114 protein-coding genes, 3 tRNA genes and 1 riboswitch (1 of these 118 cut by a window edge) are annotated in these 111,532 nt (G+C 65.3%); of the genes, 65 read left to right on the top strand and 52 right to left on the bottom strand.

What is annotated here, in order from left to right; translation table 11 throughout:
* From DVH29_RS08870 to DVH29_RS08810, 13 genes are all read right to left on the bottom strand, one after another.
* Window positions 1-51: the start of an aminopeptidase gene (locus DVH29_RS08870; protein WP_147276045.1), read on the bottom strand. The gene continues 1,002 nt to the left of window position 1, outside the view; only the first 51 of its 1,053 coding nucleotides appear in the window; the start codon lies at window positions 49-51; its stop codon lies beyond the left edge, outside the window.
* Window positions 52-175: 124 nt separating this feature from the next.
* Window positions 176-1,273, bottom strand: coding sequence for an AbrB family transcriptional regulator (locus DVH29_RS08865; RefSeq protein ID WP_114645820.1), 1,098 nt, complete (start codon window positions 1,271-1,273; stop codon window positions 176-178).
* Window positions 1,274-1,283: 10 nt separating this feature from the next.
* Window positions 1,284-2,321 (bottom strand): XdhC family protein, encoded by a 1,038-nt coding sequence (locus tag DVH29_RS08860; RefSeq protein WP_114645819.1) that lies wholly within the window; start codon window positions 2,319-2,321, stop codon window positions 1,284-1,286.
* Between the two features lie 11 nt (window positions 2,322-2,332).
* Window positions 2,333-3,955, bottom strand: coding sequence for a UbiD family decarboxylase (locus DVH29_RS08855; RefSeq protein WP_114645818.1), 1,623 nt, complete (start codon window positions 3,953-3,955; stop codon window positions 2,333-2,335).
* Window positions 3,956-3,976: 21 nt separating this feature from the next.
* Window positions 3,977-4,762, bottom strand: coding sequence for an alpha/beta fold hydrolase (locus DVH29_RS08850; RefSeq protein ID WP_114645817.1), 786 nt, complete (start codon window positions 4,760-4,762; stop codon window positions 3,977-3,979).
* Between the two features lie 8 nt (window positions 4,763-4,770).
* On the bottom strand, window positions 4,771-5,493 hold the full coding sequence (locus DVH29_RS08845) for an enoyl-CoA hydratase/isomerase family protein (protein WP_114645816.1): 723 nt from the start codon (window positions 5,491-5,493) through the stop codon (window positions 4,771-4,773).
* 56 nt (window positions 5,494-5,549) lie between these two features.
* A complete protein-coding gene (locus DVH29_RS08840) occupies window positions 5,550-6,584 on the bottom strand; it encodes a tripartite tricarboxylate transporter substrate-binding protein (protein ID WP_114645815.1) in 1,035 nt (344 codons plus the stop codon).
* Window positions 6,585-6,613: 29 nt separating this feature from the next.
* On the bottom strand, window positions 6,614-7,417 hold the full coding sequence (locus tag DVH29_RS08835) for an IclR family transcriptional regulator (protein WP_114645814.1): 804 nt from the start codon (window positions 7,415-7,417) through the stop codon (window positions 6,614-6,616).
* The gene (locus tag DVH29_RS08830) at window positions 7,417-9,759 is read right to left on the bottom strand and encodes a xanthine dehydrogenase family protein molybdopterin-binding subunit (RefSeq protein WP_199562556.1); all 2,343 of its coding nucleotides are present in this window, start codon (window positions 9,757-9,759) and stop codon (window positions 7,417-7,419) included. The genes DVH29_RS08835 and DVH29_RS08830 overlap by 1 nt, the downstream gene beginning before the upstream one ends.
* A 2-nt stretch (window positions 9,760-9,761) precedes the next feature.
* On the bottom strand, window positions 9,762-10,241 hold the full coding sequence (locus DVH29_RS08825) for a (2Fe-2S)-binding protein (RefSeq protein ID WP_114645812.1): 480 nt from the start codon (window positions 10,239-10,241) through the stop codon (window positions 9,762-9,764).
* The gene (locus DVH29_RS08820) at window positions 10,238-11,113 is read right to left on the bottom strand and encodes an FAD binding domain-containing protein (protein WP_114645811.1); all 876 of its coding nucleotides are present in this window, start codon (window positions 11,111-11,113) and stop codon (window positions 10,238-10,240) included. Before DVH29_RS08820 ends, DVH29_RS08825 begins: the two co-directional genes overlap by 4 nt.
* Window positions 11,110-11,925, bottom strand: coding sequence for an IclR family transcriptional regulator (locus DVH29_RS08815; protein WP_158541613.1), 816 nt, complete (start codon window positions 11,923-11,925; stop codon window positions 11,110-11,112). Before DVH29_RS08815 ends, DVH29_RS08820 begins: the two co-directional genes overlap by 4 nt.
* Before the next feature lies 1 nt (window position 11,926).
* Window positions 11,927-12,526, bottom strand: a complete 600-nt coding sequence (locus DVH29_RS08810; RefSeq protein WP_158541612.1) for an SRPBCC family protein — start codon at window positions 12,524-12,526, stop codon at window positions 11,927-11,929.
* Between the two features lie 277 nt (window positions 12,527-12,803).
* On the opposite strand from DVH29_RS08810, the gene DVH29_RS08805 reads away from it, so the two are divergent.
* Genes DVH29_RS08805 through DVH29_RS08795 form a run of 3 tightly spaced genes read left to right on the top strand, consistent with a single transcriptional unit; the run spans window position 12,804 to window position 15,975 of the window.
* A complete protein-coding gene (locus DVH29_RS08805; RefSeq protein ID WP_245944933.1) occupies window positions 12,804-14,780 on the top strand; it encodes a tripartite tricarboxylate transporter permease in 1,977 nt (658 codons plus the stop codon).
* A gap of 56 nt (window positions 14,781-14,836) precedes the next feature.
* The gene (locus DVH29_RS08800) at window positions 14,837-15,412 is read left to right on the top strand and encodes a carboxymuconolactone decarboxylase family protein (protein ID WP_245944932.1); all 576 of its coding nucleotides are present in this window, start codon (window positions 14,837-14,839) and stop codon (window positions 15,410-15,412) included.
* On the top strand, window positions 15,412-15,975 hold the full coding sequence (locus DVH29_RS08795; RefSeq protein WP_114645806.1) for a UbiX family flavin prenyltransferase: 564 nt from the start codon (window positions 15,412-15,414) through the stop codon (window positions 15,973-15,975). The genes DVH29_RS08800 and DVH29_RS08795 overlap by 1 nt, the downstream gene beginning before the upstream one ends.
* A 6-nt stretch (window positions 15,976-15,981) precedes the next feature.
* Here the strand turns inward: DVH29_RS08795 and DVH29_RS08790 are convergent, their stop codons facing one another.
* Together DVH29_RS08790 and DVH29_RS08785 are read right to left on the bottom strand one after the other, a co-directional pair.
* Window positions 15,982-16,476 carry a TIGR02444 family protein gene (locus tag DVH29_RS08790; protein ID WP_158541611.1) on the bottom strand — a complete coding sequence of 165 codons (495 nt, stop codon included), beginning with the start codon at window positions 16,474-16,476 and terminating at the stop codon, window positions 15,982-15,984.
* Window positions 16,477-16,581: 105 nt separating this feature from the next.
* Entirely contained in the window at window positions 16,582-17,604 is a 1,023-nt protein-coding gene (locus DVH29_RS08785) for a Bug family tripartite tricarboxylate transporter substrate binding protein (protein ID WP_114645804.1), read from the bottom strand.
* Between the two features lie 481 nt (window positions 17,605-18,085).
* On the opposite strand from DVH29_RS08785, the gene DVH29_RS08780 reads away from it, so the two are divergent.
* From DVH29_RS08780 to DVH29_RS08770, 3 genes are all read left to right on the top strand, one after another.
* Window positions 18,086-19,864: a thiamine pyrophosphate-binding protein gene (locus tag DVH29_RS08780; protein WP_245944931.1), complete on the top strand. Its 1,779-nt coding sequence runs from the start codon at window positions 18,086-18,088 to the stop codon at window positions 19,862-19,864.
* Window positions 19,865-19,875: 11 nt separating this feature from the next.
* On the top strand, window positions 19,876-21,333 hold the full coding sequence (locus tag DVH29_RS08775; protein ID WP_114645802.1) for an aldehyde dehydrogenase family protein: 1,458 nt from the start codon (window positions 19,876-19,878) through the stop codon (window positions 21,331-21,333).
* An 84-nt stretch (window positions 21,334-21,417) separates the two neighbouring features.
* Window positions 21,418-21,681: a DUF2934 domain-containing protein gene (locus tag DVH29_RS08770; RefSeq protein WP_114645801.1), complete on the top strand. Its 264-nt coding sequence runs from the start codon at window positions 21,418-21,420 to the stop codon at window positions 21,679-21,681.
* Here the strand turns inward: DVH29_RS08770 and DVH29_RS08765 are convergent.
* The 6 genes from DVH29_RS08765 to DVH29_RS08740 form a co-directional block, all read right to left on the bottom strand.
* Window positions 21,634-22,701: an osmoprotectant NAGGN system M42 family peptidase gene (locus DVH29_RS08765; protein WP_114645800.1), complete on the bottom strand. Its 1,068-nt coding sequence runs from the start codon at window positions 22,699-22,701 to the stop codon at window positions 21,634-21,636. The two genes, DVH29_RS08770 and DVH29_RS08765, sit on opposite strands and share 48 nt — an antisense overlap.
* Window positions 22,698-23,498: a FadR/GntR family transcriptional regulator gene (locus tag DVH29_RS08760; RefSeq protein ID WP_245944930.1), complete on the bottom strand. Its 801-nt coding sequence runs from the start codon at window positions 23,496-23,498 to the stop codon at window positions 22,698-22,700. Before DVH29_RS08760 ends, DVH29_RS08765 begins: the two co-directional genes overlap by 4 nt.
* A gap of 367 nt (window positions 23,499-23,865) precedes the next feature.
* Window positions 23,866-24,666, bottom strand: coding sequence for an ATP-binding cassette domain-containing protein (locus tag DVH29_RS08755; protein WP_114645798.1), 801 nt, complete (start codon window positions 24,664-24,666; stop codon window positions 23,866-23,868).
* Window positions 24,663-26,459, bottom strand: a complete 1,797-nt coding sequence (locus tag DVH29_RS08750; RefSeq protein WP_114645797.1) for a dipeptide/oligopeptide/nickel ABC transporter permease/ATP-binding protein — start codon at window positions 26,457-26,459, stop codon at window positions 24,663-24,665. Before DVH29_RS08750 ends, DVH29_RS08755 begins: the two co-directional genes overlap by 4 nt.
* Window positions 26,456-27,403, bottom strand: coding sequence for an ABC transporter permease (locus tag DVH29_RS08745; RefSeq protein ID WP_114645796.1), 948 nt, complete (start codon window positions 27,401-27,403; stop codon window positions 26,456-26,458). Before DVH29_RS08745 ends, DVH29_RS08750 begins: the two co-directional genes overlap by 4 nt.
* A gap of 189 nt (window positions 27,404-27,592) precedes the next feature.
* A complete protein-coding gene (locus DVH29_RS08740; protein ID WP_114645795.1) occupies window positions 27,593-29,146 on the bottom strand; it encodes an ABC transporter substrate-binding protein in 1,554 nt (517 codons plus the stop codon).
* Window positions 29,147-29,305: 159 nt separating this feature from the next.
* Here DVH29_RS08740 and DVH29_RS08735 point away from each other — a divergent pair, with 159 nt between their 5' ends.
* The 7 genes from DVH29_RS08735 to DVH29_RS08705 all read left to right on the top strand — a co-directional run bounded on the left by DVH29_RS08735 (window position 29,306) and on the right by DVH29_RS08705 (window position 36,210).
* Window positions 29,306-29,944, top strand: a complete 639-nt coding sequence (locus DVH29_RS08735) for a DUF1028 domain-containing protein (RefSeq protein ID WP_114645794.1) — start codon at window positions 29,306-29,308, stop codon at window positions 29,942-29,944.
* Between the two features lie 235 nt (window positions 29,945-30,179).
* Window positions 30,180-30,399, top strand: a riboswitch (cobalamin riboswitch).
* A gap of 100 nt (window positions 30,400-30,499) precedes the next feature.
* Window positions 30,500-31,288, top strand: a complete 789-nt coding sequence (locus tag DVH29_RS08730) for a (2Fe-2S) ferredoxin domain-containing protein (RefSeq protein ID WP_114645793.1) — start codon at window positions 30,500-30,502, stop codon at window positions 31,286-31,288.
* The gene (locus DVH29_RS08725) at window positions 31,285-32,226 is read left to right on the top strand and encodes an ABC transporter substrate-binding protein (protein ID WP_114645792.1); all 942 of its coding nucleotides are present in this window, start codon (window positions 31,285-31,287) and stop codon (window positions 32,224-32,226) included. The genes DVH29_RS08730 and DVH29_RS08725 overlap by 4 nt, the downstream gene beginning before the upstream one ends.
* 70 nt (window positions 32,227-32,296) lie before the next feature.
* Complete coding sequence (locus DVH29_RS08720; protein WP_114645791.1) at window positions 32,297-33,307, top strand: FecCD family ABC transporter permease; 1,011 nt, start codon at window positions 32,297-32,299, stop codon at window positions 33,305-33,307.
* Window positions 33,297-34,052: an ABC transporter ATP-binding protein gene (locus DVH29_RS08715; RefSeq protein WP_114645790.1), complete on the top strand. Its 756-nt coding sequence runs from the start codon at window positions 33,297-33,299 to the stop codon at window positions 34,050-34,052. The genes DVH29_RS08720 and DVH29_RS08715 overlap by 11 nt, the downstream gene beginning before the upstream one ends.
* Before the next feature lie 69 nt (window positions 34,053-34,121).
* Entirely contained in the window at window positions 34,122-35,039 is a 918-nt protein-coding gene (locus DVH29_RS08710; RefSeq protein WP_114645789.1) for a pseudouridine-5'-phosphate glycosidase, read from the top strand.
* Window positions 35,040-35,313: 274 nt separating this feature from the next.
* Window positions 35,314-36,210, top strand: coding sequence for a carbohydrate kinase family protein (locus DVH29_RS08705; RefSeq protein ID WP_114645788.1), 897 nt, complete (start codon window positions 35,314-35,316; stop codon window positions 36,208-36,210).
* A 16-nt stretch (window positions 36,211-36,226) separates the two neighbouring features.
* On the opposite strand, the gene DVH29_RS08700 is transcribed toward DVH29_RS08705, so the two are convergent.
* From DVH29_RS08700 to DVH29_RS08690, 3 genes are read right to left on the bottom strand one after another with little or no spacing between them, the layout of a single operon-like run.
* The gene (locus DVH29_RS08700) at window positions 36,227-37,156 is read right to left on the bottom strand and encodes an electron transfer flavoprotein subunit alpha/FixB family protein (protein WP_114645787.1); all 930 of its coding nucleotides are present in this window, start codon (window positions 37,154-37,156) and stop codon (window positions 36,227-36,229) included.
* Entirely contained in the window at window positions 37,153-37,902 is a 750-nt protein-coding gene (locus tag DVH29_RS08695) for an electron transfer flavoprotein subunit beta/FixA family protein (protein ID WP_114645786.1), read from the bottom strand. Before DVH29_RS08695 ends, DVH29_RS08700 begins: the two co-directional genes overlap by 4 nt.
* 11 nt (window positions 37,903-37,913) lie before the next feature.
* Window positions 37,914-38,366 (bottom strand): Lrp/AsnC family transcriptional regulator, encoded by a 453-nt coding sequence (locus tag DVH29_RS08690; RefSeq protein WP_114645785.1) that lies wholly within the window; start codon window positions 38,364-38,366, stop codon window positions 37,914-37,916.
* 144 nt (window positions 38,367-38,510) lie between these two features.
* On the opposite strand from DVH29_RS08690, the gene DVH29_RS08685 reads away from it, so the two are divergent.
* From DVH29_RS08685 to DVH29_RS08655, 7 genes are all read left to right on the top strand, one after another.
* Window positions 38,511-39,764, top strand: coding sequence for a thiamine pyrophosphate-dependent enzyme (locus DVH29_RS08685; RefSeq protein WP_114645784.1), 1,254 nt, complete (start codon window positions 38,511-38,513; stop codon window positions 39,762-39,764).
* 220 nt (window positions 39,765-39,984) lie between these two features.
* Window positions 39,985-41,004, top strand: a complete 1,020-nt coding sequence (locus DVH29_RS08680; protein WP_114645783.1) for an alpha-ketoacid dehydrogenase subunit beta — start codon at window positions 39,985-39,987, stop codon at window positions 41,002-41,004.
* The gene (locus DVH29_RS08675; RefSeq protein ID WP_114645782.1) at window positions 41,001-42,209 is read left to right on the top strand and encodes a dihydrolipoamide acetyltransferase family protein; all 1,209 of its coding nucleotides are present in this window, start codon (window positions 41,001-41,003) and stop codon (window positions 42,207-42,209) included. The genes DVH29_RS08680 and DVH29_RS08675 overlap by 4 nt, the downstream gene beginning before the upstream one ends.
* Complete coding sequence (locus DVH29_RS08670; RefSeq protein ID WP_114645781.1) at window positions 42,206-43,357, top strand: isovaleryl-CoA dehydrogenase; 1,152 nt, start codon at window positions 42,206-42,208, stop codon at window positions 43,355-43,357. The genes DVH29_RS08675 and DVH29_RS08670 overlap by 4 nt, the downstream gene beginning before the upstream one ends.
* A 340-nt stretch (window positions 43,358-43,697) precedes the next feature.
* Window positions 43,698-45,269, top strand: coding sequence for a glycerol-3-phosphate dehydrogenase (gene glpD / locus DVH29_RS08665; RefSeq protein ID WP_114645780.1), 1,572 nt, complete (start codon window positions 43,698-43,700; stop codon window positions 45,267-45,269).
* A gap of 145 nt (window positions 45,270-45,414) precedes the next feature.
* A complete protein-coding gene (locus DVH29_RS08660; RefSeq protein WP_114645779.1) occupies window positions 45,415-46,350 on the top strand; it encodes a sulfite exporter TauE/SafE family protein in 936 nt (311 codons plus the stop codon).
* Window positions 46,347-47,108 carry a TIGR02186 family protein gene (locus tag DVH29_RS08655; RefSeq protein WP_114645778.1) on the top strand — a complete coding sequence of 254 codons (762 nt, stop codon included), beginning with the start codon at window positions 46,347-46,349 and terminating at the stop codon, window positions 47,106-47,108. Before DVH29_RS08660 ends, DVH29_RS08655 begins: the two co-directional genes overlap by 4 nt.
* On the opposite strand, the gene DVH29_RS08650 is transcribed toward DVH29_RS08655, so the two are convergent.
* The 7 genes from DVH29_RS08650 to DVH29_RS08620 form a co-directional block, all read right to left on the bottom strand.
* Window positions 47,098-48,816, bottom strand: a complete 1,719-nt coding sequence (locus DVH29_RS08650; RefSeq protein ID WP_114645777.1) for a SulP family inorganic anion transporter — start codon at window positions 48,814-48,816, stop codon at window positions 47,098-47,100. The genes DVH29_RS08655 and DVH29_RS08650 overlap by 11 nt on opposite strands.
* Before the next feature lie 10 nt (window positions 48,817-48,826).
* Window positions 48,827-49,270: a YeeE/YedE family protein gene (locus tag DVH29_RS08645; protein WP_114645776.1), complete on the bottom strand. Its 444-nt coding sequence runs from the start codon at window positions 49,268-49,270 to the stop codon at window positions 48,827-48,829.
* Window positions 49,270-49,698: a YeeE/YedE family protein gene (locus tag DVH29_RS08640; protein WP_114645775.1), complete on the bottom strand. Its 429-nt coding sequence runs from the start codon at window positions 49,696-49,698 to the stop codon at window positions 49,270-49,272. The genes DVH29_RS08645 and DVH29_RS08640 overlap by 1 nt, the downstream gene beginning before the upstream one ends.
* Window positions 49,695-50,036, bottom strand: a complete 342-nt coding sequence (locus DVH29_RS08635) for an ArsR/SmtB family transcription factor (RefSeq protein ID WP_114645830.1) — start codon at window positions 50,034-50,036, stop codon at window positions 49,695-49,697. The genes DVH29_RS08640 and DVH29_RS08635 overlap by 4 nt, the downstream gene beginning before the upstream one ends.
* A gap of 5 nt (window positions 50,037-50,041) precedes the next feature.
* Window positions 50,042-50,920 (bottom strand): MBL fold metallo-hydrolase, encoded by an 879-nt coding sequence (locus DVH29_RS08630; RefSeq protein ID WP_199562555.1) that lies wholly within the window; start codon window positions 50,918-50,920, stop codon window positions 50,042-50,044.
* A 255-nt stretch (window positions 50,921-51,175) separates the two neighbouring features.
* Window positions 51,176-51,251, bottom strand: a tRNA-Ala gene (locus DVH29_RS08625).
* Window positions 51,252-51,302: 51 nt separating this feature from the next.
* Window positions 51,303-51,962 carry a hypothetical protein gene (locus DVH29_RS08620; RefSeq protein ID WP_147276044.1) on the bottom strand — a complete coding sequence of 220 codons (660 nt, stop codon included), beginning with the start codon at window positions 51,960-51,962 and terminating at the stop codon, window positions 51,303-51,305.
* 386 nt (window positions 51,963-52,348) lie between these two features.
* On the opposite strand from DVH29_RS08620, the gene DVH29_RS08615 reads away from it, so the two are divergent.
* The 3 genes from DVH29_RS08615 (at window position 52,349) to DVH29_RS08605 (ending at window position 55,124) form a co-directional block, all read left to right on the top strand.
* On the top strand, window positions 52,349-53,533 hold the full coding sequence (locus DVH29_RS08615; RefSeq protein ID WP_114645772.1) for a porin: 1,185 nt from the start codon (window positions 52,349-52,351) through the stop codon (window positions 53,531-53,533).
* A 157-nt stretch (window positions 53,534-53,690) separates the two neighbouring features.
* Window positions 53,691-54,626, top strand: a complete 936-nt coding sequence (locus DVH29_RS08610) for an OmpA family protein (protein WP_158541610.1) — start codon at window positions 53,691-53,693, stop codon at window positions 54,624-54,626.
* 120 nt (window positions 54,627-54,746) lie between these two features.
* The gene (locus DVH29_RS08605) at window positions 54,747-55,124 is read left to right on the top strand and encodes a helix-hairpin-helix domain-containing protein (RefSeq protein WP_114645770.1); all 378 of its coding nucleotides are present in this window, start codon (window positions 54,747-54,749) and stop codon (window positions 55,122-55,124) included.
* Here DVH29_RS08605 and DVH29_RS08600 read toward each other — a convergent pair.
* The gene (locus DVH29_RS08600; protein WP_114645769.1) at window positions 55,121-56,068 is read right to left on the bottom strand and encodes an alpha/beta fold hydrolase; all 948 of its coding nucleotides are present in this window, start codon (window positions 56,066-56,068) and stop codon (window positions 55,121-55,123) included. The genes DVH29_RS08605 and DVH29_RS08600 overlap by 4 nt on opposite strands.
* Window positions 56,069-56,199: 131 nt before the next feature.
* On the opposite strand from DVH29_RS08600, the gene dapA reads away from it, so the two are divergent.
* Both dapA and smpB read left to right on the top strand, forming a co-directional pair.
* Window positions 56,200-57,078 carry a 4-hydroxy-tetrahydrodipicolinate synthase gene (dapA, locus tag DVH29_RS08595; RefSeq protein ID WP_114645768.1) on the top strand — a complete coding sequence of 293 codons (879 nt, stop codon included), beginning with the start codon at window positions 56,200-56,202 and terminating at the stop codon, window positions 57,076-57,078.
* 13 nt (window positions 57,079-57,091) lie between these two features.
* A complete protein-coding gene (gene smpB / locus DVH29_RS08590; RefSeq protein ID WP_114645767.1) occupies window positions 57,092-57,568 on the top strand; it encodes an SsrA-binding protein SmpB in 477 nt (158 codons plus the stop codon).
* A 20-nt stretch (window positions 57,569-57,588) separates the two neighbouring features.
* Here smpB and DVH29_RS08585 read toward each other — a convergent pair whose 3' ends face one another.
* Window positions 57,589-58,449, bottom strand: a complete 861-nt coding sequence (locus DVH29_RS08585) for a helix-turn-helix domain-containing protein (protein WP_114645766.1) — start codon at window positions 58,447-58,449, stop codon at window positions 57,589-57,591.
* Window positions 58,450-58,579: 130 nt separating this feature from the next.
* On the opposite strand from DVH29_RS08585, the gene DVH29_RS08580 reads away from it, so the two are divergent.
* Window positions 58,580-59,518, top strand: coding sequence for a phytanoyl-CoA dioxygenase family protein (locus tag DVH29_RS08580; RefSeq protein WP_114645765.1), 939 nt, complete (start codon window positions 58,580-58,582; stop codon window positions 59,516-59,518).
* A gap of 15 nt (window positions 59,519-59,533) precedes the next feature.
* On the opposite strand, the gene DVH29_RS08575 is transcribed toward DVH29_RS08580, so the two are convergent.
* On the bottom strand, window positions 59,534-60,205 hold the full coding sequence (locus DVH29_RS08575) for a uracil-DNA glycosylase (RefSeq protein WP_114645764.1): 672 nt from the start codon (window positions 60,203-60,205) through the stop codon (window positions 59,534-59,536).
* Entirely contained in the window at window positions 60,192-60,758 is a 567-nt protein-coding gene (locus DVH29_RS08570; protein WP_114645763.1) for a LabA-like NYN domain-containing protein, read from the bottom strand. Before DVH29_RS08570 ends, DVH29_RS08575 begins: the two co-directional genes overlap by 14 nt.
* Before the next feature lie 195 nt (window positions 60,759-60,953).
* Here DVH29_RS08570 and rpoZ point away from each other — a divergent pair, with 195 nt between their 5' ends.
* From rpoZ to parC, 8 genes are all read left to right on the top strand, one after another.
* A complete protein-coding gene (rpoZ, locus tag DVH29_RS08565; protein ID WP_114645762.1) occupies window positions 60,954-61,322 on the top strand; it encodes a DNA-directed RNA polymerase subunit omega in 369 nt (122 codons plus the stop codon).
* A 99-nt stretch (window positions 61,323-61,421) separates the two neighbouring features.
* Complete coding sequence (locus DVH29_RS08560) at window positions 61,422-63,716, top strand: RelA/SpoT family protein (protein WP_114645761.1); 2,295 nt, start codon at window positions 61,422-61,424, stop codon at window positions 63,714-63,716.
* Entirely contained in the window at window positions 63,713-64,132 is a 420-nt protein-coding gene (gene acpS, locus DVH29_RS08555) for a holo-ACP synthase (protein ID WP_114645760.1), read from the top strand. Before DVH29_RS08560 ends, acpS begins: the two co-directional genes overlap by 4 nt.
* A 35-nt stretch (window positions 64,133-64,167) precedes the next feature.
* Window positions 64,168-64,923, top strand: coding sequence for a signal peptidase I (gene lepB / locus DVH29_RS08550; protein WP_114645829.1), 756 nt, complete (start codon window positions 64,168-64,170; stop codon window positions 64,921-64,923).
* Entirely contained in the window at window positions 64,920-65,627 is a 708-nt protein-coding gene (gene rnc / locus DVH29_RS08545; protein ID WP_114645759.1) for a ribonuclease III, read from the top strand. Before lepB ends, rnc begins: the two co-directional genes overlap by 4 nt.
* Window positions 65,624-66,535: a GTPase Era gene (era, locus tag DVH29_RS08540; protein ID WP_245944929.1), complete on the top strand. Its 912-nt coding sequence runs from the start codon at window positions 65,624-65,626 to the stop codon at window positions 66,533-66,535. Before rnc ends, era begins: the two co-directional genes overlap by 4 nt.
* A 4-nt stretch (window positions 66,536-66,539) precedes the next feature.
* Entirely contained in the window at window positions 66,540-67,250 is a 711-nt protein-coding gene (gene recO / locus DVH29_RS08535) for a DNA repair protein RecO (protein WP_114645757.1), read from the top strand.
* A gap of 262 nt (window positions 67,251-67,512) precedes the next feature.
* A complete protein-coding gene (gene parC, locus DVH29_RS08530) occupies window positions 67,513-69,756 on the top strand; it encodes a DNA topoisomerase IV subunit A (protein WP_114645756.1) in 2,244 nt (747 codons plus the stop codon).
* A gap of 12 nt (window positions 69,757-69,768) precedes the next feature.
* Here the strand turns inward: parC and DVH29_RS08525 are convergent, their stop codons facing one another.
* From DVH29_RS08525 to hemB, 4 genes are all read right to left on the bottom strand, one after another.
* Window positions 69,769-70,782: an endonuclease/exonuclease/phosphatase family protein gene (locus DVH29_RS08525; RefSeq protein ID WP_114645755.1), complete on the bottom strand. Its 1,014-nt coding sequence runs from the start codon at window positions 70,780-70,782 to the stop codon at window positions 69,769-69,771.
* 1 nt (window position 70,783) lies between these two features.
* Entirely contained in the window at window positions 70,784-71,530 is a 747-nt protein-coding gene (locus DVH29_RS08520) for an arginyltransferase (protein ID WP_114645754.1), read from the bottom strand.
* An 81-nt stretch (window positions 71,531-71,611) separates the two neighbouring features.
* Window positions 71,612-72,133, bottom strand: a complete 522-nt coding sequence (locus DVH29_RS08515) for an RDD family protein (RefSeq protein WP_114645753.1) — start codon at window positions 72,131-72,133, stop codon at window positions 71,612-71,614.
* A gap of 120 nt (window positions 72,134-72,253) precedes the next feature.
* A complete protein-coding gene (gene hemB / locus DVH29_RS08510) occupies window positions 72,254-73,261 on the bottom strand; it encodes a porphobilinogen synthase (protein ID WP_114645752.1) in 1,008 nt (335 codons plus the stop codon).
* A 189-nt stretch (window positions 73,262-73,450) separates the two neighbouring features.
* On the opposite strand from hemB, the gene DVH29_RS08505 reads away from it, so the two are divergent.
* From DVH29_RS08505 to nusB, 10 genes are all read left to right on the top strand, one after another.
* Window positions 73,451-73,840 (top strand): DUF6163 family protein, encoded by a 390-nt coding sequence (locus tag DVH29_RS08505; protein WP_114645751.1) that lies wholly within the window; start codon window positions 73,451-73,453, stop codon window positions 73,838-73,840.
* 263 nt (window positions 73,841-74,103) lie between these two features.
* Window positions 74,104-74,604 (top strand): transcriptional regulator LdtR, encoded by a 501-nt coding sequence (gene ldtR / locus DVH29_RS08500; RefSeq protein ID WP_114645750.1) that lies wholly within the window; start codon window positions 74,104-74,106, stop codon window positions 74,602-74,604.
* Window positions 74,605-74,832: 228 nt separating this feature from the next.
* Window positions 74,833-76,065: a L,D-transpeptidase family protein gene (locus DVH29_RS08495; protein WP_158541609.1), complete on the top strand. Its 1,233-nt coding sequence runs from the start codon at window positions 74,833-74,835 to the stop codon at window positions 76,063-76,065.
* A gap of 20 nt (window positions 76,066-76,085) precedes the next feature.
* Entirely contained in the window at window positions 76,086-76,292 is a 207-nt protein-coding gene (locus DVH29_RS08490) for a DUF6898 family protein (protein ID WP_114645748.1), read from the top strand.
* Window positions 76,293-76,398: 106 nt separating this feature from the next.
* Window positions 76,399-77,697 carry a serine hydroxymethyltransferase gene (gene glyA / locus DVH29_RS08485; protein WP_114645747.1) on the top strand — a complete coding sequence of 433 codons (1,299 nt, stop codon included), beginning with the start codon at window positions 76,399-76,401 and terminating at the stop codon, window positions 77,695-77,697.
* Window positions 77,698-77,701: 4 nt separating this feature from the next.
* Complete coding sequence (nrdR, locus tag DVH29_RS08480; protein WP_114645746.1) at window positions 77,702-78,181, top strand: transcriptional regulator NrdR; 480 nt, start codon at window positions 77,702-77,704, stop codon at window positions 78,179-78,181.
* Window positions 78,178-79,272 (top strand): bifunctional diaminohydroxyphosphoribosylaminopyrimidine deaminase/5-amino-6-(5-phosphoribosylamino)uracil reductase RibD, encoded by a 1,095-nt coding sequence (ribD, locus tag DVH29_RS08475; protein WP_245944928.1) that lies wholly within the window; start codon window positions 78,178-78,180, stop codon window positions 79,270-79,272. The genes nrdR and ribD overlap by 4 nt, the downstream gene beginning before the upstream one ends.
* Before the next feature lies 1 nt (window position 79,273).
* Window positions 79,274-79,882, top strand: a complete 609-nt coding sequence (locus DVH29_RS08470) for a riboflavin synthase (RefSeq protein WP_114645745.1) — start codon at window positions 79,274-79,276, stop codon at window positions 79,880-79,882.
* Between the two features lie 3 nt (window positions 79,883-79,885).
* Window positions 79,886-80,368 carry a 6,7-dimethyl-8-ribityllumazine synthase gene (gene ribH / locus DVH29_RS08465; protein WP_114645744.1) on the top strand — a complete coding sequence of 161 codons (483 nt, stop codon included), beginning with the start codon at window positions 79,886-79,888 and terminating at the stop codon, window positions 80,366-80,368.
* 3 nt (window positions 80,369-80,371) lie between these two features.
* Complete coding sequence (gene nusB, locus DVH29_RS08460; RefSeq protein ID WP_114645743.1) at window positions 80,372-80,860, top strand: transcription antitermination factor NusB; 489 nt, start codon at window positions 80,372-80,374, stop codon at window positions 80,858-80,860.
* A 17-nt stretch (window positions 80,861-80,877) separates the two neighbouring features.
* Here nusB and DVH29_RS08455 read toward each other — a convergent pair whose 3' ends face one another.
* On the bottom strand, window positions 80,878-81,324 hold the full coding sequence (locus tag DVH29_RS08455) for an outer membrane protein assembly factor BamE (RefSeq protein ID WP_114645742.1): 447 nt from the start codon (window positions 81,322-81,324) through the stop codon (window positions 80,878-80,880).
* 156 nt (window positions 81,325-81,480) lie between these two features.
* Here DVH29_RS08455 and DVH29_RS08450 point away from each other — a divergent pair, with 156 nt between their 5' ends.
* The 10 genes from DVH29_RS08450 (at window position 81,481) to DVH29_RS08405 (ending at window position 89,454) form a co-directional block, all read left to right on the top strand.
* Complete coding sequence (locus DVH29_RS08450; protein WP_114645741.1) at window positions 81,481-82,008, top strand: ubiquinol-cytochrome C chaperone family protein; 528 nt, start codon at window positions 81,481-81,483, stop codon at window positions 82,006-82,008.
* Entirely contained in the window at window positions 82,005-82,544 is a 540-nt protein-coding gene (locus tag DVH29_RS08445; RefSeq protein WP_114645740.1) for a YceD family protein, read from the top strand. The genes DVH29_RS08450 and DVH29_RS08445 overlap by 4 nt, the downstream gene beginning before the upstream one ends.
* A gap of 115 nt (window positions 82,545-82,659) precedes the next feature.
* Complete coding sequence (gene plsX, locus DVH29_RS08440) at window positions 82,660-83,727, top strand: phosphate acyltransferase PlsX (protein WP_114645739.1); 1,068 nt, start codon at window positions 82,660-82,662, stop codon at window positions 83,725-83,727.
* Window positions 83,724-84,701: a beta-ketoacyl-ACP synthase III gene (locus DVH29_RS08435; protein WP_114645738.1), complete on the top strand. Its 978-nt coding sequence runs from the start codon at window positions 83,724-83,726 to the stop codon at window positions 84,699-84,701. Before plsX ends, DVH29_RS08435 begins: the two co-directional genes overlap by 4 nt.
* 87 nt (window positions 84,702-84,788) lie before the next feature.
* On the top strand, window positions 84,789-85,100 hold the full coding sequence (locus tag DVH29_RS08430; RefSeq protein WP_114645737.1) for an integration host factor subunit alpha: 312 nt from the start codon (window positions 84,789-84,791) through the stop codon (window positions 85,098-85,100).
* Between the two features lie 24 nt (window positions 85,101-85,124).
* Window positions 85,125-85,619 (top strand): MerR family transcriptional regulator, encoded by a 495-nt coding sequence (locus tag DVH29_RS08425; protein WP_114645736.1) that lies wholly within the window; start codon window positions 85,125-85,127, stop codon window positions 85,617-85,619.
* Between the two features lie 142 nt (window positions 85,620-85,761).
* Entirely contained in the window at window positions 85,762-86,688 is a 927-nt protein-coding gene (locus DVH29_RS08420) for a siderophore ABC transporter substrate-binding protein (protein ID WP_114645735.1), read from the top strand.
* A 93-nt stretch (window positions 86,689-86,781) separates the two neighbouring features.
* The gene (locus DVH29_RS08415) at window positions 86,782-87,741 is read left to right on the top strand and encodes an ABC transporter permease (protein ID WP_199562553.1); all 960 of its coding nucleotides are present in this window, start codon (window positions 86,782-86,784) and stop codon (window positions 87,739-87,741) included.
* On the top strand, window positions 87,734-88,699 hold the full coding sequence (locus DVH29_RS08410) for an iron chelate uptake ABC transporter family permease subunit (RefSeq protein ID WP_114645733.1): 966 nt from the start codon (window positions 87,734-87,736) through the stop codon (window positions 88,697-88,699). Before DVH29_RS08415 ends, DVH29_RS08410 begins: the two co-directional genes overlap by 8 nt.
* Complete coding sequence (locus DVH29_RS08405; RefSeq protein ID WP_114645732.1) at window positions 88,696-89,454, top strand: iron ABC transporter ATP-binding protein; 759 nt, start codon at window positions 88,696-88,698, stop codon at window positions 89,452-89,454. Before DVH29_RS08410 ends, DVH29_RS08405 begins: the two co-directional genes overlap by 4 nt.
* A 16-nt stretch (window positions 89,455-89,470) precedes the next feature.
* On the opposite strand, the gene DVH29_RS08400 is transcribed toward DVH29_RS08405, so the two are convergent.
* The 7 genes from DVH29_RS08400 to DVH29_RS08370 form a co-directional block, all read right to left on the bottom strand.
* On the bottom strand, window positions 89,471-90,451 hold the full coding sequence (locus tag DVH29_RS08400) for a phosphotransferase enzyme family protein (RefSeq protein WP_114645731.1): 981 nt from the start codon (window positions 90,449-90,451) through the stop codon (window positions 89,471-89,473).
* A 61-nt stretch (window positions 90,452-90,512) separates the two neighbouring features.
* A tRNA-Pro gene (locus DVH29_RS08395) sits at window positions 90,513-90,589 on the bottom strand.
* Window positions 90,590-90,714: 125 nt separating this feature from the next.
* Window positions 90,715-92,139 carry an O-antigen ligase family protein gene (locus tag DVH29_RS08390; protein ID WP_114645730.1) on the bottom strand — a complete coding sequence of 475 codons (1,425 nt, stop codon included), beginning with the start codon at window positions 92,137-92,139 and terminating at the stop codon, window positions 90,715-90,717.
* A complete protein-coding gene (locus DVH29_RS08385) occupies window positions 92,136-93,593 on the bottom strand; it encodes a DUF4185 domain-containing protein (RefSeq protein ID WP_147276043.1) in 1,458 nt (485 codons plus the stop codon). Before DVH29_RS08385 ends, DVH29_RS08390 begins: the two co-directional genes overlap by 4 nt.
* Before the next feature lie 8 nt (window positions 93,594-93,601).
* Window positions 93,602-95,116, bottom strand: coding sequence for an undecaprenyl-phosphate glucose phosphotransferase (locus DVH29_RS08380; RefSeq protein ID WP_114645728.1), 1,515 nt, complete (start codon window positions 95,114-95,116; stop codon window positions 93,602-93,604).
* A 95-nt stretch (window positions 95,117-95,211) separates the two neighbouring features.
* Window positions 95,212-96,303, bottom strand: a complete 1,092-nt coding sequence (locus tag DVH29_RS08375) for a glycosyltransferase family 4 protein (RefSeq protein WP_147276042.1) — start codon at window positions 96,301-96,303, stop codon at window positions 95,212-95,214.
* 36 nt (window positions 96,304-96,339) lie between these two features.
* Window positions 96,340-96,891, bottom strand: a complete 552-nt coding sequence (locus tag DVH29_RS08370; protein WP_147276041.1) for a polysaccharide biosynthesis/export family protein — start codon at window positions 96,889-96,891, stop codon at window positions 96,340-96,342.
* A gap of 130 nt (window positions 96,892-97,021) precedes the next feature.
* Between DVH29_RS08370 and DVH29_RS08365 the strand changes: the two genes are divergently transcribed.
* Together DVH29_RS08365 and DVH29_RS08360 are read left to right on the top strand one after the other, a co-directional pair.
* Window positions 97,022-99,031 (top strand): GumC family protein, encoded by a 2,010-nt coding sequence (locus DVH29_RS08365; RefSeq protein ID WP_114645725.1) that lies wholly within the window; start codon window positions 97,022-97,024, stop codon window positions 99,029-99,031.
* Window positions 99,032-99,038: 7 nt separating this feature from the next.
* Window positions 99,039-100,085, top strand: coding sequence for a polysaccharide deacetylase family protein (locus DVH29_RS08360; RefSeq protein ID WP_158541608.1), 1,047 nt, complete (start codon window positions 99,039-99,041; stop codon window positions 100,083-100,085).
* Window positions 100,086-100,088: 3 nt separating this feature from the next.
* On the opposite strand, the gene DVH29_RS08355 is transcribed toward DVH29_RS08360, so the two are convergent.
* Entirely contained in the window at window positions 100,089-100,295 is a 207-nt protein-coding gene (locus DVH29_RS08355) for a DUF2842 domain-containing protein (RefSeq protein WP_158541607.1), read from the bottom strand.
* Between the two features lie 140 nt (window positions 100,296-100,435).
* Between DVH29_RS08355 and DVH29_RS08350 the strand changes: the two genes are divergently transcribed.
* From DVH29_RS08350 to rpsI, 3 genes are all read left to right on the top strand, one after another.
* Complete coding sequence (locus tag DVH29_RS08350; protein WP_245944927.1) at window positions 100,436-101,449, top strand: COX15/CtaA family protein; 1,014 nt, start codon at window positions 100,436-100,438, stop codon at window positions 101,447-101,449.
* A gap of 175 nt (window positions 101,450-101,624) precedes the next feature.
* Window positions 101,625-102,089, top strand: coding sequence for a 50S ribosomal protein L13 (gene rplM / locus DVH29_RS08345; RefSeq protein WP_114645722.1), 465 nt, complete (start codon window positions 101,625-101,627; stop codon window positions 102,087-102,089).
* 1 nt (window position 102,090) lies between these two features.
* Window positions 102,091-102,570, top strand: coding sequence for a 30S ribosomal protein S9 (rpsI, locus tag DVH29_RS08340; protein ID WP_114645721.1), 480 nt, complete (start codon window positions 102,091-102,093; stop codon window positions 102,568-102,570).
* Window positions 102,571-102,645: 75 nt separating this feature from the next.
* Here the strand turns inward: rpsI and DVH29_RS08335 are convergent, their stop codons facing one another.
* The gene (locus DVH29_RS08335; protein ID WP_114645720.1) at window positions 102,646-103,050 is read right to left on the bottom strand and encodes a hypothetical protein; all 405 of its coding nucleotides are present in this window, start codon (window positions 103,048-103,050) and stop codon (window positions 102,646-102,648) included.
* A gap of 194 nt (window positions 103,051-103,244) precedes the next feature.
* On the opposite strand from DVH29_RS08335, the gene DVH29_RS08330 reads away from it, so the two are divergent.
* The 4 genes from DVH29_RS08330 to DVH29_RS08315 all read left to right on the top strand — a co-directional run bounded on the left by DVH29_RS08330 (window position 103,245) and on the right by DVH29_RS08315 (window position 107,910).
* On the top strand, window positions 103,245-103,874 hold the full coding sequence (locus DVH29_RS08330) for a TetR/AcrR family transcriptional regulator (RefSeq protein ID WP_114645719.1): 630 nt from the start codon (window positions 103,245-103,247) through the stop codon (window positions 103,872-103,874).
* Window positions 103,875-103,910: 36 nt separating this feature from the next.
* Window positions 103,911-104,930 (top strand): ketol-acid reductoisomerase, encoded by a 1,020-nt coding sequence (ilvC, locus tag DVH29_RS08325; protein WP_114645718.1) that lies wholly within the window; start codon window positions 103,911-103,913, stop codon window positions 104,928-104,930.
* A gap of 134 nt (window positions 104,931-105,064) precedes the next feature.
* Entirely contained in the window at window positions 105,065-105,958 is an 894-nt protein-coding gene (locus tag DVH29_RS08320; RefSeq protein ID WP_114645717.1) for a PhzF family phenazine biosynthesis protein, read from the top strand.
* A gap of 398 nt (window positions 105,959-106,356) precedes the next feature.
* On the top strand, window positions 106,357-107,910 hold the full coding sequence (locus tag DVH29_RS08315; RefSeq protein ID WP_114645716.1) for a 2-isopropylmalate synthase: 1,554 nt from the start codon (window positions 106,357-106,359) through the stop codon (window positions 107,908-107,910).
* A 51-nt stretch (window positions 107,911-107,961) separates the two neighbouring features.
* Here the strand turns inward: DVH29_RS08315 and DVH29_RS08310 are convergent, their stop codons facing one another.
* Window positions 107,962-108,774 carry a leucyl/phenylalanyl-tRNA--protein transferase gene (locus DVH29_RS08310; protein ID WP_114645715.1) on the bottom strand — a complete coding sequence of 271 codons (813 nt, stop codon included), beginning with the start codon at window positions 108,772-108,774 and terminating at the stop codon, window positions 107,962-107,964.
* 210 nt (window positions 108,775-108,984) lie between these two features.
* On the opposite strand from DVH29_RS08310, the gene msrA reads away from it, so the two are divergent.
* Both msrA and DVH29_RS08300 read left to right on the top strand, forming a co-directional pair.
* Window positions 108,985-109,596 (top strand): peptide-methionine (S)-S-oxide reductase MsrA, encoded by a 612-nt coding sequence (msrA, locus tag DVH29_RS08305; RefSeq protein ID WP_114645714.1) that lies wholly within the window; start codon window positions 108,985-108,987, stop codon window positions 109,594-109,596.
* A 99-nt stretch (window positions 109,597-109,695) separates the two neighbouring features.
* Window positions 109,696-109,771 (top strand) — tRNA-Lys (locus DVH29_RS08300).
* 28 nt (window positions 109,772-109,799) lie between these two features.
* Here DVH29_RS08300 and DVH29_RS08295 read toward each other — a convergent pair.
* Together DVH29_RS08295 and DVH29_RS08290 are read right to left on the bottom strand one after the other, a co-directional pair.
* Window positions 109,800-110,978, bottom strand: coding sequence for a site-specific integrase (locus tag DVH29_RS08295; RefSeq protein WP_245944926.1), 1,179 nt, complete (start codon window positions 110,976-110,978; stop codon window positions 109,800-109,802).
* A 106-nt stretch (window positions 110,979-111,084) separates the two neighbouring features.
* The gene (locus DVH29_RS08290) at window positions 111,085-111,303 is read right to left on the bottom strand and encodes a hypothetical protein (RefSeq protein WP_114645713.1); all 219 of its coding nucleotides are present in this window, start codon (window positions 111,301-111,303) and stop codon (window positions 111,085-111,087) included.
* Window positions 111,304-111,532 lie beyond the last annotated feature (229 nt).

The following is a 111,532-nucleotide window of genomic DNA, read 5'->3' as shown; positions in this document are numbered from 1 at the left end:
CGGGCGCCGGAGATATTCGAGCGTTCCCGTCATCAGTGCTGTTGCATGCATGGCTAATCCTCCTCCGTTGCGGGCACGGTTGCACCGGCATGGGGGAGCGTCAAGCCGGACCCATGTCGATTTTCGTGAGGCGGAACAAGCGACTGGCGGGGTTTTCTTGTGTGGAAAACCCGTATCAGCGGATCTGGCGATCGCTCGGCTTGGCGGACGGGGGCGCGAGCAGTGCCGCAGCGCCGCTGAACAGGATCTGCGCCAGGGCGACGACGAGGATGACCCGGGTGATATGATGTCCCGAGACGAAGGCGACCTCGATGTCCATGGCCAGCGCCACGAGGCTCATTTCGTTGAGTCCGCCGGGCGAATAGGCCAGCAGGATGGCCGCGATGTCGTAGGGCGATATCCAGTTCAGCGCCAGGGCGAACAGCACGGCGACGCACAGCATCACCGCCACAGACCCGGCGCTCAGGACCAGGACGAGGCCGATCTGCGTGGGCGGAACGCCGGCGAAGCGGCAGCCGACCAGCGTTCCCAGCACGACCTGCGCGAGGATGACCACCTCAACCGGCGGCTGGAAATCGGTGAGCCCGGTGGTATGCAGGATGGCGCTGATCAGCATCGGGCCGAGGAGATATTTCGCCGGCAGTCGCAGCAGCCGACCCAGCCCCATGCCCAGCAGCCCGCAACCGATCAAAAGGATTTCGGTGGAAAAGGGCGTCTGCAGGATCGAGGGGCGCCCGACGGCCCCGGCGCTGGTGACGATCGGCTCTCCGGACACCAGCGAGATGATCACCGGCAATGAGGCGACCACGAACAGGATGCGCGCCGAATGGACGAGAGCGATGGTCCGGCCATCGCCGCCTTTCTCCTCGCCGACCAGCATCATTTCGATCACCCCGCCGGGCATGGCCGAAAAGAAGGCGGTGGGTCCGTCGAACCGGCCGACAAGGCGGAAATAGGTGGTGCCCAGAACCGCGCAGACGACGATATAGGCGATGAGTCCGACCAGCGTCGGAATCCACCCGGCGAGGGAGCCGAGCAGCGCCGGGGAAAAGCTGGCGCCGAGCAGGACGCCGATGATGGCGGTCATGAAGGGCCGGACACCGGCCACCGGATGGATGGGAAGGCGGACCAGCGTGGCCAGGGTGCAGGCGCACATGGCGCCCAGCATCCAGGCGAGGGGAAAACGGAAATAGGCAAAGATCGCCCCGCCGGCGGTCCCGATGGCCAGCGCCAGGGCAAATCCCGCCCAGCGCGCGGCCGTAGAGGGCGACATGCGCGCCTCGTCAGACCGGGGCAAGCGTCTGCGCCTGTTCGCGGACCTGAGTGACCTGCCCGAGAATGGACAGGGCCAGAGACGCCGCGTTGCGGGTGGGGCCGAACAGGCCGACCGGACCGTGGATCAATTCGATCAGGGATTCGGGCACCCCGTTGCTGCGCAGGGCATCGGCGCGCATCTGATGCGTCCGCCGGCTGCCCAGAGCGCCGATGAAAAAAGGATGATGATTGCGCAGCACGTGTTCGATAAGCCCGATTTCCCAATCGTGATCGTGAAACAGGAAAATCACCGCGGTGTAAAGATCGATGGCGAAGTCGGGGCGAACGGCCGGGGTCGCCATCCAGTGCGCGGTGGCCCCGCTGCGGTGAACGGCATCGGCGGAATCGCCATCGGCGCAATAGGCGATGACCTCGAGCCCCGACGCGATGCCGATGCGGGCCGTGGTCTCGACCTCGAGGCCGCGCCCGACCAGCACGAGACGGGTGCGCGGCCTGTAGACACGCTCGAACACGCCATGCGACCAGCCCGTCTCGTCGGTGGCGGTCAAGGTCTGGTCGAAGGCGAGAGTCGCGGTATCGGTGCGGATCGATATGCGGAAGGATTCGCGGAATTCCATGGCTTCGATGGAGGCCCGCACGATCTGGGGGTCGGGATTGACGTGGATATGGAGGTCCATGCCGCCGCCGCAGGGCAGGCGGACATCGACCAGGGGAGAGTCCTGGCCGATGCGCAGAACCCGGTCGGCCCCGTTTTCCAGAGCGACGACCGCCTCGGCGGCGATGGTGGCCTCCACGCATCCGCCCGAGACATAGCCGCAATAGCGGCCATCGGCGAGGACGGCCATATGGGCCCCCTTGCCCCGCGCCGAACCGCCGATGATGTCGACCACGGTGATCAGTGCGCAGGCTAGCCCTTCCTGCCACGCGGTTTCGAGCAGGCGAAAGACGGTGAGGGCGTCGTCGGGCTGGCTGTCGGGCGCTTCCATGTCCAATTGCGGGTGCTGGGCCGCCATGGGAACGCGTTTTGGCGAGACCACGCCATGCATTTCATTCTCCTCTATTCCAATCCGCGTGCCGAATCCTCGGGGTCCTTGCCCGCAAGCTGGCGCGGCAGGGTGTCGGTCCCATTGTCCAGCCAGTCGCTGTCGGTCGCCCGGCGGGCGAGGGTTTCCCAGCGATCGGTCCAGTCGCCCAGCGTATAGCCGTGCCAGGGCGATTGCGGCTTGAGGGGAGGCAGGTCCAACTCCTCCCAAATCTTCTTCGCGTTCTCCATGAATTCCTTTTTGGGCAGGGCCAGCGGCGGCAGGGGCCGCTTCTGCGTGGCATCGATCAAGAGGCCCGAATCGGTCTTGGAGGGACCGTATTGCGCGCCCTGCACCCCGCCGCGGTTGGGGGTGATGAGGACGTCTTCGGTCGGCGTCGAGCGATAGGCCATGGACCACAGGATGGCGTCGACCGAATTGGGATCGATGTCCTCGCTGATGGCGATGACGATCTTGCCGACGCTGCCCATGAAGGACGAGGCCGCATAAAGCCCGCGCCAGACCTCGCTGCGGGGCGTGCCGTAGGCATATTGCAGGAACAGCACCGGGCGCAGATTGGTCAGGCGCTCGTGCAGCACCACTTTCCTTATGCCCTTTATCGAAAGCTGCTTGGCGAGGTGGTGCAGGAACAGGGGCTCATAGGCCACCTTCTTGATCACGCTCGATTCCGAAGGCGTCACCTGGCTGATGATGGCGTTGAAGATGGCCTGCTTCTTGTGGGTGATGGCGGTGACCGTCATGGGCATGTTGTAGCCCTCGAGCGCCACATAGCCATTGCTCTCGCCGAACGGAGCCTCGGGTTCGAGCACCGAGGGGTCGATGAAGCCCTCGATGACGATTTCCGCTTCGGCGGGCACGACCAGATCGTTGGAGACGCATTTGACCGTGTCGATGGCCTGCCCCGCCAGACCGCCGGCCACGGAGAACTCGTCGAGATCGACGGGCAGTTTCTGGGGCGAGGTGAAGACGACCACGGGTGCGGCACCCAGCGCGATGGCGATGGGCATCTTTTCGCCGCGCTCGCGATATTTGAGCCAATGCAGCCAGCCGCCGGCCCCGCCGGGCTTGGCGGCCATGCGGATCACCATGCGGTCGGGGGCCTTGAGTGCGGCGCGGTACATGCCCGCGTTCTGGACTCCTGTTTCGGGGTCGCGGGTGATGCACATGGTGGCGGTGAGATAGGGCGCGGAGTCAAATCCGGGGGTGGAGACCGGGACGGGCAGGGCGGCGACGCCCCCTTCCGGGTCCTTGAGCGCATCCCCTTCGATCACCACTTCCTGGCAGGCCGCCTCGGTGACGAGATTGGGGGCGACGGGATTGGCGATAGCCTCGTTCCAGGCATCGCCGATCTGGTCGGCCGGCCGGCCCATGCCCATGGCATAGATGCGTGGGGAAGCGGCCAGGGCGCCGAGCAGCACCGGCATGTCGTATTTGCGGCCCTTCGAATCGACGACATTGGTGAAGAGGAACGCCTTGCGCTCGTCCTCATCGAGGCCGCCGAGAAACTGCCAGCGCACCAGGGGATGCAGTTCCGTGTCCTTGTTGATCGGGCGATCCACGCGAACCAGCAGGCCCGCCGCGTCGAGGGCTTCGAGATGCTGGCTGAGATTGAGCGGGGGTGATGTACGGTCGGTCATTGGCCCTCCAACAGGCATGAATCAAGCGATCTCCAGGGCAAAATCGCCCAGGATCGCGGCAAAGTCTTTCGGTCGTTCCAGCGGCGCCAGATGGCCGGCGCCCTCGATTTCTCCATAGCGCGCGCCGGGAATGCGCGACGCCAGGTCCTTGAGGGTGGCGACGGGAACCGACTGGTCGGCGGTCGCGGCGACAACCAGCGTCGGTGCGCCGATGGACGCCAATCGGTCGGCATGGTCGAGGCCGGCCATGGCCTGCCAGCACCGGGCGTGAACCACCGGGTCGTCCTCGAGCAGCCAGGCGCGCACCATGCCCACCATCATCGGATCGGCCCGCTCCACCTCGTCGGTGAACCAGCGATCGAGCGTGGTTTCGAGGACATCCGGCATGCCGCGTCGGGCGGCCTCGGCGCGGGCGAGCACCGCCTTGCGACCGGCCGCGTCGCGGGTGAACCCGGCCCCGGCGATCACGAGGCCGCCGACCAGCTCGGGCGCGGCCAGGGCGATCGACTGGGCCAGCATGCCTCCAAGCGAGCACCCGCAGACCACGGCCGGCGGCTCGCCCACGGCGCCGATGAGATCGATCACGTCGCGGGCCATGTCCGAGAGGGTGAAATCGGTGGTCGGCACGTCGCTGCCGCCATGGCCGCGCAGATCGGGATAGACGAGGCGGAAGCGGTCGGACAACCGCTCGACGACGGGCTTCCAGAAGGCGCCGCGCAGCCCCACCGGATGCAGCAGCACGATCACCGGTCCGGCGCCGCGGGTCTCGTAGTGAAGCCTCAACCCCGATGTGGTTTCGATCTGCATCGGCCCGCTCAGCTCGCGCGGACCAGGGCCAGCAAGGCCCCGGCATAATCGGACGCCGCATCGGCGGGCATGCCGGCGGCCAGAGACTGGTATTTCTTGATGGTTTCGAGATTGCGCCGCGGCCGGCTGGCGAGTTCGGCGACGAAGGCGTCGGCTTCGGTCTCGAATTCGGCCTGCGGATAGATGCGGCTGGCAAGGCCGATCTCGGCCGCGCGCTCGGCGGTGATGGTTTCGCCGGAATAGATCAGCCAGGCCAGAGCCTTGGGCGAGAGGTGCCGCATGACGGCGGTCATGGCCATGGTGGGCGGGATGCCGTGGTGGATTTCGCTGAACGCGAACCGTGCGGCGCTGGAGGCGAGGGTAATGTCGCAGGCCCCGGCCAGCGCGGCGCCGAAGCCCAGAGCATCTCCATGCACCCGGGCGACCACCGGAACCGAAACCTGTCGCAGCGCGGCATAGAGATCGAGCACCGCGGCCATGGATTGCTCGCGTGTCTCATAGGCCGAAAGGCTGCCCGGCTGCTCGCCACGCCCATCGCGCCCCAGGCAGAAGGCCGGGCCACGGGCGGTGACGACCACGACGCGCAGCGACGGGTTTGCGGCCAGCTCGCGCAATTGCACGGTCAGCTGGCGCATCATGTCGCGGGTCAGCTTGTTGCCTTCGTCGGGCCGGTTGAGGTCAACCGTCGCGACGGTGTCGTCATGGGCGTGTGAGAGCAAGAATTCGAACATCGGGTCCCCTCCAGGTGCGAAAGGAAGCGCGGGCGGGCCCCACGCTTCCCGATTGCTTATTCGTTCGGCCAGACGGCCTTAACGCGCGCGATGAGTTCGGGCGTAGCTTCTCCGGCCTCGGCGACTACTGCCTGCAGGTCCTCTCCGCTCATGGGAGAAATCTCGAGGCGTTGCTGCTCCAGTTCGGCGATGAAGGCCGGATCTTCGAGCATGTCATCGAAGGCGCGACGCAGCGCTTCCACGCGGTCTTCCGGCACGCCGGGCGCGGTGAGCACCGCCTTGCCGACTTCCACCGCGCCGAGGATCAGGCGCATGGCGGCCAGATCGTCGGGATCGGTGATGAGTTCGACCGCGGTGGGCACATCCGGCAATTCGGGATGGCGGTTGAGGCCATACTGGACGAGAAAGTTGATAGCGCCATTGGTCAGCCAGTCGGGGCGCGAGGTCATGACGGCGGCCAGGCTCGTCGAATGTCCGTCGGCTTCGCCGCGCTCCATGGCGAGCATGGATTCGCCGGTGCCTTCATAGCCCATGATCAGGTTGAAGCGGGTCCCGGCCATGGCGTTCATCACCGAGGGATAGATCGCCACGGTCGAGCTGGCGCCGGTGGTGGCGAGGATCACTTCGGTTTCCATGGCGTCCTCAATGGTCTCGACGCCGGTGGAGGCATTGACGAAGGTGACGTTGGTGTTCGAGGCCACCCGTCCGATCCAGTTGAAATCGGCGGATTCGAAATAGATGTTGTCGGTGCCCAACTGCTCGTCGAGCGGGATGGTCGAGGCGATCAGCCCCAGCACCGTGCCGTCCTTGGGCGCGATGTTTGCGATATGGTTGGCCGCGACGAGGCTGCCGCCGCCCGGCATGTTGACCGGCACGATCTTGGGGTTGCCCGGGAGATGGTCGCCGAGATGGTTGGCGACGGCGCGGGCGTAGGAGTCATTGCTGCCGCCGGGTGCATAGCCGATCACCATTTCCAGCGTCCTGCCGGAGTAGAATTCTTCTACCGTCTGGGCCAGGGCCGCATGGGGCGCCGCGACCGCGAGGGCCAGTACGCCGGCCGATAGAAGATGGTTGAACCTGGTATATTTCACGCGTTGTTTCCTCCTGGGGTGTTGAATGATCAGCTCACGTCGAGCATGCGGCCGGAATGGCCCATCATGTGCGAGAGCTTGGCAGCGTTCGAACGGACGAGCTTGGTGATGTGCCGCTCAAGGTCGGGGGTCATGCGATGCTCGGGAGTGACGACCCCGAGAGCGCCGCAGACGACCCCCAGAGCATCGAACACAGGCGCCGAGATCCCGATGGCGTCGGGAGCGGCGCGCTGGCCGATACTGCGTGCATGACCGAGGCGACGCACCGTGGCGAGCTCGGCTGCAAGCGTTTCATGATCGGGGAGCGGATCGCCGGTAAGGGGCGACGGCCCGCCCTCGGAAAGGACGCGGCGCAGCTCTCCGGGCTCGAGCCAGGCCATGACGGCGCGGCCGAGCGATCCCCAGATCGGGGAAATGTTCATCAGCAGGTCGAATTTGAAGCGCAGCGGATAGGACGAATCCACCTTGTGGGCGAGGACGATCCGGCTGCGCGACGGGGTGACGATGGCCAGGAGCGCGGTCTCGTTGGTCTCGGCCGCGGCCTTGGCGACGATCGGCTTGGCCACCGTGAGCAGCCCGTAGCGGGTTTCGACGAGGGCCGCGATGCGGAAGAATTCCGAACCCACGCGATAGCGGCGCTTGGGCGCGCGGTCGATCAGGCCCTGCTCGACGAGCGGCCCGAGAATACGGTGCGTCGAACTGGGCGCGAGGTTGAGCGCCTCGCTGATCTCGCTGATCGAGAGGACGTCGGGGCCCTCCGCGAATACCTTGAGGACAGCGACCAGCCGTTCTGCATAGCTGGCCGGATTCATGGCAACCGTTTCGTTGGCCATCACGCCGCGCTCCTTGCCTTTGCTTCTTCGATCAATTCGATGATGCGCTGCGGAGACAGGGGCGCTTCGGCGATGTGCACGCCGAGTGGCCTCAATGCATCGGCAACGGCATTGACGATGGCGGCGATGGTGGGAATGGTCCCTCCTTCGCCGGCGCCCTTCACTCCAAGTGGATTGTAGGGGCTGGGGGTCTCCTGATGGTGGATCTCGACCCGCGGCACGTCGGCGGCCAGCGGCAGCAGATATTCGCCGAAATTGGTCGATAGCGGCTGGGCCTGATCGTCATGCACCATGCGCTCGAACAAGGCATTGCCGACCCCATGGGCCACGCCGCCGATCACCTGCCCGTTGACCACCATCGGATTGATGACCCTGCCGCAGTCATGGGACATGACCAGCCGGGTGATGCGCACGCGCCCCGTCTCGATATCGACCTCGACCTCGGCCAGACAGGTGCCGTTGGCGTAGGACGATTGCGAGGGCGTGAAATAGGCGGTGTTCTCCAGTCCCGGCGCCATGCCCTCGGCCAGCGAGAAGCCGGGCTTGCCGAGCGAATAGACCGCCAGCTCGCGCAAGGTCTTTGAGCGGTTGGACGCGCCCTTGACCCGGGCGAGGCCGTCGCGCAATTCGATGTCGTCGGGCTCGACCTCGAGCAATTGGGCGGCGATCTCGCGCACCTTGATCGACACCGCCTTGGCGGCCATGTGGGCCGACGAGCCGGCATTGACCGCGGTGCGGGACGCAAACGTGCCGATGCCGAAGGAAATGGTGCTGGTATCGCCGGTCTCGATGGTCACATCGTCGATCGACACGCCGAAATGATCGGCGACGACCTGGGCGAGGGTGGTCTTGTGCGCCTGCCCCTGGGGCGTGGCGCCGGTATAGGCGGTGATGTTGCCATTGGTGCCGATGCGCACCGTGACGCCCTCATAGGGTCCGAGGCCGGTCGCCTCGACGGCGTTTCCGATGCCGATGCCGATATAGCGGCCCTCGGCGAGCGCCGCCTTGCGCCGTGTCTCGAACGCCTCGTAGTCGACGGCATCGAGAGCGGTTTGCTGGCAGGCGGGGTAGTCGCCGCTGTCATAGACCACCGGACGGCCGTCGCGGAAGATGACGCCGACATTATAGGGCATCTGCTCGGGCTTGATGAAGTTGCGCCGCCGCACCTCGGCGGGATCGAGATCGAACTCGCGGGCCACCCGGTCCATCAGCCGCTCCATGACGAACACCGCCTGCGGGCGGCCGGCGCCGCGCACCGGGGTGGTGGGGACCTTGTTGGTGAGGACCGACACCAGCGTCATGTTGTAGGCCGGAATGACGTAGGGTCCGGGAACGGTCGCCACCGAAATCCAGGGCAGGACGATGCCCCAGGGCGTATAGGCGCCATTGTCGTGGGTGAGGGTGCCACGCACGCCGAGAATTTTTGCATCGTCGTCGACGGCGATCTCCACATCCCAATACTGATCGCGCTCCTGGTGGGTGGCGACGAAATTCTCGCGCCGGTCCTCGATCCATTTCACCGGGCGGCCGACCCGCATGGAGGCGGCCGCGACGGCGCCGTATTCGACGTAATAGGAGCCCTTCGGCCCGAAACCGCCGCCCACATCGGGGGTGACGATGCGCAGCTTGGAATCCTGCATGTCGAACAGTTCGAGGAAGGAGCGCTTGAGGCGATGGACGCCTTGCGACGACACGTAGACCAGCAGGTTGTCCTGGAAGGTGTCGTAGTGGGCGATGGCGCCGCGGCATTCCATGAAGAAGGCGCCGCCGCGATGGAGGTAGATGTTCTCCTTGAAAACATGGGCGGCCTTGGCGAAGGCGGCGTCGGTGTCTCCGGACACCGAATGCATGGTGGCGGCAACATTGGAGGAAGCGCCGACATGGGCCAGGGGCGCGCCCTTCTTGAGGCCGTCGCGGCAATCGGCGATCACATCGAGCGGTTCGAGATCGACCATCACCTGGGCGACGGCGTCCTCGGCGATATAGCGGTTCTCGGCGACGACGATGGCGATGGGTTCGCCCACATAGCACACCTCGTCACGTGCCAGGGTGAAGGGAAGGCGCGGATTGGTCAGCGATTCCACCGGCACCACCAGCGGCAGCCGGCGCTGGCGCAGGCTCTCGGGCAGTTCGTGATAGGTGATGACGTCGATGACGCCTTTGATCTGGCGGGCGAAGCTGGTGTCGATCGACTTTATCCTCGCATGGGCCAGCGGGCTGCGCACGAAGGCGGCATGGGCCATGTTGGGCAATTCGATGTCATCGACATAGCGTCCCTTGCCGGTGAGGAAGGCAGGATCTTCCTTGCGCTTGATGGACTGCCCGAACGAACGCATTTCCATACTCATTCTCCCCGCGCCTGGGCGGCCGTTGCCAGCACGGCATCGACGATGGACTGATAGCCGGTGCAGCGGCAGATATTGCCCGAAAGGGCATCGCGGACATCGGCTTCGGTGGGATTGGGATTTTCCTCGAGGAACTCCTCCATGGTCATCAGCACGCCGGGCGTGCAGAAGCCGCATTGCAGGCCGTGATGCTCCCAGAACTGGTTCTGCAGCGGGCTCAGATTGCCGTCCCTGGCCAGCCCCTCGACGGTGGCGACCGACTTTCCATTGGCCTGAACGGCCAGCATGAGGCAGGAGCGGACCGCCTGGCCCTCGACGCGCACCGTGCACGCGCCGCAGACGCCGTGCTCGCAGCCCAGATGGGTACCGGTCAGCTTGAGGTCGAGGCGCAGGAAATCGGCCAGGGTGCGCCGGGTCTCGATCTCGCGCGTATATTGGGTGCCGTTGACGGTGATGGATAGGGTGCGCGTATCGGTCATGCTGAAGCCTTTTCTTTGGCGCGTTCGGCGGCCTTGAGAAAGGCGCGGCGCGTGAGGACGCGGGCGAGGTGGGTGCGATAGGCGGCGCTCACATAGGCATCGCTCATCGCTTCGATGCCGGCGGCGGCGCTGGCGAGCGCGGCGGCCGTTTCGGCATCGGGGCGTGCCCCGCGCAGATCGGCTTCCCATTGGGTGAGGCGAACCGGGGTTTCGGTGACGCCGGACACCGCGATGGCCAGTCTCTCGATGGTGCCGCCAGGATCGAGGGTCATGAGGCACGAGACGGCGCAGATGGCGAAATCGCCATGGCGGAAGGCGAATTCCTCAAAGCCATGGCCATGATGGCGCGGCCAGACGGCCAGACGGACGGCGCTGAGGAATTCCTCCGGCTGCACGCTGGTGGTGAGATATCCCACCCCGAATTCGGCAAAGCTCACCTCGCGATCGCCGGCCGCGCTGGTCAGCGTGAGCGTGGCGTCATGCAGGGCGGCCATGTTCACCAGTTCCGCCGAGGGGTCGAAATGGCACAGCGAACCGCCAATGGTGCCGCGGGCGCGCGTCTGGCGGTGGCCCACATGCGACAGGGCTTCCTGCAGGATCGGCATGGATTGCGCGATCTCGCCGGATCGTTGCAGGAAACGCTGGCGCGTCGCCGCGCCGATCTCCAGCACGTCGCCGCGCCGCTCGACATAGTCGAGGCCCTGCACGGTGTTGAGGTCGATGAGGTGCGCCGGCTGCACGAAGCGGAAATTCATCATCGGCATGAGCGATTGACCGCCGGCGATGACGCGGGCGTCTTCGAGCGTGCCAAGCAGATCGGCCAGTTCAGCCGGCGTGGCGGGCGCATGATAGGTGAAAGGCGAAGGCTTCATGCGTCGACCGCTTCCTCTGTCCTGGGTGAATAAAATGCGGCGATATGAGCCGGAGAGGCGCCCAGCAGCTCAGAAAGCGCGTGGGCCTTGCTTCGCAGCTCGGAGATCCAGCCAGCCTCCCATTCCTCGCGGAACCGGATCTGGGGCGCGGTGACGGCCATCGAGCCGAACACCATCTCGCCGCGATAGAAGACCGGAACCGCATAGCCGATGGCGCCGGCGACGCTCTCGCCACTGGAGACCGCATAGCCACAGTCGCGAATGGTCCTGAGATCGGATTTGAGACTGCCCAGATCGGTCACCGTCTCCTCGGTGGCCGGGGGCAGGCCATGGCGGGCGATCACCGCATCGGCTTCCGTCTCGCTCATGCCGGCCAGGATCGATTTGCCGCCGGCGCCCATGTTGAGATAGCGCGTATCGCCAACGCTGAGCGCATAGGACAGGGAGTGGGCGGTTTCGGCGACGGCGACGCAGACGCAGAAACCCTCGCTGGGCAGGTATTTGTTCAAGGTGACGGTTTCGCCCGTGATGTCAGACAATTCGCGCATCAGCGGCAAGGCCAGATCCTCGTCGGACGCGGCGTTCCAGATCTTCCGGGCCAGTTGCAGCGCCTTCCAGCCGAGCCGGTATTGCCCGGCGGGGGTGGCGACGACGAGCCCTTCCTCGACCAGTTGCCCAAGAATGCGGTGCGTGGTCGATTGCGGGAGGTCGAGATCGGTACTGATATGGCGCAGCGTGGCGCTTTCACCGCCTTGCGCGATGTGCAGGAGTACGGCATGGGCCCGGCTCAGGGCGGATGTCGCGGGGGCCATGTCAGCTCCTTTTGGACGAGCCGAACAGGCTGCGGAACCAGTTGACGAAAATCTTCCAGACCATCGCTCCGCCCAGCGCATTGTCGTTCTGGGCCGGCCGGTCGGCGCCGGAAGGCGCCGCTGCGGCATCGGTCGCTTCCGCCTCGCCGGTGGCGGACATCTGCCGCTTCAGGTTTTCCGCGAATTGGGAGATGATGGTGGACGACACGGCGTTGATGACGCCCGAGGCGCGGCCATATTGCGCCACGAGGCCAGAAAGCTGCAGGTCGGTATCGAGGGTCACGGTGGAGCCGGCCTCGGAGGGTTCCACCGTCATGGTGGTGGTGGCGCCGGCGTTTCCGCGTCCCTGCTGGTCCGCTCCATTGGCGCGGATCAGGGCCGTCCGCGTGGCCGGATCGGCCTCTTCGATCGCGGCGGTTCCGTTGAACTTGAGGGCCACCGGGCCGAGCTTGACCGAAACGCGGCCCTTGTAGACATTTTCCGCCTCGCGGGAAATCAGCTCGGCTCCCGGCACGCAACCGACGATGCCGGGAACGTCGAGCAATATGGACCAGGCCTGCTCGGGGGATGCGGGGACATCGAACTTGTTTTGGATTTTCACGCAAACGCTCCTTGAGCCGGTCTGTTTTCCGTTTGGTGCAAGGCCGTCGCTGGAGGTCCTGCTAATTCCGTTAAACGGAAATATTTCTTGTTATTCTTGCAATTAGCATCGCTTCAACGTCTGATGTCAACACGGCGGAATTAAATTCCGTTATCCGGAAATTTGGTTGTCGAAGACTCGGCAAGAAGTGCGAAGGGGGAGGCTTTTCGCAATGGATGTTTCACTGATAGGATCGGCTGGGGCAGCGCTGCTGGCGATTGTCGAACCTTATCGACTCATGATGCTTTCCGCCGGCGTCCTCATGGGACTCGGGCTGGGTATCATTCCCGGGATCGGCGGCCTGGTGGGCATGGCGCTGCTGCTGCCCTTCACGTTCACCCTCGATCCGACCACTGCGTTTGCCCTGCTGCTGGGCATGAAGGCCGTGACCGGCACCAGCGATACGATTCCCGCCGTCATGTTCGGCGTGCCGGGAACCTCGTCCGCCCAGGCGACGATCCTTGACGGCCACGCCATGGCCAAGAAAGGGGAGGCGGGGCGTGCCCTTGCCGCAGCCTATACCTCGTCGCTGATCGGTGGCCTGTTCGGGGCCTTCCTGCTGGCCCTGGCCATACCGGTCATGCGGCCCTTCGTTCTGGCGATCGGCACGCCGGAACTGCTGGCGCTGTCGATCTTCGGCATTTCCATGGTCGCCGCGCTTTCGGGCAGTTCGCCCTTGCGGGGCATCGCCATCGCCGGGTTCGGCGTCATGCTCGCCATGATCGGGTCGGACCCGCAGACCGGAACGCTGCGCTGGACCGTGGGCCAGCTCTACCTCTGGGATGGCCTGCCCATCGTTCCGGTTGCGCTTGGCCTGTTCGCGGTTCCCGAACTGGCGGATCTCGCCATTCGCCGGGCCGCCATCGCCAAGGATGCCAAATACAATATGCGCGAAGGCATGGCGATCGGCGTGCGCGACGCCTTGAAGAACTGGTGGCTGGTGCTGCGCTGCGGCGGCCTCGGAGCGGCGATCGGCGCGATTCCGGGCCTCGGCGCCTCGGTGGTGGACTGGCTGGCCTATGGCCATGCCATGCAGTCGATCAAGGGGGCGCGGGAAACCTTCGGCAAGGGCGACGTGCGCGGCGTGATCGCTCCCGAGAGCGCCAACAACTCCATCACCGCCGGCGCGCTCATCCCGACCATCGCCTTCGGCGTGCCCGGCAGCGCCAGCATGGCCATCCTGCTCGGGGCGTTCCTCATCCAGGGGCTGATTCCCGGCCCGGACATGCTCACGACCAATGTCCAGCTCACCTTCACGATGATCTGGTCCATCGCCATCGCCAACATTCTCGGCGCCGGCATCTGTTTCGCGTTCTCGGGCCAATTGGCCAAGCTGGCGACCCTGCGCTACACGCTGGTGCTGCCCATCGTCATCTGCGTCGTGTTCATCGGCGCCTATCAGGCGACGCGGAACTGGGGCGACATCTATGCCCTGCTGGTCTTCTCGGCCCTGGGATGGATGATGAAGCGCCTGCGCTGGGCGCGTCCGCCGCTGATGCTGGGCTTCGTGCTGGGCGCCCTGATCGAGCGCTATATGTCGATCTCGATCACGCGTTACGGCATCGAATGGCTGTGGCGTCCCGCTGTGGTCGTCATCCTGCTGGTTGCCCTCTTGGGCATGGTGCGTCCCTTCCTGCGCGAAATGGCGCGGGCCGGAGGCATCAAGCGAGCCCTGCTCGAGATCGAACGGCCGACCTTCAAGGCTTCGGACCTGTTCTATGTCGGTCTGATCGCCGTGGTCGGCCTCATGCTGGTCGAGGCCTCGGGGTGGAGCGCGCGTGCCAATACCGCGCCCCTGATCGTGGGGTGGACCTGCATCGGCACGCTCGTCATCGGCCTCGCCTATCAGGTGCTGCGCCGAAGCGGGCCTCGGGTCGTCGACGGCCAGACCATCGAAGCCGCCGTGCATATGGACGTGACCGACAGCGATCCGATCGAGATAGGCACATATCTCAGAAGATCGGCCGTCTTCATCGCCTGGTTCCTGGCCTTCATGGCATCGATCGCTCTCGTGGGCTTCCTCCCCAGTGCGTTCCTGTTCATCGTCGCCTATATGCGGATCGAAGGCCGCGAGCCCTGGAAGGTCGTCCTGCCGCAGGCCGTACTCTTCCCGCTCTTTCTCTATGTGGTGTTCGACTACGTCATGCATATACCATGGCCGGGCTCCCTTCTGGGGCGCATGGTTCCGGCGCTGGCCGGATTGCCCTCGGTTTGACGATCCACGGGCGCGGCGGCTTGCTGCCGCGCCCGCGAAAAACCTGGAGATATACTGTGGCCCGCTTGCCAGACCTCGATCCCCGCACAATGACCGACGAGCAGCAGGCCGTCTGCGAGGAGGTCCTTGCGGGGCCACGCTCCAGGCTGCCGGCCCCGCTCAGGGCCTGGCTGTTCCGCCCCGAATTGGCGCGCAGGGGCCAGAGTCTTGGGGCCTATGCTCGTTATGGCACCTGCCTCGCCCCCCATCTCTCCGAGCTTGCCATCCTGGTGACGGCCCGGTTCTGGGGCAGCGAATATGAATGGCATGCTCATAAGACCGAGGCGCTGAAAGCCGGCGTCCCGCCCGCCGCCATCGATGCCATCGAAGCCGATGCCGTGCCCGATCTCGAAGACCAGCAGAGCCGTTGCGTGCACGATCTCGTGCGCGAACTCTACGCAAGCCGGACACTCTCCGAGGAGAGCTATCGGCGGGGCGAGGCGATATTGGGTCGGGATGGCATGATCGATCTGGTCGCCATCGCAGGCTATTACAGCTTCGTCGCGATGACGCTCAACGTTTTCGACATCGGCGTTCCCGAAGGCGCGGAGCGTCCTTTCGGCCGCGGCAAGGCCAGGGCCGAGGCGCTGTGATGCGGCGGCTGATCATCGCCATCACCGGCGCGTCCGGCGTCATCTACGGCATCCGTGCCCTCGAGATGCTGAAGGCGATCGAGGACATCGAGACCCATCTGATCCTGTCGCCATCGGCTATCCGCACGGCGACGGAAGAAACCGACTATTCCGCCGATGCGATCCGGGACCTCGCCGACGAATGCCATGGATTCAAGGATATCGGGGCATCGCTCTCCTCGGGGTCCTACAAGACTGCGGGCATGCTGGTCGCGCCGTGTTCGATCAAGACGTTGAGCGGCATCGCCAACAGCTATAATGACGAGCTGATCGTCCGCGCTGCCGATGTCTGCCTCAAGGAGCGGCGGCGCGTGGTGCTGATGTTGCGCGAGACGCCGCTGCATGCCGGGCACATCCGGCTGATGGAACAGGCCACGCTCAATGGGGCCATCATCATGCCACCCGTGCCGGCCTTCTATCATCGCCCGCAAACGCTTGCCGACGTGATCGACCAGTCGGTGGGGCGGGCGCTGGACCTGTTCGATATCGATACGCGAACCGTCAAGCGCTGGACCGAAAGCTGAGGCCGGTCAGAGCGCTTCCGTCAACGTGGCGATGGGGCCGATGACCGTGTCCGGCAGGGCGCCGCCTGCATAGAATCGCACCACCAGCTCCAGCCCCTTGCGCGCTTCCGATTTCATTTCGTCCTGCGGCAGGCTGCCCGACGAGGCCGGCGGTGCGAGGCTTTCCAGCGTATCGAGTTCGATATGCTCGGCGTCGATCTCGGCCGCCTGTATGCGGCCGCGCAGCGTGGCCGTCTCGGCATTGGGGGCAGGGGAGGGCCCGGTTTTCAAGCCCCGCCGCAGCGCCCGCAGCGGCTCGACGATCCGGGCACGCCATTCGGCGATCGCCGCATCGGCTTCTTCCACATCCGCCGGTCCAACCTGGTCGGCCCGGACCGCGATGCGCCAGAGTATGTAGAGCGTGACATTGACATCCACGCCGGCTGAATCCTGCAGGCCGAGACAGGCTTGCGAAACGCCGGGCCGGCGATAGACGTCGAGCGCGAAGTCCCAAAGTGTCATGGCCATCCTCCTAATTCATGCCTGGATGCTTGTGGGCCGCTTCCGGCCAGCGGGCAACGAAAAAGGGCGCCGCAGCGCCCTTTTCATCCTTTTGCAACGAGCTGCCTATTCTTCGTAGAGCGCTGAGGCCTGTTGGAGCAGTGCGGGGTCGATACTGTCGAACCGCGCGATCATCGCCTGGAGATCTTCGCCCGACATCGGGTTCACCGTAGCGCCAATCGCCTCGGCATCGCGGAGGAAATCCGGGTCCTCGACCATGGAATCGAAGGCACGGCGCAGGATTTCGAGCCGGTCTTCCGGCACGCCAGGGGTGGTGAAGTAATATTTGCCGATATCGTTGGAGCTCATGATGAGTTCCATGACAGCCCGGTTTTCCTCCGGCGCGAGTTCGACCGAGGTCGGAATGTCGGGAAGTGCCGGATCGCGATCGAGCCCATGCTGGACGAGGATGCGCACCTGTCCTTCCTCGAACCATCTGGGATTGGCGGCCATCAGCGCCTCGAAGGTCGTCGAATGCCCCTCGACCTCGCCTCGCTCCATGGCCAGCATGGCGGCTGCGGACCCTTCATAGCCCATGATCAGATTGAATTTGGTCCCCAGAAACTCGTTCATGGCACGCGGATAGAGCGAAACCGACGAGCCTATATTGGTGGCCGAGAGGATGACTTCCTCTTCCATGGCCTGCTCGATGTCCATCACATCGCTGGTGTGCCAGACCATAGTCACGCTGGCCGAAGGCTGCACGCGGCCGATGAAGTTGAAGCCCGACATCTCGAACTCGACATTGTCGATCATCTTCGATTGCAGCGGCACGGCCTGGGATACGATGCCGATGACCGTGCCGTCCTGCGGCGATGAATTGTAGAGTTGGTTGGCCGCGGTGAGCCCGCCCGCGCCGGGCAGGTTGACCGGAATGATCGCCGGGTTGCCGGGGATATGGTCGCCCAGATGGCTGGCCACCACTCGCGACAGCAGGTCGTTGCCGCCGCCCGGTGCAAAGCCGATGATCAGTTCGATGGTCTTGCCGGCATAGAAATCTTCCTGCGCGAAGGCAGGTTGGGTTGCGCCCAGAGCGCCGAGAACGACGGCTCCTCCCGCAATCCACGACAATGCGGTGTCGCTGAACATATCGATAATTCTCCTCCTCGACCCGTCCTATCGTACGGGTAATACTTGGAGCGTATGAAGCAGTTTGCGAATTGGCAATTGTCGCAGGAACGATTTCCGGTTGCCGGAAACCCCATGTCGCGTGCTGACCGCACCTGGATCGTTAGGCGGATCTAATCGATTGTTATGTCGACCAGATTTTTTGAATTCCTGTTTGGATGAAATGATTTTCCTGTTTTTTCGATGGGAATAGCGGCCAGGAAACGTGCTTTTTTACAGCTGCATATGTGGCGGTTTCGACGATGATGGGTATGGAGAGGAGATGTTGGACTCAAGTCTACTTGACGAAATAACGAGTAGATATGTAGGTATGACGCCGAAAAGCTCAATATCCATGTGTAATTCCGTGAAGCGGAATTTTCAAATAGAATAGGATAAGGAAATTCTATTTGGTGAAATAACTGGCTGTTGGGGATCGACTAAACGCTGGGAGGAAGCAAGTTTGGACTCGTTTGATCGCCCCGAGGGGCTTGAAACTCCGTCGACGCTGGATTGGAAAAGCGACATCGCGGCGGAAATGCTGCGCCGGCTCGATATTCCCTATGTGGCCCTCAACCCCGGCGCCAGCTATCGGGGGTTCCACGACAGCCTGGTGAACTATCTGGGCAATCGCTCGCCGCAAATGCTGCTGTGCCTGCATGAGGACCACGTCATTTCCATCGCCCATGGCTATGCCAAGGTCATGGAGAAGCCCATGGGAGCGGTGCTGCATTCCAATGTGGGTCTGATGCATGGGCTGATGGGCATCTTCAATGCCTGGGGCGGCCGCGTGCCCATGATGGTGGTCGGGGCAACCGGCCCGGTGGAACCGGAAAAACGCCGTCCCTATATCGACTGGATCCATACCGCCAAGGACCAGGGCGCCCTGTTGCGCCAATATGTGAAATGGGACGACGAGCCCCGCTCGGCGGACGGCATCGTGGAAGCTTTCCTGCGCGGCTATCAGATCACCGCTTCGACGCCGCGGGCACCGGTCTATATCTGCCTCGACGCCGGATTGCAGGAAGAACCGGTGCCCGAGAACTTCCACATTCCGACCGCCGAACGCTATGCACCGATCTCGCCGGCCTGCGCGCCTCAGGCTCAGATCGACGCGGTGGCCGATCTCGTCCGCTCGGCCAAAAACCCGCTGTTCCTGTTCGGGCGAGGTTCCGTCGACCAGGGCGACTGGGATCGTCGCGTCGAACTGGTCGAGGCCGCCGGTGCCTATGTCATGACATCGACCCGCGGCAAGGCGGTGTTTCCCACCGACCACCCGCGCCACGCCGCGCCCCCGCTTACCTGGCTCGATGCGTCGGCCAAACCCATCGTTGAAGCGGCCGACCTGATCGTTTCGTTCGATTGGGTGGATCTCAACGGGACCCTGCGCCAGGTCAATCGCAATTCCGACCAGCTTGCGTCGACCATCGTGCACGTCACCCAGGACCGGTCGCTGCACAATGGCTGGGACATGGGCTATTTCGGATTGCCTCCCGCCGACCACCCCATCGATGCCAATCCCGATGCCTTTGTCGGGCAGTTGCTGGATGCGCTCCGGCGCCGGGGCCGGAACGGCTCCACATGGGACGGCATCGCGCGCGTCGATCCCGGGCCGGCCGAGTTCAGCCCGAACCGGGACAAGGAGATCATCCCCTTCGACCTCGAAGTGGCCGTGATGAAGGTCGCCGAAGGCCGCAAGGTGACCCTTGCCAACAACAATATCGGATGGTCCACCCGCGCCTACATGATCCGCGGCCCGCTCGATTTTCTGGGGCATAATGGCGGTGGCGGCATCGGTGCCGGTCCGGGCCTGACCATCGGGGCGGCCCTCGCCCTGCGCGACAGCGACCGCACGGTGATCGGCGTGATGGGGGACGGCGATTTCCTGCAGGGCGTCACCGCCCTGTGGACGGCGGCGCACTACCAGATTCCGGCGCTGTTCATCGTCGCCAACAACCGCTCGAACTATAACGACGAAATCCATCAGGCCGCCATGGCCAAGGATCGCGGGCGTCCGCCGGAAAACCGCTGGATCGGCCAGCAGATCGACAAGCCGGCACCCGATCTGGCCGGCCTCGCGCGTGCGCAAGGGGTGGAGGCGGAAGGCCCGGTCGAGAACGTCGACGACCTGATGGCCGCCATCGAGCGTGGCCTGGCCGTGGTCGATGCCGGGCGGCCCTATCTCATCGATGCCCGCATCGCGCTCGGCTACACCAAGAAGATCGTGACCCGCGGTCACTGAGGGAGGCGACCATGACCACTGACGTTCAATCCGTGCTTCCGACCCGGCGCGACCTATATTATGGCGGCGGCTGGCACGCCCCGAGGGGCGGATATGCCGATGTCTTCAACCCCTCGACCGGCGAAAGCCTCGGGCCCGTGGCCCAGGCCGACCTTGCGGACGTGGAGGCGGCGATCGCCGCCGCCCGGTCCGGATTCGAGGCGTGGCAGGGCACTCTGCCCAAGCAGCGTTCCGCCGTGTTGCGCGAAATCGCCGCCATCATCCGCGCCAATGCGGAAGAATTCGCCCTGCTCGATGCCGCCAATTGCGGCAATCCGGTCACGGCGCTGTTGCGCGACGCCGAAAACGCCGCCACCAAGCTCGACTATTTCGCCGGAGTGGCGCTGGAGGCCAAGGGCGCCACGATTCCGGCCGGCAAGGACATGATGTGCATGACCGTGCGCGAACCCTGGGGCGTTTGCCTCAGGATCGGGGCGTTCAACCATCCGCTGTCGTTTGCGGGGGGCAAACTGGGCGCGCCCCTGGCCGCGGGCAATGTGGTGATCATGAAACCCTCGCCCCAGGCGCCGCTTTCGGCCCTCCGGCTCGCCGAATTGATCGAGGGCGTCGCCCCGGCCGGGGTGATCAACTTCCTCACCTGCGGGCTGGAGGCGACCCAGGCGCTCGTGGCGCACCCGCAGGTGGACATGGTTTCCATCGTGGGGAGCATCGCGACGGGCCGGGCGGTGGCCAAGGCCTGCGCCGACCGGCTGAAGCCGATGATCTGCGAGCTTTCGGGGAAGAACGCGCTGATCGCCTATCCCGATGCCGACATCGCCAAGACCGTGGAAGGCGCGGTGCGCGGGATGAATTTCACCTGGTGCGGCCAGTCCTGCGGATCGACCTCGCGGCTTTTCGTCCACGAATCGATCCATGACGCGGTCGTCGACGGGGTGATCGCCGCCACAAGGCGGTTCACGCCGGGCATCGCCACCGACAAGGCGACCAATATGGGCGCCATCATATCCAAGGCGCAGTTCGACAAGATCATGGACTATATCGCGCTGGGACGGCAGCAGGGCGCGACGCTGCGGCTGGGTGGGGCGCGTCCTTCGGCACCGGAACTCGGCAATGGCTATTTCATCGAGCCGACCATTTTCACCGATGTCACCCCCGACATGGCCATTGCCCATGAGGAGATTTTCGGGCCGGTCCTGTCGGTGATCAAATGGTCCGACGAAGCCGAGATGATGCAGCACGTCAACGCCGTCGATTACGGCCTTACCGCAGCCATATACACAACCGATCTCAGCACCGCCCATCGGGCGGCGCGCCAGGTGCAGTCGGGCTTTGTCTGGATCAACGATACCTCCTCGCACTATATCGGCGCGCCCTTCGGCGGCTACAAACTCTCCGGGGTGGGACGCGAAGAGTCGATCGAGGAATTGTTGGAGTTCACACAGATCAAAACCGTCAAGATCGCGCTCTGATTCCGCTTTCCGAGCAACACAGAGCAGTGCGGGGAACCGCTTGTGCCTGCTGTCGTTTCCGCTTCGTCAAGTGGAGGACAGGACATGGCTTATCCCCAGGAACAGGAAATCCAGCGGCGGGCCTATGAAATCTGGATGGCCGCCGGCTGCCCCGAGGGGCACGACCAGGAACACTGGTATCGGGCCCTCGAGGAACTGGGCGATCCCGACCGGCCGGGCACGCCGGGCTCGGCGTCCGGCGGGATGGAAGGGGAGCCCGGAGAGCGGTTTTCCGGTGGCCCGCTGGAAGGCGACGGCGGGCTATCGGGGAAGCGGAACAAGATCGCTACGAATATAGGCGATAATTAATTTCGTCAGCTCTTCCAAGGACTTGATGTGGGTCCGCTCCCAGCCATGCGAGGAGTCCAGCGAGAAGCAGACGAGCCCGACCCGCAGGTCCCAGCCCGCATCGATGGCGGCGGCGCTGTCCGAGCGGTAGGAGCGGAAGGTATCGCGCTCATGGGCGATGCCATGGGCCTTGGCGAGCCCCACGAGATGGCGGGTGATGGGCAGGTCGAACGGGCCGGTCCGGTCGCGGAAGGCGATGGTCGCGGCGTCGTCGCGGGTCGCCTGTCCGGGGCCGGTGACGCCGTTGTCGACCGCCACAAGCTCTTGAACCTGCTCGCCGAATCCGTGCGTGCCGCCAATGCCGACCTCCTCGGAAATGGTGAACAGTACCTGGGCCGGAACCGCCGGCATCTCCCCGCTTTCGGCGATGGATTTGAGCGCGGCGAGAAGGCATGCCACCCCCGCCTTGTCGTCGAGATGGCGCGACACGATGAAGCCGTTGTCGAGGAATTCGGGCTGCGCATCAATGGCGACAATATCGCCGATGTTGACCTCAAATGCGATGTAATTAGCATTTGTGTACGTGGATGTGCGGGCAGGGTCCGGCATGGCGTCGATGCGGATCTCCAGATTGTCCCAATCGGCCGGCTGGGTGTCCACTTCGGTGTTGAACAGATGCCCCGACGCCTTGAGCGGCAGGATGGTGCCGCGCAGCTCTCCGGCGTCGGTGAAGATGGTGCAGCGAGCCCCTTCGGCGAACCGCGCCGCCCAGGTGCCGGTGTTGCGCAGCCGGGGGCGGCCATTGGGGTGGAAGCCGGTGACCATGGCGCCGAGCGTATCGATATGGGCCGCGAGGGCACGCCGGGGGGCGCCGTCGCCGACGGTGACGCTGAGCACGCCGCGCCGGGTGTAGGAAACGGCATAGCCCAGGGTCTCGAGCCAGGCGGCGAGCTTGACGCTGGCCCGCTCGGTCATGCCGACCGGCGAGGGGGTGTTGAGCAGGTCTTCGAGACAGCGCCTGAGATAGGGGATGTCGATCATCGTGCGGCCTTTCTGCGCCTCTCGCCGGTGCCCCGCGCCACGGGATCGTGGAGGAAGTCGCCGGTCAGTTCGGCCTGGAGGTCGAGCATGGACCGCTCGGCATAGGCCATGTGCTCGCTCATGATGCGATGGACGGCGGCGCCGTCCCCGGCCTGCATGGCGGCGATCATCTGGCGCTGATAGCCGATGCCCTGGGCGCGCAGCACCGGCTTGGGCTGGATATAGATGTCGTGGCAGACCGCGAGGTCCTTGAGCAGCCTTTGCAGGAAGCGGCAGGTGAAGGCCAGCAGCGCATTGTCGGCATATTCGGCCACCACCCCGTGGAAATCGAGTTCGGCCATGCGCTGGTTCCAGCGCTCCTCGGCATCGGCCGGCTCGTGATCGTAGATGGCGATGATGTCGGTGAGGCGCCTGTAGCCCTGGGCGTCCATATTGGCCATGGCACTGACCGCCACCAGCGGCTCGAGCACTTTTCGCAAGGCGTAGATGTCGGCGATGGTGACCGTCTTGGCGAAGAGATAGTTGGACAGTAGGCTCATGGCCCGGCTTTCCGACATGGTCTCGATGAACGCGCCGCCGCCCGGTCCGGTGCGGGTGCGGATCAGCCCCTGGACCTCCAGCGATTTCAGCGCCTCGCGAATGGTGCCCTTGGAGGCGGCGTATTGCTCCATCAATTCGCGCTCCTGCGGCAGCCGGTCGCCGGGCTGCAGGCCATGGGTGACGATGGAGGATTTGATGGCATCGACGATCTCGTCGGTGCGCTTGCGGCGAAGCGGGGAGGGGGCGGTCATGAGCATGGGGCCGGGTCTGGGGCGGGCGTCTGCCGCAGCGCGGCGGCCCCCTCATCCGTCTCGGACCTTTCGGTCCGATCCACATTCTCCCACGAGGGGAGAAGGGAATCGCCTGAGGCGGCGCCGATCTTTCCTTCTCCCCCGGTGGGAGAAGGTGGCCGCGGAGCGGACGGGGCGGCGATTGGGGCGGGCGTCTGCCGCAGCGCGGCGGCCCCCTCATCCGTCTCGGACCTTTGGGTCCGATCCACCTTCTCCCACGAGGGGAGAAGGGAGTCGCCCGGGGCGGCGCCGATCTTTCCTTCTCCCCCGGTGGGAGAAGGCGGCCGGGGGCTCGGGATGAGGTGGGGCGTGGGCAAGAAGGCGGGCATGGGCGTCAGGGGTGGGCGGGGGCGAGGGTGGGGGCGCTGGAGATGAGGTCCCTTGTATAAGCGTGACGGGGATTGGCAAAGAGGTCCGAAGCCCGGCCCAGCTCGACCATCTCGCCCAGATACATGACGCCCACCCGGTCGGAGACCGATTCGACCACGGCGAGGTCGTGGCTGATGAAGAGGTAGGAGAGGTCGAACTGGCGCTTGAGGTCGTCGAGCAGCAGCAGCACCTGCGCCTGCACCGAGACGTCGAGGGCCGAGACGGGCTCGTCGAGCACCAGGATGCGGGCTTCGGCGGCGAGGGCGCGGGCGATGGCGATGCGCTGGGCCTGACCGCCGGAGAATTCGTGCGGATAGCGCTCCAGCGTGTCCTTGGGCATCTGCACCGCATCGAGCAGGTCGCGCTTGCGGCGGGCCCGGGTGGCGGCGTCGTAGCCGCGCAGCAGACGCAGCGGAACGTCGAGGATGCGATCGATGGTCTTGCGCGGGTTGAGCGAGGCGACCGGGTCCTGGAACACATACTGGATCATCTGGCCGAATTTGCGCGAACCCTCGGCGCGCAATTGGTCATAGGACTGGCCGCCAATAGCGATGGAGCCGGAGGTGGGCGTCTCCAGCCCGACCAGCATGCGGGCAATGGTGGACTTGCCCGACCCGCTCTCGCCGACGATGGCGAGGGTTTCGTTCTGGCGCAATTCGAAGCTGACGCCTTTCACGGCGTGGACCGCATGCGAGGTGCCGCCGAACAGGGTGCGCTTGCCCCCGAACGTCTTGACGAGATCGGTGACGGTGATGGCGCTGGTCATGGGCGGCCTCCGGCAAACAGCGGGCGGACGCGATCGAGAAAGCCGGCGCCCTGGCCAAGTTCGGGCACGCAGGCGATGAGCTTTTTCGTGTAGTCGTGGCGGGGATGGCGCAAGACCTCGGCGGTGGCGCCGGCCTCGACGATCTCGCCATCCTTCATCACCGCGACCCGGTCGCACACCTGGGCGACGACGCCGAAATCATGGGTGATGAGCAGGAGCGCCAGCCCGCGCTCCTTGCGCAGATCCTGCAGCAGGTCGAGGATGCGCGCCTGCACGGTGACGTCGAGGGCGGTGGTCGGCTCGTCGGCGATGATGATGTCGGGATCGTTGGCCAGCGCCATGGCGATGCCGATGCGCTGGCGCTGCCCGCCGCTCATTTCGTGCGGATAGGCATCGATGCGGGCGGCGGCGTCGCGAATGCCCACCTGCTCCATGAGGGCGAGGGCGCGCCGACGCGCCTCGGCCTTGCCGACCGGCTGGTGCGTGGTGATGGCCTCGGCGATCTGCTCGCCGACCCGGTAGAGCGGGTGGAGCGTGGTCAGCGGGTCCTGGAACACATAGGCCACCTTGGCGCCGCGCAGGGCGCGGATGCGGCCCTCGGGGAGCGCGAGGACGTCCTCTCCCTCGATCTTGACCGTGCCGCCGGTGATGATGCCCGGCGGGGAGGCGACGAGGCCAAGCAGCGACAGGGCGGTGACGGACTTGCCCGAACCGGACTCCCCGATCAGCCCCAGGCACTCGCCCTTGTCGAGGGAAAAGCTGATGTCCCGGATGGCCGGGACAGTGGCGCGGCCGCGCTGGAAGCTGGTTTCGAGATCGCGGACCTCAAGGATGGCGGCGGCGTCGCCGGCAGGGGTGGGGGCGGGGACGGGCTTGCGGCGGATGCGGGTCACGGCGAGGGGACGGGTAAGGTCGCCGGCCCGCAGGCGCGGGTCGAGCACGTCGCGCACGCCATCGCCCAGAAGATTGATGCTCATGACCAGCGCGAAGATCATGAGGCCGGGGATGATCGAGACATGGGGGGCGTTGAACAGCAGGCGCCGGCCCTCGCCCAGCATGGAGCCCAGATCGGATTGTGGCGGTTGCGCGCCCAGCCCGAGAAAGGAGAGGCCGGCGGTTTCGAGGATCATCCAGCCCACGGTGGTGGACATGGTGATGACGATGACCGGCAAGACGTTGGGGAGCACCTCGGTGAAGAGGATGGCGGCGTGGGACTTGCCCGACAGGCGCGCCGCGTCGACGAATTCGCGATTGGCCAGCCCGATGGTGATGCCGCGCACATTGCGGGCGAAAAACGGGATGTTGACGATGGCGATGGCGTAGAGCGCGTTGAGCAGGCCCGGGCCGAGCACGGCGACGATGGCCAGCGCCAGAAGGATGTAGGGGAAGGCCATCAGCATATCGATGCCGCGCATCAGGACATTGTCGGTGACCCCGCGGGCATAGCCGGACACCAGCCCGATCAGCGAGCCGACCAGGGCGGCGATGGCGGTGGCCGAAAGGCCCACGGCGATCGACACCTGGGTGCCCCAGATGAGGCGCGAGAGGATGTCGCGGCCCAGATGGTCGGTGCCCAGCAGGTGCCCTTCCGAGAGGATGGGCTGCAAGCGGTTGGCCGGAAAGGTGGCGTCGGGATTGGGGATGGGCAGCAGCGGGGCGAGGGCGGCCAGAAGGCAGATGGCGACCAGCACGACGAGCCCGCCGGCCGCCAGCCGGTTGTTGAAAAGCAGCTTCCAGCTCGACAGCCGGGCCGAGGAAACCTGGGGTTCGGTGGTGGCGAGGGCCTGGGTCATGTCTTGAGCCTCGGGTCGAGCATGGCTTGCGCCACGTCGGCGACAAGGTTGATCAGGACATAGGTGACGGCGACCAGCAGCACCCCGCCCTGCACCAGCAGCAGGTCGCGGGTGGAGATGGCGCTGACCAGCATCTGGCCGATGCCGGGCCATTGGAACACGGTCTCGATATAGACCGCGCCGCCCATGACGAACCCGGCCTGGATGCCGATGACCGGGATGATCGACACCAGCGCCGACTTGAAGGCGTGGCGATAGATCACCCGCCGCTCGTCGAGCCCCTTGGCGCGGGCGGTGCGCACGTAATCCTGCCGCAGCACCTCGAGCATGGCGGCGCGGGTGAGGCGCGCGATGACCCCGGTGGCGACGATGGCGAGGGTGGTGGCGGGCAGGATGAGGTGGCGCAGCAGGTCGGGCAGGTCGCCCCCGCCATAGACCGCATACATGCCCGAGGCGGGCAGCACGCGCCATTGCACGGCGAAGATGAGGATGAACAGCAGCCCCAGCCAGAAGGCGGGGGTGGAAATGCCGATGAGGACGAAGAAGGTGACGATGCGGTCGGTCCAGCCGAACTGGCGCACCGCCGAGACGACGCCGGCGAGGATGCCGAGGATCGAGCACAGCACCAGCGCGGTGCCGGCGAGGATGAGGGTGGCGCCGAAGCGTTCGAGGATTTCGTCGAGCACCGGGCGGTTGAGGATATAGCTGCGGCCGAAATCGCCCTGCAGCAGATTGCCGACCCAGACGAAATACTGCTCATAGACCGGGCGGTCGAGGCCGAGCTCGCGATTGATGCGGGCCACATTGTCCGGGGTGGCGTAGGAGCCGAGGAGCGCGGTCGCCGTATCGCCGGGGATCAGCGCCATGATGCCGAAGACGATCACCGACAGCCCGATGATCACCGGAATGGCGGAGACGAGGCGCTTGAGGATGTAGCCGGTCATGAGGGGCCTCCTTGGGGTGCGGGTGGGGGCAGGCCAGGGACTCTGGTCCTGTGGCTCCACCCCTCCCCAACCCTCCCCGTCAAGGGGAGGGTGCTTCTCTGGTGGGGCAGCCGGGCGTGCCGGTTCCCCAGCCTGACACCTCCCCCTTGACGGGGGAGGATGGGAGGGGGTGGGGCCAGGGGCTCCCCATTACTCCTTGGTCACCCCGGCCAGGCGGAGGTTGAAGTCGGGCTGGAGTTCGAAGCCCTGCACATTGGCGGTGGAGACCGCGTTCTGCTTCCAGTTGGCGACGAAGATCCAGGGCGCATCGTCGTGAACCACCGCCTGCACGTCGCGATAGAGCGCGGCGCGCTCCTCGGGATCGGTCGACATGCGGGCCTGGTCGAGCATCTCGTCCACGTCGATATTGGAGTAATAGCTCGAATTGAACCCGCCCTCTTCCGGCCAGGCGGCGGTGCGCAGGGTGAGGAAGGGCAGCGTGTCGGGGTCGGTGGTCATCCAGGCCATCTCGGCCATGTCCGCCTTGCCCTCGAGGCCCGGATTGACGTTGGAGAGGAAGGTGTTCCACTCATAGGTCTCGATGGTGACGTCGAACCCCACCGCCTGCAGGTCGGCCTGGATGGCGGTGCCCATGGGGATGGGATCGAGCATGCCCGACCCGCCCTCGGTGACGTAGAAGGTGACCGACAGGTCCTCGACCCCGGATTCCTCGAGCAGCTGACGCGCCCTGTCGGGATCGTAGGGGTAGGGCTCGACCGCATCGTTGAACGCCCAGTTGAAGGCGGGGGGAATGGGACCGGCGGAAACGTCGGCGGTGCCCTGCAGCACGTCGTTGACCAGCGTCTCCTTGTTGACGGCGAAATTGGCCGCCTGGCGGACCAGCTGGTCGGTGAAGGGCCCCTCCTTCATGTTGAGCATCACATACCACACGTGCGGACCCACCGCGTCATAGACGGTGAACATGGGATCGTCGGCCAGCATGGCGACATTGTCGGGCGGCACCTCGACCATGATGTCGATGCCGCCCGAGAGCATTTCGGCCACCCGTGTATTGGCGTCGGTGACCGGGCGGAACACCACGGTTTCCATGCCCGCCGCATCGCCCCAATAGGCGTCGTTGCGCGACACCACCACGCGGGTGTTGGATTGCCACTCCTCGAACTGGAACGGGCCGGTGCCCACCGGATTGCGGCCGAAATCGTCGCCGAACTGCTCGACCGCGGCCGGCGAGACGATGCCGCCGGTATTGGTGGCCAGATTGGTGAGGAAGGGCGCGAAGGGCTGGCCGAGCGTGAACTGCACCGTGTGCTCGTCGAGCACCGCGGTCTCGGTGATGTCGGCGAAATTGAACGAGAGCGGGAAGGGGCCGGTGCCGTAGAAGGGATGGCTTTCGTCCAGCATGCGGTCGAAGGTGAATTTTACCGCCTCGGCATTGAACGGGGTGCCGTCATGGAAGCTGACGCCCTCCCGCAGGGTGAAGGTATAGACCAGCCCGTCATCGGAAATCTCCCAGGCGGTGGCCAGCGCCGGCTCGACCTCGAGCGTGCCCTCGGCGAAGCGGACCAGGCCCTCGAAGATATTGGTGGTGATGCGGAAATCGTTGGCGGCGGTGGAGACCTGCGGGTCGAGCGATTGCGGCTCGGCGATCTGGCCCACCACCAAGACATTGGGCGGGGTCTGCGCGAGGGCGGGGGACGCGGCCATCAAGACGGCGATGGCGGCCCCGGCGAGTAGTTTTTTCATGACATCCTCTCCTTTGGCGGCTTTTTTGGACAGGTCGTGCTGCCTAGACTTTGGCCTCCAGAGTGCCGAGGAGGCGCTGGTCCGGAAAATAATTTATCAGCATAAATGGACGTGGCAACCGATTTATCGCTATAAATTCTCTCCAGGAGATATGTTGCCATGACCTTCTCGATCCTCGCCCGCGATCCCGCCACCGGCGCGCTGGGCGTCGCCACGGCGACCGGCGGCCCCGCCGTGGGGCAATTGGTGCCCCATGCAAGGGCCGGGGTCGGCGCGCTGGCCACCCAGGGCTATACCAACCCCCTTTACGGCCCGGACGGGCTGGCGGCGTTGGAGACGGGGCAGGGCAGCGAGGCGGTGGTCTACGCCCTCACCACCGCCGATCCGGGGCGCGAGAAGCGGCAGCTGATCGTCATCGACGCCAGCGGGCGCACGGCGGGCTGGAGCGGGGCGGAACTGACCCCCAGCGTCGGCCTGCATCTCGAACCCGGCCTGGCCATCGCCGGCAATCTTCTGGGCGGACCCGACGTGGTGCCGGCTATGGCGGCGGCGTTCCTCGCGGCCGGCGGCCCGCTGGAGCTGCGCCTGCTGGCGGCGCTGACGGCGGCGGAGGCGGCGGGAGGCGACGCGCGGGGCATCCAGTCGGCGGCGATCACGGTGGTCACCGACCAGCCCTATCCGGCCATCGACGTGCGGGTGGATCAAGCGGCCCACCCGCTGGCGGAGCTGGCGACGGTGCTCGATCTGGTGCGCAGCGGCAGCTACGCGGCGTTCTTGGCGGAACTGCCACGGCGGTGAGGCGGGGCGGGCGGCGGGCGCGGGTGCTTGTTGCGAGTCAGCGCCCCCCTCATCCGTCTCGGACCTGTCGGTCCGATCCACCTTCTCCCACCAGGGGAGAAGGGAGTCCCAGGGGCGGCGCCGGTCTTTCCTTCTCCCCTGGTGGGAGAAGGTGGCCGCGGAGCGGTCGGATGAGGGGGCGCTGAGCTGGCGAGCGGCAGATGCGTTCGGTCTTGCCTTGCTCCCGGGCACTGGGTATGAGTGGGGCGCTGACGGTTCCGCCAAGTGAAGCGCGGATGAAAAGGGAATGCCGGTGCGGAGTACCCATAAGGGGCCAAATCCGGAGCTGCCCTCGCAACTGTAAGCGATGAAAAGGCAATGCCAAGCCACTGATTTATACAATCGGGAAGGGGTGTTGCCGCGCTTTTTTAAAGCACATCGCGAGCCAGGAGACCTGCCGCCTGCAACAGACCAACACGCCGGACGAGGTGCGCCGGCAGGGGGCATGGATGGTATTTGACGCGCACAGATCGCCGCGAACGCTCGTCCCGCCTTCTCGCAAGAGAAGGTGGAGCGATGACGGCTGACCCGACCGCTTTTTCCAAGGTTTTGACCCGATCGCCGGATGCGGCCCCGGCCGGCACCACGCCGGACGCCGTGCTGTTCCTCGTCTCGCAACCCTATGTGCAGGGAAGGCGCCTCAAGGCGCTGGAGGCGGGGCTGGCCGCAGCCGCTCCGGTGCCCTGCGCGGTGGCGCGCATGGAGGGCAATGGCGCGGGCCCGATGACGGCACTGGACCAACTGGTCGCAGGGGGCGCGCGAAAAATTCTCGTGCAGCCGGTGGGCATCCCGTTTTCCGACAGCCTCTTTGCCTGGTTGCCCGGCGCGCTGGCCCATTGGCTGCGCCGATGCGGCCGGGACGATCTGCGCGTGGCGCTGGCCCGCGACCAGATCGGGGACGGGGCGCTGCTGGCGGCGCTGGCGCGATCGGCCGTCGCACGGGCCGGGGAGGCGCGGGAAATCGGGCCTGAGGCCGGGTCGCTCGACGGGGCGGGCTGGGACGAGGTGCCGGCCTATCGCCACCATTTGCTGGTGTGCAGCGGGCCGCGCTGCCATTTCCGCGAGGCCGGACCGCTCAGGACCGTTCTTGCAGAGGAACTGCGCCGGCAGGGCGTGGCGCGCGATTGCCTCGTCGCCACCACCGGCTGCCTGTTCCCCTGCAACAACGGCCCTGTGGTGGCCCACTACCCCGCCGGCCGCTGGTATCGCCTGCACGATGCAGGCGCGGTCTCCCGCTTCGTCTCCACCGTCCTCAGGGACGGGGGGACGCTCCCCGAACTGATCATCCATGAGGTAACCCAATGACGTTTTCGCGCCTGTCCCTCGCCGCCGCCGCGACGCTGCTCGCCGCCCCGGCCATGGCCCAGTCCATCGATAGCTGTAACGAATTGAGCTTCTCCTATGACGCGCCGCCCAGCCGCGCCATCTCGGTGTTCCAGCAGGCCACCGAATACATGCTGGCCCTCGGCCTCGAGGACCGGCTGATCGCCACAGCCTATCTTGAGGACGAGATCCCGGCGCAATGGCGCGCGGCCTATGACAGCATCGACACCCATTACGAGGAGGTGCCGGCCCGCGAAGTGGTGCTGGCGACCAATGCGGATTTCCTGCTGTCGGGCTTCGTCTCGGCCTTCCGCGACGAGCAGCTGGGCAGCCAGCAGGAATGGCACGATCTGGGGGTGGGCACCTATCTGGTCAACTCCGAATGCCGCACCATCTATGACGGCACCGAGCCGATGACCACCGATCCGATCTTTGTCGATATTGAGCGGCTGGGCGCCCTGTTCGGGGTCGAGGAGCGGGCCGGCGAGGTGGCGGCCGACATCAGGGCCCGGCTCGACGCCATCCGCGACGACAATGCCGGCGAAGGGCTGACGGCATTCCTGTTCGATTCGGGCACGGATACGCCCTATTCGGCGGGCTGCTGCGGCTCGCCCGCCCTGTTGCTGGCGAGCGTGGGGCTGACCAATATCGCCGCCGATGTGGAAGGCCGTTGGGCCGAACTGGCCTGGGAAGCGGTGGTGGTCGCCGATCCGGACGTGATCGTCATCAACGACGCCGTGTGGTCCACGGCGCAGGAAAAGATCGACTATATGGAAGCCGATCCGGTGCTCTCGCAGCTGCGGGCGGTCAAGGACCAGAACTATGTGTCGGTGCCGTTCTCGGAAACCATTCTGGGCATGCGCTTCGTCGATGGGGTGGAGCGGCTGTCGGCCGGCCTCGACGCCCTCGATCTCGACTGAACCCGGCCGGGGTGAGGGGGAAACGGCCCTCTCACCCAGCCTTCTCTTTTTCGTATAGACTTTCGACGCCATGAACCGAGCCCCCTACGGCCTGACGCTGACCCTTGCGCTGCTGGCGCTGATCCTCGCCATGCTGGCCGGCGCCTTCTGGGGCACCGCCCAATTGCCATGGGACGAGCGGCTGCGCGCCCTGTTCCGCCTGCCCGACGCCCAGCCCAATCTGCAGCTGATCGTCTGGGAATGGCGCCTGCCGCGCGTGCTCATGGTGGCCATGGTCGGGGGCGCGCTGGCGCTGTCGGGGGTGATCCTGCAGGCGCTGCTGCGCAATCCGCTGGCCGATCCCTATCTGCTCGGCCTCTCCTCGGGGGCCTCGGCGGCGGCCACCGCGGCCATCGTCTGGCTGCCGGCGGCGTTCGTCGCCAGTTTCGGGCTCGAATTGCTGGCCTTTCTCGGGGCGATGCTGGCCTTCATCCTCACCCTGGGCCTCGCCTTCCAGCCGGGCAGGGGCATGGACAAGCTGGTGCTCATCCTGGCCGGGGTGGCGATTTCGCTGTTCTTCCAGTCGGTCTCCTCCTTCTTCCTGCATCTGGCCGAACCGCATGTGACGCGCAATGCGCTCTCCTTCCTGATGGGCTCGGCTGCGGGCACGCGCTGGGGCGATATCCCGCCGCTCGCCATCGTGCTGCCGCTGGGCTTTATCGTGGTCCTCGCCAGCGCGAAAATGCTCGACGCGGTGCTGCTGGGGGACGAGCGCGCCGTGGCGCTGGGGGTGCCGCTGCCGGTGCTGCGCTTCGGGCTGCTGTCGCTGGCGGCCCTGCTCACCGGGCTTGCCGTGGCCGGGGCGGGGATCGTGGGCTTTGTCGGCCTCGTCGTGCCGCATCTGGCGCGCATGGTGGTGGGGGCGCCGCATGGGCGCCTGCTGTCCATCGCGGTGCTGTTCGGCATGATCACCCTGGTCGTGGTCGACCTCTTGAGCCGCACCCTGCTGGCGCCCGAGGAATTGCCGCTGTCGGTGCTGCTGGCGCTGTTTGCCGCGCCGCCCTTCGTCTATATCCTGCGGAGGGTGCGCCGTGGCCTCTGACCCGATCCTCGCCGTCGAGGCCGTGGGCCTCAAGAAGGGCGGTTCGACCCTGCTCGACAACGTCTCCTTCGGCCTCGAACGCGGGCGCTTCCACGCGCTGCTCGGGCCCAACGGGGCGGGCAAATCGAGCCTGATGCGCATTCTCTACCGCGCCGAGACCGACAATTCGGGCACCGTGGCCGTGGAAGGAAGATCGCTTCGGGACTGGCCGCGCAAGGCCTATGCGGCCAAGCTGGGGGCGCTGGTGCAGGAGGCGGTGTCGCTGTCCGGGCTGTCGCTGGCCGAGGTGGTGGGGCTGGGCCTCCTGCCCCTCGCCCTGCCGCGCGCCGAGGCGGCGGCGCGTTCGGCCGAGGCGCTGGCCCTGGTGGGGCTGGGCGCGCGGGCCGGGGAGGACGCGGCCCATCTCTCGGGCGGCGAGCAGCAGCGGCTGTTCTTCGCCCAGCTCCTGGCGCTCGACCCGGACATCTATATTCTGGACGAGCCGCACAACCATCTCGACCTGCATTATCAATATGTGCTGCTCGACGCGGTGAAACAGCGCGGCAAGACGGTGCTGGCCTCGTTCCACGACCTCACCCTCGCGACGCGCTTCTGCGACCGCGCCTTCCTCCTCGACGGCGGAAAACTGGTGGCGGCGGGCCCGCTCGAGGCGGTGCTTACCCGCGAGCGGCTGGCCAGCGTCTACCGCATCGACGCCGATTTTCGCGCGGACGGGGTGCAAATCCGCGGGGCGATCGCTGGCTGACCGGCTTGCGCCGGGGCGCTTGCTGTGATTTGCCTTGTCGCCAGTGGTTCCGTTCCAGAGGTCCTCCCCGTGTCCGATTTCCTCGATATCTCGCCCGAGATCAAATACGCCATCGCCGACCGCCAGCCGGTGGTGGCGCTCGAATCCACCATCATCACCCATGGCATGCCCTATCCGCAGAACCTCGAAACCGCGCTGGCGGTGGAACAGGTGGTGCGCGACAATGGCGCGGTGCCCGCCACCATCGCCGTCATCGACGGCCAGTGCCATGTGGGCGTGGAGGGGGACCGGCTGGAGGTGCTGGCCCGCACCGGGCTCGCCGCCGCCAAGGCCTCGCGGCGCGACCTCGCCGCCATCATCGTGAAAAAGCTCACGGCCGGCACGACCGTCGCCACCACCATGCAACTGGCCCACAAGGCGGGGATCAAGATGTTCGCCACCGGCGGCATTGGCGGCGTGCATCGGGGCGCCGAAACCACCTTCGACGTCTCGGCCGACCTCGTGGAACTGTCCCAGACGCCGGTGACGGTGGTCTGCGCCGGCGCCAAGTCGATTCTCGACATTGCCAAAACCTTAGAAGTGCTTGAAACCTATGGCGTTCCGGTGATCGGATATGGCACGGAGACCTTCCCGGCCTTTTTCGCCCGCGAGAGCGGGCACGGGGTGGATTATCGCCTCGACACCCCCGAGGAGGTGGCGGCGCTGATCGCCATGCAGCGCGTGCTGGAGATGCGAAGCGGCGTCCTTGTCGCCAACCCGATCCCCGAGGCCGATGCGCTCGACGCCGAGGAGATCGACGCGCGGATCGCCGGGGCGATCGCCGATGCGGAGGCGGCGGGCGTGGGGCGCAAGGATGTGACGCCCTATCTGCTCAACCGGATTTTCGAATTGACCGATGGCCGGTCGCTGGCGGCCAATATCGCGCTGGTGAAGAACAACGCTGCGGTGGCGGCAAAGATCGCCGCGGCGCTGGAGCGGCGGGGCTAGGGCTGGGGCGACGGCGGAGTTGTTGCCGGCTGCGCCGGCACCCCCCTCCCATCCTCCCCCGCAAGGGGGGAGGTGTCGTGCTGGGGGCGCGGCGCGGTTGGTGGGTGATGGGGGCGTTTTGGGGCGGGGCGAAGGGCCGCGCGGAAAATGGCCACCGGACTCTCCAAACCAGAGAAACACCCTCCCCTTGACGGGGAGGGAGGGGTGGGGTGGAGCGGCAGGCGGTGGACCATTTTGCAGGCCCCGCGGCCCACAACGAACCAAGGGACAGGGTATGACAGCAAGCATATTGGTCGTCGGGGATGTGATCACCGATATTCTCGTGATGCCCGAGGGGCCGATGGTGCGGGGGACGGATACGGCGGCCAGCATTCGGCCGCTGCCGGGCGGATCGGGGGCCAATCAGGCGGTGTGGCTGGCGGCGATGGGGGTCGACGCCCATTTTGCCGGACGGGTCGGCGCCGCCGATGTGACCAGGCTCACCCGCTATTTCGAGGGGCAGGGGGTCGCCGCCCATCTGGCGGGGGACGACGAGCAGCCCACCGGCACGCTGATCTGCATCGTCGATCCCGATGGGGAACGCAGCTTTCTGACCGATCGCGGGGCCAATGCTCGGCTGGCCGCTGAGGACCTGCCGGCCGAATTGCTGGAAGGGCACGGGCGGCTGCACGTTTCGGGCTATGCCCTCTTCGCGCCCACGCCCCGCGCCGCCGTCAGGGGGCTGATGGACGAGGCGGCGCGGCGCGGGATTCCGGTCAGCATCGATCCGGCCTCGACGGGCTTTCTCGCCGCCGTGGGGCCGGACGCGTTCCTCGACTGGATCGCAGGGGCCGATATGGTGTTCCCCAATGCCGACGAGGCGGAATTGCTCACCGGGCACGCCGACCCCGATGCCCAGATCGCGGCGCTGCTCGCCCGGTTTCCGCGCGTGGTGCTCAAGCGCGGCGCGGCGGGCGCCATCTATGCCGAACGCGGCCGGCAAGCCGTGACGCTGCCGGCGCTCGATGTGCGGGCGCGCGACACCACCGGGGCGGGCGATGCGTTCCTCGCCGGCTTCATCGCGGCCCAAATGCGCGGCGAGACGCCGGAACAGGCGCTGGCCGCGGCGATCGAGGCCGGCGCGCGGGCGGTGGGCACCATCGGCGCCCAGCCAGCCGCGATGAACGGCTGAGGCCGGGGCGAAACGCTCAGAGGCTCTCGGTCAGTTCGGGGACCAGCTCGAACAGGTCGCCCACGAGGCCATAATCGGCGAGCTTGAAGATCGGGGCGTCGGGGTCCTTGTCGATGGCGACGATCACCTTGGCGTTCTTCATGCCGGCCAGATGCTGGATGGCGCCGGAAATGCCCACGGCGACATAGAGATCGGGGGCGACCACCTTGCCGGTCTGGCCCACCTGCCAGTCATTGGGGGCATAGCCGGAATCCACCGCGGCGCGGGAGGCGCCTATGGCGGCGCCCAGCTTGTCGGCCAAAGGCTTGATGATGGCGTTGAACTGCTCCTGCGAGCCCAGCGCCCGGCCTCCCGAAACCACGATGCGCGCATTGGCGAGCTCGGGGCCCTCGCTGGCGGCGGCCTCGCGCGAAACGAAGCGCGCCTTGGGCGCGGCGGGGGTGAAGGCGACCGGCTCGATCGGCGCCGCGCCGGTTTCGGCGACCGCGTCGAAGGCGGAAATGCGCACCGTGACCACGACCGTATCGGCGGTCGCTTCCACGGTTTGCAGCGCCGCGCCGGCATAGACCGGGCGTTCGAAGGCTTTGGGGCCCTTGACAGCGGTGATGTCGGACACCTGCATCACGTCGAGCAGGGCCGCGACGCGCGGCAGCACCGATTTGCCGGTGGTGGTGGCCGGGGCGAGGATATGGCCGTAATCGCCGGCCAGATGCACCACCAGTTCGGAGACCGGCTCGGCGAGCTGGTGGGCGAAGGCGGCATCGTCGGCGACCCGGACCCGGGCCACGCCGTCGAGCCTGGCCGCCGCATCGGCCACCGCGCCGCAATCGGCGCCGGCGACCAGAACGTCGATTGTGCCCCCGATGGCAAGCGCGGCGGCCACCGTCCGGGCGGTGGCCGGGGACAGGGCGGAATTGTCGTGTTCGGCCAGAACCAGAATGCTCATATGATCCGTGCCTCGTTCCTGAGTTTGTCGACCAGTTCGGCCACCGAGCCGACCATGACGCCGGGCTTGCGCTCGGGCGGGCGGGCGGTGGAGATGACGCGCAGCGTGGGCGCGAGCGAGATGCCGAGGCTGGCGGCGTCGATTTCTTCCAGTGGCTTTTTCTTGGCCTTCATCACATTGGGCAGCGACGCATAGCGCGGGACATTGAGGCGCAGATCGGTGGAGATGACGGCGGGGAGGTCGAGCTCGAGGGTTTCGAGCCCGCCATCGACCTCGCGGGTGACGCTGGCCTTGCCATCGGCGATCACCACTTTGGAGGCGAAGGTGGCCTGCGGCCAGCCGAGCAGGGCGGCGAGCATCTGCGCCGTCTGGTTGGAATCGTCGTCGATGGCCTGCTTGCCCATGATCACGAGATCGGGCGCCTGTTGGTCTACGATGGATTTGAGGATTTTCGCCACGGCCAGCGGTTCGATGGTCTCGTCGGTCTTGACGAGGATGGCGCTGTCGGCGCCCATGGCCAGCGCGGTGCGCAAGGTGTCCTGCGCCTGGGCCGGGCCGATGGACACGGCGACGATCTCGGCGGCGATGCCGGCTTCCTTGAGCTTGATGGCCTCCTCGACGGCGATCTCGTCGAAGGGGTTCATGCTCATTTTCAGATTGGCCAGATCGACCCCGGAGCCGTCGGCCTTGACCCTGACGGCGACATTGGCGTCGAGCACCCGCTTGACCGGTACAAGAACTTTCAAGGCGACTCTCCCTAAAGAGGCAGTTTGGTCGTGAGTTTGATGCATTTGAGCGCGAAATGCGAGTTGATGGCGATAACGCCCGGCAAATGCAACAGCTTGCGCTTCAAAAGCCGCTCATATTCCTCGATGGAGGCGACCAGCGCACGCACCACATAGTCGGTCTCCCCGCTCATGGAAAAGCATTCCACCACCTCGGGGAACTCGGCCACCTCGCGCTCGAAGGCCTCCAGCGTTTCCTCGTCATGCTGGCGGAGCTTGACATGGGCGAAGACGGTAATGTCCAATCCCAGCTTGCGCGGATCGAGGATCGACACCCGCTCCTTGATCACCCCGTCCTTTTCCAGCCGCTTGAGGCGTCGCCAGAAGGGCGTGTGGGAGAGCCCGACCCGCTCGGCCATGTCGGCGACCGACAGGGAGGAATCCTCCTGCACCACGGCGAGGATTTTCCGGTCCATTTCATCCATGTCGGTTTTTCCTCATTGTCGGCGGATTTGGAGGATAATATTGTCGTATAATTACGCATGAGGGTGAGAAATAAGTCAAGTTCTTCCCTCTGGTCGCGGTTAGACTGAACCTCATCGCGTGTTGCAATCGAGGAGGAGCGCAACATGGAGATATCGCGTACCGCACGGGGCGCCAACCGTCCCGCCCTGTCGCTCCATATCCCCGAACCGGCGACCCGGCCGGGGGACGTGCCCGATTTTTCCCGTATCACCGTGCCCGAGGCCGGCGCCATGCCGTGCCCCGACATCGCCACCCCGGAAGCCCAGATGCGCGACATGCCCTATGGGTTGATCCGGGTGCTCGACGAAAAGGGTCGGGCGGTCGGCCCCTGGGACCCGCGGCTCGACGAGGATACGCTGCGGGCCGGGCTCAGGGCCATGCTCAAGACGCGGCTGTTCGACGAGCGCATGTTCCGGGCCCATCGCCAGGGCAAGACCAGCTTCTACATGAAATCGCTGGGCGAGGAGGCGATCGGCGCGGCGCAGGCGCTGATGCTGGAGGCGGGGGACATGAATTTCCCCTCCTACCGCATGCTGTCCTGGCTGATGGCGCGCGACTATCCCCTCATCGATCTTTGCAACCAGATCTATTCCAACGAGCGCGACCCCCTGCGGGGGCGGCAATTGCCCATCCTCTATTCGGCGCGCGAATACGGCTTTTATTCCCTTTCGGGCAATGTGGGCTCGCGCTTCGGGCACGCGGTGGGCTGGGCCATGGCCTCGGCCTATAAGGGCGGCGACGCCATCGCGGTCGGCCATGTAGGGGACGGCACCACGGCGGAGGGCGATTTCCACGAGGCGCTGACCTTCGCCTCGGTCTACCGGGCGCCGGTCATCCTGTGCATCGAGAACAATCAATGGGCGATTTCGTCCTTTTCCGGCATTGCTGGGGCCGGGGCGACCACCTTCGCCGCCAAGGCCATCGCCTATGGCATGCCCGGGTTGCGGGTCGACGGCAATGATTTCCTCGCCGTCTGCTCGGCGACGCTGTGGGCGGCGGAGCGGGCGCGGGCCAATCACGGGCCGACGCTCATCGAATTCTTCACCTATCGGGCGGCCGGCCATTCCACCTCGGACGATCCGACCCGCTATCGCCCGGCCGAGGAGGCGGCGCAATGGCCGCTCGGCGACCCGCTGGAGCGGCTCAAGGACCACCTCATCGCCCTGGGCGCCTGGGACGCGGCGCGGCACGAGGCGCTGGCCGCCGAACTGACCGCCGAGATCCGGGCGGCATCCCGGCAGGCCGAGGCGGTGGGCACGCTGGGCCAGTCCAAGCCCAATCCGCGCGAAATGTTCGAGGATGTGTTCGCCGAACCCGACTGGCGCATCATCGAGCAGCGGCGGGAGGCGGGGGTGTGAGGAAGATGGCGGCGGAACGGGCGTTGGCGTGATCGCCCCCGACCCGCTCAGCGCCCCCCTCATCCGCCCCTTCGGGGCACCTTCTCCCACCAGGGGAGAAGGAAAGATTGGGGCGAGCGTTGGAAAAATCACCGGCGCCCGCAAGGGGGCGCTGCGCTTCAACACGCACAAATGCCGGCTTGCACCCGGCCGCGCCGAGGAATGATCGAGGAGGAGTGCCATGCCGGCCATGACCATGATCCAGGCGCTGAATTCGGCGCTGGATGTCAAGCTGGGGAGCGATCCCGATGCGCTGATCTTCGGCGAGGATGTCGGCTATTTCGGCGGCGTGTTCCGCGTCACCGAAGGATTGCAGAAGAAATACGGCGCAAGGCGTTGTTTCGACTCGCCGATCTCCGAGGGCGGCATCGTCGCCACGGCCATCGGCATGGGCGCCTATGGCCTGCGGCCCATCGTCGAGATCCAGTTCGCCGACTATATCCTGCCCGCCTACGACCAGCTGGTCTCGGAAGCGGCGCGGCTGCGCTACCGCTCCAATGGCGAGTTCTGGTGCCCGATCACCGTGCGCTCGCCCTATGGCGGCGGCATTTTCGGCGGCCAGACCCATTCCCAGAGCCCCGAGGCGATCTTCGCCCATGTGACGGGGCTGAAAACCGTGATCCCCTCCAACCCCTACGACGCCAAGGGCCTGCTCCTCGCCGCCATCGAGGAGGACGATCCGGTGATCTTCCTCGAACCCAAGCGGCTCTATAACGGCCCCTTCGACGGCCATCACGACCAGCCGCTGGTCACCTGGGCCGAGCACCCCCTGGGGGAGGTGCCGCAGGGGCACTACACGGTGCCGCTCGGCACGGCGCGGGTGATGCGCGAAGGGCGCGAGGCGACGGTTTTGGCCTATGGCACCATGGTCCATGTCTGCAACGCCGCCATCGCCGAAGCGGGGATCGACGCGGAACTGATCGACCTGCGCTCCATCGTCCCCCTCGATATCGAGACCGTCATCGCCTCGGTGCGCAAGACCGGGCGCTGCGTCATCGTGCATGAGGCCTCGCGCTATGGCGGGTTCGGGGGCGAACTGTCGGCGCTGGTGCAGGAGCGGTGCTTCTACCATCTGCGCGCGCCCATCGAACGGGTGGCGGGATGGGACACTCCCTATCCCCATGCGTTCGAATGGGACTATTTCCCCGGCCCCGACCGGGTGGCGAAGGCCCTGAAGCGCTGCGTGGAGGCGGTGGCATGAAACCCTATCTGTTCCGCCTGCCCGATATCGGCGAGGGGGTCGCGGAGGCCGAGATCACCGCCTGGCACGTCAAGGAAGGCGACCGGGTCGAGGAAGACCAGACCCTGGTCGACGTGATGACCGACAAGGCGACCATCGACATGACCTCGCCGGTGGCGGGACGGGTGGTGAAGATCCACGGCGCGGAAGGCGACAAGGCGCCGGTCGGCTCGGTGCTGGTGGAGCTCGAAATCGAGGGCGAGGATGGCGAGGCGGCAGAGGCCAGGGCGCCCGAGCCCACACCCCCGCCCGCGCCGGAACCGCCGGCGGAGGCATCGGAGGCCGCGTCGGAGCGCCCGGTCCTGGCCGCCCCGGCCACGCGGCGGCGGGCCCAGGATCTGGGGATCGACCTCGCGGAAGTGGGCGGGACCGGGCCGGAGGGGCGGATCACCGATGCCGATCTCGACGCCCATCTCAAGGCGAGCGGCCCCGCGCCGGTGGCCCGCGAGCGGCACGGCACAAAGGAGATCAGGCTCGTCGGGCTGCGGCGGCGGATCGCCGAGCGGATGGAGCTTTCGGCCCGCACCATCCCGCATTTCTCCTATGTGGAGGATTGCGACATGACGGCGCTGGAAGGGCTGCGCCGCGAGATCAACGCCGCGCGCCAGGGCGCGCAGCCCAAGCTGACCCTCTTGCCCTTCTTCATGCGGGGGCTGGCGCAACTGCTGCCCGACTTCCCCCATATCAACGCCCATTTCGACGGCGAGGCGGGGGTGCTGCGCCAGCACGAGGCCATCCATATCGGCATCGCCACCCAGACCGCCGAGGGGCTGATGGTGCCGGTGGTGCGCCATGTGGAGGCCCTCGACATCTGGGACTGCGCGCGCGAGATGAGCCGGGTGACCAATGCGGCGCGCGAGGGCCGGGCGGTGCGCGAGGAACTTTCCGGCTCGACCATCACCCTCACCAGCCTGGGGGCCCTGGGCGGGGTGGCGGCCACCCCGATCATCAACCACCCGGAAGTGGCGATCATCGGCCCCAACAAGCTGATGGGGCGGCCCGTTGTGGTCAACAACCAGATGACGGTGCGCACCATGATGAACCTCTCGGCGAGCTTCGATCATCGCATCGTCGATGGCTATGACGCGGCCAGGTTCATCCAGAGGCTGAAGCGGCTGCTGGAGAATCCGGCGCTGATCTTCATGGAAAAGAGGAGCCGGGGATGACCGATTTCGATTTTGCGCTTGGCGAGATGGCCGATACGATCCGCGAGACCACGGCGCGGTTCGCGCGCGAAAGGATTGCGCCGCGTGCGGCGGAGATCGACCGCAGCAACAGCTTTCCCATCGACCTCTGGCCGGACATGGGCGCGCTCGGCCTGCACGGGATCACCGTGGAGGAGGACTTCGGCGGGCTGGGACTGGGCTATCTCGAGCATTGCGTGGCGATGGAGGAGATTTCGCGCGCGTCGGCTTCGGTGGGGCTGTCCTATGGCGCCCATTCCAATCTGGCCGTCAACCAGATCCGGCGCTGGGGCAGCGACGACCAAAAGCGCAGATATTTGCCCCGGCTGATCTCGGGCGAGCATCTGGGCGCCCTCGCCATGTCGGAGGCGGGGGCCGGCTCGGACGTGGTCGCCATGAGCCTGCGGGCCGAGAGAAGGGGCGACCGCTACATCCTCAACGGCACCAAGTTCTGGATCACCAACGCGCCCCGGGCCGACGTGCTGGTGGTCTATGCCAAGTCCGATCCGGCGGCGGGGGCCAAAGGGATCACGGCGTTTCTGGTCGAGAAGGGCATGGCGGGCTTTTCGGTGTCGCCCAAGCTCGACAAGATGGGCATGCGCGGTTCGGACACGGCCGAACTGGTGTTCGCCGATTGCGCCGTGCCGGCCGAGAACGTCATGGGCGGCGAGGGGCAGGGGGTGAAGATTCTCATGTCGGGGCTCGATTACGAGCGGGTGGTGCTGGCGGCGGGGCCGCTGGGGATCATGCAGGCCTGCCTCGACACGGTGCTGCCCTATGTGCGCGACCGGCGGCAGTTCGGCAGCCCCATCGGCGGGTTCCAGTTGATGCAGGCCAAGGTGGCCGACATGTATGTGGCGCTCAATTCGGCGCGGGCCTATGTCTATGCCGTGGCGCGGGCCTGCGATGCGGGGCAGACGACGCGGTTCGACGCGGCGGGGGCGATCCTCCTCGCGTCGGAGAATGCGGTGCGGGTCTCGCTGGAGGCGGTGCAGGCGCTGGGCGGCGCGGGCTATACGCGCGAATGGCCGGTCGAACGCCTGGTGCGCGACGCCAAGCTCTACGACATCGGCGCCGGGACCAACGAAATCCGGCGGTTCCTGATCGGGCGGGAGGTGATCGGGGTGTGAGGTGCTTCATCCACGCTGGCGTGGTCGCGTTTGGCCCGCTCAGCGCCCCCCTCATCCGACTGCTACGCGGCCACCTTCTCCCCTAGTGGGAGAAGGTGGATCGCCCGAAGGGCGAGACGGATGAGGGGGGCGCTGACTCACAGCGAACACAAGCGCCCACAAGGCGCGGCATTTTCGCTCAGCTGGAGGGGTGCGGTGAGGCGGTGAGGCGTCCGGAAAGGCCGTCTGCGGGGCGGAGGGGCGGTGGACAGACGGGAGAACCCCCCGGCGACAATCGGTCGTAGCCACAAAACTGCAACTTTGTCCTCGTATGGGCGCCCGATCACGTCACGGGTGAATCATGACTTCCGAACAGAACGGGCCCCAGGGCCGGATTTTCGACCTGCTGGTCATCGGCGGCGGTGTCAACGGTACCGGCATTGCGCGCGATGCGGCGGGGCGGGGATATGCGGTCTGTCTCGCCGAGATGGACGACCTGGCCTCGGGAACCTCCTCGGCGTCCACCAAGCTGATCCATGGCGGGCTGCGCTATCTCGAGCATTACGAATTCCGCCTGGTGCGCGAATCGCTGGTCGAGCGCGAGGTGCTGTGGGCCAATGCGCCGCACATCATCTGGCCGCTGCGCTTCGTGCTGCCGCACCACAAGGGCCTGCGGCCCAAATGGCTGCTGCGGGCCGGGCTGTTCCTCTACGACCATATCGGCGGGCGCAAGCTGCTGCCCAGGACGCGACGGCTCGACCTGCGCCGCGATCCCCTGGGGCGGGCGCTCAAGCCCGGATATGGCGCGGCGTTCGAATATTCCGATTGCTGGGTCGATGATGCGCGGCTGGTGGTGCTCAACGCCCAGGACGCCGCGGCGCGGGGGGCGGAAATCCACACCCGCACCAAGGTCCTCGCCGCAAGGCGCAAGGCTGGCCATTGGGCGGTGACGGTGGAGGACGGCCCCTCGGGCACCGTCCGCACCATCGCGGCCCGCATGCTGATCAACGCGGCGGGGCCGTGGGTCGAACAGGCCCTGGCGACCGAGGCGGCGGCGGGAGACCGGCACGCGGTGCGACTGGTCAAGGGCAGCCATATCGTCGTGCCGCGCATCCATGACGACCGGCGCGCCTTCTTCTTCCAGAATTCGGACGGGCGCATCTTCTTCGCCATCCCCTATGAGGACGATTTCACCCTGATCGGCACCACCGACGAGGATTTCGAGGGCGATCCGGGCGCGGTGGCGATCTCGGACGCCGAGATCGATTATCTCATCGCCGGGGCCAATGATTATTTCGCCGAGGCGCTGGGTCGCGAAGACGTGATCTGGTGCTATTCGGGGGTGCGCCCGCTCTACAATGACGGGGCGGGCAAGGCGCAGGAGGCCACCCGCGACTATGTGCTCAAGCTGACGGGAGAGGCGGGGCAGGGGCAATTGCTCACGGTGATCGGGGGCAAGATCACCACCTATCGCCGCCTCGCCGAAGCGGCGCTGGAGCATGTGGAAACGGTGCTGGGGCCCAAGGGGGCGGCGTGGACGCGGACCGCGCCGCTGCCGGGCGGCGATTTTCCGGTGGAGGGCGTGGGGGCCGAGATCGACCGGCTGGCCGGCGATTATCCCTTCCTGTCGCGGGAGGAAGCGGTGCGCCTGATGCGCCATTACGGGACGCGGGCCCGGGCGCTGCTGGGCGCGGCGACGTCGCGGCCCGATCTGGGCTTTCACTTCGGCGCGGGGCTTTATGCGGCGGAAGTGGACTATCTCGTCGCCAGCGAATGGGCGCGGACGGTGGAGGACATATTGTGGCGGCGGACCAAGCTCGGACTGCGGGCGGGCGCGATCGATATCGACCAGCTCGCCGCCTATCTGCGGGCCGCGGACCCGGGGAACGATGACGCCGCTGGCGGATTGCCCCTCAAGGCTTCGAAGGCTTAACCAAACTCTCGCACTTTTTGTGCAAAATGCAGCAATCGGGCGCGGTCATCCGGACGTGGCCCTAAAAGCGAAGATATGAAGTGGTTCGAATTCGTCGAGCCCCAGGCGGGGATTCGAGGAATTTTCGCCAACATTCCGTGGCCCCATGCCCATCTACCTGCCCATCGCTGAACTTTCGGTCGACCTGTTCTTCCTTATCGGAATCGGGGCGGCGATCGGGTTTATCTCCGGGCTGTTCGGGGTGGGCGGGGGATTCCTCCTGACCCCGCTGCTGCTGTTTTCCGGCGTGCCGGCCCCGGTGGCGGTGGCCTCGGTGACGGGCCAAGTGGTGGCGTCGTCCACCTCGGGGGCGATCTCGTATTTCCGGCGCGGCGCCATCGACCTCAAGCTCGGCGCCTATCTGGTCGGGGGCGGGATTCTCGGGTCCTTCGCCGGGGTGTGGATCTTCGGCCTGCTGCGCGCGCTGGGCCAGCTCGACCTGTTCATCTCATTGGGATATCTGATTTTCCTCGGTTCGATCGGCTCGCTGATGATGGCCGAGTCGGTGCGCTCGCTGCTCCGGTCGCGCAAGGCCGGCCCGCCGCCGCCGCGCCGCCTGCCGGGCCAGCATTCGCGGCTGCAGACCCTGCCGCTGCGGGTGCGCTTCAAGAAATCCAAGCTCTATATCTCGGTGCTGCCGGTGATGGGGATCGGCTTCGCCATCGGCATCATCGGCGCATTGCTGGGGATCGGCGGTGGCTTCATCCTCGTGCCGGCGCTGGTCTATATCCTGCGCGTCCCCGGTTCGGTGGTGATCGGCACCTCGCTGCTGCATCTTCTGGCGGTGATGGCAATGACCTGCATGCTGCACGCCATCCAGAGCCAGTCGGTAGATATCCTCCTCGCCTTCTGCCTGATGGTGGGCTCGGTGGCGGGGGCCCAGTTCGGCGCCTCGGCCGGCCAGCACCTCAAGGGCGACCAGTTGCGCGCCCTCCTGGCGCTGATCGTGCTCGGAGTGGCGTTGCGCTTCGCCCTCACCCTGTTCCTGCCGCCGGCCGATCCGTTCTCGATGAGCATTGTCGGCTTCGGAGAAGGCGCATGAGCCGCATCCTCCTCGCCCTCGCGACCATCGTGATCGTGGCCCTTGCCGGGCGCGCCGCCCTGGCGCAGGGCGTGGTGTTCGCCAATTCCGACCCGCTGGTCACCATCCATTCCAATTTCACCGGCCAGACCATGACCCTGTTCGGAAATGTCGAGGCCGGGCAGGGCGGGGTGCCCGCAACCGGGGCCTATGACATCATCGTCCTGGTGCGCGGCCCGGCCAGCGACCGCATCGTGCGCGGCAGGGAACGCCAGTTCGGCATCATGCTCAACACCAGCGAGGCGGTCTATCGCCGCCTGCCGGGCTATTACGCGGTGATTTCCTCGCGGCCGCTGGAAACCATCCTCGCCGAGACTGTCGATGCCGACCCCCAGCTCAGCCTCGCGGGTCTGGTGGCGCAGACGCGCCAGGGCGGCGCGGCGGACGATGGGCTCGACGCCGAACTGATCCGCCTGATGAGCGAAGCTGGCCTGTTCATCGAGAGCGGGCGCGGGGTGAGCTTTCTCTCCAACACCACCTTCGCCACGCGCCTGCCGCTGCCCTCGAGCGTCCCCAACGGGCTGTTCGTCGCCCGCGCCATCGTGGTGGCCAATGGCGAGATCGTTAGCGAGAACATCACCAGCTTTACCGTGCGCACCGAGGGGTTCGAGCGCTTCGTGGCGCGCGCGGCACGCAACAATCCCCTGCTCTACGGGCTGGCCACCGTGCTCCTCGCGCTCGCCACCGGATGGATGGGCGGGGTGCTGTTCAAGCGTTAGGCGACTTCCGGGAGAGCCGGGTGATCGCCTCGTGCTGGCTGAGGAACACCTCGCCGGTGAGGTTGGCGAGGAAATCCGAGCGCTTGAGCTTGTCCATGACCGGGCCCTTCACCTCGGTGAGGTGGAAGGCCAGCCCCATGTCCCGCAGCCTGTCATTGATCGCCTCGAGGCTTTCGAGCGCCGACATGTCGATGGCGTTGACCGCCGGGCACATGAGGATGACGTGGCGCAGCTCCGGATTGGCCCCCACGGCCGTGAGCACCACATCCTCGAGATAGCGGGCATTGGCGAAATAGAGGCTTTCGTCGACGCGGAGCGAGAGGATGGAGGGATCGGTCTCGACGGAATGGCGCCGCACATTGCGGAAATGCTCGCTGCCCGGCACGCGCCCCACCACCGCCATGTGCGGACGCGAGGTGCGGTAGAGAAAGACCAGGATCGAGGCGGCGACCCCGAGCGAAATCCCCATCTCGACCCCGAACACCAGCGTCACCGCAAGGGTGGTGGCGACGGCGATAAAATCGGCCCTGGAATAGGCGAAGGCCTTTTTGAGGATGGAGAAATCGACCAGCGCCAGAACGGCGACAACGATGGTTGCGGCCAGCGTCGCCTTGGGCAGGAGCGCGAGGAACGGAGTGAGCAGCAGCGTGGCGATGGCGATGCCCAGCGCGGTGAGGATGCCCGCCGCCGGGGTGGCGGCGCCGGCGTCGTGGTTGACCACCGAGCGGGCGAAGCCGCCGGTGACCGGATAGCCCGAGCCCAGCCCGGCCGCGATATTGGCGGCGCCGAGGCCGATCAGCTCCCGGTCGGGATCGATGCGCTCGCGCTTTTTCGCCGCGAGGGTCTGGGCGACCGAAACCGATTCGACAAAACCGACGATGGAGATGATGAAGGCCGGGCCGATCAGCGCGCCGACAAGGTCGAGCGAGAGATCGGGGATGGCGAGGAGCGGAATGCCCTGCGGCACGGCGCCCACCAGCGCCACGCCCTTGTCGCCCAGATCGAACAGGGCCGATGCGGCGATGGCGCCCAGGACCACCAGCGCCGGGGCGGCGCGCACCAGCACGGTGGCGAGCCCGGCCCCCATGCCCCAGCCAGTCAGCCTGCGTTTCATGTCCAGGCGCACCCAGACGAGGATAGCCAGCGAGCCGAAGCCGACGGCAATGGTATAGGGATTGAGGCCGGACAGCCCCGGCCACAGCGAGGCGAGCAGGTCGGGCATGGCATGCCCATGGCTGGCTATGCCCAAAAGGGCGCCGATCTGGCTGGTGGCGATGATGATTCCCGAGGCGGTGATGAAGCCCGAGATGACCGGATGGGAGAGGAAATTGGCGATGAAGCCCAGCCGGAACAGGCCCAGAAGCGTCAGCATGCCGCCCGAAAGCAGCGCCAGGACGATGGCGGCGCTGGCGTAATCGGCGGTGCCTTCGGCGGCGAGCCGCCCGACCGCCGCCGCCGTCATCAGCGAGATGACCGCCACCGGCCCCACCGCCAGCGAGGTGGAGGAGCCGAAAATCGCATAGGCGAGCAGCGGCAGGATGGAGGCGTAGAGCCCCACCTCCGGCGGCAGGCCGGCCAGCAGCGCATAGGCCAGCGATTGCGGAATCAGCATGATGGTGACGACCAGGGCCGCCACGGCATCGCGACCGAACTGGTCCCGGCTGTAGCGCCGGCCCCAGGCGAGGACGGGAAGATAGCGTGCGAGCATGGCGGTTCGCTCAGTTGGCGCGGGCCACGGCCCGTCCGGCGAGGAGCGGGCGCAGCGCGCGGGCCAGCGCGATGCCGGCCAGCATGGAAAGGACGAACACCACCGCATCGGCCTCGCCCAGCCCCAGGGCGGGAATGGCCCCGCCGGGGCAGAAGCCGGTGATGCCCCAGCCGATGCCGAAGATCGCCGAGCCGGCGACCAGCGGCCTGTCGATGCGGCGGCTGGTGGGCAGGTGGAAGGCGGCGTCGAGCAGCGGGGCGGGACGGCGGAGGACCAAGCGATAGCCCAGGGCGGTGACGGCGAGCGCGCCGCCCATGACAAAGGCGAGGGACGGGTCCCAGGTGCCGGCGAAATCAAAGAAATTGAGCACCTTGGCCGGATTGGCCATACCCGAAAGGGCGATGCCGGCGCCGAAGACAAGGCCGATCACGAGGGCCATGAGGATGTTGCGCATCAGACCAGTCCGATCATGTGGCGGGTGACGAAGACGGTGGCGGCGGTGCTGGCCATGAAGACCAGCGTGGCGACGATGGATCGCGGCGAGAGCCGCGCCATGCCACAGACGCCATGGCCGGAGGTGCAGCCCCCGCCAAAGCTCACCCCGACCCCGACGAGAAGGCCGCCGGCGATGAGCCAGCCCATGGGCATGGGGCTTTCAAAGCCGATGACATCGCCAAAGGCGATGACGATCACGGCCGGGGCAAGGATGGCCCCGGCGAGGAAGGCGGCGCGCCAGGCCCAGTCGGCGGCCAGGGGCGGGACGAGGCCGGACAGGATGCCGGTCATCCCGGCAATGCGCCCGTGAAAGGCCATCAGCAGCACGGCGGCGAGGCCGATCAGCGCGCCGCCGGCCAGCGAGGCGAGAGGGGTGAAAGTCGTCATGAAGGCTCCTTGGGGGACGCGCCGGGGGCGCAGAACAGGGCGTAGAGGGTGGCGACGAGGCGTTCGACGCGCGGATCGGCCAGCGAATAGAACACCTGCTTGCCCTCCTTGCGCCCCTTTATCAGCTTTGCGGCACGCAGTTCGGCGAGCTGCTGGGACAGGCCGGGCTGGCGCAGGCCGAGGCCGTCCTCGAGCTCGCGCACCGAGCGTTCGCCCTCGACCAGCGCGCAGCAGATCAGCAGCCGGTCGCGGTTGGCGAGCTTCTTGAGGAAGGCCGATGCTTCATCGACCTTTTCGGTGATCGGGAGGGCGCCGGGGGGAAGATCGGAACCGGGCATGCGGCTCACCAGACCGCGGTGGGAAGCGCGTCGAGGGGAATCTTGAGATAGCGCTTGCCGTTGGATTCGGGCTCGGGGAGCCGGCCGGCATTGGTGTTGACCTGCAAAGCGTGCAGGATCAGCTTGGGCATGGGAAGCGTCCTGTCGCGGGCCTCGCGGGCGGCGATGAAGGCTTCCGGCGTCGTGAGCGTGGCCATGTGGATATTGGTCGCCTTCTGCTCGGCGACGGTCGATTCCCATCGCGGTGCGCGCCCGCCGGGCTGGTAGTCATGGCCGGTGAAGATGCGGGTCTGGTCGGGAAGGGCGAGAATCGCCTGGATCGAATGCCACAACACTTGCGCGCTGCCGCCGGGAAAATCGGCCCGCGCTGTGCCGCTGTCGGGCATGAACAGGGTATCGTGGACGAAGGCGGCATCGCCGATGACATAGGTGATCGAGGCCAGCGTGTGGCCGGGCGAGAGCATGACCCTGGCATCGAGACCGCCGATGCGGAAGGTGTCGCCATCGGCGAACAGCCGGTCCCACTGGCGCCCATCGGCGGGCAGATCGGTGCGGTTATAAAGGCCGTTCCAGAGCTTTTGCACTTCGACCACCCGCTCGCCGATGGCGGTGGGCGCGCCGGTCCTGCCCTTGAGATAGTGGGCGGCGCTGAAATGGTCGGCATGGGGATGGGTATCGAGAATCCATTCGAGCCTGTAGCCCTTCTCGGCGATGTAGCCGAGCAGACGGTCGGCCTCGGTGGTGGCGGTGGACCCCGATTTCTCGTCGTAATCGAGCACCGGATCGATGATGGCGCAGGCCCCGGTTCCGGGGTCGGCCACCACATATTGGATGGAGAAGGTGCGGGGTTCGAAAAAGCCGGTGACTTCGGGTCTGGCGGTCATTGCGGGTCCTCGACGCTGGGGCGGGATGGGAATGACCGGACCTTATTTCATTCTATATTTTTTGCAATCATTTTTTTGATATTATAATTGCGCAACGATGGCGTGGCGGAGAGTGCCTGCGACGAGGGGGGCGAGGCAAGGCCGCCAAGGGCGGCCCGCGCGACGTTTCGCGCGCCCCATCGGAGCGCCAGAGAGCCGCATAGCGCGGTTTCGCGCGTCATGCGGCGAGCGGTACGGCGCGTGAGATGAAGGAAATGGTGGAGCTGATCGGGATCGAACCGACGACCTCGTCATTGCGAACGACGCGCTCTCCCAACTGAGCTACAGCCCCATTCCGGAACCGGTCATACTCCATTCGCTTGCCCGCTGAAAAGAGGGAAATTCACTCAATCGGCAGGGCGAGCGCGATGGCGCCGGGAAGCGTCTCGACGGGATCGAAGCCCAGATTGGCGCAATTGTCGGCGAAAAGCCCCACCCAGCCGGCGGCGAGGCGGTTGATATAGTCGACGCGGTTCTGCGGGCCGGCGATCTCGGCTGCTGCTGCGGCGGCGCGGGCGCGCGCGACGGCGGCCATGAAATCATCGTCGGCGAAGTAATTGCAGGCCGCCACGTCGATCGATTGCCAGGCCACCATGCCCACATCGATCACGTCGCGGGCCACCTGGCGGCCGAAATCCATATAGGTGGCGAGGCGCGGGTCGCCGCAGGCGATGGCCGCCGCTTCGCCGCGCAGGCCGGCCACCACATCGGCGGCGTCGGCGCTGCGGGCCGCGAACAGCCCGATGAGCTCGGAGAGGCGGATATCGGCCCCCACCGCTTCGAGCGGGGTGAGATAGTCCACCGAATCGTCGAACAGCGCGCAGCGCATGCTGAGGGTGCCGGCCACGACCAGGGCGTCGATATCGACCTGGAGCTGGTCGGGGGTCTCGGGCGCTTCTGGCGTCCCGGGGACCTCCTGGCCCAGCGCGCCGCAGGCCGAGCACAAGAGGACGACGCCTCCGAGCCAGTATTGCCTTGCCCCCGCCGCGCAACGTCCAGTCAATATACCGATCCCGATCTCTCTAAAGGCTCCGTCTGCATATAACACTATGATGCGTCAGGAACAGGCGGGACGTGCCGGCGGGGCAAAATTGGCCGCGGTCATACTTTATAAACCGTCTTCGCCACGAGTGTTAACGAGTGGTTTCCAGATGTGTGGATATTTTGCAACATTCCCTTTGCAACCCATGTGGCCGCCCCGCCGAGCGGCACAACGGATGTTGCGCCGGGGGCGGGCATCGCTAGAGTGAGTTTTGCGAATCCATGCATGGGATCGTTTGTCGGTCGCAGCGCGACGGCAACACACGACACCAAAATAATGTGGTCGCGTTTCGACAAACTGCCGGATAGCCCGGTAACAAACTGAATGACTGACTTTGGAGGTCAATTATGAAACTTAAGAGCCTTCTTCTGGGTTCTGCAGCCGTTCTGGCCCTGTCGACGGGTGCCCAGGCCGCTGATCCGATCGCGAGCTTCGTTTCGCTCGGCGTTTGCGATGCCTATGGCATCACCGGTCTGACCATCGAATCCGACGACACCTGCCTGAAGATCTCGGGCAACGTGTCCTACGAATACCGCATCACCCACTGGGACGGCCTCGGCACGTTCTATGACAACGGTGCCGGTGTTGAATGGCAGCTGCTGTTCGAAGCCACCACCCAGACCGATGCCGGCGCTGCCAAGGCCGTCCTGCGTCTGAACGACGTTCCGGGCACCCATGGCGGTGACGTCCGCATCGAGCGCGCCTTCGTTTCGTTCGGCGACACCACTGTGATCACCGCTGGCCGTATCGGCTCGCTGTTCGACACCGTGATCCTGACCAGCATCTATGGCTCGCGCCACGAAGATTTCATCGACTTCTGGAACTTCGATAACTCCGAGCCGGACAAGAGCTGGCTGGTCAACGAAGTTGCTACCGGTGGTACGGGCATTCAGGTCGAATCGCTGATCGCTGACGGTTTCAGCGTTCTCGTTGCGCTTGAAGACCTCGAGGATGACGGCACTGCCGGTCTGGCCATCGCTTACGACGCCAATGGCATCGAAGCTGAAGCCGGTATCCTGGTCGGCGACATCTACAACAACCTTGTTGCTGACCCGGTCAACTTCTACCTGCGCGCTTCGGCCGACTTCGACAACTTCACCGTTCGCGGTGGCTTCGTTGCCGACGACACCGGCTACTGGCTCGCCACGATCGGCGCCGACGCGACCTTCGACATGTTCTCGCTCAAGGTTGACGCGCTGTTTGACGAAGACGGTGATTGGGGCATCTTCGGTGAAGGTTCCTTCGCCGCGACCGATACCATCGACGTCTTTGTCGGTGCTGCTTACAACGATTGGGTTGGCGGTGCTTCCGACTTCACCGTCTATGGTGGTGCCGAGTTCGACGTGACCGAGACCATTTCGGCTCGTGCCCAGATCGGCTACATCGAATTCAACCCGGGCGGTGCCAACTTCGTCTACGGCGAACTCGGTGCTGTCTACGCTCCGGGCGGTGGCTTCGAAGCCGGTCTGGACCTGACCGCCACGACCGACGGCGACTACCAGCTGACCTTCACGACTTCGAAGAAGTTCTAAGATCGGCTTATCCAGTAATGGATGGGAAGGGCCCGCCTCGTGCGGGCCCTTTTCTTTTGGCCAATGCGGTCGCGTGTATTGGGGCGTGAGGGTAGACTTGGCCGATGATTCGGCGTCCCCGGGGATGCCTCCCGTTGCGTCAGAAAGGCAAGCCTGCATGGCGATGACCCGCACATTTGCCGCTTCGGCCGGCCTTGCCCTGGCGATAGCCCTGGCCAGCGCCCCCGCCTCTGGCCAGTTCCAGCAGCTCGATACCGGTGACGCATCTTTCGTCTGGCGCGCGGTCAAGGACGATGACGGGCTGCGCCTGGAGGGCAATGTGCCCTATGACTCGGTAGCGGCGGTGTTGCTGCAACATGGCGGAACCGGCACGTCCGAGGCGATGACCGTGGAATCCGGCGCGCCGCTCGGCTTTCTGCCCGACGCGCTGGCGGGACTCGACGCTTTGGAGCTTCTGGCCCGGGGCAGCGTGGCGTTCGAGGAGGGGAACTGGAGCCTCAGCGGCGAGATCGCCGATCCGGAGGGCGGAGAAAAGACCACCACGGCCCTCGCCGAACTGGGCGTCGCGGAGCCGCGTTGGAGCATCGCGATTTCAGGCGCGGAGACGGAGCCGGAGACGGCCGACGACCGGGTGCGCGTGCGCGAAGAAGGCGCAGGCGAGCCGGATGAGGCCGATGAGGTGGCGGTCATCTTGGAGGAGGACGACGCCGGGGACGCCATCGCCATCTGCCGCGAGCGGGCGGCGGCCTATATGAGCGAGCGGGCGGTGCTGTTCGCTTCTGGCAGCGCCAGGGTCAGCCCCGAAAGCCTGCCGGTGATCGAAGGCCTCGCCGATATCGTCTCGGTTTGCCCCGATGCGCCGATTTATGTAGAAGGGCATACGGACTCCGCCGGCCTGGCGGAGACAAATCTGGTGCTGTCGCTGTCGCGGGCCGAAGCGGTCGTGGATGCGCTGATCGACTATGGGATCGGGCCCGAGCGGCTCTATGCCGTGGGTTACGGCGCGAGCCTGCCGATCGCCCCCAACGATACGGCGGCCGGGCGGGCCCAGAACCGCAGGATCGTGTTCGCGTTCGAGGATATCGCGCGCTGAGGGGGTGAGATGGACATCGTTTTTCTGTTGCAGAGCTATTGGCCGTTTCTGGTCATCGCGCTGGTCATCGGCATCGCCACCGGCTGGTATGCCCAGTCCGACGGACAGTGAGGCCGGACCATGAACGCCACACCCCATATCATCCCCAGCGCCCTGCTGCTGCTCCTCGCCTTCCTCATCGGCTGCGTCATCGGCTATCTCCTCCGGCGCCTCCTCGCGCCGCACCGCCCGGCCAGCGTGACGGAGGCCCCCATGGCGGCGGAGCAGGCGGCGGAGCCCGAGGAGGATGTCCGCGACGACCTCAAGAAGATCAAGGGCATAGGGCCGAAGATGGAAGCACTGCTGCATGAAAACGGCATCTATCGCTTCAGCCAGATCGCCGAGTGGGATGCCGAGACGGTGGCCGAGATGAACGACCGCCTGTCCTTCGGCAACCGCATCGGCCGCGAGGAATGGGTGGCGCAGGCCGAGGAACTGAACAAGACGCCGCGTCCCTAGGCCTCCTCCGCCTCGGCGGGGAGCGGATGGCAGACCCCGCGCAGGAAGAGGGCCAGCGCGTCGCGCTCCTCGCCCTCCTCGAACAGGGCCGGACTGCCCTGACCGGATATGGTGAGCGTCGCCGCATCGGGGCGGCGGCGGATCATTTCGGTGAAGGTCGCGCGCCGCAACTGGTCGCTGAGCTGGGTCCGCACCAGCATCAGCGGGGCGTGATGCAGGCAATCGAACAGCTTCCATTGCGGCTCGAGGGCGTCGTCGAAATCGAACTGTTCGAGCTGGGCGACCAGCCGCCGGTCGAACAGCGGCGCGATGCGGCCGCGCGGGTCGATAGCGTAGTTGCGGGAGCTGAACTGGTCGAGCCGCGCCTCGGCCTCGCCGGGATAGTCGGCCGCGACGATGGTGCGCAGGGCCCGCCGCACCACCTCCTCGCCGCGCAGGCCATCCAGATGCTGGAAATTGCTGCGCTGGCGCACGAGGCTGCGGGAATCGGTCACCGGCCCGGAATCGATGAGCACGGTGCCGGCCACCGCGCCGGGGCGCTTGCGGGCGACGAGCATGGCGACCTGGCCCCCATGGCCTTCGCCGACCAGCACTGCCTGGGAGAGGTCGAGGGCATCGAGCAGGTCGAGCACCCGATCGGCATCGTCGGGGGTGGAGTAGGGGATATTGTCGGGCAGGGACTCGGACCGGCCACGCCCGGGCAGGTCGACGAGAATAAAGGCAAAGCCGGTTTCGGGCAGGCGGTTGACCGTCTGGGGCAGGCCGGCGAAATCGAGCATGGTGCGCAGATAGCCCGGAATGCAGACCACCGGGACGGTATCGTCGCCTAGCGTGCCGGCGATGTGGACGACCAGCGCCGTGCCCGCTGCGCCGGTGTTGAACGTGCGCATGGGCAGGCCGGCAAACGATGCGTCTTCGAGCTTTGGTGTTGCGCGTTTGAACATGATGCTTCATAGCACGCTCAAGTGGGCGTACAATCGCCCGCATGCGTCGTTACCGGTCTCGGGCCGGTGATGGCGGGCGAAAATTTGACACTGGCTGCCGGGCGCGCCGGCGGCACAATAGAGGACATAGCATGTTGAGTGGGTCGATCACGGCGTTGCTGACGCCGTTCCGGAATGGTGCCGTTGACGAGGACGCGCTGGCGCGTTTCGTCAAATGGCAGATCGACGAGGGCACCAACGGACTGGTGCCGGTGGGGACCACCGGGGAATCGCCGACCGTGAGCCATGAGGAGCATCGCCGGGTGATCGAGCTCACCATCGCGGTGGCGGAAAAGCGCGTGCCGGTGGTGGCGGGCGCGGGCTCCAATTCGACACGCGAGGCGATCCACCTGGCCCAGTTCGCCGAAGAGGCCGGGGCCGACGCCATCCTCACCATCGTGCCCTATTACAACAAGCCCAGCCAGGAGGGCCAGTTCCAGCATTTCGCGGCTATCGCCAGGGCCACCAGCCTGCCGGTGATCGTCTACAGCGTGCCGGGGCGCACGGTGGTGGACATCCAGGTCGATACGCTCAAGCGCCTGCGCGACGAGTGCCCCAATGTGATCGGCATCAAGGATGCGACGGCCGACATGGCCAAGGCGACCCAGACCCGCTCCATGATGGGCAGCGACTTCGTGATGCTCTCGGGCGAGGACATCACCGCGCTGGGCTTCAACGCCCATGGGGGCAAGGGCTGCATCTCGGTGACCGCCAATATCGCCCCGCGGCTGTGCTCGGAATTCCAGGCGGCCTGCCGGGCCGGGGACTATGCGACGGCGTTGTCCATCCAGGACCGGCTGGCGCCCCTGCACCGCGCCCTGTTCCTCGAGCCCAATCCGCAGGGCGCCAAATATGCCGCGGCGCGGCTGGGGCTGTTCGGCGAGGATATCCGCCTGCCGCTGGTGCCGGCCTCGGACGCCACGCGTGGCGCCATCGATGCGGCGCTGGTCCATGCCGGGCTGATCAACTGACTGAAGGACCGTAATGGCCAAGAAGGACAAGGGATTGGTGGAAACCGGCGTCGTGGCGGACAATCGCCGCGCCCGGTTCGACTATGAAATCCTCGACACGCTCGAGGCCGGCATCGTCCTGACCGGAACCGAGGTCAAGTCGCTGCGCAATGGCAAGGCGCAGATCGCCGAGGCCTATGTCTCGCCCGAGGGGGGCGAATTGTGGCTGATCAACGCCAATATCCCCGAATATGTGCAGGGCAACCGCTTCAACCATGACGAGAAGCGCCGGCGCAAGCTGCTGGTGTCGATCAAGGAGCTGGGCCAACTGATGCGCGGCGTCGAGCGGCAGGGCAACACCATCGTGCCGCTCAAGCTCTATTTCAACGAGCGCGGGCTGGCCAAGCTGACCATCGGGCTGGCCAAGGGACGCAAGAACTACGACAAGCGCGAAGTGCTCAAGGACCGCGACTGGTCGCGCGACAAGCAGCGGCTGCTCAAGCAGGGCTGAGCGGAAAGGGCCTTCGGGGCTCAGACCGGCTTGCGGAACAGGGCGCGATAGGCGCGCGGGGTCATGCCCCGCAGCGCCTTGAACTGGCGGTTGAAATTGGCCAGCGAGGGATAGCCGACCGCTTCGGCGATGAAGCCGATCGGCTCGGTGGTGGCCGAGAGGCGCGAGCACGCCTCGCCGATGCGCAGCCCCGCCACATATTCGGTGATGCTGGCCTGGGTTTGGCGCGTGAACATGCGGTGCAGGCCCGAAACGCTGAGCGCCGCCACCTCGGCAAGCTCGCCCATGCTGGTCGGCTCGGCATAGTGCCGATGGAGATGGGTGAGGACCCGGTCGAGCCGCGAACTCCGGCCCTCGATATGGCGCGGGACGGCGCGCGAAAGCGGGCGGGCGCTCTCGTCCCCGGCCAGATGCGCGAGGATCGCGAACAGCCCCAGCAGCCTTTGCAGCGGCGGCCGGTCGAACAAGGCCTGGAACTCGGCAGTGAGCGCCCGCCCGGTCTCGGGCGAAAAGGCGAGGCCGGCCAGCGAACGGTCGATGAGCTCCTTGACCGGCTGCAACTCCACCGAGCCGGCGATCATGGCCTCGATCCACGCCTTGCGAAACCACAGGACCAGGGCGACATGGGGCTCGGCCGCGTCGATCTTGCGGCGCGACGCCCAGGTGTGGGGAAGGTTGGGGCCGACCAGGACCAGATCCGCATGCCCATAACTGCCCACATGATCGCCGATGAAGCGCTGGCCCTCGGAATTGAGCGTCAGGGTCAGCTCGAACTCGGGATGATGGTGCCACTGGAAGGGAATGGCCTCTTCGAGCCGGCGGTTGAGCATGGTCCAGGACGCGGTGCTCGAATGGGGCAGGCGCTCGAGATAGGCTCGCATCAGGCGCTCTCCGATCAACAAACGCCATAATAGTATCAGTATTGGCCGGGCGAGTACAACACGCCGCGGCTGCAGCGCCTAATCTGGTCCGACCCGCTTTCGAGGGGAGACAGAGATATGGGAGAAGACAATGCAGACCGGAACCGCAGCCATGCGCGACAGCCATCCGACCACCACCGCCACCACCCAGCTCAAGGATATCGAGAAGACCTTGCCGCTGCGCGTGCTGTCGAAGGCCGATTGGGAACAGTGGACGACCAAGGGCTATGTCATTGTCCGTCAGGCGGTGCCGCTGGCCAATGTGGAACGGCTTGTCGACCTGCTCTGGGCATTTGACGAGAAGGACCCCGCCGATCCCTCCACCTGGTACGCGCCGCAGCGGCGCGAGCACAAGATGAAGGAATTGAACAATACCGGTATGCTGGAGATCTACAATCACCAGTATCTGTGGGACAACCGCCAGGAACGGCGCATCTATGACGTGTTCGTGGACATCTGGGACCGCGAGGACCTCTGGGTCACCATCGACCGGGCCAATCTCAACCCGCCGAAAAAAATCAAGGGCAATCCCAACGGGTTCATCCACTGGGATGTGGACACCTCGATCCGGCCGCTGCCCATCGGCGTCCAGGCCGTGCTGAGCCTGCAGAAACAGGACAGCGAGACGGGCGGCTTCCAGTGCGTGCCCTACCTCTTCGAGCATTTCGAGGAATGGGTGAAGACCCAGCCCGAGGACCGCGACCCGATGCATCCGGACATGACCGGGCAGAGCGTGGTCAATATCGATCTCGAGCCGGGCGACCTGATGGTCTTCAACTCGCTTCTTGCTCATGGAGTGCGCCCCAACCACTCGGACACCCGCGTGCGCATGGCGCAATATATCTCCATGCATCCGGCCGAATGGGACAATGAGGCCGAACGCCAGGAGCGTATCCGGCTGTGGCGCGAACGCGATCACCCCAGGCGCGACGCCTTTCCCGGCGATCCGCGCCAATGGGAAAAGCACAACGCCACGACGGCCAAGCTCAGCCCGCTGGGCGAAAAGCTGCTGGGCCTGACGCGCTGGTAAGCTAGGCCGTTTACCTTAGTGCCGCGCCCATTGGGCGGCGCGGCCCATGGCGGCTTCGAACATTTCGGGGGTGAGCCGCCCGGTATTGGTGTTGTAGCGCGAGCAGTGATAGCTGTCGACGAGCCGCCGTCCATCGCTGAGGACGTGCTCGGCCCCATGGGCGAAGGGGAAGGCGGCGCGGCGCTCGCCCAGCGTCGAGAGCAGGGATTCATGCGCGATGCGGCCCAGGGCGAAAAAGGTGCGGGCCTGGGGGTTGGTCCGGATGGTGGCGTCGAGAAAGCGGCGACAGGTGGCGATCTCCCCGCCGGTGGGCTTGTTCTGCGGCGGCACGCAGCGCACGGAATTGACGATCATCGTATCGACGAGCGCCAGCCCGTCAGCGGGATCGGCCCGGTATTCTCCCACCGCCAGCCCGAATTTCTTCAGCGTGGCATAGAGCAGGTCGCCGGCATAATCGCCGGTGAAGGGACGCCCGGTGCGGTTGGCCCCGCGCAGGCCGGGCGCGAGGCCGACGATCATCAGCCGGGGAGCGGCATCGCCCCAATTGTCGACCGGGCCATTGTGCCAGTCGGGAAATTGCTGCCGCGCCATGAGGCGGAATTCGACGAGGCGGGGACAGAGCGGGCAGTCATGCGGCGGATTGGGGGCGGTCACTGAGGTCTCGAGGGCAGAATCAACTCGTGACATCCTCTTTGGCCGCCGGATGGCGGTCAACCTGCGCCCGGCCCACCGATTTGGCGAGGGTGGCGATTTCGAGGAAATAATCGGCCTGCCGCCGCAGATCGTCGGCGATCATCGGGGTGGGGGTGGTGAGGGTGGAGGCCACGGTCACTTTCTTGCCCCGCCGCTGCAGGGCCCCGACCAGGGCGGTGAAATCCCCGTCGCCGGAAAACAGCACCAGATGGTCGTAATAGGGCGACATCTCGAAGGCATCGATGGTGAGCTCGATATCCATATTGCCCTTCACCTTGCGCCGCCCCTGCGCATCGGTGAATTCCTTGGCCGGCTTGGTCACCACCGTGTAACCATTATAGTCGAGCCAGTCGATCAGCGGGCGGATGGAAGAATATTCCTGATCCTCGACGAGGGCGGTATAGTAATAGGCGCGCAGAAGATACGCCTGTTCCTGGAACTGGCTGAGCAATCTCTTGTAGTCTATATCGACTCCCAGAGCGCGGGAGGTCGCGTAAAGGTTGGCGCCATCGATGAACAGCACGACCTTTTCCCGTGGATCGAACATTAGCGGTAAAAGCTCCAAATCAAATCGGTTCGTCGAAAAATATGCGCAAGCGTATTGGACTCAACGCGGGAGGAGAGCAAGAGGTTCAATGCTGCCGTAAAATTGATCGCCCTCCCGGCCCAAGGCGCCGCTTGTGTTCGCGGCCCGGCTGGTGTAAGCAAGCCCCTCACTCCCCCTGAGCAATGGAGACCGGCTGTGGCACGCGTCACCGTAGAAGATTGCATTGAAAAGATTCCGAACCGGTTCGAGCTGGTTCTGCAGGCCGCGCATCGCGCCCGCATGATCTCGTCCGGCGCCCAGATCACCGTCGACCGCGACAACGACAAGAACCCGGTCGTCGCCCTGCGCGAGATCGGCGACGGCACGATTTCTCCCGACGACCTCAAGGAAGACCTGATCCATTCCTTGCAGAAATATGTCGAGGTCGACGAGCCCGAGGCCGATATCGCGCCGCGGATCGAAACCGCCTCGGACGAGGACGGCCCGGTCTTCGATACGATCAGCGAGGAAGAATTGCTGCGCGGCATCGAATCCCTGGCGCCCCCCGAACGTCGCGACGATTGATCGGCCCGGGGCTTTCCCTATATTGTTTCGTGAAGGCGTCTGGCGGCCGGCCGGGCGCCTTTACTGATTTATGGTTCCGTATCCTGGAGTATCCGACGCATGATGCGTCAATACGAACTCGTCGAACGGGTTCTGGCTTATAATCCCGACGCCGACGAGGCCTTGCTCAACAAGGCCTATGTCTACGGCATGCAGAAACACGGATCCCAGACCCGCGCTTCGGGCGATCCCTATTTTGCCCATCCGCTGGAAGTGGCGGCCATCCTCACCGATCTCAAGCTCGACGACGCGACCATCGCGGTGGCGCTGCTGCATGATACGATAGAGGACACCGACGCCACCCGCGCCGAGATCGACGAGATGTTCGGCACCGAAATCGGCCAGATCGTCGACGGGCTGACCAAGATCGACCGGCTCAACCTCGTGAGCCGGGAAGAGGCGCAGGCCGAGAACCTGCGCAAGCTGCTGCTGGCCATCGCCCAGGACGTGCGGGTGCTGCTGGTCAAGCTCGCCGACCGGCTGCACAATATGCGCACCCTCGAATTCATGCCGGTGCACAAGCGCGGCCGCATCGCGCAGGAAACCATGGATATCTATGCGCCGCTGGCCGGGCGCATGGGCATGCAGGACATGCGCAGCGAGCTCGAGGACCTGGCGTTCAAGACGCTCTATCCCGAGCATTACAACGCCATCACCTCGCGCCTGGCGCAGATGGAGACCTCGAGCCGCGACGTGATCGCGGAAATCCGCAGCGAGCTGGAAAGCCACCTCACCGCCCAGGGGATCAGGGCCAAGGTGTCCTGGCGGCTGAAATCGGCCTGGTCGATCTATTCCAAGATCGAGCGCAAGGCGGTGGCCCTCGAACAGCTCTCCGACATGATCGGCTTCCGCGTGGTGGTCGACACCATCGACGAATGCTATCGCACGCTGGGGGTGATCCATACCAATTGGAAGGTCGTGCCCGGGCGGTTCAAGGACTATATCTCGGTCCCCAAGCAGAACGATTACCGCTCCATCCACACCACCATAGTGGGGCCGGGGCGCCAGCGCGTGGAACTGCAGATCCGCACCCAGGAAATGCAGGCTATCGCCGAATTCGGCATCGCGGCGCATCAGCTCTACAAGGAAGCCATCTCGGGCGACATGCACCGGCTCGAGGAGGAAAGCCAAGCCTATAACTGGCTGCGCACCACCATCGCCCACCTCACCGAAGGCGACAATCCCGAAGAGTTCATCGAGCACACCAAGCTCGAACTGTTCCAGGACCAGGTGTTCTGCTTCACCCCGCGCGGGCGGCTGATCGCGCTGCCGCGCGGCGCCACGCCGATCGATTTCGCCTATGCGGTCCACACCGATGTCGGCGACAGCTGCGTGGGCTGCAAGATCAACGGCACCGTGATGCCGCTGATCACGACGCTGCATTCGGGCGACGAGGTGGAGATCCTGCGCGACGCCGGCCATCTGCCGCCGCCCAATTGGGAAAATATCGCCGTGACCGGCAAGGCGCGTTCGGCCATCCGCCGCGCGGTGCGCCAGGGCGCCCTGCAACGGGCCATCGCGCTGGGCGAGCAGGTGCTGATGGCGGTGGTCGAGCGCGAGGACATCAGCCTCAGCGAGGACGATATCAAGGCGCTTGCCGAGCGGCTGTCCATGCCCGACAAGACGGCGCTCCTCGCCGCCATCGGCGAAGGGCGGATCACCGCCGACGAGGTGACCGGGGAGGCGACTTCGCTCAAGGGCAAGCGCCGGCGCAAGGGCGCTCTCACCCTGCCGGTGGGGGACGATGCCGAGGGCTGGTTCTCCCTGCGCAACGGGCGGTATTTCCGCTTCCGCATGCCCGGCGGGCAGCGCAGCGCCATCAAGAAATTCGCCACCATGGTAGGGTTCGACTTCAACATGCCCGTCGACGTCTCGCGCGAGGGCGTGGTGCCCGGCGACCGGCTGGTGGCGATCTTCCACCCCTCGGGCCGCATGGAGGTGTTCCCGGTGGAATCCGAAGCGCTGGCCGATTTCCACGACAAGGATGTGGGCTGGATCGACGTGCGGTGGGATTTGAAGGGCGAGTCCGAGCCGCGCTTCAAGGTGATCATCGCCATGTATTCGCAGAACCGCCCCGGATCGCTGGCCCAGATCACCGGCGCCATCGCGGCCTGCGACGCCAATATCTCCAACCTCGCCATGCGGGCCCTGGCCGCGGATTCGCACGAATTGATCTTCGAGCTCGAAGTGCGCGACCTGGCGCAGCTGACCGACGTGCTGGCCACGCTGCGCCGCACGCCGGGCCTCTCGCGCGTGCAGCGGGCCAGCCTCATCCAGGCCAATGCCATATTGGGCATGGAAGGGGCGTTCGGGAGCGATCCGCAGGAGATGGAACTGATCGAGGAGAGCGCATGATCATCGGGCTGGGCAACGATATTTGCGAGATCGCGCATGTGCAGCGCACGCTGGACCGGTTCGGGGAGCGGTTCACCCAGAGGTGCTTCACGGAGATCGAGCGGGCCAAATCGGACCGCCGCCGCTTGCGGGCCGCCTCCTACGCCAAGCGCTTCGCGGCCAAGGAAGCCTGCGCCAAGGCGCTGGGCACCGGGCTGTCGCACGGGGTCTTCTGGCGCGACATGGGAGTGGTCAACCTGCCCAGCGGCAAGCCGACCATGCGGCTGACCGGCGGCGCGGCGCGGCGGCTGGCGCAATTGGTGCCGGCAGGATACGCTCCCCATATTCACGTCACGATCACCGATGATAACGGGATGGCCCAGGCATTCGTCATCATCGAGGCCCTGCCGGTTGACCCGGCAACACCCCTCCCGTAACAACCTTTGCGAACCTTTCAATCATGAGCACCCCCATGTCGGACGCCACCAAGAAAAAGACCGGCAAGGGCGAACTGCGCGAAACCATCGTCATCATCGTCCAGGCCCTGCTGATCGCCCTGGTGTTTCGTACCTTCGCCTTTGAGCCCTTTTCCATTCCGACCGCCTCGATGCAGTCCAACCTGATGATCGGGGACTATATTCTGGCGTCCAAATACTCCTATGGCTATTCGCGCTATTCGCTGCCCTATAGCGAGGTGCCCTGGAACGGGCGTATCCTGGGCAATTCCCCCGAGCGCGGCGACGTGGTGGTGTTCCGGCCGGTGCCCCAGAGCGAGAACTACGTCAAGCGGGTGATCGGCCTGCCCGGCGACACGGTGCAGATGATCGACGGCGTGCTGCAGCTCAATGGCGAGCCGGTGGAGCGCGAGCGGATCGGCACGGGAATCGACCGCGACAGCACCGGGGTGAACCTGCCCATCATCGAATATCGCGAAACCCTGCCCAGCGGGGTGAGCTACACCATCCAGGAAATCTCCGACAACGCCCAGTTCGACAACACGTCGGTCTATACGGTGCCGCCCGGCCATTACTTCATGATGGGCGACAATCGCGACCGCTCGCTGGACAGCCGCTCGCTGATGTCGGTGGGCTATGTGCCGTTCGAGAACCTCGTGGGCAAGGCGCAGTGGCGCTTCTTCTCGATCACCGACAATATCCCGCCCTGGCAGGTCTGGCGCTGGCCGGGCAATATCCGGTTCGACCGCATGTTCACCTCGGTCTACGAATGAGCCTGAGGGCGCGCGACAGGGATGCCCTGGAGGCCCGGCTGAACTATCGCTTCAACGATCCGGGCCTGCTGGCCCGGGCGCTGACCCATTCGAGCGCGGTCTCGCCCTCCAAGCGGACGGCGGATTCCTACCAGCGCTTCGAATTCCTCGGCGACCGGGTGCTAGGCCTCGTGGTGGCCGACATGCTCTCGGAGCGCCTGCCCAAGGCCAATGAGGGCGAGCTGTCGCGCACCCTCAACAGCCTGGTGCGCAAGGAAACCTGCGCCCGGGTGGCAAGGCGCCTCGATATGGGCAGCTTCGTCCGGCTCGGCGAGAGCGAGGCGCGCACCGGCGGCGCCGACAAGGACGCCATTCTCGGCGATGTCTGCGAGGCGGTGATCGGGGCGATCTATGCCGATGGCGGGCTGGAGCCGGCCTATGAATTCGTCGCCCGCATGTTCGGCGACAATCTCGACGTGGCCCAGGCCCGCCGGGCCGATTCCAAGACGGCGCTGCAGGAATGGGCCCAGGCCAAGGCGCTGGAGCCGCCGACCTATACCGAAACGGCGCGCACGGGACCCGACCACGCGCCGGTGTTCACCATCTCGGTCGCCGTGCGCGGATATGAGCCGCTGACCGCGACCGGCACCTCGAAAAAGCTCGCCGAGCATCAGGCGGCGGAAAAATTCCTCTTGCGGGAAGGCGTATGGAAGAGCGCGGAATGAGCGAAGTCACCCCATCCCCCACCAAATGCGGTTTCGTGGCGCTGGTGGGCGCCCCCAATGCGGGCAAGTCCACGCTGCTCAACGCGCTGGTCGGCACCAAGGTGTCCATCGTCACCCACAAGGCACAGACCACCCGCGCCCAGGTGCGGGGCGTGGTGACCATCGAGGGCGACCAGCTGGTGTTCATCGACACCCCCGGCATCTTCGCGCCCAAGCGCCGGCTCGACCGCGCCATGGTGCAATCGGCCTGGACCGGGGCAGGGGACGCCGACATGGTCGCCCTGATCGTCGATGCGCAGAAGGGGCTCAACGCGGAAGTCGAGGCCCTGCTGGCAGGGCTCCAGAATATCCGCCAGCCCAAGGTGCTGGTCATCAACAAGATCGACAAGGTCAAGCACGAGACCCTGCTCGGCCTGTCGCAGTCGATCAACGAGAAGGCCAATTTCGAGACCACCTTCATGATTTCCGCCCTGCGCGGCCATGGGGTGGGCGATTTCGTCGACTGGTGCCGCACCAAGGCCCCCCTCGGCGAATGGCATTTCCCCGAGGAGCACCTGACCGATCTGACCCTGGCGCTGACCGCCGCCGAGGTGACGCGGGAAAAGCTGTTCCTGCGCATCCACGACGAGATCCCCTATCAGGCGACGGTGGAGACCGAGAGCTTCAAGGTGCAGAAGGACGGCTCCTACCGCATCGAGCAGGTGATCTATGTCACCCGCGACACCCACAAGATGATCGTGCTCGGCGCCAAGGGGCAGACCATCAGGACCATCGGCGCCGAGGCGCGCAAGGAACTGATGGAGATGTTCGAGACCGAGGTGCACCTGTTCCTCTTCGTCAAGGTGCGCGCCAACTGGGCGGACGACCCCGAGCGCTATCGCGAAATGGGGCTCGACTGGACCAAGTGATGCCATGGAATGGTCGTCCGAAGGCCTGATCATCGGGGTAAGGCGATACGGGGAATCGGCCCTGATCCTCGAAGCCATGGTGCCCGGCCGGGGGCGATGCCTGGGGCTGGTGCGCGGCGGGCGCTCGCGCCGCAACGCGGCCTTCCTGCAGCCGGGCAATTCGGCGCGGCTGGTGTGGCGGGCGCGGCTGGAGGACCATCTGGGGACGTTCACCGCCGAGGCGACGCAACTGCGCGCCGCCCGGCTGCTGGCCGACCGGCCCCGGCTCTATATGCTGCAGATGCTGGCCGACCATTTGCGGCTGTTGCCCGAGCGCGACCCGCATGACCAGTTGCTCGAGGTCGCGCTCGACCTGCTCGATGGCGAGCGCGACCTCGTCCAACTCGGCATGGATCTGGCGCGGTTCGAGCTGTTCCTGCTCGAAGAGCTGGGATTCGGCCTCGACCTCGCCAGTTGCGCGGTGAGCGGGCGCAACGACCAGCTGACCCATGTCTCGCCCCGCACCGGGCGGGCGGTCTCGGCCTCGGAAGCCGAGCCCTATCGCGACCGGCTGCTGCCCCTGCCGGGGTTCCTGCGGGCCGATGTGGCGGCGGGGGCGGGGGACATCGCGTCGGCCTTCGCGCTGACCGGGCATTTCCTCGACCGTCATGTGTGGGCTCCCCGCCAGATCGCGCCGCCCACCACGCGGGACTGGCTGGTGGAACGGCTGGGGTGAGAGGGGAAGGCGGGCGAGGGCGTTGGTTGCGAGTCAGCGCCCCCCTCATCCGTCTCGGACCTCGCGGTCCGATCCACCTTCTCCCACCAGGGGAGAAGGGGAACCCAGAGGCAGCGCCCATCTTCCCTTCTCCCCTGGTGGGAGAAGGTGGCCGCGAAGCGGTCGGATGAGGGGGGTGCTGAGCTTGCCCCACCGGCGACAGCCGGCAAAGGGGGCCCTATAATCGCCGCCTGATTCGTCAGCGATGACAGTAAGGACTGATATGGCCGAAATCATGGACCCGCCGGGTGACAACGAACGCATCGTCGATCTGAAGGCGGCGCTGGAAGAGCGCTATCTCAGCTATGCGATCTCGACCATCACCCAGCGCGCGCTTCCCGATGCGCGGGACGGGCTGAAGCCGGTGCATCGGCGCATCCTGCACGCCATGCGGCTTTTGAAGCTCGATCCCGGTCAGGGCTACAAGAAATCGGCCCGTATCGTGGGCGACGTGATCGGCAAGTTCCACCCCCATGGGGACCAGTCGGTCTATGATGCGCTGGTGCGCCTCGCCCAGGATTTCGCGGTGCGCTACCCGCTGGTGGACGGGCAGGGCAATTTCGGCTCCATCGACGGCGATAGCCCGGCCGCCATGCGCTACACCGAAAGCCGCATGACCGAAGTGGCCTCGCGCCTGCTCGAGGGGATCACGGAAAACGCCGTCGATTTCCGCCAGACCTATGACGGGGAGGACGAGGAACCGATCGTCCTGCCCTCGAACTTCCCCAACCTGCTGGCCAATGGCTCCAGCGGCATCGCGGTGGGGATGGCGACCAATATCCCGCCGCACAACGTCGCCGAGATCTGCGACGCGGCGCTGCATCTGCTGGCCAATCCCGAGGCCGGCCCGCGCGAGCTGATGCGGTTCATCCCCGGCCCGGACTTCCCCACCGGCGGTGTGCTGGTCGACGATCCGGCGGCGACGGAACAGGCCTATACCACCGGACGCGGCGGGTTCCGCGTGCGCGCCAAATGGGAAGTCGAGGACAATGGCCGCGGCACCTATCTGATCGTCATCACCGAAATCCCCTATGGGGTGCAGAAATCGCGGCTGGTGGAAAAGATCGCCGAACTGCTGCTGGCGCGGCGGCTGCCGCTGCTCAAGGACGTGCGCGACGAAAGCGCCGAGGACGTGCGGCTGGTGCTCGAACCGCGCAGCCGCACGGTCGACCCGGTGCTGCTGATGGAATCCATGTTCAAGCTCACCGAGCTCGAATCGCGGTTTTCGCTGAACATGAACGTGCTCGACAAGGGGCTGGTGCCCCGGGTGATGAACCTCGCCGAGGTGATCAGGGCCTGGCTCAACCACCGCAAGGACGTGCTGATCCGGCGCTCGCGCCACCGGCTCGACCAGATCGAGCACCGGCTGGAAGTGCTCGGCGGCTATCTCATCGCCTATCTCAACCTCGACGAAGTGATCCGCATCATCCGCGAGGAGGACGACGCCAAGGCGGTGATGATGGCGCGCTGGGCCCTCACGGAAGTGCAGGCCGAAGCGATCCTCAACATGCGGCTGCGCTCGCTGCGCAAGCTCGAGGAAATCGAAATCCGCACCGAATTCGACAAGCTCACCGACGAGAAGACGCATCTCGAAGCGCTGCTCGCCTCGGAAAAGAAGCAATGGGGCGTGATCACCACCGAGGTGGGGGATCTGAAGAAGTCCTACGGCCCCGACACGCCGCTCGGGCGGCGGCGCACGCAATTCGCCAAGGCGCCGGACACCGACCTCGCCGATATCGAGACGGCGATGATCGAGCGCGAGCCGATCACCGTGGTGCTGTCGCAAAAGGGCTGGATTCGCGCGCTGCGGGGGCACAATAACGAGATCGCCAACCTCACCTTCAAGGCCGACGACCGGCTCAGGCTGGCGTTGACCTGCGAGACCACCGACAAGCTGTTGCTGCTCACCACCGGGGGCAAGGTCTATACGCTGGGCGCCGACAAGCTGCCCGGCGGCCGCGGGCACGGCGAGCCGGTGCGCATCATGGTCGATATCGAGGAGGGCCAGGACGTGGTCGACCTCTTCGTCTATCGCCATGGCGCCAAGCGCCTGATGGTCTCGGACCTGGGCAACGGGTTCGTGGTGGCCGAGGACGACCTGATCGCCAATACCCGCAAGGGCAAGCAGGTGCTCAATGTGGGGAGCGGATCGGAGGCGCGGCTCTGCGTGCCGGCCGAGGGCGACATGGTCGCGGTGATCGGCCAGAATCGCAAGCTGCTGGTCTTTCCGGCGGCGCAATTGCCGGAGATGGCGCGCGGCAAGGGCGTGCGGCTGCAGAAATACAAGGATGGCGGGATTTCCGATGCCAAGCTGTTCGCATCGGCGGATGGGCTGACCTGGACGGATTCCTCGGGCCGGACCTTCACCAAGAGCATGGCCGATCTCAAGGACTGGATCGGCGACCGGGCGCAGGCCGGACGCCAGCCGCCGACCGGCTTCCCGCGCAACAACCGGTTCAAGGGGTAGACCGGCAGCGCGTCACTCGCTGGTGACGGAGAATTCCACAATGATCGGCAGGTGGTCCGAGCCGCTGGGCTCGCCCGTCCGCAATTCGTGGATCTCGATATTGCCCCGCGTCATCACGTGGTCGATGGGCAGCAAGGCCGGCGCCGGGCGCCAGTCGCGCAGATAGTACCAGAGCTTGGGGAAGGTCGGCAGGTTGCGCGTATGGCGGACCAGCCCGGCTTCGGCGACGAAATTGCGCAGGGCGTAGGACCAGGGCGTCGAGTTGAAATCCCCCACGAGGATCAGCGGCGGCTGCACGGTGGAAAGCGCATCGCGCAGGATGGCGAACTGCACCGCCTGGCGGGTGACCGGCGCCGGCCAGTCGTTATGGGTGGTGGCGAGGGAGAAGTCGGGGGCGTCGTCCACGTCGAACCGCACCATGATGCGGGCCGTGCGCTCGGTGCTCATGATCGAGGAGGAGCAGGCGTCCTCGTCGAGCGGCTGGAAGGGGATTTTGGAATAGAGCCCGACAAAGGCGCGCTGGCCGCCGGCGCAATACTGGAAATGGGGATAGAGGGCGGCGAGCAGCGGATGGATGACCCGGCGCACCTCGGGGTGATATTCCTGCAAGGCGAGGATGTCGGGATCGACGGTCTCCACATTGGCGACGATGGAGGCCGGTTCCTCGTTGCGCCCGAAGACGTTGAAGGTCATCAGCCGATAGGTCGCGGCGCCGGCACTGGGCGTGGCGCGGGGCTGGAAACCGCTCACCGCTTCGGGGACATAGATGATGGTCGACGCCACCAGCCCGGTCGCCGCGACGCTCATGGCGAGGGCGCGGGCGATGTCGAAGCGCACGAAGACCGGCGCGGCGCAAAGGAGGAACACAAGGCCGAAGAACAGCACCGGCTGGATATGGTTGAACAGGTCGAGCACCGGATAGACGAAGCCCAGCGCTCCGGCGATGGCCATGGCGGCAAACAGGCCACATCCCAGGAGATAGAGCGCGGCGATGCCGCCCGCGATTATGGTCTTGAGGACCTTCACGCTATGCGACGTCCGGGTCGAGATCGATCCATCCCTGTGCGCCGCGCTGCACCTCGAGCGGGGCGAAGCCGGTCTTGTAGGTCATCTTGGGGGAGTTCTTCACCCAATAGCCCAGATAGAGATAGCCGCCGAGCCCGCGCGCCCGGGCGATGTGATCAAGGATCATCATGGTGCCCAGCCCGCGATGGGCGAGATCGGGATCAAAGAAGCTGTAGACCATGGACAGACCGTCCGGCAGCGGATCGGTGAGCGCCACGCCGACCAACTGGCCTTCCTCGCCATCCGGGCCGGAGCGGGTCAGCCGGTATTCGACGAGGATCGACTGCACGGGCGTGTCCTCGACCATGAATTCATAGTCGAGATAGCTCATCTGGGTCATGCCGCCGCCATCGTGGCGGGACTGCAGATAGCGCTTGAACAGGGCGTATTGCTCGCTGGTGACCAGCGGGGGCACGACGTCGGAGACGATGTCGTCATTGCGCTTGAGATTGCGCTTGTGCCGGGTGGCCGGGCGGAAATCCCTTGTCCTCACCCGCACCGACTGGCAGGCGTCGCAATCGAGGCAGGCGGGGCGGTAGATGAGGTTCTGCGACCGGCGGAAGCCGTGGTCGGAAAGGATATGGTGCAGGGCGGCCGCGCGCCGGCCCGAGAGATGGGTGAACAGCTTGCGCTCCTGCCGGCCTTCCAGATAGGGGCAGGCGGAGGGGGCGGTGAGGAAGAACTGGGCGCTTTCCGGCGTATGGTCCATCGGGGGAGGCTCGTTCGACCAGAGACTGCGAAGGCCCCAGTGTAGTCTCCCCTTACGCCGGGCGCAACGCGGCAGATGCGATCAGGCGGCTTCGTGCCGGTTGAAGGCGTGCCAATGCCGCTCCATGGGCGAGCGGCGCACCATCAGCGTGCCCACGATCATGTCGTGCAGCAATTGGCGGCGATTGGTGAACAGGCCCAGCAGCGTGATGAAAGGGGTGAGAATGGCGCAGGAAATCCAGAACACCACCACATGGATCATCGCCATCCAGCCGTCGAGGGTCGTCTCGCGGGTGGGGGTCAGCACGATGTCGGTGGCGCGCATGCCGACCGTCGCGCGCCAGCGCGAGCCGAGCGTCACCGCGTAATAGGCGATGAAGATGATGGGGACGATGACCGGAATGGCCAGCCAGGCGAGCCCGAAGGTGAGAAAGCCCAGGATGGCGGCGCACACCATGGCGACGGCGACCAGGATGCCCATGATCACGCAATCGATGACGAAGGCGATGATGCGCCGGCTGAGGATGCCGTCGAACAGTTCGGGCGAACTGGACGGATCGGGCAGGTCGTTGCGCAAGATGCGGCCGAAGAAATCTGTTGCCATGGTCCCGTGCTCCTTGGATCGCCTCACAGATGTGTGCGCGACGGGCCCATGACAAGAGGCGGCGTTCAATTGCCGGAGATTACGTGCGACCCATCCGGCGTGCGGAAACCGATGTCCCGCTCACCCATTGATCTTTCGCGCCATGTCGAGGGCGAAATAGGTGAGGATGCCCGAGCAGCCGGCGCGCTTGAAGCCCATGAGGCTTTCGGCCATGGCCGCCTCGCGATCGATGGCGCCGGCCTGGGCGGCAAAGGCGATCATCGCGTATTCGCCCGACACCTGATAGGCGAACACCGGCACGTCGAAGCGGTCCTTCACCATGCGGCAGACGTCGAGATAGGGCATGCCCGGCTTGACCATGATCCAGTCCGCGCCCTCGGCCAGATCCTGCTCGACCTCGAGGATGGCGTCCTCGGCATTGGCCGGGTCCATCTGGTAGGTGAGCTTGGAGCCCTTGAGCCGCGCGCCCGAGCCGACCGCGTCGCGGAACGGGCCGTAAAATGCGGAGGCGTATTTGGCGGCGTAGGAGAGGATGATGGTCTTTTCCAGCCCCTCGTCGTCGAGCGCGCCGCGAATGGCGGCGACACGCCCGTCCATCATGTCGGACGGGGCGATGACATCGGCGCCCGACTGGGCCTGCACCAGTGCCTGCTTGACGAGGATGGCGACGCTTTCATCGTTGAGGATTTCCTCGCCCCGCATCACCCCGTCATGGCCATGGGTGGTGTAGGGATCGAGCGCCACATCGGCCACGAGCCCGATCTCGGGCACCGCGTCCTTGATGGCCGACAGCGTGCGGCAGATGAGATTGTCGCGATTGATGCCCTCGGCGCCATCCTCCGAGCGCAGGGACGGGTCGATATTGGGAAACAGCGCCATGGCCGGTATGCCCTCGGCGCGGGCCGCTTTCGCCGCCTCGACGGCGAGGTCGATGGACAGCCGCTCGACCCCGGGCATGGATTTGACCTCCTGGCGCTCGTTCTGGCCCTCGATCACGAAGATCGGCCAGATGAGATCGCCGGGCACCAGCGTATTCTCCCGCATCAGATCGCGGCTCCAGCCGGCCATGCGCGGACGGCGCAGCCTGCGGCCTGCGAGGAAATCCATGTCGTGCTTTTCGAAGGTCATGGGGCGCTCCCGTCAATGTCGCCTCGTGCATAGCAGCGCCCGCCGCCGCTGCAAAGAGACCGATGGCCACAGGCCCGCGCATGCTTGTCCATCGGCGGCAAATCAGGTTTTGTCGCGTTTCCGAACCGGAAAACCGGTTCCACTTTTCCTGGAAACGCTTTAGCTGGTCATGGCACGGGGGAATCGCGGATGGATTTCACACACAGACAGACCGCCCTGGCGACGCGCGTGCTGGCGCTGGCCAGCCTCGTGATCGGGCTCGCCGACGCCGCGGGCCTGCTGGGGCTGGGACGCGGCAGCGCCAGTCCCATCGCCGCGCTGGGCCGCGACGGCTTCGTGCTGCTCAGCGCCCTGACCCTCATGCGCCTGTTCGCGGCCATCGGCCTGTGGATGCGGGTGCAGTGGGGCGCGGTGATCCTCGGGGGATCGCTGCTGATCGAAATCGGCCTCTACCTCGCCGGCAGCGCCTGGATTGCGCTCAGTTTGTGGGGATTTATCTTCAAAACTGCCACCTTGCTGGCAACCATTGCCCTGCTGGGCTTCGCCCGCTTCCTGACCCGCCGCCAACTGGCCGACTGAGTCTCCCGGGCCGGTTTTTCCACAACCGGACGCCTGGGCGCGGGCCGGCGCAACCGCCCGCGCCATGGGGCGTTGCGGGCGTTCACTCCCCGTAAAGGTTACAAATTCCACACCTGGGGTAAGGAAGCAAAAACCAAAAAACGCCAAGTTTTCCCGTAAGATAACATTAAGCGTGTCTCTTAAACCGATCTTATGGGCACCCCGCTAGGTTGGCATCACAGACGCGAACAAATCGCGCAAAAAATGACAGTGAGGCAAAACCGATGGCTAACAATCTTTCCGCAAAGGCTGATACTCAGCGTCCCAGTCTCAAGCCGCTCTATCTCGAAGCGGTCTCGCGGGTCGAACGGCTGCACCGCCGCCTGCTCGATCTCATCAAGGACGAGTTCGACCGCATGGGCTGGGACGATATCAACCCGGTGCAGGCCCTGCTGATGTTCAATATCGGCGACAGCGAGCTGACCGCGGGCGAGTTGCGCACAAGGGGCTATTACCTGGGCTCCAACGTCTCGTACAATCTCAAGAAGCTGGTCGAAACGGGCTATATCTTCCAGGAGCGCTCCAAGACCGACCGGCGCTCGGTACGCATCCGGCTCAGCCCCAAGGGCGAGGAAGTGGCGGAAGTCATCGACGAACTCTATGAGCGCCATCTCAATTCGATCGAAAAGGTCGGCGGACTGGGCGAATCCGACTTTGCCGGCCTCAATACCGCGCTGTCGCGACTCGAGCGCTTCTGGGTCGACCAAATTCTCTACAAATTGTAGGGCTGGCGCCTGTGGCCATCGCGCCACACCCTCCGATCAAACGCCGGTCCATGGGCCGGCGTTTCTTATTTGCGCCGTAAATTCTGCATAGCGGCGGTCAAAGTCAGGTGAGAGCCGTTGTGATGCGGCCGGGCTTGAGGCAAAAGAGCCAGTCGACACATCCTTCTTTCGATCAGGTAACGAAACGCGATGCGCGAAATTTCTGCAAAACTCAATCGGCGAACCGTCATGACCGGTATGTCGGCCCTTGCTGCCGCTGCCGCGTTGCCCGTGCCGGCCCAGGCCCAGTCGCTCCTGGGCAATCTCATGGGACGCCGCACCGTCACCCAGGAAGAACTCGAGCTCAACTCGCGCCAGGCCATGGACGCCATCGGCGGCAACGACCCGATCGTCTCGGTCGACACCGAATACAATCTGCAGCGCGTCGCCCAGTATTACGAGCGCCTGGCCAATATCGGCGGCTGGCCGGACGTGCCGGCGGAGATCTTCCAGCTCTCGCTCGGCTCGGATCGCCGCGCCGTGCGGGACCTGCGCACCTATCTGATGCATACCGGCGACCTGTCGCAGGAAGCGGGCCTCTCCGACCAGTTCGACACCCAGGTCGACGCCGCCGTGCGCGGCTTCCAGGCCCGCCACGGCCTGCAGATCCATGGCAAGGTCGATGAATACACCTATTGGGCCATGAAGGTGCCGGCCGCGACCCGGCTCAACCAGATCCGGCTCAATATCGAGCGCGTGCGCGGGCTCGAGGGCAAGCTGTCGGACCGCTATGTCAACGTCAACATTCCCGCCGCCGCCATCGAGACCATCCAGACCAAGCAGGTGGCGCGCCGCCATACGGCGGTGGTGGGCAAGATCGACCGCCAGACCCCGATCCTGCGCAGCCGCATCCACCAGATCAACTTCAACCCCTACTGGACGGTGCCGGTCTCGATCATCCGCCGCGACATCATCAAGCTGGTCAACGACAATCCCAATTACCTCAACGAATATTCGATCCGCATCTTCGACGGCAGCGGCAGGGAAGTGCCCCAGAGCGCCATCAACTGGCAGACCGAGGAGGCGGTGAACTATACGTTCCGCCAGGACCCCGGGGCCCAGAACTCCATGGGCAACGTCAAGATCAACTTCCACAATCCGCATGCGGTCTATCTGCACGACACCCCGCAGCAGGACCTGTTCAGCGAAAACGGCCGCTTCCACTCCTCGGGCTGCGTGCGCGTCGCCAATGTGGCCGATTTCGTCACCTGGATCCTGCAGGATTCCGGCTATGACATCATCGACGTCAACGCCGCCTTCGCCTCGGGCGAGCGGGTCGACGCCAGCGTCACCAATCCGGTGCCGATCTTCATGACCTATTTCACCGCCTGGGCCAATCGCAACGGCGTCGTGAGCTTCCGCGACGACGTCTATGAATTCGACGCCCAGGGCCGGGTGGATTTCCCCGAAATCAACGCCTGACCGCAAGGAGCGGGAAGGCGATGAGCGCGGCGGGGGCGGGCCGGGAAGTTCTGTTCGAGTTCCACCGGGCCGGGCCGCAGGTCCGGGTGGCGGCCATCGACGTCGCCACCGGCATCGAAGTGGTGGCCATCGCGCCGGCCACCGCCTCGGAATTGCAGATGAAAAACCTCGCTTTGGCCAAGCTGCGCCGGCGGATCGAGCGCGAAGCGACCGAAGGACGCCTCTGAACGCCGGTTCGCCCGATCTTTGCTTGGAATCGCCGGCGCGCCCGTGCTATGCCCAGCGCGCTTGCTTGCCAATCCAGCATTTCTTGCAACAGGTCGAGGGTCCTCCATGAGCGCCACCGGGTCCGCCCCGCTTTTTCCCGATTTCTTCTCCCGCACCATTGCCGATCACGATCCGATCGTCGCCAAGGCGATTGCCGACGAGCTCGGTCGCCAGCAGCACGAGATCGAGCTGATCGCTTCGGAAAACATCGTCTCCAGCGCCGTGCTCGAAGCGCAGGGCTCGGTGATGACCAACAAATATGCTGAGGGCTATCCGGGCCGGCGCTATTATGGCGGTTGCCAGTTCGTGGACGTGGTGGAGCAACTGGCCATCGACCGCGCCAAGGAGCTGTTCGGCTGCGGCTTCGCCAATGTGCAGCCCAATTCGGGCAGCCAGGCCAATCAGGGCGTCTTCCAGGCGCTGCTGCAGCCCGGCGACACCATTCTGGGCATGAGCCTCGACGCGGGCGGCCACCTGACCCATGGGGCGCGGCCCAACCAGTCCGGCAAATGGTTCAACGCCATCCAGTACGGCGTGCGCAAGCAGGACGGCCGCGTGGACATGGACCAGGTCCGGGCCCTCGCAGTGGAGCATCAGCCCAAGATGATCGTCGCGGGCTTTTCGGCCTATTCGCGCATTCTGGACTGGGCCGCGTTCCGCGCCATCGCCGACGAGGTGGGGGCCTATCTGTTCGTCGACATGGCGCATGTGGCCGGGCTGGTGGCGGCGGGGGTCTATCCCAGCCCGTTCCCGCACGCCCATGTGGCGACGACCACCACCCACAAGACCTTGCGCGGACCGCGCGGCGGGCTGATCCTCACCAATGACGAGGACATCGCCAAGAAGGTCAATTCGGCGATCTTCCCCGGAATCCAGGGCGGGCCGCTGATGCATGTGATCGCCGCCAAGGCGGTGGCCTTCGGCGAGGCGCTGACCCCGGCTTTCGGGCAGTACGCAAAGCAGGTGGTCGCCAACGCCCAGATGCTGGCCGACACGCTGGTCAAGGGCGGGCTGGAGATCGCCACCGGCGGCACCGAGAACCATTTGATGCTGGTCGATCTGCGGCCCAAGCAGGTGACCGGCAAGGCGACCGAGGCGGCGCTGGAGCGCGCCAACATCACCTGCAACAAGAACGCCGTGCCGTTCGATCCGGAAAAGCCGGCCATCACCTCGGGCATCCGCGTCGGAACCCCGGCCGCCACCTCGCGTGGCTTCGGCACCGAGGAATTCCGTCAGGTCGGCGAATTCATGGTCGAGGTGATCGACGGGCTGGCCGCCAATGGCGAGGGCAATAATGGAGCCGTCGAGGCCCAGGTCAAGGAAAAGGTCCTCGAACTGACCGCCCGGTTCCCGATTTACGGATAAGCCAATGCGTTGCCCCTATTGCGGGAATGACGATACGCAGGTCAAGGATTCCCGGCCCACCGAGGATTCCAACGCCATCCGCCGCCGCCGCGTCTGCAATGGATGCGGCGGACGGTTCACCACATTCGAGCGGGTGCAACTGCGCGACCTGATCGTGGTCAAGAAATCCGGGCGCAAGGTGCCCTTCGACCGCGAGAAGCTGGCCCGCTCGGTGACCACGGCGCTGCGCAAGCGCCAGGTCGATCCCGAAGCGGCCGAGCGCATGATCTCCGGCGTCGTCCGGCAGCTCGAAAGCCTGGGCGACGTAGAAGTGACCTCCGAGCAGATCGGCGAATATGTCATGGATGGGCTCAAGGGGCTCGATGACGTGGCCTTCGTGCGGTTCGCATCGGTCTACAAGAATTTCTCCGGCGCCGACGATTTTCAGTCCTTTCTCACCGAGATGGGACATGTGGACCCCTCCCTTCCCGAGGACGAGGGATGACGCCACTCGCGCCGGCCGATCTGCGCTGGCTCGAATCGGCGGCGCGGATGGCCATGCCCTATCGCGGCACCACGGCGGAAAATCCCACTGTGGGCGCCGTGGTCGTCTCGGCGGACGGAAGGGTGCTGGGCCGGGGCGTGACCGCGCCGGGGGGACGCCCGCATGCCGAGCCGCTGGCCCTCGCCATGGCGGGGGAGGCGGCGCGGGGCGCAACCCTTTATGTGACGCTGGAGCCCTGCAACCATTGGGGCCGCACGCCGCCCTGCGTCGATGCGGTGATCGCCGCCGGGATCGCGCGCGTGGTGTGCGGGGCCACCGACCCCGACCCCCGCACGGCGGGAGAGGGCATTGCGCGCCTGCGCGCCGCCGGCATCGCGGTGCATGCGGGGGAGAATCTGGCGGCGATCGAGCGGTTGCATGAAGGGTTCTTCTCGCGCATCCGCCGCGGGCGGCCCTTCGTGACCGCCAAGCTGGCGGTTTCCCGCAACGGGATGATCGGCCGCAGCGACCGGGGCAATGTGGCGATCACCGGGGAGGAGGCGCGGCGCTGGACCCATATGCAGCGCGCGCTCAGCGATGCGGTGATGGTGGGGGCCGGCACCGCCCGGCTCGACACTCCCAGACTCACCGTGCGCCTGGCCGGACTTGAGGGTCGGCGGCCGCTGCGCGTGGTGCTCGGGGGGCGGGAGCCCTTGCCGCGCGACCTGACTCTCTTTGAGTCCAATGACGCACAAACCCTTGTGATCCTTGCTGAAAACGGCAAAGCTGAATCAGTTTCTCAACAGGCCGAGACGGTGGTTGTGGCCGGGCGGGATGGCCGCCCCGAACTCGGCGCGGCGCTGGCCGCGCTGGCGCAGAGGGGCATCGGCCGGCTGCTGGTCGAGGGCGGGGCCGGGCTCAACGACGCCCTTCTCGACGCGGGTCTGATCGACCGCTTCTGCCTGCTCGAAGGGGCCGGGGTGGTGGAGGCGGATGGCGTGCCGGCCACTGTTCACGGCACCTTGCCGGAGCGTTTGACGCAACTGGGGTTCAGCCCGGTTGAAACGCGGGCGCTGGGGTGCGATATGCTCACCACCTTCGAGAAAGGCTGACATGTTTACTGGCATCATCACCGATATCGGAACGCTGCTCGTCGCCGAGGATCGCAATGACGGTCGCAAGCTGCGCATCGGCACGCGCTACGCGCCCGATGGCATCGACCTGGGCGCCTCGATCATGTGCGAGGGCATCTGCCTCACGGTGACCGACAAGGGAACCGAGGCCGGCCGCAACTGGTTCGAGGTGTTCGCCGCGCGAGAAACCCTCGACGTGACGCGGGTGGGCGACTGGCGGGAAGGCCGCCGCATCAATCTCGAGCGCTCGCTCAAGGTCGGGGACGAACTGGGCGGCCATATCGTTTCCGGCCATGTCGACGGGCTGGCGCGGATCGTCGAGCGCCGGGAGATCGGCGACCAGATCACCTTCGTCCTCGAAGCGCCCGCCGAGCTGGCGCCCTTTATCGCCAAAAAGGGCGGGGTGGCGCTCAACGGCACCTCGCTCACCGTCAATACGGTTGATGGCAACCGCTTCTCTGTGCATCTGATTCCCCATACGCTCACCGCGACAAACTGGCCCGACTATCGCGAGGGCGATGCGGTAAATCTTGAAGTTGACCTGATGGCGCGCTATGCCGCGCGCCTGCTCGAAACCCGACGGGATTGAAACATGGCCAGTTCTGGCGACACCTTCTCCATCGCGCCCGGCGCAGCCACCGGCCAGCGCTATCTGATCGTCGAAGCGCGCTTCTACAATGACATCGCCGATGCGCTGCTCGACGGCGCCCGGTCCGCATTCGCAGCGGCCGGGGCCGAGGCCGATGTGATCACCGTGCCCGGTGCGCTGGAAATCCCCGCCGCCATCGCCATGGCCTCCGACCTCAAGGGCGATCTCTATGATGGCTTTGTGGCGCTGGGCTGCGTCATCCGCGGCGAGACCACCCATTACGAGATCGTCTCCAACGAGAGCGCTCGGGCGCTGATGGACCTCACCATCGCCGATGGGCTGGCGCTGGGCAATGGCATCCTCACCGTCGAGAACGAGGCGCAGGCCTGGGCCCGCGCGCGCAAGGGCGAGCAGGACAAGGGCGGCGGCGCGGCGATCGCGGCGATGGCCATGGCCGCCCTGCGCAACGGCCTGATGGAGGACTGAAAAATGGCGGACGACCACACGCCCGTCAGGCCGGCCAACCAGCGCGGCTCGGCCCGTCTCGCCGCCGTGCAGGCGCTCTACCAGATGGATATCGGCGAGCAGACCCTGGAAGAGACCCTGAGCCAGTTCGAAAGTTTCCGGCTGGGCCGGGAGCTGGAGGGCGATCAATATCTTCCCGCCGATGCGGATTATTTCCGGCACATCGTGCGCGGCGTGGTCCAGAACCAGATCAAGCTCGACCCGGTGATCAACGCCGCGCTGCAAAAGGGCTGGCCGATGACCCGGATCGACGCGACGCTGCGCGCGCTGCTGCGGGCCGGGGTGTTCGAGCTCACCATGCGCCGGGACATTCCGTTCAAGGTGGTGATCCGCGAATATGTCGACGTCGCCAACGCCTTTTACGAGGACGAGGTGCCGGGCATGGTCAATGGCGTGCTCGACGCGGTGGCGCGGAAATATTCGGACGGATATTCAGGCGCGGACAAGGCCTGAAGCTTGAGGGGCTGGCCTCAGATCGAGGCCAGCAGGTTTTCCACGAAATTGCGGTCTTCGCCATAAGAGCCGGTGCGGCGCTGCTCGATGGCGAAGATGCGGCCATCCTCGAGCGTATAGATGGCCTTGTCGGTGACGCGGCGATTGGCGCCGAAATAGACGGCGACCACGGTGCGTTCCTGGATGCTGGTGAGGCCGAAGGCGGTGCGGCTGATCTTGGTTTCCACGTAATACCAGGCGGTCTCGCCGCCGAAGGTCGAGGTGGTCTGGGGCGAGCCGAGCACGATGCGCACCAGATCCTGGCTGGCGCCCGGCTGGACCTGGCGGATGGCGTCGTCGGGCAGCACATAGCCCTGGGTCCGCTGGCTGACGAGGCCCGACCCCGAGCAGGCCGAAAGCGTGAGGCCGAGCGCGATGGCTGCTGCGAGGGGGGACATGCGGACAAGGGCATTACGCAGGGTCATGGAATTGACTTTCCTCAGCTCTCTCGACTATAGCCTCGCGACGATGCGCCAGGGATTTTGGGTGATGTTTAGCCGTCCTAGGATAGCTCTGGCAAGCGGCCAGTCCAAATTCTCGCCTCAGCCCGCCCGCTTTTCCCATCCGCGAGACACGATGACATGATCCTGTCCCTTTTCCGCAAGACCAAGTTCACCGCGCCCGTTTACGCCGTCTATAGCGCCATTGTGGCGCAATCCCGGCGCCCGGTGTTCTATGCGGAGTGGGGGGCGTCCGACACCATGACGGGGCGGTTCGACATGATCTCGCTGCATGCGGCCCTCGTTTTCAGGAGGCTGCGCTCGAGCGAGAAGGAGACCAGGCAATTCTCCCAGAACGTCTTCGATTGCTTCTTCAAGGACATGGACCGCTCGCTGCGGGAAATGGGCGTGGGCGATCTTTCCGTGGCCAAGCGGATCGAGAAGATGGGGAGCCTTTTCTACGGTATGCTCACCAGCCTTTCCGAAGCGCTCGATTCGCGCGAGCGCGAAGAGGTGAAGGCTTTCCTGTCGCGCAATTTCCATGCGGGCGGAACCCATCCCGAGGCTGACAGGTTTGCCGACTACATCCTGCTTTGCGACGATTTCCTCGCCACCCAGCCGGTCGCGGACATCATGGCGGGCACGGTGAATTTCGGAGAACCCAAATGACGCGCAGGCTCCAGGCCCTCGATCTCGATGGGGTGATTCAGGTCGACAAGATTCCCGGCGCTGGCCGGACGGTGAAGATCACCACCGACGCCGAGCAGCGCGAGATGCTGGCCGAGCGGTTCAAGGTCAGCGCCGTGCCGGCCTTTTCCGCCGACCTCGTCGCCAGCCGCTTCCGTGGCGGCATCCAGGCCAAGGGCCGGGTGGAGGGCATGGTGGTCCAGCCCTGCGTCGTCACCGGCGATCCTGTGGAGCAGGCGATCAGCGAGCCGGTCGACCGCGTCTTCCTGCCAGGCCATGACGCGGCCAGCGAGGCGACGGCGGGGGCCGAGGTGTTCGTCAATCTCGAGGATGACGATCTGCCCGATTATTTCGACGGCAACGAGATCGATCTCGGCGAACTGGCCATGGAGATCTTCGCTTTGGCCATCGATCTCTATCCGCGCAAGCCGGGGGCCGAGCTCGAAGCCGGCTCGGCCGGAGACGATCCGGCCGAGCTCTCGCCCTTCGCCGCCCTCAAGGCGCTCAAGAAGGATTGAGCGTTTTGCGGGCCGCGATTGACATGTTCGCCCTTGCGGGTTCATTGACTATGCTCTTGACGGGAACGGCGGCATTCGCGCCGCGACCGATCGCGGGCAGGTACCAAGGCAGGCAATGAGTGGAACGATAACCATCTCCGTGGACGCTATGGGCGGAGACAATGCTCCGCGCGCCCCGCTTCACGCAGCCAAGCTGCTGCTCAGGGAACGCCCGGACGCACGCTTCATCTTTCACGGCCGCGAAGAGGTCCTGACGCCGCTTCTCGACGAGTTCGCCGAATTGCGGCCCGTCTCGGAAATCCGGCACAGCGAAACCGTGATCACCATGGACGACAAGCCCAGCCAGGCCCTGCGCAAGGGCCGGGGCACCTCGTCGATGTGGGCCACGATCCAGTCGGTGCGCGACGGGGAGGCCGCCGTCGCCATATCGGGCGGCAATACCGGCGCGCTGATGGCCATGGCCACCTTCTGCCTGCGCACCATGGAAGGCATTTCCCGCCCGGCCATCGCCGCCATCTGGCCGACCGTGCGCTCCGACATCATCGTCTTGGACGTGGGCGCCACCATCGGGGCCGATGCCGACCAACTGGTGGATTTCTCCATCCTCGGCGCCGCCTTGGCCCGGGCCGTGTTCGACACGCCCAGCCCCACCGTGGGTCTGCTCAATGTCGGGGTGGAAGAGGCCAAGGGCAATGAATGGGTCAAGGACGCCGGCAAGATTCTCGGGGAAACCAGCGGGGTAGGGTTCACCTACAAGGGATTCGTCGAGGGCGATGACCTGGGCAAGGGGACCGTCGACGTGGTGGTGACCGAGGGGTTCACCGGCAATGTCGCCCTCAAGACCGCCGAGGGCACGGCGCGGCAGGTGGGCACCTATCTGCGCGACGCGCTGAAATCCTCGTGGCTCTCCAAGATCGGCGCGCTGTTCGCCAGCCAGGCGCTGGCCGCCATCCGCAGCAAGATGGACCCGCGCACCGTCAATGGCGGCGTGTTCCTCGGCCTCAATGGCGTCGTTATCAAGAGCCATGGTGGCACCGACGAGATCGGTTACAAGAGCGCCCTTGGGCTGGCCTATGACATGGCGCGCAACGATCTCATCGAAAAGATCCGGGACGGCGTGAGCCGCTTTCCCGCCCCGGCAGATCCTGCCGCCCCAACCAGCTCGGAGGCACCGACAGCGTGAGCAGAATTCAGTCAGTCGTACGGGGCATTGGCGGATATCTGCCGAAACGCATCATGACCAATGACGAGATGTCCAAACTGGTCGATACGTCCGACGAGTGGATCGTGCAGCGCACGGGCATCCGCCAGCGCCATATCGCCGCGGAGGGCGAGATGACCTCCGACCTGGCCGTCAACGCGGCCCGGATGGCGCTCGAGCGCGCCGGGATGCAGGCGGGCGATATCGACCTGATCATCGTGGGCACCACCACCGCCGACATGACCTTCCCCTCCGCCGCGGCCATGGTGCAGCACAAGCTCGGCATCACGAAGGGCTCGGCCTTCGACGTGCAGGCGGTCTGCTCGGGCTTCGTCTTCGCGGTGGCGACGGCGGACAGCTATCTCAAGACCGGGCTGGCCAGGCGGGCGCTGGTCATCGGGGCGGAGACCTTCTCGCGCATCCTCGACTGGACCGATCGCGGCACCTGCGTGCTGTTCGGCGACGGGGCAGGGGCCATGGTGCTGGAAGCCGAGGAGGTGGCCGACGACGCGCCGGAACGGGGCGTGCTCGCCTCCAGCCTGCGCACGGACGGAACCCATTGGGAAAAGCTCTATGTGGATGGCGGGGTCTCCTCCACCGGCACCGTGGGCCAGCTTCGCATGGAAGGCCGCGAGGTGTTCAAGCACGCCGTCGGGATGATCTCCGACGTGGTGGAGGACGTGCTGGAGAAAACCGGCAAGACCACGGGCGATCTCGACTGGTTCGTGCCGCACCAGGCCAATCGCCGCATCATCGACGGCGCGGGCCGCAAACTGGGCATCCCGGAGCACAAGACGGTGATCACCGTCGACAAGCACGCCAACACCTCGGCGGCCTCGGTGCCCCTGGCACTGTGGGTCGCCAGCGAAGACGGACGAATCAAGCCCGGCGACCTCGTGATGATCGAGGCCATGGGCGGCGGCTTTACCTGGGGTGCTTCGCTCATTCGCTGGTAGGACGTTGACCCTGCGGGCTTTTGAGCGTTAAGTGTTTGAAATCTTGGGGGATGCCTTTCGGGACTCTATAAGGTTGAGGGGAACACCATGGCGGGAAAAACGGTGACACGCGCCGATCTGGCGGAAGCCGTATATCAATCGGTCGGCCTGTCGCGCACCGAATCTGCTGAACTGGTCGAGCGATTTCTGCAAATCCTCAGTGACGCGCTGGCCACCGGCGACAATGTGAAACTGTCGTCTTTCGGGTCGTTTCAGGTGCGATCCAAGAACGAGCGGATCGGCCGGAATCCCAAGACGGGCGAGGAGGTTCCGATCCTTCCGCGGCAGGTTCTTGTGTTTAAACCGTCCAATGTCTTGAAATCCAAGATCAACAAATCTATGGTCCGCGCTGGAAAATAACACTTTTCACCGGGACCAGTCGCGTTGGATAAATCGCCAGACGCCTTCCGGACCATATCCGAAGCGGCGGAAGAACTCGATCTCCCTCAGCATGTCCTGCGTTTCTGGGAAACGCGGTTTGCTCAGATAAGGCCGCTCAAGCGCGGCGGCGGCCGGCGCTATTACCGCCCCGACGACGTGCAATTGCTCAAGGGCATCCGGCATCTTCTCTACGACCAGGGTTTCACCATCAAGGGCGTGCAGCGAATCCTCAAGGAGCAGGGCGCCAAGCACGTGGTGGCCATCGGGGAAACCGGATCGATCCGCCCCATCGCGCCGCAGGAACCTGCCATGGACGCGGCCGAAGCATTCGAGGACGCGGTCCAGTTCGCGCCCGATACCGCCCATGGCCAGATGCCGCTGGTCGAAGCGCCGCGCCCTGCGCCGGCCGGCCTGCCGCCCGAAAGCCGCGAGCGGCTCGAACGGGTTCTGCAGGCGCTCGAGGATTGCCGCAGCCTGATCGACAAGGCGCGCGGGTGATTCCCATAGCGCGGATCACGCCATTGCGATTAACGTGATTTTGGCGGTCAGCAATGTTGACCCCAGGCTTGCACATGGATACTAACCTGATGTGGCGGCTCAACTTATTGGCCGCAAGTGTCCATAAGCCAACGATTGGATCATGATCGTGACTCGTTTGAATCTTTTCCGTACGGCCACCGTCGCCTTTGCAGCCTCGCTCGCCCTGACCGCTGGAGCATCTGCACAGGAGACCACCGTCTCCCATCCTCAGGGTGAAACGACGATTTCCGGCGTGCCCGAGAAAGTGTTCACCATCGACTGGGCCGCGTTCGACAATCTCAATGCGCTGGGCGTCGACGTTGCCGGTGCACCCGGCTCGAACGCCCCGGGCTATCTCGCCGATCTCGTGACCGATGATCTGGTCAATGTCGGCTCGCTCTTCGAGCCCGATTTCGAAACCATCGCCGCCGAGCAGCCCGACCTCGTGATCGTCGCCGCCCGTTCGGCCGGCACCTATCCGCAGGTGTCGGAAATCGCCCCGACCATCGACATGTCGGTCAGCAATGCCGACCTCATCGCGGGCGTGGAAGGCAATATCGAGCAGCTGGGCGAAATCTTCGGCCTGCAGGATCGCGCCGCCGAGCTGGTCGCCGACCTCAACGCCAAGGTCGAAGAAGCCCGTGCCGCCGCAGACGGCAAGGGGATCGGCCTGGTTCTGGTCACCAATGCCGGCAATCTCGGCGTCTACGGCCCCGATTCGCGCGTGGCCTGGATCCACAATGAACTGGGCATTCCCTCGGTCATGGCCAATGTCGAAGACGGCGATCATGGTGGCGATGGCGTCTCCTTCGAATATCTGCTCGAATCCAACCCCGACTGGCTGTTCGTCGTCGACCGCGACGCCGGCGTGGGCAATGAAGGCGCGGCCGCTGCCCTGCTCGACAACGAGCTGATGCACCAGACCACCGCCTGGCAGAACGACCAGATCATCTATCTGGACCCGCAGGCCGCCTACATCACCATGCACGGCTATTCCGGGCTGATGCTGATGCTCGATCAGGTCATCGACGGCTACAACGCCGAATAATCCCGATCACATTCCGCTTGCCCGGCGATCCATCGCCGGGCATTGCCATTTCCGCCGGTCGAGAGGACCGGCGCAAGCGACAGGCGAGCTAAAGTGCGACTTCTCATAGTCGGAATCGTGCTGACGATCATCTTGGCGATCATCAGCCTGTTCATTGGCGTCAGCGACGTGTCGCTGGCAACGCTGCTCTCGTCCTCGCCGCAGGACCGGCCCATGCAGGTGCTGGTGATGAGCCGCATTCCCCGCACGCTGGCCATCCTTCTGGCCGGGTCGTCCCTCGCCATTGCCGGGCTGGTGATGCAGATCATCGTCCGCAATCGCTTCGTCGAGCCCTCGACGGCCGGCACCACCGAATCGGCCACGCTCGGGTTTCTCGTCGTGACGCTCCTGGCACCCGGATGGCCCCTGATGGCCAAGATGCTGGTCTCGGCGGTCTTCGCGCTGGGCGGAACGGCGCTGTTCCTGCGCATCCTGCGCTTCGTGCCCCTGCGCGAGGTGCTGCTCGTGCCGCTGGTCGGCATCATGCTGGGCGGGGTGATCGGCGCGATCACCAGCTTCTTTGCCTATCGCTTCAACCTGCTTCCCTCGCTGCTGGCCTGGAACATGGGCGACTTTTCCAGCGTGCTGCGCGGGCGCTACGAACTGCTCTGGTTCGGGCTGGCGGGAACCATCATGGCCTATATCGCCGCCGACCGGTTCACCGTCGCCGGCATGGGGCAGGATTTCACCACCAATCTCGGCCTCAACTACAAGCGGGTGATGACCCTGGGGTTGATCATCGTCTCGATCGTTAGCGCCGTGGTGCTGGTTTCGGTCGGCTCCATCCCCTTTCTCGGCCTCATCGTGCCCAATGTCGTCAGCCTGATGGTGGGCGACAACATGCGCCGGACAGTGCCCTGGGTGGCCGTGCTGGGCGCTACCTTCGTCCTCCTCTGCGACATCGTGGGGCGGCTGATCCGCTTCCCCTATGAAATCCCGATCAGCGTCGTGGTCGGCGTGGTGGGCAGTGCCCTGTTCCTGTATCTGCTGCTGAGGAAGCGTCACAATGCGTAATCTGCGGTGGTCGCGTCCGACGATCGTGCTGGCCGTGCTGGTCGCGCTGGCGCTGGTCTCGATCGTCTGTTTCATGACGCTGGGCGCCAGGGGAAGCTGGAGCTTCATCATCCCGTTCCGGGGGCGCAAGCTGATCGGGCTGATCCTCGTCGCCTATTCGGTGGCCATTTCCACCGTGCTGTTCCAGACCGTCACCAATAACCGCATCCTCACCCCTTCGATCATGGGGTTCGATGCGCTCTATATCCTCTTGCAGACCTCGATCGTCTTTTTCCTCGGGCCGCAAATGCTGGCGCTCATCAACCCCTACGCCCAGTTCGGGATCGAAGTGGCGTTGATGATCGCCTTCTCATGGCTGCTGTTCCAATGGCTGTTCCTGCGCGAGGGCAGGAGCCTGCACCTGCTGGTTCTGGTCGGCATCGTGTTCGGCATCTTCTTCCGCAGCCTGTCGAACTTCATGCAGCGCTTCCTCGATCCCAACGCCTTCCAGGTGCTGCAGGACAGCTTCTTTGCCAGCTTTTCGTCCATCGACCCCACCCTGCTCGGGGTGGCCTCGCTGCTGGTCGGGCTTGTCTCGCTGCTGCTCTGGCGCATGGGGCACAGCTTCGACGTGCTGTCGCTGGGCCGGGAAACCGCGATCAACCTCGGCGTCGACTACAAGCGGACGGTGGTCATCATCCTGGCCTCGGTCGCGGTGCTGGTATCGGTCTCGACCGCGCTGGTCGGCCCGATCACATTCTTCGGCCTTCTTGTCGCAAGTCTCGCCCATGGACTTATCGGCAACTCCAAACACCGATATATTTTGCCCGCGGCGGTGCTGCTGGGCATCATCGCCCTGGTCGGCGGTCAGACCCTGTTCGAGCGGCTGTTCGCCTTCGACACGGCGCTGTCGATCATCGTTGAGTTCCTTGGGGGCTTCGTCTTCATCATTCTTATCCTGCGGGGAGCGGCCCGATGATCATTACCTCCGGCCTCAAGAAATATTACGGCGATACGGCTGTGGTGGACGATGTTACCGTCGAGCTGCCGGCCTGCGGCATCACCTCGATCATCGGCCCCAACGGGGCGGGCAAGTCGACCATGCTGTCCATGGTGTCGCGGCTTCTGGGCATGGATGCCGGCTCGGTGACCGTGGACGGGCTGGACGTCTCCAAGACGCCCAGCGACGTCCTGGCGCGGCGGCTCTCCATCCTGCGGCAGGACAACCACATGACGGCGCGCCTCACGGTGCAGGACCTGGTTGCCTTCGGCCGCTATCCCCATTCCAAGGGGCGCCTCACCATCGAGGACAAGGAGCATATCGACCGCTCCATCGCCTATCTCAACCTCGACGAGTTCCGGAACCGGTTCCTCGACGAGCTTTCGGGCGGGCAGCGCCAGCGCGCCTTCGTGGCCATGGTGCTGTGCCAGGACACCGACTATGTGCTGCTCGACGAGCCCCTGAACAATCTCGACATGAAGCACGCCATGGGCATGATGAAGCTGATGCGCCGCGCCTGCCGCGAACTGGGCAAGACCGTGGTGCTGGTGCTGCACGACATCAATTTCGCGTCCTGGTATTCGGACTACATCATCGCCATGAAGAACGGCAAGGTGGTGCGGCACGGCGACAAGAACGCCATCATCAATCCCGAGGCGCTCAAGGAGATCTACGAGATGGACATCAATGTCCATGAGATCGGCGGGCACCGGGTGTCGCTGTTCTACGACTGAGATAGCAGACGTTTCTCTACCGATCGATCGTGCCGCGCGTTAAGAAGCGCTCGGCCATTTCGGCCGTGCCAAGCGCGTAGGTGGCGTGCAGGCTGCGGGCCAGGTCGGTTTCCGCGTGCGAGCCCGTCCAGGCGAGCAGCGCCATGCGGCGCAGCAGCACCATGCAGTCGAGCATGGCTTCGTGCGGGGGCGCGAAGGCCCTGACGCGGCGATAGCCCTCCAGCCAGGCCGCGCGCAGGGCAGGAACGGTTTCGCTGTCCTCGAAGAACGAGACGGCAGCGCCGAAATCATAGCCGAACCAGCAATAGCCGCAGTCGTCGAAATCGATCAGCCGCGTCACGCCATCGCAGACGAGGAGATTGGCGAGGCGCATATCCGCATGGATGAGCCCGAACCGGTCGCGGCCCATGCCATAGGCGGCGAGCCGGTCGCGCAGGGCGGCGTCGAGCCGGGCGACCTGCCGATAGACTTCGCCAGAGACCCCCGGTGCCTTGCGCCAGTCGCCCCAGATGCCGTCGGGATCGAGGATGGCGGGGGCGGTCCAGGTCTGGCGGAAAAAGGGTTTTGGCGGCGTCCACGCCATCACATGCGCATGGCAGCGCGCCGCCAGCTCGCCGAGCTGCGCGAAGATGGGGGCGAGGTCGTCATCCTCCCGCGGCTCCCAGCCATCCTCGAAGGCAAAGGCGACCATGTGGCGCGTGTCCAACGGGGTAAGGAACGGCGCGGCCTGGACGAGAGCCCCGTCTGCGCCGGGCAGGGGGCGGGGGGTGAAGAGGCCAGCATCGCGGCGCAGCGCCTGCATCCAGGCCAGCTCGCTCTCTATGCCGAGCCGGGTGTGATAGCCGGGACGATGAACGCGCAATATGGCCCGGCGGCCATCGGGACGGTCGAGGCGGAAGGTGTGGTTTTCCGAAAGGTTGACCAGCGTCGTCGCGCTGCCGGCAAAGCCGGACCAAAGGCCGAGCGCCCTGTCGAGCTCGCCCCATTGCGAATCCATTTCCCCTCCCGATGCAGACGAAAAAGGCCCGAGGCATGCGCCTTCGGGCCTTTTTGATGAATGGTCGGAGCGGCCGGATTTGAACCGACGACCCTTTGTCCCCCAGACAAATGCGCTACCAGGCTGCGCTACGCCCCGATTGGGTTCTCACCTACAGAAAGCCTCGCCGGAGTGCAAGCCGTCCCAGTGCAAATTTTGTCATATGCGGTCGGAACATCCCGCTTCGATCCGCCGTTTAGATTCAATTGCGCAATCGGGGGACGTCAAATGCCCATACTCGTCATCATTCTTCTGGCCCTGCTGATCGGCACGGTGGGTTTCTGGGATGCGCTCGGCGCGATTCTGGGGGCGGTGGCCTTGCTGGTCCTGTTCTGGATTCTCGTCGCCGTGACCGTGGTCATCGTCGGCGTCTGGCTCATAGGACGCATCCGATCCTGACCCCGGCGCGCGCGCGACCGCGTACCAAAGCCCGCATTTGAGATGTTGAGACCCCAAATCAGCCCGAACATCAGCCACATATGGCGCCAATGTTCGCCTTCGTGCAGCGACGCGCAGAGGACAATGCCGATGAGAGACCATAACAGGACGATCACGATCGGGTCCTGCGTCTGCCGGTAGTTGCGCAAGGACACGATGACGCTTCCCACGGCCAGCGTGACCCAGGCGATGCCGCCGCCCCAGCCATAATTGACGAAGGAACTCAACCAGATGTTGTGGATGGGCTCGGGAAAGATCTTCTCGAGCTGGATGACGCCCAGTCCGATCGGGTCCTGGACGATCATCGGCACGACCTGCAGATAGCGCCCGTATCGGCCGTCCTCTCCGAGGTCATAGGCCTTGGCGAAGGTCAGGCGATCCAGGAGCTTTTCCGTAAAATCGGCCGAGGTGAGGCTGGCGATGACGAAAAGCGCAAGGCCGGCGGCCAGCAAGCCGCCCACGATCATGAGCAGGCGTCGCGGGCTCCGGCGATTCTGGTAGAAGATATAGGCAAATATGCAAAGCAGCGCCGCGACGATGGCGATGCGCGAGAACGAGAGCAGGATGCCCAGCAGGATGATGCCCATGGCGCCGAGCACGAACCATCTGCCGGAGCGCGTACGGGGGACCAGATAGGCGCAGAACATCAGGGCCGGGATCAGGAAGGACCCATACATGTTGGGGTCGTCGATCAGGCCCTTTGCGCGGCCGTCCCAGGTCAGCAAGGGATGTTGTATGAGAAAGCCGGCCGTGCCCAGTATCGAGGCAATCACGCAGGAGACGATATAAACCTTCATGAAGGTTTCGAAGTGCCGGCGGCTCCAGCTCATCGACACCACGCCGCCGATGACGCCGATCGAAATGGCAAAGCTCTTGGCCAAAAGCTCGAAGGCCACGAATTCCTCGCCGATATGGGGCAGCGAGGCGATGAAATAGGAAACCGCCCAGGCGCCGAGAATGAGGATCAGGTGGATCGAGCGGCGCGTCACCAGCTTTGTCCTGAATAGTGTCAGGTGGAACAGGGTGATCAGCAGCGACCCGATGAACAGCAGATCGACCGGGGAAGGCCGCATCAGCGTGTAGTTCATCGCCAATATGGCAATCAGAAAGACCAGGTTTCGCGTCGCGAACGTAACGAATCTCAGGTTCTTGAGACTGATCGTCGTGTCGGTGTTCTGCGTGTCGCCATAGGACGAGATGGCCTGGCTCATGGCAGAAGCCCGTAGCCGAGCCGGTATTCCATGGCGCCGCGCCCTTCGCAGTCCGAGGCGCTGGAAGCGAAATGGGTCTCCATCTTTACATTGACGCAGCGATAGACCGGCACCGTGCCTGGCTGTTCCTCCCCATAGAGCCAGCCCGCGGTGCGCTGCCAGGCATATCCCCCGGTTTCGCAGTCGCGCTCCTCGGCGAGCACATGATCCAACCGCCCGGACACGTCCCTCGAGCACTCGGCGATTTTGACGCCGGCTGCGTCTTGCGGCGGCTGGGTCAGCATATAGGCCACGATGGCATCGCGCCGGTAGCCAAGCAGATCGCCCGTCAACGGTCCGGTGGAGGTGACATGGGTCGCATGGAGAGGGGCCGTCCAGCGGGTGAGGGCCACGCCGGCCTGCACGGCAAGCGGCCGCGCTTGCATGGAGAGCGCCACCTCGCGATGCACCAGATAGCGGCTTTCGAACCCCTTTCCCGGGGGGATGTAGATGTAGCTGAGCACAAACCGGTCATCGACGGCGTTGCTGCCGTCCTGGGGATTCACGATGGTGATATAGGCGATGAGATCGGTATCGGCCGGCCGGTCCCAATCGGACCCGTCAACGGCGATGAGGGGTTCCTCGATATCGACGAAGGAAACCTTGTCCGCCGAAAGCGACAATCGGAGCCCGCCGAACCATGGATCGTTGGTGATGGTGGCGACCCTGTCGTGCTGCGTCAGGTAACCGGCGCCCGGTCCCAGAAAGCCGATGGCCGTTGCCTCGCCGTCCAGTCCCGGTTCGGTCCAGCCGCCCTCATGAAATTTGTGCCACACCGCCGGCTCGGCCGCACGGGCTCGGGCCGCGATCGTCTGCCAATCGGAATTGCGCAGGCAATAGGCGTAAAGATAGCCGTCCATCCCATCGACCATCGTGCAGTCGCCCTCGCCGGAGGTCGTTCCAGGGCGTGGCGAATCCGGTCCGGTAATGACCGTGCCCAGATCCGTCCAGGTCAGCCCGTCATCGGTCGATGTCGCGATTGCCATCGTCTTGTCGGTCTGTCCCTGCGGGCCGTAGTCGCAGATGCTTTCCTGGTGCACGAAACCAAGGACCGAGGCACCGGAACGGATGGTGGAAGTCAGCCAGCGTCCGCACTCGCTCTCCTCGCCCGGTTGGCCGGCCTGCAGAACCTCGCGGCGCGGACCGCTCAAATCCCACAGGCTGGCGCCGTCGATGGCATAGGTCGAACCGTTGGCGCTGAAGCCGCGGAAGGACCCGTCCCTGAGCTGCAGGGACGTGAAAGGCGCGTCCAGTTCGTCGGGGAAGGGACCCCGAACCACCACGGGTGGCCCGACCCGGACCTCCATGCATTCGATGCAGAATTCACTATCGGCCCGGGCGGTGTCGGCGAGCATTGGCAGGCCCAGAAAGGCAAGGGCAGCCAGTCCGGCGAAACGCAGCGAGGCATGAGTCATGTTCATCCTCAGTAGGCGTTCTCTGAATTGAACAGGCTGACCGGCGTCATGACGACGATGTAGAGATCGAACAGGATCGACCAGTTCTCGATGTAATAGAGGTCATGGTCGACACGGGCCATAAGCTTTTCGACCGTATCGGTTTCGCCCCGCCAGCCATTGATCTGCGCCCAGCCGGTGATGCCGGGCTTGACCTTGTGGCGGGCGAAATAGCCATCCACGGCCTCATGATAGAGCCGGTTGGCGGCCTTGGCCTGCAGGGCATGCGGGCGCGGGCCGACGATGGACAATTCGCCCTTGAGTACGTTGAAGAGCTGGGGCAGTTCGTCGATCGAGGTCTTGCGGATGACGCGGCCGACGGGAGTGACGCGCGGATCGTCGCGGGTCACGAGCCTAGAGGCCTTCGCATCGCTCATGTCGGTGTACATGGAGCGGAATTTGTAGACGTCGATCAGTTCGTTGTTGAACCCGTGCCGTTGCTGCCGGAACAGGATCGGGCCCTTGCTCGTCGCCTTGATGGCGATGGCGGTCGCCAGCATCACCGGCGAGAGGAGGACGATCGCGGCCAGGGCCACGGTCCTGTCGAACACCCATTTGAAGACGAGGTTCCAATCGGAAATCGGCCGGTCGGCGATGTCGAACACCGGCAGGTCGCCAACATAGGAATAGGTCTTGTCGGTGAAGCGCAGCTTGCTCATATGCGCCGAGAGGCGGATATCGACGGGCAGCACCCAGAGCTGGCGCAGCATTTCGAGCACGCGGGCCTCCGCCGAAAGCGGCATGGAGACGATGACCAGGTCGATGCGGGCCCGGCGCGCGAATTCCACGAGATCGGCCACGCGCCCCAGCTTGTAGAGCCCGCCGATCTGCTCGGGCGAGCGGGCGCCGTCGCGGTCGTCGAACAGCCCGATGAGCTCGATGTCGCTCGAGGCGCCGCGCGATATGGTGTCGATAAGCGCCTCCGCGTCCGGGCCGCCGCCGACGATGACGGTGCGGCGCTTGAGCTTGCCCTCGGCGGACCAGCGCATGATCAACGCACGCAGGCCGGTGCGGAGCACGATGAGCATGATCGAGCCGCTGAGGAACCAACTCACCAGCCAGACGCGGGAAATGGACTCGCCCGCCTTGAGGACGAACAGCACGACGAGCGCGGTGGCGAACACCCCCGACCAGCCCGCCAGCACGCGCCAGATCTGGGCGAACTGGGTGCGGTAGGAGGCGATGCGATGGGTCCGCGCGATGTTGAAGGCGATATTGGCGGCCAGCACCATGCCCAGGATCAGCGGCAGGTAGATGCCGGCATCGGTAAAGGCCAGATAATAGGCATAGATGCCGATGCCCAGGATGAGGAGGGCGCCCGCTTCGACGATCTGGGCGACTCCCGACACCACCTTGTGCGACAGGCCGGGCTGGATATGGGCGCGCATGAAGGCTTCGGCCCGGCTCGACAATGTACTCGCTCGCTCGCCGCCCGGCTTGTCCAGATGACTGAGCACGGCTTCTTTTGGGTCGACCCGATACATTGGCCCCACGCCCTTACGCAAAACACAAAGGATACTGGTGCGAAACTAGGCCCAGAGAGGTGAAGACTCGGTGAAAGCGGGGGATACAGATGTTTCTATTGCGCCAATTGGCGGTAAAGGCTTTCGACCTGGTCGGCCATGGTCCTGAGCGAGAAGCGATCCCGGATGAAGGCCAGGCGCCGCACCGCCGCCGCTTCGTGCCGGGAAGGGTCGGAGAGCCAGTCCGCCATCGCGGTCCGCAGGGCCTCGACCTCGTCGGAGGCGATGAGATCATCGGCGGTGGGGCCGAAGATTTCCGGAATGCCGCCGACCCGGGTGGCGATGACCGGCCGGCCGGCGGCAGCCGCTTCGAGCACGATATAGGGCAGGGATTCGGCGCGGGACGGAACCACCACGCAGCGCCCGCGGGCGAACATCTGGCGTGCGGGCTGCACGCCGGCGAGGGTGACCCGGCCCGACAGCCCGAGCGCCTCGATGCGCGCCGTCAATCCGTTCCGATCCGGCCCGTCACCGGCCATGACCAGCGTGGCCGGGCGGCCATCGGCGGCCGCGAGCGGGGCCAGCGCCTCGACCAGCAGGTCGATGCCCTTGAGCATGCGCAATTCGCCGACATAGACGAAATCGGCCGCGTCGTCGGTGGGGATGACCGGCTCAAATTCGGCGGGGGCGAGGCCGTTGTGGATGACCGGCGCGGGGCAGCGCGGAACCGCGACCTTGTCGGCGAAAACGTCCTTCGCGTAGGCGCTTTCGAAGACCACGGCGTCGCTGGCCGGCAGCAGAAGCCGTTCGATCTGCATGAACAGGCGCCCCTGCAGCGATCTGGGATCGAAATGCAGGGCCCCACCATGAGGGGTGTAAAGCGCCTTCGGATCGGATTTACCGAGCCGCGCCATCCGGGCGCAAAAGCCGCCCTTCGCGCCGTGGCCATGCAGAATCGAAACATCCAGTTCCCGGGCCAAGCGCCTGATTTTCAACGGTGTCGTGGCGTCGCTCATGCCGAGGAGGCGCGGGATGGGCAGGCGGTGGATGCCGAGGCTGGCATGGGTGGCGAGGCTGTCGAGGCGATCCTGGGTCGCCGCATCGCCGCTGCCGCTATCGGCGACGATGCCGATGGCATGGCCGCGCCGGGCGAGTTCGACGGTGAGATCGGCGACATGGCGGAACAGCCCCCCAACCGGCGCGCGCATGATCTCCAGAATGCGAAGGGGGCGCTCCGGCACCGCTTAGAACCAGCGTTCGGAAACGACGATGGTATCTCCGGGCAGGATGGGGAAATCGAGCCCGACATTGCCCTTGACCATCTCATTGCCCTGGCGGCGATAGATGGTGACGGTGTCCCGGCTCGCGGTTTCGGTGAAGCCGCCCGCCGCGCTGATCGCGGCACGCGCGGTCATGCCGTAGACATAGGCGAACTGGCCGGACGAGCCCACGGCGCCCTGAATGAAGAAGGGACGGTATTCGGCCACCTCGACCGCGACATTGGGGCTGCGCAGATAGCCGGCGGCCAGTTTGGACGCGATGCGGCCGGTCAGGTCCTGGGTGGTCGAACCACGGGCGGGAACGCTGCCGATCAGCGGCATGGCGAGATTGCCGGCATCGTCGATGCGATAGGTGTTGGTCAGGCTCTCGTCGCCATAGACGCTGACGCGCAGCACGTCGCCGCTGTCCAGCCGGTAGGGGCCGGCCTGCTCGACGAGATAGGTCGCCGACGAGCCATGGGCGCAGGCTCCCATAACGAGAGGCAAGAGCAGCAGGACAGATCGCAAGAGACGCATGGCAGACCCCAGATTCAGCCCGTCCACATGTCACACGCTATCGTTAAAATCCTCTTATCGCAGGCCCTGCCTTAACCGAATACTTACCATGCCCCCGCCATAACGCAGGGTATAGCAGAGGATACGGTCTATGTCTGATTTCGCACATCGGGGTGAACTGCCCGAAGCCAGCATCGATGTGGGGCTGATCCTGCGCGCCCTGGGCAAGGCGTTGCCGCGCATGGCTCTCGTCACCGTATTGCTGTGCGGACTGGCCTATGCGGTGCTGCTTTTCGTGCCCAAGTCCTATGAATCGCGGGCCGAACTGCTGGTGGAGCCGCGTGGAAATCCCATATCGGCGAGCACGATTTCCAATGGACCGGAAGCCTATCTCATCGACGAGGCCGCCGTCGCCAGCCAGATCGAGCTGATCAAGTCGCGCGATACGATCCGGGCCACTATCGACGCCCTTGGGCTGCGCGAGGACCCCGGGTTTGCCGGGCGGAGCGACGAGCAGATCATCGCGACCATCGCCGATGACCTCGCCGTCTCCCAGGAGCGGTCCTCGCGCCTGATCGCCATCGCCTATCGCTCCGGCGACCCCGACCTCGCCGCGCGGGTGGCCAACGGCATCGCGGTGGCCCATATCGGCCGCCGGGCCGGCCAGCAGATCTCCGACACCATCGAAACCACCGGCTGGCTGCAGGCGGAAATCGAGCGGTTGCGCGCCGAAGTGGTCGCGGCCGAGCGGGCCATCGCCGAGTTCCGCGTGGCCAACGACCTGTTTGTCGGGGCGAACAATGAAAGCCTCACCAGCCAGCAGCTATCCAATTTCTCCGCCCAGATCACCGCGGCGGCCGAACGGCGCAACGCGGCGCAATCGCGGGCGCAACTGATTCGGGCCTTGCTCGAATCCGGCCAGTCGGTGACCGGTGTTTCGGACGTGCAGGCCTCCTCGGTCGGCCAGCAATTGAGCCAGGAAGTGGGCCGCCTGCAGGGCGAGCGCGCGCAGCGCTCGGCGACGCTGCTGCCCAACCATCCCACCATCCGGGCGCTCGATGCCCAGATTGGGGAAATCGAATCCCAGATCGCCGCCGAGGGTCGGCGCGTGGCATCGGCGCTGGAAGCGCAGGCGCAGATCGAGGCCGATCTCCAGGCCTCCCTCGAAGCCGAGCTCGAACGCCTCAAGGTGACGGCGGGCAACGATACGCGCGACGGGGTGGCCCTGGCCGAACTCGAGCGCGAGGCTTCGGCGCAGCGCGAACTGCTCAATGCCTATCTGTTGCGGCTGGCGGAAGCCACGGCCCGCTCGGACGTCAATTCGGCGCTGCCCGATGTGCGCATGGTCAGCGAGGCGGCGCCCCCGGTGCGGCCGGCCGCACCGCAAATCCCGCTGATCCTCATTTCGATCGGCATCGTTTCGGTGCTGCTGCAGGCGGGCGCGGTGATCTTTAGAGAATTGCTGTCGGGCCGGGCGTTGGTGGAAAAGGACGAGCCGGAAGCACCATACGTCGCGGACGCGGCGGAGCCGGCCAGCGCCGAACCGGTTGCGTCGGTGGTGAGCATCGCCGAGGCGCCGGAAAAGGACGCGGAATCGGTACCCTATGCGGTGCCGGTCGATATGGAGCTCGATGCCATCGCCGCCTCGGTGGTCGCCGGTATCGACAGGGTTTTGGTGGTCGCAACGGCCGATAAAGCCACGAATGGCCAGGGCTTCGCCGAACGGCTTTCGGCGCGTCTGATCGGTGATGGCATCAGCGTGGCGGAGATCGACGCCGCCAGCGGCGCGCCGGGCATCGAATTGGGGCTGACCGATCTTTGCGCCGAGGCCGCCGATTTCGGCGATGTGGTGCACCGGGGCGGCGACAAGGGTCAGTTCGCTTATGTGCCCTGGGGGCAGGCGGAAAGCCTGGCGCTGCATTCGCCGCGCCCCGTGACGCTGGTCGAGGCCTTGTCCGATATCTATGAATGCGTGGTGGTGGTGACCGGCCAGACGGGTACGGGATCGAGCCTGCCGATGTTTGCCGGGACCGGCGCGCGCTGCCTGCTGCTCTGCCAAGATGCCGCCGATTGCGATGCGATCGAGCGCGACGTGGCCCAATTGGGCTTTGCCCGGATCGACCGCATCGCCCTGCCCAGCGGCAGGGCGCGGGTGGCCTAGCGGACGCATGCCGAAATACGGCCTCTATAGAGCGGCGTTCGAGATGCTGGCGCTTCCCGGCGTCGCGGCGGCGCTGCGCCGCCGGTCGGCGGCACGGGGCGTGATCTTCACCCTGCATCGCGTATTGCCCACGCGCCCGGCGGCCTTCGCGCCCAATGCCATATTGCAGATCACCCCGGATTTCCTCGAAGCGGTGATCGGCAAGGTGCGGGCAGCGGGGTTCGAGATCGTCGATCTCGACGAGGCGCTGCGCCGGCTCGAAGCGCCTCAGGCCAAGCCCTTCGTGGTGCTCACCTTCGATGACGGCTATCGCGATAATCTCGAATACGCCTTGCCGGTGCTGGAGAAGCACGGAGCACCCTTCACGCTCTATATCCCGACGGCGCTGGTCGACGGCGTGGGGCTGGTGTGGTGGCAGGCGCTCGAAGACATCATCGCCGCCCACGACCTCGTGACCGTCGATCTGCCGGAAGGGCCGCATTATGGCGATGCGGCGACGCTGGCCCAGAAGAACGCCACCTTCGCCTTTGCCTATGAGCGCTATCGCAAGATGCCCGAGCCCGAGCGCGAGGCATCCATCCGCGCCCTGGCCGAGCGCTATGGCTTCGACCTCGCGGCTCATTGCCGGTCGCTGATCATGGATTGGAGTGAGCTCAAGCGATTCGCCGACCATCCCCTGTGCACTATCGGCGCGCATACCGTGCATCATTTCGAGCTGTCCAAGCTGCCCCCGGCCGAGATGCGGGCGGAAATCGAGCATTCGCGCAGCGTGCTGGCGGCCCAGTTCGGCCAAACCCCGCGCCATCTGTCCTACCCGATCGGCGGGGTGGCGGCGGCCGGGCCCCGGGAATTCGAGGCGGCCCGCGAGCTGGGATTTGCCTCGGCGGTCACCACCCGTCCGGGCGGGCTCTACCCCGAGCACGCGGCGCATGCGACGGCGCTGCCGCGTATTTCGCTCAACGGATTGTTCCAGCGCAAACGGTTCATCGACGTCCTGATGACGGCGGAGGTCTTTACCCTGATGCGGCGCGGGCGGCGGCTCGATATCGCCTGACGGTCAGGCGTCGGGGCGGGACATCCAGCGGATGATCGCCATGGCGGGAAAGATCCAGGCAAGGCCGAACAGCACGAAGAAGGCCAGATGAACCAGGGTCGGGGCGTCGAGCAGGAAGAGCTCATAGGCCCACATGCCCAGCGTGGCCCATATGATGAGCGAGAGAATGGAAAAGGCCGTTCCCCATGCCTTGCGCTGCCGTTGCGTCATCTCTCGCTCCTGCCTGCGGCGTTTGATATCATTGCCATCAAGATCGTATCCCATTAGCAGTTCGGCTCAGTTTGACAACTCCGGTACATCCTGTGACTGCCATCACTTCTCCCAGCGCCGTTGCGCTGGATCATGACCGTTTGAAGCCCGTCCGCATCTGGCTCTACTGCCTTGCGGCCTTCGTGCTGCTGATCGTTGTGGTGGGCGGTGCAACGCGGCTGACCGAATCCGGGCTTTCGATCACTAGCTGGCGGCCGATCTCCGGCATCATCCCGCCGCTGTCGGACGCCGACTGGCAGATCGAGTTCCAGGCCTACCAGCAGATCCCGCAATACGGCCTCGTCGAAGCCTGGATGGGCATGGACGATTTCAAGTTCATCTTCTGGTGGGAATGGGGACACCGCTTCCTCGCCCGCATGCTCGGCTTCGCCTTTGCCGTGCCCTTCGTCATCTTTCTCATCCAGAAGCGCATTCCGAGGACCATGGTCTGGCCGATGGTCGGCCTGTTCCTGGCCGGCGCCTTTCAGGGCTTTCTCGGCTGGTGGATGGTCTCCTCGGGGCTTTCGGAACTGACTTCGGTTTCTCAGTACCGGCTCGCGGCGCATCTGATGGCGGCCTGCGTCCTGATGATGGCGCTGGTGTGGGTCGCACGGACGCTCGAACCCGTGGATGCGGGGGAAAGACCGGGAACCGGCTGGATGGTGGCGAACTGGGGGCTGGTAGCTCTGGTGTTTCTCCAGATCGGGGCAGGGGCGCTGGTCGCCGGGCTCAATGCGGGGCTGATCTACAACACCTGGCCGCTGATGGACGGCGCGATCATCCCCAGTGGCCTGTTCTCCCTCGACCCGGCCTGGCGGAACATGTTCGAGCATCTGATGACCGTACAGTTCAACCACCGCAACCTGGCCTATCTGGTCGCGCTCTATGCGGTGATCGTGTGCTGGGTCGGGCGCAAGAGTTTTGGATTTTCCGGCGTCCATCGCTGGGTGCCGCGCATCGGGGTGCTGGTCATACTGCAGGTGGGCGTTGGCATTGCGACGCTGCTGTCCGTGGTCAATATCCCTATCGCGCTGGTGCATCAGGCCCTGGCCTTCACCATTGCCGCGATGGTGGTGGCCTATCTCTCTGATATGCATAGGCTTTCGAGGCGGTAGTATTATACCGCAGTCGTAAAGTGCTGTTTTTAAATAGCTTTTACTTGGCGCTTGACGGCAATCGAATCCGCCTGTAAGACGCGCGTCGAATTGGTCGAACCGCAAGGGACGGCCTGGGAACAGCCGCCGGTTTCGGCGGCGTGTTCGCACAAGAGATCTGTCAAGGAACCAAGCAATGAAAACCTACTCGGCCAAGGCTGGCGAGATCGAGAAGAAGTGGGTTTTGATCGACGCCGAGGGCCTCGTCGTCGGTCGCCTCGCGGCGATCATCGCGACCCGTCTGCGCGGCAAGCACCTGCCGACCTTCACCCCCAACCAGGACATGGGCGACAACGTCATCGTCATCAATGCCGACAAGGTGAAGTTCACCGGCAAGAAGCTCGACGACAAGCGCTTCTACTGGCACACCGGCTATCCCGGCGGCATCAAGGACCGCACCATGCGCGAGATGCTCGAGGGCCGTTTCCCCGAGCGCGTCGTGGAAAATGCCGTGCGCCGCATGATGCCGGGCGGCCCGCTGACCCGCGCCCAGCTCAAGAACCTGCGCGTCTTCGCCGGCTCCGAGCATCCCCATGAAGCCCAGCAGCCCGAAGCCCTCGATGTTGCAGCGCTCAACACCAAGAATGTGAGGGTGAAGTAATATGTCCGAGATCATCAATTCCCTCGAAGACCTGGGCACGGCAACCGACGCCGTCGCCAATGACGCGCCGGTCTACACCCAGAAGCTCGACACCTATGGCCGCGCCTATGCCACCGGCAAGCGCAAGGACGCCGTGGCCCGCGTGTGGGTAAAGCCCGGTTCGGGCAAGATCACCGTCAACGGCAAGGAATTCACCGCCTATTTCGCCCGTCCGGTCCTGCAGATGATCCTGCAGCAGCCGATCGTCGCGGCCGAGCGCGTCGACCAGTACGACGTGATCGCCACGGTGGCCGGCGGCGGCCTCTCCGGCCAGGCCGGTGCGGTTCGCCACGGCATCTCCCAGGCGCTGACCCATTACGAGCCCGAACTGCGCAGCGTGCTCAAGAAGGGTGGTTTCCTCACCCGCGACAGCCGCGTGGTGGAACGCAAGAAGTATGGCCGGGCCAAGGCTCGCCGCTCCTTCCAGTTCTCCAAGCGCTGAGCGTTCTGGTTTCGCATATCGAAAAGGGCCGTCCTTCGGGGCGGCCCTTTTTTCGTTTGGAAACGCCCGATTCGGTCAGCGCGGCATGTCGGGGCAGACATAGGGGACGGGGGCGACCGTATAGCGCTTCTCGACGGTCTCCTCGCCCAGATGGAGGGCGAGGATCAGTTCGGCCTCGTTGAGCTCGACGATATCGGCCTCGATGGTCATGGTGTCCTCGACCCAGCTCAGGGAATCGTCGCCGGTCATCTGCCAATTGGAAAGGCGATAGGTTTCCCAGCAGGAGTCCTGGAGCATGGTGCCTTCCGAAAGGAAAAGGATCATCGATCCGGGCAGGCCGAAATCCTCCTGGGGCTGGACCCAGAACCGTTCGGTGAGCGAGTCGCCGATCATGGGGGCGAAGGTAATGTCCTCCTGCGCTGCGGCGGGCAGGGTGGAGAGGATGAGGGCAGCGGACAGGGCGAGCGGCAATTTGTGCATGAGAAGCCTCGGACGACGATTTGCCCCAGCTTCGAACGCAACAATGCCGAATCTATGACGGCGGCGGCGCGCAAAATCGGGCTTGAAATATACCGAACCGTACCGTACGGTACGCCGCGTTCAAGGGCATCCGCCCGCCAGTGCGGAAGGATGCCGAAGCGCTGTTCTACACCACAGACCGAAGAGATGCCACCTTGGCTCCGCCAACCCTGACGATCAGCGACGATACGCTCACCGACCGCCAGAAAGACGTGCTCGACGCGGCGCTTGCCCTTCTCGTGCATGGTGGGGACGGGCTGACCATGACGGGCGTCGCCCGCCGGGCCAGTTGTTCCAAGGAAACGCTCTACAAATGGTTTGGCGACCGGGACGGGCTGCTGACCGCCACCGTGCAGTGGCAGGCCTCCAAGGTTCGCATGGTTCCGGTGGACCGGGAAAGCCTGGACGGCCGCACCCTGGCCATCGCGCTCGAAAAATTCGGGCGCGACTGGCTGAGCGTCCTGACCGGCGACATCTCGGTGGCGCTCAACCGGTTGGCGGTGAGCCATGCGGGGCAGGAAAAGCGCAATCTGGGCCGCATCGTCCTAGAGAACGGCCCCATCGGCATGTCCAAGCGGTGCAAGCCGCTGCTGGAGGCCGCGCGCGAGGCCGGACTGCTGAGGTTCGAGGATTCGGACCAGGCCTTCCGGACCTTTTTCGGCCTCGTGGTGCGCGACACGCAGATTCGCATGCTGCTGGGCGAGCAGAGGCGGCCGACCGAAGAGGCGATCGCCACCCAGGCCCGGCGGGCGCGGGAACAGTTTTTCACGCTCTACGGAGCATAGATTTCAATCAACCCAAGCGAGCTAGGGGAGCAACCAATGCGCGTTTATTACGATCGGGACGCCGATCTCAACCTCATCAAATCCAAGAAGGTCGCCATCATCGGCTATGGCAGCCAGGGCCGCGCTCATGCGCTGAACCTCAAGGATTCGGGCGTGACCGATATCGCCATCGGCCTGCGCCCCGGCTCCTCGACCGCCAAGAAGGTCGAGGCGGACGGGCTCAAGGTGATGAGCGTGGCCGAAGCGGCCGCATGGGCCGATTTCATGATGATGGCGACGCCGGACGAATTGCAGGCCGACATCTATCATGACGACATCGCCCCCAATATCCGCGACGGCGCGGCGCTGGCCTTCGCCCACGGCCTCAACGTCCATTTCGGGCTGATCGAGCCCAAGGCCACTGTGGACGTGGTGATGGTGGCCCCCAAGGGCCCCGGCCACACCGTGCGTGGCGAATATGAGAAGGGCGGCGGGGTGCCGTGCCTGATCGCCGTCCACCAGGACGCTTCGGGCAATGCCCATGACCTCGGCCTTTCCTATGCCTCAGGCGTGGGCGGCGGTCGCTCGGGCATCATCGAGACCACCTTCAAGGAAGAGTGTGAAACCGACCTGTTCGGCGAGCAGGCCGTGCTGTGCGGCGGCGTGGTCGAATTGATCCGCGCCGGGTTCGAAACCCTGGTCGAAGCCGGCTATGCACCGGAAATGGCTTATTTCGAGTGCCTGCACGAAGTGAAGCTGATCGTCGACCTGATCTATCAGGGCGGCATCGCCAACATGAACTATTCCATCTCCAATACGGCGGAATGGGGTGAGTACATCTCCGGCCCCCGCATCATCACGGCCGAGACAAAGGCCGAAATGAAGCGGGTGCTCAACGACATCCAGTCCGGCAAGTTCACCTCCGAGTGGATGCAGGAATATCGCGCCGGCGCCGCGCGCTTCAAGGCCATCCGCCGCAACAACGACGCCCACCAGATCGAGGAAGTCGGCACCAAGCTGCGCGACATGATGCCCTGGATCAAGGCGGGCGCGCTGGTCGACAAGTCGCGCAACTAACCCCTTCCGGTTGCCAGACCCTGAAACGGCCCGCCTCTGCGCGGGCCGTTTTGTTTCGTGGCCGCGATGGGTGCCAGGAGCAGGGCAGGTGTGCTAGACATCGCCGATCGATGGCGTTGGCGGACACAGGGCCCATGAAGCTTCCTTACTATCTTCTCGACGTCTTCACCCGTGACCGCCTGTGCGGGAACCCCCTGGCCGTGGTGCTCAAGGCCGACGAATTGTCCGGCGCGCGGATGCAGACCATCGCCCGGGAATTCAACCTCTCGGAAACCGTGTTCGTGCTCGCGCCGCAGAATGAGCGCCACGCGGCGGCCCTGCGGATTTTCACCCCGACCACCGAATTGCCGTTCGCGGGCCACCCGACCATCGGCGCGGCGGTGCTTCTGGGGCTGCAAAGCAGGCTCAGCGCCGTGCGCCTGGAACTGGGCGTCGGGCAGGTGACGGCGGTGATGGAGCGGGTGGACAAGAGGACCGGTGAAGCCAAGTTCTCGCTGCCGCACCTTCCGGCCAAGGTCGCCGACGTGCCGCACAACGCCCAGGTGGCGGCCCGGTTCGGGCTCGTCGAATCCGATATCGGCTGCAACGGCATGATGCCGGGGCGGTATTCGGCCGGATTGCCATTCTATCTGGTGCCGGTCCGCGACGCCCGTGCCCTCGAGGCCATCACGCTGGAACGGCGCGGATGGGACCAGACCTTCCCCGGCGATCACAACGCGGCCTATGTCTTCACCGCCACGCCCAATGAGCGCAACAACGACTACGCGGCGCGCATGTTCGGGATAGGCCTGGGGGTCGGGGAGGACCCGGCCACCGGCTCCGCCGCCGCGGCGCTGATCGGGCTGCTGGCCGAGCAGGGCGGCTATGGGGACGGCCATCACGCCGCGCGGGTGCGCCAGGGCCGCGAGATGGGACGGCCCAGCGAGATCGGAATCCAGTTCAATATCGATCAGGGGCAGCTCCGCCATGCGGGGATCGGCGGGGCCGCAGTGGTGCTTGCCGAGGGCATGATCGATCTCGATGAGTAGTTTTGTCCTCCCACAGGGCTGAAATCGCCAGGAAGACGCAATTTTTCTCCTACGGCGTCCAGGCAAAAGGGGTTGCAACCCTGACATAATTGGCTCATTGTAATCGTGTTGTAGAACAGAAGGTCAAGGCCGTATCGATGCGCCGCAGTCCTAACCGCGCCGTCGCCATAGCCGCCAGCAAGCAGAAGGCTTTGCGGGCTCGTCTCGTTCTGGGTACGGGCCTGTTGTTCTCTGCCACGCTCCTCCTTCTCCTTATCAGCCCCTGATCACCGGCAGTTCGCCTTGCAGCGAACGGGTCGTCAGGGGATAGTGCCACACCACCGAACATCGATACTGTCCGGTCGCGACTGCCGCATTCCGATCCATTTTTGCGCAGGGGCCGAGTAGGGAAAGACAACATGAGTACTCAATCCAATACCGATCGCGTCTATATTTTCGACACCACCCTGCGCGACGGGGAGCAAAGCCCCGGCGCGACGATGACGCTGGACGAAAAGCTCCAGGTCGCCGAAATCCTCGATGCCATGGGCGTCGACATCATCGAGGCCGGGTTCCCCATTGCCTCGAACGGGGATTTCGAGGCGGTGGCCACCATCGCCAAGCGGGCCAAGAAGGCCGTGATCGCCGGGCTGGCCCGCGCGATTCCCGCCGATATCGACCGGGCCGGCGAAGCGGTGCGCTTCGCCCAGCGCGGGCGCATCCACACTTTCGTCTCGACCTCCCCCATCCATCTGGCGCACCAGATGCGCAAGACCGAGGAGGAAGTGCTCGAAATCGTCACCAAAACCGTGACCCAGGCCCGCAATCTCATCGACGATGTGGAATGGTCGGGCATGGACGCGACCCGGACGCCGGTCGAATTCCTCGCCCGCTGCACCGAAGCGGCGATCAAGGCCGGCGCGACAACGATCAATCTGCCCGATACCGTGGGGTATTCAACGCCCGAGGACTATTACGAGCTGTTCAAGAGGGTGATCGAGATGGTGCCCAATTCGGACAAGGCGATCTTTTCCACCCATTGCCACAACGATCTGGGCATGGCGGTGGCCAATTCGCTGGCCGGGGTGCGAGCCGGCGCGCGGCAGATCGAATGCACGATCAACGGCATCGGCGAGCGGGCCGGCAATGCGGCGCTGGAAGAGATTGTCATGGCGTTCAAGACCCGGGTCGACGCGCTGCCCTTCCACACCAATATCGAATCCACCCATCTTTCGCGGGCGTCCAAGGTCGTGTCGGCGGCGGCCAATTTCCCCGTCCAGTACAACAAGGCCATCGTGGGCAAGAACGCCTTCGCCCATGAAAGCGGCATCCATCAGGACGGGATGCTCAAGAACGCTCTGACCTATGAGATCATGACGCCGGAGAGCGTGGGGATCAAATCCACCTCGCTGGTGATGGGCAAGCATTCGGGTCGGCATGCCTTCAAGCAGAAGCTGGCCGATCTCGGCTATGAGATGGCCGACAACCAGTTCCAGGAAGCCTTCCAGCGCTTCAAGGACCTCGCCGACCGCAAGAAGAACGTCTATGACGACGACATCATCGCGCTGGTCGATGACGAGATCGGCTCGAGCGCCGACCGGATCAAGCTGGTGGAGATGAGCGTCACCTCCAAGACCGGCGGCATTCACCGCTGCGAGCTCAAGGTCTCGGTGGATGGCGACCCGATCGAGGTGAGCTTTGACGGGACGGGTTCGGTCGATGCGATCTTCTCGGCCATCAAGGAAGCAGTCAAGGCCAGCCCGCATCTGGTGCTCTATGCCGTGGACGGCGTCACCGGCGGCACGGACGCGCAGGCCAATGCCCATGTGCGCCTTGAAATGAACGGCCGCATCGCGTCGGGCAATGCGACCGAGCCTGATACGCTGATGGCCTCGGCCCGCGCCTATCTCAACGCTTATAACCGCTTGCTGGTCGAACGCGGCGCGCCGGCCCAGGGTGCGCTCGCCGGCTAGGCAGTACGAAAAAGGCCGCTTTCGGGCGGCCTTTTTGCTACATGCGGAGGGTCAGGCGGGATCGCCCGATGGCGACCAGCCGGCGGTCTCGGCCAGGGTGAACCGGGCCTGCCATTTGCCCGTGCGCGCATCTCCCGCCGGGGTGGTCGCGAGGAATTCCTCATAGCTGGCGCGGGGCAAGGTGATGCCACCCAGGGCCTCGACCCAGGGCGAGATGATCTGGTGGTCGACCGCGGCAAAGCCGGCGTCGGCCAGATGGTGATACAAACTGACAATGGCGAATTTGGAGCCATTGTCGACGGTGTGGAACATGGAAAGGGCCGAAAAGACCGGCCCGGCCGTGACCCCGAAGACGCCGCCGACCAGCTGGCCGTCCTCGAAGACCTCGACCGAATGGGCGTGGCCCTCATCGTGCAGCCGCTGGTAGAGCGCCTGCGCCCCGGGGGTGAGCCAGGTGAGATTGAGCCCGTTGCGGCGCGGGGCGGCACAGCCTTCGAGGACGCCGGCGAAATCGGTGTCGATGGCGATGTGCATCCCGGTCTGGCGCATGGTGCGGCGGAAGCGCTTGGCGATATGCACGTCCGAGAGGCGCATGATGGCGCGATCGGGCGGCGACCACCATTTAAGGCTGCCCCAATGGCCCTGGGCATAAAAGCCCCGCTGCATGGCGGCGAGGACCACCGGGGTGCTGAGATCGCGCGCAAGGCCGGCGAGGCCCGGGGGGGAGGACTGGATCTTCTCGCTGCACGGAACCGGCTGCGGCGTCACGAGGCGATCGCGAATGATCCGGGCCAGCAGCGGTGGAACGTGCCGGATGCGCCGGGGCCGCAGCCAATAGGCCGTGGCCAGCGCAAGGCGCGACAAGGCTAAATCAGAGGACTGACGATGTATTGGCAAGAATGGCGTCCCCGGAGGGCATAGGCGCCCATAGTCACCAAGGGAAGCTACTCCTGAATCGTTTCCAGTGTCTTATCGCATCAATTGCAATTGCAGCTTCGGGGCTCCCATCACGCCGGTTTGATTTGCGGACGCGGCGCGGCGGGTTTCATCTGGAGGCCAAACCGGGAGGTTGTGATGAAACGCTCCTTCATCGCCGTATCGGCCACCGCGCTCGCGCTCATGGCGCTGCCGGCCAATGCCGCGACGGCTCTCTTTGCCGGCGGGTGCTTCTGGAGCGTGGAGGCCAATTTCGACAAGGTCGAAGGCGTCACCTCCACCCTATCGGGCTTGGCCGGCGGGCATGTGCCAAATCCCAGCTATGAGCAGGTGGTCTACTCCGATACCGGCCATTACGAAGTGGTCGAGATCGAATACGATCCCGAGATCGTCTCCTATGAGCAATTGCTGACGGTTTATTGGCACACCACCGATCCCACCGAAGGGCGCGGCCAGTTCTGTGACATGGGGCCGTCCTATCGCCCGGCGATCTTTGCCCTGACCGAGGAGCAGCGCGACATCGCCGAGGCCAGCAGGGCGGCGATCGCCGAGGAGAGCGGTTATGCGATCGTGACGGAAATCAAGGATGCGGCGCTGTTCTATGCAGCCGAGGAGTATCATCAGGATTTCCACATCAAGAACCCGGCGCGCTATGAGGCCTATCGGATTGGGTGCCGCCGCGACCCGGCCCTCGAAAGGCTTTGGGGCGACAAGGCCTATCTGGGGACGAGCGAGAATCCCTTCTCCTAAACGACCCGCAATTATTGCGACAAGATGGGTGGACAGCATCCCGAGCCTTTGATAGAGAGGCGCAATTCCGGCGGCGCACAGCGCGCGGCCGGGTCTCGTGGGTGTATAGCTCAGTTGGTAGAGCAGCTGACTCTTAATCAGCGGGTCCGAGGTTCGAGCCCTCGTACACCCACCAAAAACTCTAGGAAATCCGGGGGATTCTGCTACTTTTCTTTGTGGCTCCTCTCCCACCGGTTTCCAATCCGAGTAGATGGTTTCCAATTCGCGTTCTGTTCCTGTTCCAGAAACGAGGGCGCCACAGTGGACCAGTTCTCCTCAAGCCGGCGCATCGCATTCACCGCGAGTCGGCGTTTTTGAACGTCTCGCCCGTAGTGGCGCACCATCTCCGGGCTCATGTTCGTGATCGAGCCCACCTCCGCCTCGGTGCATCCCACCTCCAGCAGATTAATCACCGCATTCTTACGTAGGCCATGAAATACGATCCGCTCCTCGCGGAACCGTTCGAAAGGCTTGCCGCTCATCATGCGCTGCCACTCTGATCTGAACCCATCAGCAGTTTGATAAGGCAGTCCCTTGACCCCTAGGTGCAGGGCTCCGCTCACCACGGCAGCCCGTCCTCCAGCTGCGCGCTGTTCATTGGCGGCAACGTACATTTGCTCGGCCCGGGTCAACCACGGGCGATATTGAGAATGGACTGGTATCCACACGGTCTCACCGGTCTTTTGGGCCGTTACCGAGATGACGCCTTCATCAGCCTTCATTCTGGACATCCGCAAGACATCGCTCTGCCGCTGCCCGGTGAAGTAGGCTGACACGGCCGGTAGGAGCATGTTGAATGGAGCATGCTCGAACAGAATGTCGAAAGCCCATTCCGGCCACGGTGACCAGGGCTCGCCGCCGGGGATCTTCTCGGTGAACTGGACGGGGTTCGACGTGCAGAAGCCGCGCGGGATTCCCCAGCCCATCAGGCGGGACAGATAGGCGCGAAACTGGTTGGCAGTCGCTGGGGTGTCTCCCAGCGCATCAATCGCCTGCTGTGCGTCCACGGTGGTGAGTTCCTCTGGCAGATCAAAAGCCCAGGCGGCTTTGATCATCTCGCCAGACCGTTCGTAGCCGCGGCGCGTCGAGGGGGCGAGGGAAGTCCACACCGGGTTGGCGTCGTCATTAAATTTGTCGACCAGCGCGGTGAAGTCTTTCGCATCTTCGTGCTGGCGACGCAGCCAGGCAGCGTGGATTTTATGTGCCTTGTCCCAGAACTCCGCATCTTTGTGGCTCGGTAGGGCAGCACCATGCAGGAAAAAACTGTCTTCTTCTTTGGCTAGAAAGCCGCAAATCTCGATTGCCGCCGCAAACGTGGGCGCCAAAGGGTAAGGCAAGGGCAACGAAGGCCAAGCCTCCGGTGTATTTCGGTGCCTCGTGTAGAAATAGTACTCGGCGGGCTCCTTGCCTTTCCGTATCTTCGTGACCCTGTGCACGTATCTCGGGAGCTCAACCACTCCGGATTTCCCCGACCTTTTCACGGAACCGAGCCCCCATGCCGCTGGGCGCGGCGGAAATGCCGAGCGCCTTTTCCAAGTCGACACGATACCAAAATTTCCGGCGCTGCGATTCAATCACGCGCGGTTGTGGATAATCGGTGCCAACACGCTCCAGGAAGTCCTCAACGTGACGCTCCCCGCAGAATGCAGCGGCCATGTCGGCCAGCATGCGGGGAGGCCACGTATCGCTTGGAAAAGTTGGCGGACGCCGGCTCATCTCACCACCTCAGCGCGGCCACTATGGCATCCAAGACACCGTAGACGCCCAGGCCCACGGAAATGATGCCACACAGCAAAAGGAAACGGACCAGAACGCTCATGTGTCAACGGCGGGGTAAAAGTCGGCCATTGGGCGGCGCAAAACCAGGCCACTTGATGTTGGGGGTATCGAGCGCCGG

Origin of the sequence: Pelagibacterium lacus, assembly GCF_003345525.1 — a bacterium.
In the GTDB taxonomy this organism is placed as follows: Bacteria; Pseudomonadota; Alphaproteobacteria; order Rhizobiales; family Devosiaceae; genus Pelagibacterium; species Pelagibacterium lacus.
This window is presented reverse-complemented; position numbering and strand designations above follow the sequence as displayed.

Excerpts from the sequence above, each read along its gene's own strand:
- DVH29_RS08520 (WP_114645754.1), bottom strand. The coding sequence starts at position 71,530 with ATGGACCATACGCCGGAAAGCGCCCAGTTCTTCCTCACCGCCCCCTCC.
- DVH29_RS08365 (WP_114645725.1), top strand. The coding sequence starts at position 97,022 with ATGTCTGATTTCGCACATCGGGGTGAACTGCCCGAAGCCAGCATCGAT.
- DVH29_RS08635 (WP_114645830.1), bottom strand. The coding sequence starts at position 50,036 with ATGCCCGGTTCCGATCTTCCCCCCGGCGCCCTCCCGATCACCGAAAAG.
- nrdR (WP_114645746.1), top strand. The coding sequence starts at position 77,702 with ATGCGTTGCCCCTATTGCGGGAATGACGATACGCAGGTCAAGGATTCC.
- DVH29_RS08370 (WP_147276041.1), bottom strand. The coding sequence starts at position 96,891 with ATGCGTCTCTTGCGATCTGTCCTGCTGCTCTTGCCTCTCGTTATGGGA.
- recO (WP_114645757.1), top strand. The coding sequence starts at position 66,540 with ATGGAATGGTCGTCCGAAGGCCTGATCATCGGGGTAAGGCGATACGGG.
- rnc (WP_114645759.1), top strand. The coding sequence starts at position 64,920 with ATGAGCCTGAGGGCGCGCGACAGGGATGCCCTGGAGGCCCGGCTGAAC.
- DVH29_RS08575 (WP_114645764.1), bottom strand. The coding sequence starts at position 60,205 with ATGTCACGAGTTGATTCTGCCCTCGAGACCTCAGTGACCGCCCCCAAT.
- DVH29_RS08450 (WP_114645741.1), top strand. The coding sequence starts at position 81,481 with ATGATCCTGTCCCTTTTCCGCAAGACCAAGTTCACCGCGCCCGTTTAC.
- DVH29_RS08315 (WP_114645716.1), top strand. The coding sequence starts at position 106,357 with ATGAGTACTCAATCCAATACCGATCGCGTCTATATTTTCGACACCACC.
- DVH29_RS08770 (WP_114645801.1), top strand. The coding sequence starts at position 21,418 with ATGGCTTATCCCCAGGAACAGGAAATCCAGCGGCGGGCCTATGAAATC.
- acpS (WP_114645760.1), top strand. The coding sequence starts at position 63,713 with ATGATCATCGGGCTGGGCAACGATATTTGCGAGATCGCGCATGTGCAG.
- DVH29_RS08745 (WP_114645796.1), bottom strand. The coding sequence starts at position 27,403 with ATGACCGGCTACATCCTCAAGCGCCTCGTCTCCGCCATTCCGGTGATC.
- DVH29_RS08720 (WP_114645791.1), top strand. The coding sequence starts at position 32,297 with ATGAACCGAGCCCCCTACGGCCTGACGCTGACCCTTGCGCTGCTGGCG.
- DVH29_RS08355 (WP_158541607.1), bottom strand. The coding sequence starts at position 100,295 with ATGACGCAACGGCAGCGCAAGGCATGGGGAACGGCCTTTTCCATTCTC.
- DVH29_RS08730 (WP_114645793.1), top strand. The coding sequence starts at position 30,500 with ATGACGGCTGACCCGACCGCTTTTTCCAAGGTTTTGACCCGATCGCCG.
- dapA (WP_114645768.1), top strand. The coding sequence starts at position 56,200 with ATGTTGAGTGGGTCGATCACGGCGTTGCTGACGCCGTTCCGGAATGGT.
- DVH29_RS08760 (WP_245944930.1), bottom strand. The coding sequence starts at position 23,498 with ATGCTCATGACCGCCCCCTCCCCGCTTCGCCGCAAGCGCACCGACGAG.
- DVH29_RS08380 (WP_114645728.1), bottom strand. The coding sequence starts at position 95,116 with ATGTATCGGGTCGACCCAAAAGAAGCCGTGCTCAGTCATCTGGACAAG.
- DVH29_RS08455 (WP_114645742.1), bottom strand. The coding sequence starts at position 81,324 with ATGACCCTGCGTAATGCCCTTGTCCGCATGTCCCCCCTCGCAGCAGCC.
- DVH29_RS08645 (WP_114645776.1), bottom strand. The coding sequence starts at position 49,270 with ATGCGCAACATCCTCATGGCCCTCGTGATCGGCCTTGTCTTCGGCGCC.
- nusB (WP_114645743.1), top strand. The coding sequence starts at position 80,372 with ATGGCGGACGACCACACGCCCGTCAGGCCGGCCAACCAGCGCGGCTCG.
- DVH29_RS08705 (WP_114645788.1), top strand. The coding sequence starts at position 35,314 with ATGACAGCAAGCATATTGGTCGTCGGGGATGTGATCACCGATATTCTC.
- DVH29_RS08845 (WP_114645816.1), bottom strand. The coding sequence starts at position 5,493 with ATGTTCGAATTCTTGCTCTCACACGCCCATGACGACACCGTCGCGACG.
- DVH29_RS08775 (WP_114645802.1), top strand. The coding sequence starts at position 19,876 with ATGACCACTGACGTTCAATCCGTGCTTCCGACCCGGCGCGACCTATAT.
- DVH29_RS08735 (WP_114645794.1), top strand. The coding sequence starts at position 29,306 with ATGACCTTCTCGATCCTCGCCCGCGATCCCGCCACCGGCGCGCTGGGC.
- DVH29_RS08400 (WP_114645731.1), bottom strand. The coding sequence starts at position 90,451 with ATGGATTCGCAATGGGGCGAGCTCGACAGGGCGCTCGGCCTTTGGTCC.
- DVH29_RS08390 (WP_114645730.1), bottom strand. The coding sequence starts at position 92,139 with ATGAGCCAGGCCATCTCGTCCTATGGCGACACGCAGAACACCGACACG.
- DVH29_RS08830 (WP_199562556.1), bottom strand. The coding sequence starts at position 9,759 with ATGGAAATGCGTTCGTTCGGGCAGTCCATCAAGCGCAAGGAAGATCCT.
- DVH29_RS08495 (WP_158541609.1), top strand. The coding sequence starts at position 74,833 with ATGACCGGTATGTCGGCCCTTGCTGCCGCTGCCGCGTTGCCCGTGCCG.
- DVH29_RS08765 (WP_114645800.1), bottom strand. The coding sequence starts at position 22,701 with ATGATCGACATCCCCTATCTCAGGCGCTGTCTCGAAGACCTGCTCAAC.
- DVH29_RS08790 (WP_158541611.1), bottom strand. The coding sequence starts at position 16,476 with ATGACACTTTGGGACTTCGCGCTCGACGTCTATCGCCGGCCCGGCGTT.
- DVH29_RS08640 (WP_114645775.1), bottom strand. The coding sequence starts at position 49,698 with ATGACGACTTTCACCCCTCTCGCCTCGCTGGCCGGCGGCGCGCTGATC.
- DVH29_RS08360 (WP_158541608.1), top strand. The coding sequence starts at position 99,039 with ATGCCGAAATACGGCCTCTATAGAGCGGCGTTCGAGATGCTGGCGCTT.
- DVH29_RS08430 (WP_114645737.1), top strand. The coding sequence starts at position 84,789 with ATGGCGGGAAAAACGGTGACACGCGCCGATCTGGCGGAAGCCGTATAT.
- DVH29_RS08660 (WP_114645779.1), top strand. The coding sequence starts at position 45,415 with ATGCCCATCTACCTGCCCATCGCTGAACTTTCGGTCGACCTGTTCTTC.
- smpB (WP_114645767.1), top strand. The coding sequence starts at position 57,092 with ATGGCCAAGAAGGACAAGGGATTGGTGGAAACCGGCGTCGTGGCGGAC.
- DVH29_RS08490 (WP_114645748.1), top strand. The coding sequence starts at position 76,086 with ATGAGCGCGGCGGGGGCGGGCCGGGAAGTTCTGTTCGAGTTCCACCGG.
- DVH29_RS08610 (WP_158541610.1), top strand. The coding sequence starts at position 53,691 with ATGGCGATGACCCGCACATTTGCCGCTTCGGCCGGCCTTGCCCTGGCG.
- DVH29_RS08615 (WP_114645772.1), top strand. The coding sequence starts at position 52,349 with ATGAAACTTAAGAGCCTTCTTCTGGGTTCTGCAGCCGTTCTGGCCCTG.
- ribH (WP_114645744.1), top strand. The coding sequence starts at position 79,886 with ATGGCCAGTTCTGGCGACACCTTCTCCATCGCGCCCGGCGCAGCCACC.
- plsX (WP_114645739.1), top strand. The coding sequence starts at position 82,660 with ATGAGTGGAACGATAACCATCTCCGTGGACGCTATGGGCGGAGACAAT.
- DVH29_RS08650 (WP_114645777.1), bottom strand. The coding sequence starts at position 48,816 with ATGCTCGCACGCTATCTTCCCGTCCTCGCCTGGGGCCGGCGCTACAGC.
- DVH29_RS08755 (WP_114645798.1), bottom strand. The coding sequence starts at position 24,666 with ATGACCAGCGCCATCACCGTCACCGATCTCGTCAAGACGTTCGGGGGC.
- lepB (WP_114645829.1), top strand. The coding sequence starts at position 64,168 with ATGTCGGACGCCACCAAGAAAAAGACCGGCAAGGGCGAACTGCGCGAA.
- DVH29_RS08860 (WP_114645819.1), bottom strand. The coding sequence starts at position 2,321 with ATGCATGGCGTGGTCTCGCCAAAACGCGTTCCCATGGCGGCCCAGCAC.
- DVH29_RS08470 (WP_114645745.1), top strand. The coding sequence starts at position 79,274 with ATGTTTACTGGCATCATCACCGATATCGGAACGCTGCTCGTCGCCGAG.
- msrA (WP_114645714.1), top strand. The coding sequence starts at position 108,985 with ATGAAACGCTCCTTCATCGCCGTATCGGCCACCGCGCTCGCGCTCATG.
- parC (WP_114645756.1), top strand. The coding sequence starts at position 67,513 with ATGGCCGAAATCATGGACCCGCCGGGTGACAACGAACGCATCGTCGAT.
- DVH29_RS08820 (WP_114645811.1), bottom strand. The coding sequence starts at position 11,113 with ATGAAGCCTTCGCCTTTCACCTATCATGCGCCCGCCACGCCGGCTGAA.
- DVH29_RS08815 (WP_158541613.1), bottom strand. The coding sequence starts at position 11,925 with ATGGCCCCCGCGACATCCGCCCTGAGCCGGGCCCATGCCGTACTCCTG.
- DVH29_RS08670 (WP_114645781.1), top strand. The coding sequence starts at position 42,206 with ATGACCGATTTCGATTTTGCGCTTGGCGAGATGGCCGATACGATCCGC.
- DVH29_RS08585 (WP_114645766.1), bottom strand. The coding sequence starts at position 58,449 with ATGCGAGCCTATCTCGAGCGCCTGCCCCATTCGAGCACCGCGTCCTGG.
- DVH29_RS08785 (WP_114645804.1), bottom strand. The coding sequence starts at position 17,604 with ATGTTCAGCGACACCGCATTGTCGTGGATTGCGGGAGGAGCCGTCGTT.
- DVH29_RS08690 (WP_114645785.1), bottom strand. The coding sequence starts at position 38,366 with ATGGATGAAATGGACCGGAAAATCCTCGCCGTGGTGCAGGAGGATTCC.
- DVH29_RS08290 (WP_114645713.1), bottom strand. The coding sequence starts at position 111,303 with ATGCTGGCCGACATGGCCGCTGCATTCTGCGGGGAGCGTCACGTTGAG.
- DVH29_RS08850 (WP_114645817.1), bottom strand. The coding sequence starts at position 4,762 with ATGCAGATCGAAACCACATCGGGGTTGAGGCTTCACTACGAGACCCGC.
- DVH29_RS08570 (WP_114645763.1), bottom strand. The coding sequence starts at position 60,758 with ATGTTCGATCCACGGGAAAAGGTCGTGCTGTTCATCGATGGCGCCAAC.
- DVH29_RS08740 (WP_114645795.1), bottom strand. The coding sequence starts at position 29,146 with ATGAAAAAACTACTCGCCGGGGCCGCCATCGCCGTCTTGATGGCCGCG.
- DVH29_RS08375 (WP_147276042.1), bottom strand. The coding sequence starts at position 96,303 with ATGCGCGCGCCGGTTGGGGGGCTGTTCCGCCATGTCGCCGATCTCACC.
- DVH29_RS08405 (WP_114645732.1), top strand. The coding sequence starts at position 88,696 with ATGATCATTACCTCCGGCCTCAAGAAATATTACGGCGATACGGCTGTG.
- DVH29_RS08805 (WP_245944933.1), top strand. The coding sequence starts at position 12,804 with ATGATGCTTTCCGCCGGCGTCCTCATGGGACTCGGGCTGGGTATCATT.
- DVH29_RS08420 (WP_114645735.1), top strand. The coding sequence starts at position 85,762 with ATGATCGTGACTCGTTTGAATCTTTTCCGTACGGCCACCGTCGCCTTT.
- hemB (WP_114645752.1), bottom strand. The coding sequence starts at position 73,261 with ATGACCTTCGAAAAGCACGACATGGATTTCCTCGCAGGCCGCAGGCTG.
- ribD (WP_245944928.1), top strand. The coding sequence starts at position 78,178 with ATGACGCCACTCGCGCCGGCCGATCTGCGCTGGCTCGAATCGGCGGCG.
- DVH29_RS08700 (WP_114645787.1), bottom strand. The coding sequence starts at position 37,156 with ATGAGCATTCTGGTTCTGGCCGAACACGACAATTCCGCCCTGTCCCCG.
- ilvC (WP_114645718.1), top strand. The coding sequence starts at position 103,911 with ATGCGCGTTTATTACGATCGGGACGCCGATCTCAACCTCATCAAATCC.
- DVH29_RS08855 (WP_114645818.1), bottom strand. The coding sequence starts at position 3,955 with ATGACCGACCGTACATCACCCCCGCTCAATCTCAGCCAGCATCTCGAA.
- DVH29_RS08445 (WP_114645740.1), top strand. The coding sequence starts at position 82,005 with ATGACGCGCAGGCTCCAGGCCCTCGATCTCGATGGGGTGATTCAGGTC.
- DVH29_RS08410 (WP_114645733.1), top strand. The coding sequence starts at position 87,734 with ATGCGTAATCTGCGGTGGTCGCGTCCGACGATCGTGCTGGCCGTGCTG.
- DVH29_RS08515 (WP_114645753.1), bottom strand. The coding sequence starts at position 72,133 with ATGGCAACAGATTTCTTCGGCCGCATCTTGCGCAACGACCTGCCCGAT.
- DVH29_RS08675 (WP_114645782.1), top strand. The coding sequence starts at position 41,001 with ATGAAACCCTATCTGTTCCGCCTGCCCGATATCGGCGAGGGGGTCGCG.
- DVH29_RS08750 (WP_114645797.1), bottom strand. The coding sequence starts at position 26,459 with ATGACCCAGGCCCTCGCCACCACCGAACCCCAGGTTTCCTCGGCCCGG.
- rpsI (WP_114645721.1), top strand. The coding sequence starts at position 102,091 with ATGTCCGAGATCATCAATTCCCTCGAAGACCTGGGCACGGCAACCGAC.
- DVH29_RS08385 (WP_147276043.1), bottom strand. The coding sequence starts at position 93,593 with ATGACTCATGCCTCGCTGCGTTTCGCCGGACTGGCTGCCCTTGCCTTT.
- DVH29_RS08795 (WP_114645806.1), top strand. The coding sequence starts at position 15,412 with ATGCGGCGGCTGATCATCGCCATCACCGGCGCGTCCGGCGTCATCTAC.
- DVH29_RS08320 (WP_114645717.1), top strand. The coding sequence starts at position 105,065 with ATGAAGCTTCCTTACTATCTTCTCGACGTCTTCACCCGTGACCGCCTG.
- era (WP_245944929.1), top strand. The coding sequence starts at position 65,624 with ATGAGCGAAGTCACCCCATCCCCCACCAAATGCGGTTTCGTGGCGCTG.
- DVH29_RS08835 (WP_114645814.1), bottom strand. The coding sequence starts at position 7,417 with ATGGCCAACGAAACGGTTGCCATGAATCCGGCCAGCTATGCAGAACGG.
- ldtR (WP_114645750.1), top strand. The coding sequence starts at position 74,104 with ATGGCTAACAATCTTTCCGCAAAGGCTGATACTCAGCGTCCCAGTCTC.
- DVH29_RS08560 (WP_114645761.1), top strand. The coding sequence starts at position 61,422 with ATGATGCGTCAATACGAACTCGTCGAACGGGTTCTGGCTTATAATCCC.
- DVH29_RS08600 (WP_114645769.1), bottom strand. The coding sequence starts at position 56,068 with ATGTTCAAACGCGCAACACCAAAGCTCGAAGACGCATCGTTTGCCGGC.
- DVH29_RS08335 (WP_114645720.1), bottom strand. The coding sequence starts at position 103,050 with ATGCACAAATTGCCGCTCGCCCTGTCCGCTGCCCTCATCCTCTCCACC.
- DVH29_RS08685 (WP_114645784.1), top strand. The coding sequence starts at position 38,511 with ATGGAGATATCGCGTACCGCACGGGGCGCCAACCGTCCCGCCCTGTCG.
- glpD (WP_114645780.1), top strand. The coding sequence starts at position 43,698 with ATGACTTCCGAACAGAACGGGCCCCAGGGCCGGATTTTCGACCTGCTG.
- DVH29_RS08825 (WP_114645812.1), bottom strand. The coding sequence starts at position 10,241 with ATGACCGATACGCGCACCCTATCCATCACCGTCAACGGCACCCAATAT.
- glyA (WP_114645747.1), top strand. The coding sequence starts at position 76,399 with ATGAGCGCCACCGGGTCCGCCCCGCTTTTTCCCGATTTCTTCTCCCGC.
- DVH29_RS08630 (WP_199562555.1), bottom strand. The coding sequence starts at position 50,920 with ATGACCGCCAGACCCGAAGTCACCGGCTTTTTCGAACCCCGCACCTTC.
- DVH29_RS08680 (WP_114645783.1), top strand. The coding sequence starts at position 39,985 with ATGCCGGCCATGACCATGATCCAGGCGCTGAATTCGGCGCTGGATGTC.
- DVH29_RS08725 (WP_114645792.1), top strand. The coding sequence starts at position 31,285 with ATGACGTTTTCGCGCCTGTCCCTCGCCGCCGCCGCGACGCTGCTCGCC.
- DVH29_RS08605 (WP_114645770.1), top strand. The coding sequence starts at position 54,747 with ATGAACGCCACACCCCATATCATCCCCAGCGCCCTGCTGCTGCTCCTC.
- DVH29_RS08865 (WP_114645820.1), bottom strand. The coding sequence starts at position 1,273 with ATGTCGCCCTCTACGGCCGCGCGCTGGGCGGGATTTGCCCTGGCGCTG.
- rplM (WP_114645722.1), top strand. The coding sequence starts at position 101,625 with ATGAAAACCTACTCGGCCAAGGCTGGCGAGATCGAGAAGAAGTGGGTT.
- DVH29_RS08655 (WP_114645778.1), top strand. The coding sequence starts at position 46,347 with ATGAGCCGCATCCTCCTCGCCCTCGCGACCATCGTGATCGTGGCCCTT.
- DVH29_RS08580 (WP_114645765.1), top strand. The coding sequence starts at position 58,580 with ATGCAGACCGGAACCGCAGCCATGCGCGACAGCCATCCGACCACCACC.
- DVH29_RS08505 (WP_114645751.1), top strand. The coding sequence starts at position 73,451 with ATGGATTTCACACACAGACAGACCGCCCTGGCGACGCGCGTGCTGGCG.